Below are 111,962 nucleotides of genomic sequence, written 5' to 3'. Positions count from 1 at the left end.
CCGACCGGCGAGCCGGTGCGGCTGTTGACGGTCACCGACGTCTCGCGGCACCATCGGGTGGAAGCCGTCCTGCGCGACCAGCTCCTGATGAAGGAGGTGCTGTTCGAGACGCTGCCTGTGCCGGTTTTCCTCAAGGACGCCGAGGGGCGCTACGTCGATTGCAACGACGCGTTCGAACGCTTCACCGGCCTGCCCCGCCAGCGGCTGATCGAGCGCACGGCCTTCGCGGTGATGGATCGGCGGGTCGCCAGCGCGCACGCCGCCATGGACCAGGATCTGGTGGTGAACTGGGGCCAGCGCACCTACGAGGAATCGGTGCCCGTCTCCGACGGCACACTGAAGCCGGCGCGCATCTCCAAGGCCGCCTTTTGCAACAGCGAGGGGCAGCTCGGCGGCATCGTCGGCGTCATCCATGACCTGTCCAAGGGCATGCCGGACGAGGCGAAGCTGCAGACGATCCTGGAGCAGAGCCCGATCGGCGTCTCCGTCTCCCGCCGCAGCGACGGCATCATCATCTTCGCCAACACCCGCTTCGCCGAGCTGATCGCCATGCCGCGCGACCGCGTCATCGGCTCCCACGCGCGGGACTACTACGTGGACGAGCAGCAGCGGTCACGGGTGCTTGAGCGTCTGCGGACCTCCGGTTCCGTCGTCAACATGGAGGTGCAGTTCAAGCGGGCCGACGGCTGTCCCTTCTGGACGCTGTTCACGGTGAACCAGGCAGTGATCCAGGGAGTGCAGGTCAACCTCGCCTGGATCTACGACTACACCGAGCGGCGCAATATGGAGGAGGCCCTGCGCGAGATGGCCTCCAAGGACCCGCTGACCGGCATCTACAACCGCCGTTCCTTCATGGAGATGGCCCGCCAACAGCTCGCCCGCGCCAACCGCTTCCAGGAACCGATGTCGGTGATGGTCCTCGACGTCGACCATTTCAAGCATGTCAACGACAGCTACGGCCACGCCACCGGCGACGACGCGTTGCGGCTGGTGGCGGGCGCCTGCACGTCGGTGCTGCGGGAGTACGACCTGCTCGGCCGCCTTGGCGGGGAGGAGTTCGTGATCGCCCTTCCCGGCACCACGCCCGACGAAGGGGTCGTGGTGGCGGAGCGGGTCCGCCGGCACCTGTCGCGCATGCCGATCCCCGGCCCGGCGGTGCGCTTCCACCTGACGGCCAGCATCGGCATCGCCTGCATCGACTCGGCGATGGACACGTTGGAGAAAGCCATCCACCGGGCCGATCTCGCCCTCTACCGGGCCAAGCGGGAAGGGCGGAACCGCGTCTGCGTGTACCAGCCGGGATTGTGAGCGGAGGCCGCCGGGGTGATCGATACCTTCGAAACCGAACGGCTGACCGCCCGTCCTGTCCGTGCGGACGACGCCGTCGACATGCACCGGCTCCATACCGACCACCGTGTGATGGGCCCGATCGGCGGGGCCATCGCGAGTTGGGACGAGGCGGAGGCATTGACCCGCCGGATGATCGATCATTGGGGCCGGCACGGCTACGGCGTCTGGGTGCTGCGGTTGCGTGACAGCGGCGGCTTCGTCGGTCGGGTCGGGTTGCGCCGCCGCGACATCGACGGCGTGGAGGAGACGGAGCTGATGTGCGCCCTGGCTCCCGACCATTGGGGCCAGGGCTACGCGACGGAGGCCGCGCGGGCGGTCATCGGCATCGCCGTCGATCACCTGCGGATGCCCAGCCTCGTGGCCGGAGTGGCACCGGCCGATGCGGCGTCGCGACGGCTGGTGGAAAAGCTGGGCTTCGTGTTCGAACGCGACATGATCAACGCCGGCCGCCCGCAGGCGCTGCACCGCCTGCGGGCGGTGGTGTAAGCCTCACCCCCCCGACACCGCCAGCACCGCCATGCCGCGCACCTCGGCCACATAACCTTCCAACTCGGCGGCGCGGCGCCAGCCGGTGTGGGAGGCCATGACCCGCTTGCGCGCGGCGCGGCCGATGGCGCGGGCGTGGCCGGCGGTGGTGTCGCGCAGCCAGCGCTGCACCGTCTCCGGATCACTGGTGATGAGGATCTCGCGCTCCGGCTCGAACACGGTGCCGAGACCGTCCCAGGGGTCGCTGATGATCGGCACGCCGCAGGCGGCCGCTTCGAACAGCCGGACGCTGGGCGACCAGCCGGCGGCGATCATGTCGGTGCGGGTGACGTTCAGGGTGAAGCGCTGGGCGTTGTAGAAGCGCCGGTGCTCGGCCGGCGGCAGATGCTCCACCCGCTCCACGTTGGCGGGCCAGTCGATGTCGGCCGGGTATTGCGGGCCGGCGACGATGAAGCCGCCGCGTTCCCACGCGCGGGCGGGCTGGATCAGCAGCCGGTCGAGCGTTGGCTGGCGGTCCGGGCTGTAGGTGCCGAGATAGCCGAGGTCCCAGCGCACCGGCCCGAGTTCCGGGTAATAGCCTTCCGGATCGACCGAGCAGTAGAGCACCCGGGCGCGCCGGGCGCCATAGGCCCGCTCCAGCCGCTCCAGCGTCGGGCCGCCGGTGAAGGAGAGATAGAGGTCGAAGCCGGGGATCACCTCCGGCGACACATACTCGTGCTCGCCGCGCTCCAGCTTCGCCAGCGTCACCGGCGTGTCGATGTCGTAGAAGGCGGTCACCCCCTCCGCCGTCGCCTGCACCCAGCGGGCGACCTCCACCCCGTCCGGCACGTAGGAGCCGACGATCACGAGATCGGCGTCGCGCACCAGGGCGGCGTGCCGTTCCGCCAGCTCGTCCAGGCCGTCGTAGAGGGTGACGTCGCAATAGTCGGGCCGCGGCAGGTCACGGTGCGCGGCGTACCAGGGCTTGTCGTGCTCCAGGAACCGGATGCGGTGGCCGCGCGCGGCCATGCCCTTCAGCAGGGCGCGGTAGGTGGTGGCGTGCCCGTTCCCCCAGGAGGAGGTGACGGTCAGGCCGAGGACGACGACGGTCATGGGACGCAGCATCACGCACTCTCCTTCAGGAGGAATCGGTCGGCATCGGCGCCGGTCAGCAGGGCTTCCACCGCGTCCGCCCGGCTGTCGTAGGTGTGGTGTGCCAGCACACGGGCGAGTGCCGCCCGGCCGATGGCCTGCGCCCGTTCGGGCGTCAGCGCGGCCACATGCTCCGCCACCTCCGCCCCGTCACGGGCGACCAGAACCTCGCGGCCCGGCTCCAGGAACAGCCCGATGCCGGTCCAGGCGTCGGTGATCAGGCAGGCGCCGGCTCCGGCCGCCTCGAACACGCGGGTGGCCGGCGACCAGCCCGTCTCCGCCATGCTCTGGCGGCTGATGTTGAGGACCGCGGTCGCCGAGCAATTCAGGCTGTTGTGGTCGGCGGTGTAGACGTGGCCGATGGCGCGCACATTGGCGGGCAGCGGCTTGTCGTGCCAGCCGTTGCCGCCCAGCAGGAAGCGGTGGCCGGGAAGCCGGCTTGCGGCGTCGAGGAAGAAGGCCTCCACCCGCGCCTCCCGATCCGGCAGGCGGTTGCCGAGGAAGCTGAGATCGGCGGCGAAGCGGTCCTGCTTCGGCGCCGGGTGGTGAGTCTCCGGGTCGAGCGCGTTGTAGATCGGGACGCAGAGCCTGGCGCCGCGCTGCGTGAAGGCGCGCACCACTGGCGGTCCGCCGCCGTAGGTCAGCACCATGTCGAAGCCGGGGATCTGCGCGTTCAGCGGCTCGGCCGGGTTGGCGGCGAGCTGGGCCAGGGTGGCCGGCGCGTCGACGTCCCAATAGACGGCGAGGCCATCCGGCCGGCGGATCGACAGCACTCCGGCGGCGATGTCGTCGTCCATCACGCCGACGCCGCTGGTCTTGACCACAACGTCGGCGCCGCGCGCGTCGTCCAGGGCGCGCGCCAGCCCGTCGGTCGTCGGCTCGTAGACGACGACGCGGCACCAGGGCGGGTCGGCGATGTCGCGGTGCTTCTGCCGATCCCAGGCGTCGGGCTCGTAGAAGGTGACGCGGTGGCCGCGGGCGGCCAGGGCGCGGATGATGCCGCGGTAGTAGGTGGCCGCCCCGTTCCAGTAGGCGGACACCAGGCTCGATCCGAAGAAGGCGATGGTCTGGGCGGTCAACGGGCGGTCTCCCCGGTGGCGAAGGCGTCGGCGGTCCCGGTGGCGCCGAGTTCCGCCAGGATGCTCAGCAGTTCCTCCGCGCGGTGGGCGCAGGTGTGGCGGGCCAGCACCGTCTCCCGCCCATAGCGGGCGAGGTCCGCGGCCAGGGCGCGATCGTTCAGCACATCGCGCAGGTGGCGCTCCATGGCCGCGCCGTCGTCGGCGATCAGGAAGTCGGTGCCGGGGCGGAACAGCCCCTCCGCATCCTCCCACGGCGCCGACACCAGCGGGACGCCGCAGGCCAGCGCCTCGAACACGCGGATGGTCGGGATGCCGGGCAGCGCCTCCACATAGGGGCGGCGCGGCACATGGACGGTCACGCGGTGGCGGGCGAAGACCTCGGGCGCCTTGTGGTTGGGCAACCAGCCGCCATAGCGGATGCCGGCCTCCGCCAGCGCGCGCAACGCGTGGTTCGGGTAGCGCACGCCGTGGATCAACGCCTTGAGGCGCAGGCGGCGCACAGGCTCCAGCAGGAACTCGTGCAGTTCGGCGGTGCGTTCGTCGTCGCCCCAATTGCCGATCCACACGAGCTCGCCGCCGGGATCGATGCCTGGAAGCGGGTGGAACAAGGCGGTATCGGCGGCCTCGTGCCACGTCCAGGCGCGCCTGCCCCAGCCGGCTGCGGCGTAGCGGTCCCGCAGCACCGCGCCGAAGGCCAGAACCCCGTCGTAGGCGGACAGGTCCAGCCCCGCCATCTCCTCCGGCTTCGACACCATGCGGTGGTGCGTGTCGTGGAAGAGCAGGGCGAATCGCCCGCCACCCGCGCGCACCCTGCCGATGCCGGCGACGAGGGCCGGGTCGGTCCACTCGTGCACGATTACCGCGTCCACACCGTCGAGCGTGCGGTCCAGGTCGAGGGCGGCGGGGTCGTAGGCGTGCGAGGTCAGGCTGGGAAAAGCGTCGTGGAAGGCCGCCTCGGCCGCCTCGCCACCGTCGGCGCGCAGATTTTGGCGACTCCAGCCGTCCCGCGGCTCCAGCACGCGGACATCATGGCCGCGGGTCCGCAGGTCGCGCACCACGCCGCGCAGGAAATGCGCGTTGCCGTGGTTCCAGCAGGACACCAGCGAATGGGTGAACAGGACGATGCGCATCAAGTCCTTCGTCGATCGTCGGGGCGGGAAAGGAAGGGGGCGCTCTGCCACTGTCGTTGGTGGCGGTGCGCTTGCGAAGCGGCGGAGACGCGGTAATCCGGTGCACTTAGACCGGGGGGAGATTGGGAGGGGGGCCGGGGCGATCACGTCCCCAGCCCGGCCATGTCGGCGTACAGGTCGAGATACGCCCGCACCATCCGGCCTGCGGAATAGCGACCCGCGCGCTCACGCGCAGCGGCTCCCAGGTGGCTGCACCGGTCGCTGTCCGCGGCCAGCCGTCGCAGCGCATCACCGAGGGCGGTGGTGTCCCCCGGCGGCACGAAGTCGGCGGCTCCGTCCCACAGCTCGCGCAGGCTGGGGATGTCGCCGAGCACCAGAGCGCAGCCGGCCAGAGCCGCCTCCAACGGGGCAAGGCCAAAGGGCTCGTAGCGGGCGGGGTGGACGAAGACGGCGGCCTGCCCGTACCAATCCCGCATCTCATCGGTCGCCAGCCGTCCGAGCGGGCAGGCGTGGGCCAGTGGGGTGTGGTTGCCGTCCGGGCCGCCGGTGTCGCCGGCCACGAAGACCGGCCAGGGAACACGGGCCGCTATGGCATCGACGGCGGCGATGTTCTTCGCCTCGTCCCACAGCCGGCCGGCCGCCAGGAACAGGTGCCGTTTGTCCGCGTCGGCACGTCCGGCGGGGTCGCGGCCATTGTGGATGACGGTGCCGCGGGGGATGGGTCCGTAGTGCGTCTCCAGCGCGTCCAGCATGGCGCGCGTCGGCGCCACCACCCGATCAGCCAGCCGCAGCCCGTCCGCGACGCGCTCCGCGTAGCGCCTCCAGGCGGGCGGGGGGTCTGTGCCGTGCACCGCGCGCCACCAGGACAGCACGCAGCTGTGCGCGACACACAGCACCGGCGCCCGGAAGGGCAGGGCCGCGTGGGCGTAGCCGTTCACATGGATCAAGGCCGGACGCAGACGGCGCTCCAGCTCCAGCAGCCAGTCGCCGGTCCGGCGAAGGTCGTCGTCCGGATCGGCCATCCATTCCAGCTTGAACGGGGCCGCATCCAGTATGAGGCCGGGAATCGACATGGCGGCGGCCCGCTTCGTCGTGTCCGGCGGGTCGCCGGTGACCGCCATAGCCGTGGACACGCCCGCCGCCGCCAGCCCGCGCGCCAGTTCCAGCGCGTAATCCCACACCCCGCCGACCGCGTCGGCCGTCATCAGGATGCGCGGCGGTGCAGGCGGTCCCATGACCTCACTCCGCCGCGCGGAGCGGGGTGCGGGCTTCGAGTTCCTGGAGCCGCCGGGGCCGCTGGTCCTGGATGTCGCAGAAATGGTCGAAACGGACGAGATAGTCGTCCACCGCCCGCTCCCACGCATCGTCGTCGGGCAGGCCCCAGCGCCGGCGGTAGTCGGGGGAGCCGGGGTAGGGGAAGAGCGGCACCGGGTCGTTGGACCACACCCCATGCTCCGCCATCAGCGCGCGCCAGCGCGCCACCTCGTCCGGGTCGTCGTCGCTGGTCAGGATCAGGTTGGCCTGGACGAAGGGCACCACCCGCTTGGCGAGGATCAGCCGCTCGCTCAGCTCGTCGGTGCCGAGCCGGCATTTCTTGTCGAGCGCCGCGCGCCCGGCAACGGTCAGGCTTTCGACGCCGGCCTCGATCGACACGCAGCCGGCGCGACCCAGCAGATCGATCTGTGCGGGCTTCCACAAATCCAGCCGCGTCTGCACGCCGAACTTCACCGGCCGCTCGGCGAGCGCGATCAGCAGCGGCTCGTTGGGCAGGAAGATCTCGTCGATGAAGTAGACATACTCGACCCCTTGCGCGATCAGCCCGTCCAGTTCCCTGATCAGGACCGGCACCGGCCGCTTGCGGTACGCGTCGCGGAAATTCTCCTTGGCGCAGAATGTGCAGGTGAAGGGGCAGCCGCGCGACGCCTCCATCTCCGCGCCGGGTCCGGTGGCCGGGGCGTCGAAGCGGTGGTGCTGGTGGCGGTGGCGGGCCACCCAATCCGTGGGCCAACGCAGCGCCGGAAGGTCGGTGAAGGCCGCGGCCGCGGGACCGCCGTTGACGCGGATGCCGCCCTCGCCGTGCGGGTCCCAGGTGCAGACATGCGGCAGCGCCGACCAGTCCTCCTCCCCGGCCAGCCGGACGATCACCTCCTCGCACTCGCCCATCACCACGGCGTCGACGCCGAGCTTGCGGAGCGCGGTGCGCGGGGTGGTGGAGCCGTGCGGACCGACGCCGACCATCAGGCCGCCGGCTCCGCGCAACGCCTCGACGGTGGCCATGGGGACCCGCAGTTCCGGCGGGGCGCAGCGCCAGAACAGGTAGCTGGGGGCTGTGGTGACCACCGTCATGTCGGGAGCGAAGGCGGCCACGCGGGCGGTCAGCTCCGCCATGGACCAGCCCAGGAGCTGGGCGTCGAGGATCGCGGCCTCATGCCCGGCCAGCTCCAGCAGCGCCTTGGCGTATCCGAACTCCAGTGGCAGATGCGGGTCACGGCAGCCGAAATAGATGCTGCCGTCGAAGCTCCAAGGCGGGTTGACGAGGGCTACGCGCATGATCGGCCTTCTCTCCCCGGATCGTCAGGACGCGACGCGCAGCCGTTCGGCTGTCGGACGCGCGTCGGTCAGCCAGCGCGACAGGCGCGTCAGCCCCTCCTCGATGCCCACCCGCGGGCGCCAGCCGGTCCGGGCGAAGAAGCGCCGGGTGTCGGACACGTACCAGGGCTGGTCGCCGGTGCGCCATTCGTCGAAAGCGATGTCGGCCTTGCGGCCGATCAGCCGCGGCATGCGGTCGAGCAGTTGCAGGAGGCTGGTTGCGTTGGCCGGGCCGCCGCCGATGTTGAACGCCTCCCCGGTCAGCGAGGCGATCCGTTCCTCGGCGAGGCGGAAGGCATCGACCAGATCGTCCACGAACAACACATCCCTCACCTGTTTGCCGTCGCCGTACAGCGTGATGCGGCCCCCGGACAGGACGCGCTTGATGAAATGTGCCACCCAGCCCTGATCCTCCGTCCCGAACTGGTGGGGGCCGTAGATGCAGCTCATCCGGAACACAGCGGCCGGAATGCCATAGGTGCGGGCGTAATCCAGCACATACTGATCGGCCGCGCCCTTGGAGCAGCCATAGGGACTGGCGAAGTCCAGCGGCTGCGCCTCCGCCAGCCCGCAGGCCGCCAGCCTCGCGTCGCGCGGGGCGTAGCCGTCGGGTGTGGCCTGGAAGCTGATGCCGGGCAGGGTGCCGTAAACCTTGTTGGTCGAGGTGAAGACCACGGTCGGCGGGCGCTTCTGGCTGCGCACCGCCTCCAGCACGTTCAGCGTGCCCGCGGCGTTGACGGTGAAATCGTGCCGCGGATCGGTGACGCTGGACGTCACCGCCACCTGGGCGGCGAGATGGAACACCGTTCCAGCTCGCGACACCGCGGCTTCCACGGCGACCGGATCGCGGATGTCCGCGATCAGGCTTTCCACCTGATCGCCGTGCGTCGCCTCCAGCCAAGCCAGATTCTGCTCGACACCCGCGCGCGACAGGTTGTCGAGGATGATGACCCGCCGCCCCTCCGACAGCAGGCTGTGGGCGAGGTTGCAGCCGATGAAGCCGGCCCCGCCCGTTATCAGGACCCGCGTGGCTCTGGAGCCCTCGGTGCGCCCGCTCATACCGACAGCCCCCGGCCGGTGAGTTCCTTGCGCATCTCCTCGATGCGGTCGACGGCGATCTGCCGGCTCAGCCACTCGGCCAGCTCGGCCAGCCCGTCCTCCAGCGTCACGCGCGGCTCGTAGCCCAGCAGCTCGCGGGCGAGGGTGATGTCGGCGAAGCAGTGGCGGATGTCGCCGACGCGGCAGCGGCCGGTCACCTCCGGCTCGATGTCCGGACGGCCCACGGCCACGGCCAGCGCCGCCGCCGCCTCTCGCACCGTGCGGCTGACGCCGCTCGCCACGTTGATGACACGACCGGTGGCGGGCTCGGCGGTCAGCGACAGGCGGATGGCCTGCACGACGTCGTCCACATGCACGAAGTCGCGGCGCTGCTCGCCGTCCTCGAAGATCAGGGGCGCACGGCCGTTCAGCAGGCGGGTGGCGAAATTGGCGAGCACGCCGGTGTAGGGGTTCGACAGGGCCTGACGCGTGCCGTAGCTGTTGAAGAAGCGCAACGCCACCGTGCCGATGCCGTAGGTCTCGCCGATCAGCAGGCACAGCCGCTCCTGCACGTATTTCGACAGGGCGTAGACGCTGGCCAGCGTCGGGTGCACGCCCTCGTGGGTCGGGGCTGGGCGGACGTCGTCGCGGCCGACGAATTCGTGCTCCCAGCGGCCGGCGCGCATCTGTTCGACGCTGCGGCTGGCCACCTCCACCGTGTTGCCCCTGGAGTCGAGGTACAGCCCCTCGCCGTACACGCTCATGCTCGACGCCACGATCAGGCGCCGCACCGGCCGCTCGATCAGCGCCTGGAGCAGAACCGCGGTGCCGTGGTCGTTGACACCGACATAGTCGCCGACCTGATACATGCTCTGTCCGACACCGACCCGCGCGGCGAGGTGGACGACGGCGTCCATGCCGCTGAGAGCGCGGGCGACGGCGTCGGGGTCGCGCACGTCGCCGTGGATCAGCTCGACCTCGGGGGCGAGATAGTCGGGACGGCGGCCCGCCTCGCCATGCACCTGCTCGTCGAGCGAGTCCAGAACACGCACCCGGCACCCTTGTGACAGCAGCTCATCAGCGAGATGCGAGCCGATGAACCCGGCGCCGCCGGTGATCAGGACCCTTTCCGTCATGATGTTCCCCCGCGAATTTCGTTCTGCGGCACAACGGTGTTGTGGAAGGGTATGTTCCCGGGGAAATCCGCGGATCGCGATCCGTCCGGCGGCCCATCCGGCGTACGTCGGGCGACGCATGGCGGCTGTCCGTGCGCCTTCGCTGCGTGAACGCTTGACCGGGCGGGGCAAGCGTGGTCACGGCGATGGAGGGCAGCCGAGGTTCGTGACGACACGGTGCGGATTGCATACACTGTGCGGACACGATCCCCGGGGGAGGGGGAAATGCTTCCATCATGGGCGGTCGCCGGAGCCTTGCTGCTGTGCATGACAGCCGGCACGGCGCGGGCGCAGGTGACGCTGACCGTCACCTGCTTCGCCGGTGCCGGATTCGCCGAGGCCTGCCGCACCGCGACGGACGAATGGTCGCGGCGCACCGGCAACGCCGTGCGGCTGCTCTACCAGCCGGAAGACACCACGCTGGTCTATGAATCCGCCCGCTCCACGCTGGAGAGCGGGTCGGACGCGGTGGACGTGTTCCAGGTGGATGTGATCTGGCCGGGCGCTCTCGCCCCCCGGCTGGTGGATTTGCGCCCGCTGGTGCCGGCGGCGGAGGTGGAGGCGCATTTCCCGCAGATCGTCGCCAACAACACCGTGCAGGGGCGGCTGGTGGCGATGCCCTGGTACACGGACGCCGGTCTGCTCTACTACCGCAAGGATCTGCTGGCGAAGCACGGGTTCGCGCCGCCGCGGACCTGGGCGGAACTGGAGGCGGCGGCAAAGGCCGTGCTGGCGGCGGAGCACCGTGCCGGCAACCGCGAGCTCCAGGGCTTCCTGTGGCAGGGCCGGGCCTATGAGGGGCTGACCTGCAACGCTCTGGAATGGATCGACAGCTTCGGCGGCGGCGGCATCGTGGAACCGGACGGCCGCGTCTCCATCAACAATCCGCGCGCGGTGCGGGCGCTGGACCGGGCCGCCTCGTGGCTCGGCAGCATCACGCCCTGGGCCGTGCTCTTCTACGCGGAGGCCGAGACGCGCGATCTGTTCCGATCCGGCAACGCCGTCTTCATGCGCAACTGGCCCTTCGCCTGGCACGAGCTGAACCGGCCGGACAGTCCGGTCGCGGGCAAGGTGGGCGTCATCGCCCTGCCGATGGGGGAGCCGGACGGCAAGCATTCCGGCACACTGGGCGGCTGGAACCTTGCCGTGTCCAGCCATTCCCGGCATGTCGCCGAGGCGGTCGACCTCGTCCGCTTCATGACCGGGCGGGAGGAGCAGAAGCGGCGCGCCATCCGCTGGTCCTACAGCCCGACCATCCCCGCCCTCTACGAGGATCCGGAGGTGCTGAGCGCCACCCCCTTTTTGCGTGACCAGCTCGGCACGCTGCTCGCCGCGGTGGCACGGCCGGCGCAACGCACGGGCCGCCAGTACACGGCGGTGTCCGCCGCCTTCTGGAGCGCTGTCCACGCCACGCTGTCGGGGCAGGGCGACGCGGGCCGCAACCTCGGTGAGGTCGAACGGACGCTGGAGCGCCTCTCGAACGGCGGGAAATGGTAACCTTTGGACGCGTTGTGGTTGACGACGTGCAACAGATTGTCGCACCGGTATTCGTCTCAAATTGACGAGGATCAACGCTCCGGCCGCATGCGCATGAAACCGTCCACCCCCTCGAAGCGGGTGTCGGGCGGGGGCAACATGGGTCGGTCAGCCGCGAACGTGGACGGGCGCGAGCGCAGTTTCCAGGAGGACGAGATCATCGTCTCCAAGACGGATCTGAAAGGCATCATCACCTACGCCAACGACGTGTTCATCCGCGTCAGCGGCTTCAGCGAGGAAGAACTGCTTGGCCGTCCGCACAACATCGTGCGCCACGACGCCATGCCGCGCTGTGTCTACAAGCTGCTGTGGAGCCGCATACAGTCGGGCCGCGAGATCTTCGCCTATGTGGTGAACCGCGCGAAGAACGGCGACTTCTACTGGGTGTTCGCCCATGTCACGCCGGTCTATGGCGGCGGCACCGCGATCACCGGTTACCATTCCAGTCGCCGGTTGCCGCAGCGCGCCGCGGTGGACAAGGTCGCGGCCCTCTACGCGGCATTGCGCGAGGAGGAGACACGCCACACCAGCCCGGCCGCCGGCACCCAGGCGGCGGCCGACCGGCTCGACGCGATCCTGCGGGAGAAGGGATGCTCCTATGACGAGTTCGTCTTCTCTCTCTAAGGCGCTTGCCGCCCTGGCCGTGGCCGCCGCCTGCATGGTGGTGTCGGCCGCGCACGGTGGTGCGGCGGGTGCCGGGGCCGGGGTGGCGGGACTGGTCGCCATCGGCGCCACGGTGCGCTGGGTCCGCATGACCCAGGGTTCGCTGCGCCGGACCCACACGGTCCTGACCGCGGCGGCCCGTGGGGACCTGTCGCAGCGGGTGCTCCACATCCGCGGCACCAGCGAGATCGCGGAGACCATGCGCGACGTCAACCGGCTGCTCGACCGCATGGAGTCCTTCGGGAAGGAGTCGCACGCGGCCATGCAGTTCGCGGCGAGCGGCCAGTACTACCGGCGCATCGTCACCACCGGCATGGTCGGCGACTTCGCCGCCTTCAGCCACACCATCAACACCGGGCTGGAAGCGATGGACCGCAAGAGCCGCGACTTCGTGTCCGGAGCCATGCAGATCGGCGCCAGCATCCGCGAGGTGGCGTCGAGCCTGTCGGCCAGCGCCTGCCAGCTCGAGGCCGCGTCGCGCTCCATGACCCATGTGGCGAGCACCACCAACGAGCAGTCCGGATCCGCGGCCGACGCCGCGCAGCAGGTGTCGGCCAACGTCAACGGTGTGGCGTCCGCCACCTCCCAGGTGTCGGGTGCCATCGGCGAGGTGGCGCGCGGCGTGTCGCGCACCGCCGACCTCGCCAAGGATTCCGTCGGCCGGGTGGGGGAGGCGGACGCGACCATCCTGTCGCTGCTGCGCGCCAGCGAGCAGATCGGCACCGTGGTGCAGCTCATCAGTTCCATCGCCCAGCGCACCAACCTGCTGGCGCTCAACGCGACCATCGAGGCGGCGCGGGCGGGGGAGGCGGGCAAGGGCTTCGCCGTCGTCGCCACCGAGGTCAAGAACCTCGCCAACCAGACGGCGACCGCGACGGAGGAGATCACCCAGCAGATCGGCACTGTCCAGGCCGTGACCCGCAGCACGGCGGAAGCGATCCAGCTCGTCGGCCGGATGATCCGCGAAATCGACCAGACCGCCGTCGGCATCGCCGGTGCCGCCGAGCAGCAGAGTGCCGCCATCGGCGAGATCAGCCGCTCCATCCAGGAGGCGTCGAACGGCGTGCGTACGGTGGCCGACGCGGTCGGCACCGTGGTGCTCGGCACGCAGGAGGCGAGTGCGGCCGCCGGTCAGGTTCTGGCGTCCGCCGGCGAGCTGGCCCACCGCGCGTCCGACCTGAACCGCGACATCGACAGCTTCGTCACCCGCGTGTGCAGCGGGCGATAAGCTGCCGTGGACGGTGACCTCCGGCGGACACCGTCGCCATGATCTGGAATCCGCCGCCCGGTTGAGGTAAACCGGACGGGTTCGGTCATGTCGGCCGGAGGGAGGATCGGGCATGGCCGGGGCAGCACCGCGTTTCAGACCGTCGGACCTGTTCATCCGCTTCTTCTTCCTCTTCACCCTGACGCTCGCCAGCTACAACCCGACCGGCTATTCCTACGTGCATTGGGCGCTCGACCCGTCCTTCGAGTATGTGTCGGTCAAGCTGGTGATCGGCATGGCGCTGTTCCTGGCACACGCCTACTTCATCCGCATCACCCACCGCGCGCTCCAGTACCGGGGCGAGCGGCTGGCCGTGCTGTTCTTCGTATCGGCCGCCTGGGCGCTGTGGAGCCAGGATCTGTTTCCGTCGACCTGGAGCTGGCTGGTGCTGGCGGTGGAGGCGGCCTACGCGCTCTATCTCGCCGCCGGCATGTCCTTCGTTCTGCTGTGGCAGCATGTCTCAGGTCAGGTCACGGCCATCCCAGAGGTACACTGACTTTGTGCTAGGATCATCACCAAGGACCGGCATTGGCCGTGTCAGGAGGGGCTTGCCGTGACATTCACCATTCATGACGAGGCGGGCGCTCGCGTGGTGACGCTGGCGGGCCAGTTCACCTTCGACGCCACCGACGATTTCCGCGCCGTGATCGAGGAGCTGGAGGGCGGGCGTGTCTCGCGCTGCGTGCTGGAGATGTCGGGGCTGGAGTTCATCGATTCCGCCGGGCTCGGGCTTCTCGTGCTGGCGAACGCCGCCGCTGGCCGCAAGGGGATCGCGCTGAGCATGCGCCACCCCCGCGGGCAGGTGCGGGAGATGATCGAGATCGCCGAGTTCCAGACCATCATCCCCTGCGAGTTCGAGGCGGCGTAGGACTCTTGCAAAGTCCCATTGATCGGGGCCGATCAATGGGCCCTCAAACGGCGGACGCGGCCATCCGGCCGCTTGCCTTCGCGGGCATTGGCTTAGCAGGGGCCTCAACGGCCCAGCCAAGTCCCGACGAGTTGCACTCGTCGGAACTTGGTATCACCCGCCGCTGGGCAGCAGCTCCGCCGCGAAGTCCAGGAACCGCCCCCCGGTGACCAGCGCCTTGGCGGCGGCGATGTCGGGCGCCATGGCGCGGTCGTCCACCCACGCGGCGGCGACACCGCGGAGCAGGGCGTGGGCACGCCCCAGCTCCGGTGCCGTGACCAGCGGTGCGCGCAGGTCGATGCCCTGCGCCGCGGCCAGCAGCTCCACCGCCAGGATGCCGGCGAGGTTGTCGGCCATCTCGCCGAGCCGTCGGGCGGCGTGGGTCGCCATGCTGACATGGTCCTCCTGGTTCGCCGAGGTGGGCAGGCTGTCCACCGAGGCGGGGTGGGCCATCTGCTTGTTCTCGGCGGTCAGGGCGGCGGCGGTGACCTGGGCGATCATGAAGCCGCTGTTCAAACCCCCGTCGCGCACAAGGAAGGGCGGCAGGCCGGACAGGTTGGTGTCCATCAGCAGGGCCGTGCGCCGCTCCGACAGGGAGCCGGTCTCGGCCAGCGCGATGGCGATCACGTCGGCCGCCATGGCCACCGGCTCGGCGTGGAAGTTGCCGCCGGACAGGATGGCGCCGTCGTCGGCGAAGACCAGCGGGTTGTCGGAGATGGCGTTCGCCTCCCGCTCCAGCACGCCGGCGGCGAATCGCAGATGGTCGAGCACGGCGCCCATCACCTGCGGCTGGCAGCGCAGGCTGTAGGGGTCCTGCACCGTGCCGTGGTCGCCGCGGTGCGAATCGCGGATGCCGCTGCCGGCCAGCAGCCGGCGGTAGACGGCGGCGACGTCGCGCTGCCCCGGCTGGCCGCGCGCCGCGTGGATGCGGTCGTCGAACGGGCCGTCGCTGCCCATGGCGGCGTCCACGCTCATCGCACCGGCGACCAGGGCGGCGGCCACCGTCTCCTCCGCCGCGAACAGGCCGATCAGGGCCAGAGCCGTGGACACCTGGGTGCCGTTCAGGAGCGCCAGCCCCTCCTTCGCCTCCAACTCGACCGGGGCGAGACCGGCGCGGGCCAGTGCGGCGGCACCGGGCATCCGCTCGCCCTCGACCATCGCCTCGCCCTCGCCGATCAGCACCGCGGTCAGATGCGCCAGGGGGGCGAGGTCGCCGGACGCGCCGACGGAGCCCTTGGCGGGGATCACCGGCAGCACGCCGCGGTCGTGCAGGGCCAGCAGCGCCTCGATCACCACGGGCCGCACGCCCGAATAGCCGCGCGCCAGGGCCGCCGCCTTCAGCGCCAGGATCAGCCGCACGGCCGCGGCATCAAGCGCCGGTCCGGTGCCGGCGCAGTGCGACAGCACCAGCCGCCGCTGCAACTCGCGCACACGGTCGGGGGGGATGCGCTTGCGGGCCAGCAGGCCGAAACCGGTGTTGACGCCATAGACGGCGGCGTCACCCGCAGCGGCCCGCGCCACCGTCCGCGCCGACGCCTCGACCGGCCCGCGCCACCCGTCGGCCAGCGTCACGGGCGCGCCGCCGCGTGCGATCCGTCGCAGTTTCGCCAGCGTCAGCGATCCCGGAATCATCACCAGCGGCCCGCTCATCCGTCCCTCCGTTCTCTTGCTCGCCCCAAGATGACAGGTTCCGCGCGAAGGGGAAGGCCCGAGCGACAATTGGCGTCCCACAGTATTCGCTCCCCCCGTTCCCCGTGCCGGACACCGCCTGCAGCGGGACCGGACAAACAACCGGGATCCGGCGGATCCCGCCCTTGGTCCAAACGGCGGATGGGGCAAGTACTCGCGGGTCCAATAGGGGCGAACCCTCGACGATCTTTCGTTGCAGGGTCGGCTATGTTGCGGCGCAAAGGGGGCAGATCCGGTGGCATTCCTGTGACGTCGATAATGTTTAACATACCGTTTACCATTTCAGCCGTCCCATCACCCTCGCCCGCTTGCCGCGGGCATTTTGCGAGAATTGCCGGCACCAGGAGGGCCGATCCATGCCACCCACTTCAACGGCGACGTCGGGGATCATCGGGAACCGGGACGCGTTCGGCGGGCGCTATTTCGTCCGCGTGCTGATGGGCGCCTTCCTGTTCAGCGCCGCCGTGAACGCGCTGATGCTGAGTGTTCCGCTCTATTCGCTGCAGGTGTTCAGCCGCGCCATCCCGTCCGGCAACATCGACACGCTGGTGATGCTGACGGTGATCGTGGTCATCGCGCTGTCGATGATCGCGCTGCTGGAGACGGTGCGCTCGCGCATGCTGAACCGCGCGGCCAACGCGCTGGAAGTGGCGTGGCGACGCCGCCTGACCGGCGAGATGCTGGACCAGGCCGCGCGCGGCCGGCCGGACGCCACGCCCATCCTCGACCTCATGGAGGTCAAGGGGGCGATGACGCGGCCGACGCTGACCGCGCTGATGGACCTGCCCTGGACGCCGATCTACGTGCTGGGCATCTACCTGATCCACCCCGTGCTGGCCGGGCTGATGCTGGCCGCCATGGTGATCCTGACGGTGCTGGGCTACGCCGGTCACGCGCTGCTCAAGGGCTTTTCCGAGGACCAGCGCCTGCCGTCCGGCCGCGCCCAGCGGCTGTTCGAGGCGGTGCAGGCCAAGGCCGACACCGTGCGCGGCCTGCGCATGGGGCCGGCGGCGCTGGAGGCGGTGACCCGCGACAGCATGACCGGCGCGGCGCTGAACGGCTACGCCGCCGAGAGGGGTGCCGTGATCGCGTCCTTCACCAAGTGGGTGCGCTACCTGCTGCAGATCGGCGTGACGGCGGTCGGCGGCTGGCTGGTGATCGAGAACCACCTGTCCTTCGGCGGCATGATCGCCACATCCATGCTGGTCGGCCGCGGCATGGCGGCGCTGGAGCAGACCGTCGGCTCCTGGGGCGGGCTGCAGAAGTCCTGGCAGAGCTGGGGCCGCCTGTCGGCCCAGATCAAGCGGCTGTCGCGCGAGCCGGAGCGGCCCGGCGTGCCGGTGGAGCCGGAGCGGCTGACGCTGGAAAACGTGCTCTACGTCAACCCCCGCGACCAGAAGCCGGTGCTGCGCGCCGTCAGCTTCCAGGTCGAGGCCGGCGAGACGGTGTGCGTGCTGGGCGCCAACCGGTCGGGCAAGACGGTGCTGGCGCGGCTGTTGGCCGGCGTTCAGGCGCCGTCGGCCGGCACGGTGCGGCTGGGTGGGCTGGCGCTCGCCATGCTGACGCCAAAGGACCCGCTGACCGGCATCGGCTATCTGCCGCAGGGTGCGGACCTGCTGCCGGGCAGCATCGCCGAGAACATCGCCCGCTTCCTGCCGGCCAGCGACGAGGCGGTGATCGCCGCCGCCAAGATCGCCGGCGTGCACACGCTGATCGAGACGCTGCCGCAAGGCTATGAGACCGAGGTGATGGACCCCGCCTCGCCGATCACCGGCGCCTTCGCCCGGCTGATCGCTCTGGCCCGCGCCGGTTTCGGCAGCCCCTCTCTGGTGGTGCTGGACGAGCCGGCGCTGGGGCTGGACGACACCGGCATCGCCGCGGTGCGCGGCTTCGTGTCGGCGCTGAAGGAGCGGGGGGCCACCGTGGTCCTGCTCAGCCACACCGCGCAGTTCGTGGACATGGCCGACAAGACCTTCGTGCTCCAGAACGGCATGGCCGTCGCCGCCACCCCGCGCAAGGAGGCTGCCCCGCCGCAGATCGCGGGCGCCAGCTTCGCCCGCATGCGCAGCGTGACCGCCACCCCGACCGCCCTGTCCGCGGGCTGACGGCAGCCTGCAAGGAAACCCGATCGATGACCACGACCACCCTTCCGGCGCTCGCCACCGGTACGATGACCACCGCCCGCAACCACCGCGCGGCCAGCCCCAACACCTCCGTGCGCGGCCTGCTGATGGGCGGCTGCATGGTGATCGCGTTGGGCATGGGGGGTATGAGCGCCTGGGCGGCGCTGGCGCCGCTGCACAGCGCCGTCGTTGCCGCCGGCGCGCTCGCCCCCGAGACCGGCCGCAAGGTCGTCCGCCATCAGGAGGGCGGGCCGATCGCCGAGGTGCTGGTGAACGGCGGCGATCAGGTGAAGGCCGGGCAGGTGCTGATCCGCCTTGACCGCACCGAGGCGCAGACCCGGCTCGACGTGCTGACGGCCCAGTGGCTGGACGCCCTGGCGCTGGAAGCGCGGCTGTCGGCCGAGCTGCTCGACAAGCCGGAGATCGCCTGGCCCGCCGACCTGCTGAGCCGCCGCTATTCCAATCTGGGCGTCACCAAGATGATGGCGAACCAGCAGACCCTGTTCGACGTGCGCAAGGCGCAGCTCACCGCCGAGGACGAGCTGGTCGCCGAACGCATCGAAACGCTGGGCCAGGAGGCGAAGAGCCTGGTCGAGCAGCAGCGTTTCACCCAGCGCGAGATCACCCTGATCCAGGAGGAGCTGCGCATCACCGAGGGACTGCTCGCCCGCGGCAACGCCACCCGGCCGAAGCTGGTCGAGCAGCAGCGCGAGGAAGCCCGGCTGCGCGGCCGCGACCGCGAGCTGGAGGCGGAGATCGCCAAGTCCCGCCATCAGGCGGCCGAGGCCAAAGGCGACCAGATCCGCCGCCGCAGCGACTTCCGCGAAAAAGTGCTGGTGGATCTGGAGAAGTCCCGCGGCGAGGTCGCCCGCTTGAGCGAGCAGATCCTGGACGCCGCGAACCGGCTGGCCACGCGCGACATCAAGGCGCCCGACGCCGGCACCGTGGTCATGCACGGCCACCACACCGCCGGCGGCACCATCGCGCCGAACGAGCCGGTGCTGGACATCGTGCCGGAGGAGCGCGAGCTGCTGGCCGAGGTGAAGATCCAGCCGAAGGACATCAAGTCCGTCTCCATCGGCCTGCCGGTCAAGGTGCAGCTCACCGCCTACGACTCGCGCGTCGTCGGCTCGCTGGAAGGTGAGGTGAAGTATGTGTCGGCCGACCGGCTGACCGATCAGGCGACCCGGCAGGAGTATTATCTGGCGCGCGTGCGTCTGGTCGATTCCGACCCGCATCAGGTGCACAACCTGAAGATCCGCACCGGCATGCCGGTGGAGGCGCGCATCCTGATGTCCGCCCGCACGCCGCTCGACTATCTGCTGACGCCGCTGTCGCACAGCTACCTGAAGGCGTTCATCCAGGAGTAAGGGCCAGGAATGAGGCACGCACCGCCGGGTGTCAGGCGCCCGGCGCGGCCTTCTGCGTCAGGACCAGCAGCAGTTTTTCCTCAAGCTGGTCCGGCGTGAAGGGCTTGGCGATGTAGGCGGTGACGTGGAGGGCGGCGGCGCGCTCGACCGCCTTTTGGGTGGCGAGCGCCGTCACCATCAGGAAGGGCAGGTCGAGCCGCTTCTCCCGCACCTGCCGCAGCACATCCAGGCCGCTGACCCGCGGCATCATCCAGTCGCAGACGATCACCTGGAAGGCATCCTCCCGCCCGTCCAACCGGTCGAGCGCGTCGCGGCCGTCGACCGCCGTCTCCACCGCGCCAAGGCCGAGGTCGGACAGCACCGATCCGACGAAACGCCGCGGCCCCTCCTCGTCGTCCACCACCAGCGCGCGCACGGCGGCAAGGTCGATGAAGGGCGCACCGACGCCGGCCAGCGCCCCCTTCATCCAGGCCGCCCGCAGCGCGCGTTCACGCGCCCCTTGGGCCGACAGCAGGAAGCCGCGCACGAAGCGCGGACGGTGCACCTGACGGTGCAGGGCGGCGGCAGCGGCGGTGCCGCTGCGCCCTTTGCAGAAGGCGCGGTCGGCGGCCAGCTTCGCCACGTCGATGACGGCGTCCATCGACGGGTCCAGCCGACCGGTCAGCGGGTTGAGGATGCGCTGGGTGCGGATGAAGGCGCTCTGGATGTCATCGACCTGCCGCGCCCGGTACTCCCGCTCCTCCGCGTCCAGCGCGCTGTCGAGGACGAGCCGCTGCACCTCGGCCAGCCCCTTCAGCTTCTCGGTCCGCTCCTTCCAGCAGTCGAGCAGGCGCCCGGCGAACTCCCGGCTCTCGAAGAATTGCAGGATGCAGGCGACCACCGCCCGTTCCGCCGTGGCCGGCAGCGGCATCTTCTGGAGCAGGAACAGGGTGCGCAGCTTCTGGATGAAGCTGCGGCCTTTGATGATTTCATGAAGCGTATCCTCGTTCACCAGGAGCGCGCCGCGGCGCAGCAGCGCCGCCTCGGTCTTCTCGCCGCCGCAGAACCCGTCGCCGACGCGCAGGCGCGCAGCCAGGGTCGCCAGCGCCATCACCTCGCGCTGGACCGCTTCGACCCCCGCCAGATCGCCGACGCTGGCGATGGTGAAATGGTCGGGCTTCGCCAGCTCCCGCCGCAGGGCCACCATCAACCCGTCCTGGAGCACCGGCATGGGCGCGCGGCGCAACAGGGTCTGCATCCTCCGCAGGATGGCCGGTGCCTCCTCGTCCAATGCCTTGTCGGCGGCGGCCAGCGACGTCAGCAGATCGACCAGTACGGCGAAGGGCGCATCGCCGGACAGGGATGCCGCCGCGCTGTCGCTGCGCATCGTCTCGCCGAGGAACCGGTCGATGAAGGCCAGCGCGTCCGGCTCGTCCGTCGCCTCCGCCAGATCCAGGAGCAGCCGAACCTTCTCGGCGAAGCTGCGGCCGGCCTGGATGTGCTGGGTCAGCGCCGCCTCGACATGGAAGCGGCCGGCATCGCCGCGCGTCTGCAGAAGGCGCCGGATCTCCAGCGCGACATTCTGCGGCCGCAGATCGGCCGGAGCGTCCGCCTTCAGCCGCTCGCGCGTCAGCCGCGCCACCTCGTTCACCAGCCCGGTCAGCGCGCCCTTACGCCCCATGGCGCGGTCGGCCTGCTGGAGGATCGACACGAAGGTCGGCAGGTTGGACAGGCTCTGCTGGTGACGGGGCGAGTGCAGGAGCTCGCTGGGGGTGAGCGCGTTCTCGTCCAGGAAGCGATGGCAGAAGCGGCCGATGTGGTCACGCGCCGGGAAGCCGTAGAAGTCCTCTGCCGATTGGCAGTCGGGCAAGCCGGACGGCGCCTCTTCCACCGGTTCGGCGAGCGCGGCGGCACCCGCCACCAGTCTGTCCATGGTCATGCCGTCCTCATTCCGCCATCACCTCGCGCAGGCCCTGGATCAGGTCCTCCGGGCTGATCGGCTTCATCAGCAGCTTGCGACCGGCGACGGCCAGCAATGCCGCCGCCTTCTCGTGGGAGGCGTAGCCGCTGAGGAAGAGGACGGGCAGGTTCGGGTTCCGCCGCGCCAACTCCGCCACCAGTTCCGGACCGCCCATGTGCGGCATGGCAAGGTCGGTGACGAGGCAGTCGAACAGGCCGCCGTGGGCGTCGTACTTCTCCAGCGCATCGACGCCGTCCTCCGCCTGCACCACCCGGCAGCCGGCCTCGGTCAGAACCAGCGTCAGGTAGGCCCGGACGGCGGGCTCGTCATCGACCAGCAGGATGGAGGCCGCTTCGCCCTCCGGCAGCAGGGGAAGGGGCGCCGGCGCCGGCCGGCCGACCGGGGCCTGGACCCGGGGAAGGTAGATGGAGAAGACGCTGCCACCGCCGGGGCTGGACGTCATCTCGACCGCCCCCCCTGCCTGCCGCGCCGTGCCGTAGACCATCCACAGCCCGAGCCCGGTGCCCTTTCCAGGCTCCTTGGTGGTGAAGAAGGGTTCCCAGATGCGGTCGCGGATCTCCTCGGCGATGCCGGATCCGGTGTCGGTCACCCGGATCACCGCGTAGCGGCCGGCTTCCAGCCCGTCATGCTGCCGACGGAAGGCGGCGTCCGGCTCGATGGCTTCCAGGGTCACCGTCAGCCGCCCGCCATCCGGCATGGCGTCCCGCGCGTTGATGGCGAGGTTCAGGATCGCCTGGGTCAGGGTGACGGGGTTGGCGATCGCGTGCAGGCCGGGGTCGCGCACATCCACGGAAAGGTCGATGCCGTCGTTGAGCAGCGGTTTCAGGAAGACCCGCAGGTCGCGCACCACGTCCGTCAGAGCCACCGTTTCCAGCTCGTCCGACACCCGGCGGCGGGAGAAGTCGAGGAGCTGGGCGGTCAGCGCCGCGGCGCGGTCGGATGCCTTGGCGATTTCCGTCACGCAGGTGCGGACCCGCTCCACGTCGCCGGGGGTCCGCTCGGCCAAGCGGGCGAAGCCGCCGATGGCGGTCAGCATGTTGTTGAACTCGTGCGCCACGCCGCCGGCCATGCGGCCGACCGCCTCCATCTTCTGGGCGCGGCGCAGCTCGGTTTCCGCGCGGCGGCGCTCGGTCACGTCGTTGATGACGAGAAGGACCGCGTCGTTGCGGTCGTAGGCGGCGGGGTAGGCGGCGATCTCCACCTGCCGGCGCTCGCCGTCGGCATGGACCGCCTCCGCCTCCAGCCGCTGGCCGCCGGGACCGGAGAAGCCGGCGAGCTGCGCCGCCAGCCGTTCGCCGTCGGCGAAGCAGGGGGCGAGCGGGGCACCGTCGAGCTCCAGCGGGTGCGGCGCGCCGAGGATCGCCGCGGCGGCGGGGTTGGCGAAGCGGATGGCGGCGCGGTCCCACAGCACAACCCCGAAAGGGGCGAGATCCACGAGCTGGCGGTAGCGCGCCTCGCTCTCGCGCAGCCGCTCGGTGCGGCCGGCCAGCTCCTGCTCGCGTTCCTTCAGCTCGGTGATGTCCATCAGCAGCTTGACGATGCCGCCTGAGCGCGTGGCGTGCTCGCTGATGCGGTACCAGTGGCCGTCGGACAGGCGCCGGTCCACCGGGACCGTGGTTTCCAGATGGCGGGCCAGCCGCTCGCGGATCCAGGACCCGAGATCGCCGTGATCCTGCCCGAAGCCGCCGCGTTCCGCCGCCGCCCGCAGCACCTCCTCGAAGCTGACGCCGGGCACCAGCCGGTCGGCGAGGTTGGGGTAGGCGCTGCGGTAGCGGTCGTTGCAGAAGAGCAGGCGCCCCTCCGGGTTGAACAGCACGAAGCCTTCGGAAATGCTCTCCAGAGCGTCGTGGACGAGGATCTGGGTGGTGCGGGCGTCGCGCAGCGCCAGCACCTCCAGCGTCGCATCGACGCCCGACCCGCGGTAGCCAAGGAAGGCGCCGTCGTCGCCGTACACGGGCTGCGCGCTCACCCGGAAGACGAAGGCCTTGCCGGTCTCGTCGGTCCAGCCGAGTTCCAGGTCGCGGAAGCCACGCCCGGCGCCGATGTCGCGCTGCGCGTCGGTCCAGGCCATCGGATCGGTCGCCAGCCGGCCGAGATCGGCCAGCCCATCGCCGAACACATCCCGCGGCTCGCCGCCGATCAGGATCGCCACCCGCTCCGACAGAAGCGTGTAGCGGTGGTCCGGCCCGGTTTCCCAGAACCAGTCGGAGGCAGCCTCCGCGAAATCGCGGAACCGCTGCCGGCTTACCGCCAGCTCACGGTTGGCGGCGCCGAGCAGCCGGGCGTTGCGCCGCATCGCCGCGGCCGTCGCCAGCGCGCGACGCAGGGCGAGCAGGGCCAGCGTCCCGACAAAGGCGGCTGCGATGGCCCCACCCATGGCCGGCGCACCGGCCGGCAGCATCGCGAAGGTCAGGACCACCGCCACCGCGGCCAACGCGGCCAGGGCTGCAAGCTCCGGCACGATGCTCCACCAGACGACATCGCCCGGACCCGCGTCGGCGTCAGCCGGAGATGTGCCGTCCGGCACCGCCCCGGTCCGCTGCTCAGCAATGGTTGTATCCACGGCCCTCGTCCGCTACGGACCGTCGCGATCCGCACCAAGTTCTGGCTAGCGGTGATAGGCGTTGAGCCGTTAACAACCCGTTGCCGGTGGCCAGGCCTGCGTCAGGCGCGCTTGGGAAAGTGATGGTGCCCGTGATCGCAGACGCCGCGCGCGTGCTTGTCGTCGCAGGCCTCGCCGCTGGGCGCCAGACCGATCCAGGCGTGCAGGATGTTGGGATCGAAGCCGGCTTCCCGCCGGTCGCCGGCCTGGATCAGCGGCCGGCGGATCAGCTCACGATCGGCCAGCATGGCGTCGAGCGCCGCGTCGGCCCCGATGGTCGCCGGGTCGATCGAGCCCTGTTTCACCGCGGCGGCGCGCCGGTTGAACCATTCATCGACCGGCCGGTCGCCGAAGAAGGCGCGCAGCGTGTCGCGTGTCAGCAGCTCCTGAGACAGGTCGCGCTCGGAGACCGCGTGTCCGGCGGCCTTGAGCTGCTGTTTCTGCTTGGCGTTGGCCGGGCAGGTGGGCATTCCAAAAAAGATGACGTCCGCCATGGTCCGCTCCTCAGATGATCGCATCTCCCCTTGTCCGCCATGGTAGCGCCAAGCGTGCTGCACCGCCACAATCAACCTTAGTTTATTTATGGCTTTATGGGAGCGCCGCGGTGGAGTGGTCATCCAGCGTGCCGAAGAAGGCCATCATCGCGGCACCCGTGCCCTCCGGCCACTGGTGCGGGTAGAAGCGTCCGCGCGCGGTGACGTCCGCGGCGTGCGGGCACCAGATCACCGGATTCTCTGCCTCCTCAGTGCCATAGCGGCGACAGTTGAACGGATCCTTGAGGAGTGGAACGCTGCCGGGCGAAAGACCGTTCTGCGCGAGACGGGCGTTGCGCACCCGCAGGGCCTCGCGCATCGGCACCAGACGGTCGCGCGGGTTGTGCAGGATCAGGGCGGCCACCGGGCCGCTGCAATCCCTGGAGGGGCCGATGCCGCCGCCCACCGTGGCAACCCCGCGGATCGCCGCCCCACGCGCGCAGGCGAGCGTGTTTGCGAAGGACGCACCGAGGGAATGGCCGGCGACGAAAACCCGCTCCCCATCCACACAATAGAGCTCGGACATCACCTCAACAATTTCGTCAAAGAGATTGAAATCTGTCGGTATGTTCCAGACATAACGGCCGCTGCGGTCGGTTTTGCCGGCAGGGTAGACGACGATGGTCGGTTCGCGCGCGTCCCCCTCAAGCCCGTAATAGCGCCGCACCTCGGCGTTGCTGTTGGTCCGTCCGTGAAAGGCGACGACCAGCGCGTGCGGGCGAGTGGGCTCGTAATCCGGTGGGACCGCCACGATCACGCCGCGCGCCGCGCCATCCACCTCCACCAGATCGGGCGGCTTGTCCGGTGCGGGTGTGCCGCAACGGGCGAAGGCCAGTGGCGCCGCAAACAGGAACAATGTCAGCAACGCTGACGTGATCCGAACATTCATGATTCATCAACACGCGCCGATCCCCGTCGTTACTACGAATGCCGTCAGCGCGTGTTAACCAACATGCAACATATTCCCCCTCACGCTGCTCCCGTGAAAGGGAGTTGCGTATGTATCGCACGTTCGCACTGGTTTTGACCCTGATGACCGCCACCTTCGGCATATTCGTTGCCGAGGCCGCCGAACCGGTGTCGATCGCCCGCGCCCCGGCGCCCGGCCCGGTCGTCTTGCCGGACGCCCTGATGCAGCGCAGTGTGCAGGACGGCGCCACGGTTCTGCGCATCGACGGGATCATCACCGCGACGCTCGAACACCGGTTGGCCGAGGCACTCGCCTCCACCCCGTCCGCCTCGCCGGTGGTGGTCGAGTTGTCGAGCCCTGGCGGGCTGACGGCGGCCGGCTACCGCATCATCGACCGCATCCTCGCCGAACGCCGCGCCGGCCGCTCCATCGCCACCCGCGTGCGGGCGGGCGAGGCGTGCGAGAGCATGTGCGTGGGCGTCTATCTCGCAGGCTACCCGCGCTACGCGGCACCCAACGCGGTGTTCATGGTGCACGCGCCGCGCATGGCGGAGAACGGGCACATGACCGTGCGCAGCACCCAGGCGATGGTGGAGCGGCTGGTCAGCCTCGGCGCCTCCACCCGCTGGATCGAGCGGGTGCGCGGGGCGGGCGGCTTCTCCGGCGCCCGTGACTACCGCGAGACCGCCTCCGACCTGTCGGCCGAAGGCTCGGGCATCGTCACGCACCTTCTGCGATGACGGAGAGGCGCCGCGCGATCTCGGGCATCACGACGGCGTCCACATTGGCGAAGGCGAAGCGCAGATAATCGTCCTGGCCGGGGCCGAACATGGGGCCGGGCAGGCACAGGATGTTCTGCTCGTCGGCCAGACGCTTCGCCACCACCCGCGCCGGCATACCCGCGAAGGGATGGCGCATGTAGGCGAAATAGGCGCCGATGCTGGCGATGGTCCAGCGGTTGCCGTGCTCGGCCATGCAGCGCCGGAAGCTGTCCACCCGCCCCGCGATGTCCGCCTTGCGCTCCGTCACCCAGCCGTCGAGGTGGCGCAGACCGTAGAGCGCCGCCTTCTGGCCGACATGCGGCGCGCAGATGGCGAGGCAATCCAGGATCTTGCCGGCCTGGACCAGCAGCGCGGGATCGGCGATCACCGCTCCCACGCGGTAGCCGGCGAGGCTGTAGACCTTTGAGAAGCTGTAAAGATGCACCAGCGTCTGCCGCCAGTCCGGGCGCCGGAACAGCGTGTGCGGTGCCGCGTCGCCCCAGTCTGGGAAATCCCTGTAGGTCTCGTCCAGCAGGAAGCGGATGCCGTTGCGCTCGCAGACCTCGTAGAGCGCGGCGATGGCCTCGGGGCCGGCGATGGCGCCGGTGGGGTTGTTGGGGGTGACCAGCACGATGGCGCGGGTGTTCGCGTCGATCAGCCGCTCCGCCTCCGCGGCGTCCGGCACCAGCCCGTTCTCCTCCCGGCAGGGCAGCGGGCGCGCCTCGACGCCCAGCATGTCGAGCGTCATCTTGTGGTTGAAGTACCAGGGGGCAGGCAGGATCACGTTGTCGCCGGCCCGCGCCAGCGCCATCACCGCCACCACGAAGGCCTGGTTGCAGCCCGAGGTGACGAGCACCTCGCGGTCGGACAGGTCGGCGCCGTAGAGCGCCGAGGTCTTGGCCGCCAGCGCCGCGCGCAGCGGCGGGATGCCGTCGATCCCGGTATAGCGCGCCGTGTCGTAGGCCATCACCTGCTCGGCCAGATGGGCCTGGAGCTCGGCCGCGGGCGGGTAGCCGGGGACCGCCTGGCACAGGTCGATCAGCGGCTTGTCGGCCGGGAAGCTGCGCCCGGCCACCCAGCTCCACGCCTCGGCGATGGGCGGGGCCTCGACGGCTGAGACGAACGGGTTGATGGGCATGGTCATGGCGCGGGCCCGGCTGTCACACGATCAGCCTTGCATACAGATTCGGGCGGCGGTCCGCCAGATAGTCGAAACGCAGGCGTGCCGTGCGGACCGCCGCCGGGTCGAGGTCGGCAACCAGCAACGCCTCCTCCGCCCCGGCCGCCGCCAGTACCACCCCGTCGGGTCCGACGATGCAGCTCCGTCCCTCGTAGGCAAGGCCGTCCTCCTCCCCGCAGCGGTCGGCGTAGGCGACGAAGATCTGGTTCTCATAGGCGCGGGCGCGCACCAGCAGTCCGGGGATCTCCGGCATGCCGGCCGGCAGAGCGGTCGGCACCAGCACTGCTTGACAGCCGCGCAACGCCAGATCGCGCACCGCCTCTGGGAACTCCACGTCGTAGCAGATCAGCACGCCGCAGCGCAGGCCGCCGATGTGGGCCGTCAAGGGCATGCCGGCTCCCGGTGAAAACCGTTGTTTTTCGTCGCCATAGAGGTGGGCCTTGCGATAGCACCCGAGGACAGTACCGGCGGCGTCGATGAGGATCGCAGCGTTGTAGACGGCGTTCCCGGCCCGCTCGGCGAAGCCGAACAGCAGCGCCGTTCCGGTGGCCCGCGCGATGTCCGCCGCCCGTGCCAAAGATGGGCCGTCGACTGGCTCGGCCAGCGCGGCGGTGGTGGGACCGGTGTTGTAGCCGGTCAGGAACAGCTCGGGCAGCACCAACAGCCCGGCCTCCGCGTCGCGGGCCGCGTGCGCACGGTCCTCCAGCAGGGCCAGATTGGCGTCGATGCGTCCGGATTCGCCCCGCGTCTGGGCGACGGCGATGCGCATGGTGTCCTCCCTGGGCTGGTTCAGTCCTTAGGCGCCCAGGCGCCCAGCAGGCGCGGCAGGTCGCCGAAGCGGCCCACCAGCCCGAAGGCGACCAGCGCCACCAGGATGAACACCACGGACACCGCCGCCATCACCGGCGTGTAGCCGTAGCGGATGGAGTTGAACACCTTGATCGGCAGCGTCTCCACCGTGAAGCCGGCGACCATGTAGCTGATGATGTACTCGTTCAGCGAGATCACGAAGGCGAAGACGAAGCCCGACACCACGTAGGGCAGCACCATCGGCAGCACCACCGTGCGGAAGACCGTGCGGTCGTCCGCCCCCAGCGTCGCCGCGGCCTCCGTGTAGGCCGGGTCGATGCCGGCGAAGCCCAGCGACACGGTGATCAGCGGCAGCGTGACCAGGAAGATGCCGTGGCTGATCACCACGGCCCCGAAGGAGCCGTAGAAGCCGCTCATCGTCCAGAAGACGAGGAAGCCCAGCGCCGTGATCACCGGCGGCAGGATGAAGGGGGTGGATCCCATGGCGTGCAGCGCGCGGGCGAAGCGGCTGTTCCAACGCCACACGGCGTAGGCGATGGGCAGGGCGATGGAGGTCGCGAACAGCGCCGCGCACAGCGCCAGCGACAGGCTGTTCAGCATGGCGTTGCGCCAGCCCTCGTCGCGGAACAGCTCGCCGTACCATTGGAACGACAGGCCCTGCGGTGGGAACAACATCATCTTGCGCTGGTTCAGCGAGATGCCGGCAACCACCGCCAGCGGTGCGGCCAGCACCAGCCCGATCAGCCCCATGAAAATCCCGGCCAGCGCCCTCATGGCTGTTCCTTCCGGCGGTTGCCGAGGGCCGCGGTGACCAGGACGAGGGCGAGGCTTGCCAGCAGCAGCGTGATCGACATGGCCGCCGCCGCGGGCACGTTGGAGCGCGACAGCGCCTGGTCGGTGATGTGCACCGCCAGCGTCCAATGTTGTGGCCGTCCAAGCAGTTGCGGCAATACGTACGCACCGAGCGCGAAGACGAAGACCATCACCAGCGTCGCCAGGATCGCCGGCCGCGACACCGGCACGATCACCCCGAAGAAGCCGCGCAGCGGCGAGGCCCCCAGCGTCCGCGCCGCCTCCAGATAGGAGGGATCGAGCCTGGACAGCGACGGGTAGAGCACCAGCACCGTGTAGGGGAAGGCGAGGTAGCAGAGACCCAGCATCATCGCGGTCAGGCCCGGTGCCCAGCTTTCCGGCTGCGACAGCAGCCCCAGCCAGACCAGCAGGTTGGAAAGCCCGGCCGTGCGCGACAGCAGCACCGACCACGCGAAGCCGACGATCACCTCCGACAGGGCCAGCACCGCCAGCAGAAAGACCAGCCACGGCACCTGCCGGCGCCGCGGCAGCCGGGTCAGCAGATAGGTGAAGGGAAAGCCCAGCGCCACGCAGACCACAGCCACCGCCGCCGACAGCCCGAGCGTGAAGCCGATGCGGTCGAGGAAGAAGGGGGTCAGCAAATTCAGGTAATTGTCCGGCACCATCGCCGGCTCGAAGGTGCCGGCCGGCACCCGGCGGAAGACGCTGAGCGCCGCCATGATCCCGAAGGGCACCAGCAGGAACATCCCCAACACCAGCGCCGGGTAGGCGAGGACCAGGGTGGAGCGCCCGTACGCCCTCATTGCGCGAGCACCACGCAGGCCTCGGCCGGGAAGGCGACACGGACCGCGTCCCCCGCCTTCACCGGCGGCACCTCCTTGGGCGAGCCGACCACGGTGACGGACCGGCCGCCGCACTCCACGAACACTTCCACCGACTGCCCGACGTCGCGGACGAAGGAGACGGTGCCGGTCAGGACGGCCTCGCCGCGCTGGTCCATGTCGCCGGTCAGCAGGTGCAGCTCCTCCGGCCGGACGGACAGGGTGACCTCGCGGCCAGGTGCCACGCCGGCCGGCAGCTTGGCCACCGGGAAGACCACTCCGTCCACCCACACCGCCCCCGGCCGCTCGGCGATGGAGGCCGGCAGCATGTTGGTGGAGCCGATGAAGTCGGCGACGAAGGTGTTGGCGGGGTTGCGGTAGATCTCCAGCGGGCTGCCGATCTGCTGCACCCGGCCGTGCGCCATCACCGCGATCAGGTCGGCGGTGGTCATCGCCTCCCGCTGGTCGTGGGTGACCAGGATGGTGGTGACGCCCAGCCGGCGCTGGAGCAGCCGCAGTTCCACCTGCATCGCTTCCCGCAGCTTGGCGTCGAGCGCCGACAGCGGCTCGTCCAGCAGGAACAGCGCGGGGTCGAGCGCCAGCGCCCGGGCGATGGCGACGCGCTGGCGCTGCCCGCCGGAAAGCTGCGACACGTTGCGGCTTCCCAGCCCCGGCAGATGCACGAGCTGCAGCAGCTCCTCCACCCGCCGCTCCGTGTCGGCCTTGGGGGCGTTGCGGATGCGCATGCCGTAGGCGATGTTCTCGCCCACCGTCAGATGCGGAAACAGGGCCAGCGACTGGAACACCATGCCGACGCCGCGCCTGTGGGTCGGGCGGTCGGTGATGTCCTCCTCGCCCAGCTTGATGCGGCCCTTGGTCGGCGCCTCCAGCCCGGCGATCATGCGCAGCAGAGTCGTCTTCCCGCAGCCGGACGGCCCCAGGAAGCAGACGAACTTGCCCGCCGGCAGATGCAGGTCGACATGATCGACCGCCACCACCGATCCGTAATGCTTGACGATGCCGGTCAGGTGCAGATCGGGCATATGACCATGGGGTGTGTGGGGAGAACTGCGGGTTGCGCAACGTCGAATCCGCACGGTACGGATCCGACGTCATGCATCGGCCTCACGCCGTGATCATCTCCGTCCACTTCTGGGCCAGCCAGTCGCCGCGTTCCAGATACATCCCGTATTTCGGGACGATCGGCGCGGTCTCGCTGGACACGGCGGCAAACTCGGCGTCGGACAGGCCGGTCAGTGCCTTCGGGATGACGGGGGCGGTGCCGACCTCGCGCGATAGCGTCGCCTGCACCGCGGGCTGGCACATGTAATCGATGAAGATCTGCGCCTCCTCCATCTTCTTGGAGGCCTTGGACACGCACCAGGAGCCGCTGTCCACCACCCCGCCTTCCTTGGGGAAGGTGGAGCGGACGGGGTGTCCGTCCTTCGCCGCCAGCCCGGCCACATCGTGGTAGTACTGGCCCATCGGGATCTCGCCGGACTGGAGCTGCGCCTGGAACTGGCCCTCGTCGCGGTACCAGAGCTTCACGTTGGGCTTCAGCTCCGCCAGCTTGCCGAGCACCTTCATGATGCCCGCCTCGCTGTCGAGCACGGTCGGCTGGTCGGCGAAATGGGTCTTGGCCGTGATCTCGACGAGGAAGGAGTTGGAGGCGAGCGCCAGCAGCCCGACGCGGTCGCGGTTCGCCGGATCCCACAGGGCCGCCCAGGATCCGGGCGCCTCCTTGAACACGTTGGTGTTGGTCACCAATGTGATGAACCAGGACACGGCACCCACGCCGTACAGCTTCTCGCCGTCGTAGCGGGCGAGGAAGGTGGGGATGACGTTCTTGGCGTTGGGCACCTTCGCCTCGTCCAACGGTGCCCAGAGCTGCGCGGTGGCGCCTCGGATGCGCGGCACGTTCGCCATCATCGACACGTCGGCCGGTGCCTGCCCGGCCATCGCGGCCTGCTGGAGCTGGAGCAGCCACTGCTCGCCCGTCGGCTCGGCGACGCTGTCGACCTTGATGCCCGTCGCCTTGGTGAAGGCCGGGTAGATGTGCTTCTTGAAGCTGTCCTCGAAATAGCCGCCGTAGGTGCCGACCTTCAGCGACCGCTCCTGCGCGCGGATCGCCGGCGCGCCCAGCGTGATCACGGCACCCGCCGCCGCGGCACCCGCCAGTACGGAGCGCCGGCCGATCCCCACCGTCCCATTGGTCATCGTGGTCCACCCTGTCGTTCGTTTTTCATGGGCCGGAGGGCCCGAACCGGCGGGTATGGTGGACCGGAATCGCGGCGCTGCGCAAGACGTCGGCAGCGGCCGCGCGCTTGCTCAGAGGGCAAGCACCTGCTCGGCCGTCCTGCCCACGATGTGGGCATAGATGTCAGGGTCGGTGGCCCCCTCCGTACCGAAGACCAGCACCCGGGCGTCCGGCATCAGCCCGAGGGCCGTCCGCGCCTCGGGATCGGCGGCAACGGCCAGCACGGCGGCGAGACCGGCCACCCCCGATTCGCCGGCCACGATCGGGCGCCCGCCATGCCGGCCCTGCGCCAGCAGGCGCATGGTGTCCAGCGCCGCGCTGTCGGAGATGGTGACCACGGCGTCCATGCCGCGCTCCAGCAGCGCCCAGGCGAGCAGCGACACCTCCCCGCAGGCGAGGCCGACCATCACCGTGTCCAGCGCCCCTTCCGCCGCCACCGGCCGCCCGGCCAGGGCGCTGCGGTAGATGGCGTCCGCGGCCTGCGACTGCACGACCACGAAGGTCGGGCGCTGGCGGCCCCAGCTTTCCCACAGATGGCCGCAGACCGCGGCGGGCAGGGCGCCGACGCCGCCCTGGACGAACACATGCGTCGGCCGTTCGCTGGCGGGAAGCTGCTGGACCGCCTCCTCCACCATCACGGTGTAGCCCTGCATCACATCGCGCGGCACATCCATGTAACCGCTGTAGGAGGTGTCGGAGACGACGAACCAGCCGTTGGCCCGCGCGTCGGCCGCGGCGCGGCGGACCGCCTCGTCATAGACGCCGTCCACCACCACGACCCTGGCGCCGTAGGCCTCGATGGCCTTTCGACGCCCGTCGCTGCAGGCCGCGGGCACATAGATCACGGCGTTGCAGCCGAACACCTGCGCGCCCCAGGCGACGGAGCGGCCGTGGTTGCCGTCGGTGGCGGTGGTGACGGTCAGCGCCCGCGTGATCTTCCCGTATTTGCCGACCACAAGGTCGAGTGCGGTTACCGGCACCCCCGGTGCGCGCGCCGACACCTCGCGCGCCAGCAGCCGCAGCACCGCGTAGGCACCACCCAGCGCCTTGAAGCTGCCGAGCCCGAAACGCTGGCTCTCGTCCTTGTACCAAAGCCGGTCGATGCCGATGGACGATGCGAGTTCCTTCAGCGAGCGCAACGGTGTGGGGGCATAGCCGGGCCAGGACCCGATCTCCGCCATCGCGTCGCCGAAGGCGGCGCGGCTGATGATGGCGCGTTCGGACGGGCCGTACGCACGGCTCCCGTCGGCCATCGCGTTGTGGGCGATTCGCAGGGGGGCGGCGGGCGGTTGATCGGTCATCATCGGGGCATCTCGGCTTGTTCCTGCACGAAAACAGAGCAGTGCCGCCCCCGTCAAGCCGCCAGCACGCCGCTGTTCCGCATGTTTCCGGACAGCCGGCCGTCTCCCGTGCTACCACCCCCGCCCGCGCCGCCGGCCCACGGCGGCGCCCGAACCAGGGAGACACCCGCGTGACCAACGTCGTGAACAGCTCCGCCGCCGACCAGCTCCGCCAGTACGCCGAGCGGATGGAGCGCCTTCTGGATGAGATCGATGGCCTGAAGGATGACCTCAAGGACTTGAAGAACGAGGCAAAAAGCGCCGGCTTCAACATCAAGGCCCTGGACCGTCTGGTCGCCATCCGCCGAAAGGACGGGGCCGACAAGGAGACCGAGTTCCTCAATGACCTGATGCTCTACGCGCACGCCACCGGGACCCGCCTCGACCTCGCCTTCCCCGAGAGCGAGCCGGAGCGCGAGCAGGCTGCGGCGGAATGAAGCAGGGCCGGAGCCGTCCCGTCACTCGATGATCGGCCCTATTCAATGATCGGGATGTGCGGTCCCGCGGTGCGCGGCAGCGGCCCCTTGACGCGCGGGTCATCGATCTCGCGCACCACGCTGCGGATGGGGGTGAAGCCGAGGCTCTGGTAGAGGGGCAGGGCGCGCGGGTGGTCGAAGGTGCAGGTGTTCACCGTCAGCCGCCGCGTGCCGCCGGTCCACGCCATGCGGATGGACTGGTCCAGCAGCCAGGGCCCGAGCTTCTGGCCGATGAAGTCAGGGATCAGGCCGAAATAGGCCAGATCCACCGAATCGCGCTTGCGCCGGTCGATCTCCGCATATCCGGCCGGGGTACCGTGGGCATACAGCACATGCACCTCCACCCGGTGGTCGCCGACGATGGCGGCGAGCTGCTGGTCGCTCATCCGCCGCCGCTCGTGCCACAGCCACGGCTCGCCCACCGTGCTGTAGAGATAGCGGTAGAAGGAGGCCGTGGGGTCGAGGGCACGCATCAGCAGCAGGTCGCCGGGCGGGCGCGGCACCGGGTCGTCCTGCGGCGGTGCCGTCATCTCCAGATAGGTGACGATCACGGACAACCGGCCCGGCCCCACCGCGACGGGAAGGGCTGATGGCGTCAGGCTGAAGGGTCGCGAAGCCATTTCTGCATCACCGTCACGGGGGAGGGCGCGTAGCCCAGCGTCTCGTAGAAGGCCAGCACCATCGTGTTGGTGGCGCGCACCATGAGCTGCACCTTGGGCGGCCCGGCTTCGGCCAGCCACGCCTCGGCGGCCGAAACCATGGCACGGCCCAGCCCACGCCGCTGCCGCATCGGCGCGACGGCAAGGTAATAGAGCCAGCCGCGGTGCCCGTCATGGCCGACCATGACGGAGGCGGCGATGCCGCCCTCCTCCTCCGCCACCAGCACGGTCGAACAAGGCTTGGACAGGGCGAGCGCGATGTCGGCGGCGGGGTCGTTCCAGGGAACCACCAGCCCGCAGGCGTGCCACAGCGCGATCACGGCATCGCATTCCGCCGCCCGCATCGGGCGGATGGCGGGCGCGGTGCCGATCCCGGTCATTCGGCCGGGCCGGTGGCAACGGGCAGGTCGGGGCGCAGTCCCCACTCCGACCAGGAGCCGTCATAGATCGGCACGTCCCACTTGCCGGCGATGGCGAAGCCCAGCGCCAGCACGCCGGCGGTCACGCCGCTGCCGCAGGAGGCCACCACCGGCTTCGACAGGTCGAGCCCGGCGGCCTTGGCCCTGGCGGCGATGGCGTCCGGCGGCAACAGCGTCTTGGTGGTCGGGTCCAGCAGGTCGGTGAAGGGCAGGTTGCGGCTGCCGGGGATGTGGCCGGCGGGGCGGCCCGGCCAGGACTCGGCGACCGTGCCCTCGAAACGGGCGGCGGCGCGGGCGTCCACCACCTGCTCGGCGCGGCTGTCCAGATTGGCGCGGATGTCGTCGATGCGGCGCAGCAGTTCCGGCCGGAAGGCGGCGCTGAAGCTCTGCGGCGTCACCGCAGGCGTGCCCGACTCGACGGGGCGGTTCTCGGCCAGCCACTTGGGCAGCCCGCCGTCCAGCACCGCCACCTTGTCGTGACCGTACAGGCGGAACAGGTACCAGATGCGCGCCGCGGTCTGCAGGCCGTAGCCGTCATAGACGACGATCTGCGTGTCGTTGCCGATGCCGTGCGCGCCGGCGATGGCGGCGAAGCGGTCGGGAGTGGGGACCACGTGGGGGATCGGGTGGGTGTCCGGCTCGGCCACCTCGTCGATGTCCATGAAGACGGCGCCGGGGATGTGGCGCTGCGCGAACTCGGCGCGCGGATCCTTGCCGCTGCCCGGCATGTACCAGGTGGCGTCCACCACGCGGACGGAGGGGTCGCCCAGGCGGCCGGCCAGCCAGTCGGTGGAGACGATCGTGGTCGGGTTCTCGGCGGTCATGGTGCTTCCTCTCCTCACGCATCGACCAGCGCGATGACGACGCGCCGGTTCTGTTTGCCTTTGTTCTCGATCTTCACCACCTCGACCGCCCCGATCTCGCCGGTGCGCGCCACGTGGGTGCCGCCGCAGGGTTGCAGATCCACCCCCTCGATGTCGAGCAGGCGGACGGTGCCGCTGCCCGTGGGCGGCTTCACCGACATGGTGCGCACCAGCTCCGGCCGCGCCTCCATCTCGGCGTCGGTGATCCAACGCTGGCTGACCGGCCGGTCCTCGGCGATGCGCTCGTTGATGGCCGCGGTGATGGCGTCCTTGTCCAGGCTGCCGGTCGGCACGTTGAAGTCGAGCCGGCTCTTGTCCGCCCCGACCTGCCCGCCGGTGACGGAGCCGGGAACCACGGCGCAGAGCAGGTGCATGGCCGTGTGCATGCGCATGTGCCGGTGGCGCCGGTTCCAGTCGATCTCCGCCTCCACCGCGGTGCCGGGGGCGGGCAGGGCGGTGCCCGGTTCCGGCACATGGATGATCTCGTCCGCTCCGTCGCCCTTCACCGTATCCACGATGCGGATGACGGAGCCGCCCGCCGTCAGCGTGCCGGTGTCGCCGGGCTGGCCGCCGCCGGTGGGGTAGAAGACGGTGCGGTCCAGCCGGATGCCGCGGTCGTCGGCGGCCGTCACGGTGGCGGTGCAGCGCTGGGCGTAGGCGTCGGCGCGGAAGATCAGCTCCATGGTCCCTGCTTCTTGCTTGGTCAGTTGTCCAGCCAGGACGGCACGGGCAAATTCTTCTCACGAAGGAAGGCGGGGTTGAAGAGCTTCGATTGGTAGCGCTGCCCGCCGTCGCACAGGATGGTCGCGATGGTGTGGCCGGGGCCGAGCTTGCGCGCCACCCGCACGGCCGCCGCCACGTTGATGCCGCTGGACCCGCCGAGCACCAGCCCCTGCGTCTTCAGCAGGTCGAAGATGAGCTCCAGCGCCTCGTCGTCGGGGATCTGCTCCCAGTCGTCCACGGGTGCGCCATCGAGGTTGGCGGTGATCCGACCCTGGCCGATGCCCTCGGTGATGGAGGAGCCCTCGGCCTTCAGCTCGCCGATGGCGTAGTGGTTGTAGATGGCGGAGCCGAAGGGATCGGCCAGCACGATCCTCACCTTGGGGTTCCTCTCCTTCAGCGCCATGCCGACGCCGGCCAGCGTGCCGCCGGTGCCCACGGCGCAGGTGAAGGCGTCCACCGTGCCGTCGGTCTGCTCCCAGATCTCGCGGCCGGTGGTCTGGCGGTGGCCCTCGCGGTTGGCGGTGTTGTCGAACTGGTTGGCCCAGACGGCGCCGTTCGGCTCGCTCTCCGCCAATTCGGCCGCCAGCCGCTCGGAATAGCGGACGTAGTTGCCGGGATCCTTGTAGGGCAGGGCCGGCACCAGGCGCAGGTCGGCGCCCACCAGCCGCAGCATGTCCTTCTTCTCCTGGCTCTGCGTCTCCGGCATGACGATGACGGTGCGGTAGCCGAGCGCGTTGCCCACCAACGCCAGCCCGATGCCGGTGTTGCCGGCGGTGCCTTCCACGATGGTGCCGCCGGGCTTCAGCACGCCGCGGCGCTCGGCGTCGCGCACGATGGCGATGGCCGCGCGGTCCTTCACCGACCCGCCGGGGTTCAGGAATTCCGCCTTGCCCAGGATGTTGCAGCCCGTGGCCTTCGACGGCCCTTCCAGCCGGATCAGTGGGGTGTTGCCGATGGTGCCGATGAAGCCGTCGCGAATGTCCACGACCCGTCCCTCTCTCTTATGTCCTGCCCTCAAACTATCGGAAGGCCGGGATCCTGTTCAAGGCGCGCCTGTGGAATGGCGGGGTTTCGCGAAGTCTGCGTGTGAAATTCGCAGGATCATGCCCAGCGCGCTTGCAACGCGTCCTTGTGGCGGGCGAGCCAGGCCAGGGCGATGATGGTGACGGAGTTGTTCAGGCGGTTCTCGTCCATCAGGCGGATCGCCGCGTCATAGGGCATGACGGTGATGCGGATGTCCTCATGCTCGTCGGGGCAGCCGCCTGTGGTTCCGACGGCGGCGCTGTCCACCCGCCCGCAGAACAGCGTGACCTTCTCGCTGAAGGCGCCGGGGCTGGGGAAATAGTCGCAGATGGTCTCCAGCGCCGTCACCTCGCAGCCGGCCTCCTCCCGAACCTCGCGGCGGGCGACCTCATCGGGTGCCTCGCCCTCCTCGATGATGCCGGCGACGATCTCGGTCAGCCAGGCGGGCCCGCCGCCGGCCGCGGCCCCGACCCGGAACTGCTCGATCATGACGAGGCTGTCGCGGCCCGGGTCGTAGAGCAGGACCGCGACGGCGTGGCCGCGCTCGCACACCTCGCGCACCACCACGTCGCTCCAGCTCCCGTCGAACTTGCGGTGGCGCAGGCGGTAGCGGTCGATCTGGAGGAAGCCTTTGCAGACCGTCTGCTTCTCGATGACCTCGATGTCGGGGTGGTCCATGCGCAGTGCTCCTTGGTCCGCCATTGCCAGGGCGGCAGCCTACGCCGGCCGGCGGGGCGGGGCCAAGCGGTGCGGATGGTGCGGGGGCGCCGTAGCCGTCAGGCCGGGGCGGAGGCCGCGGCCCGAGGCAGCTTGGCACCCTGGGTGTCGCTGCCGCGCAGCAGCGCCATGTTGACCCGCGCGCCGGTCAGGTCGGCGTGGCGCAGCATGGCGCCGCGGGCGCTGCGGCAGCGCAGGTCGGCGTCCACCAGCCGGGCACCCTGCAGGTTGGTGGGCCAGGGGCGGGAGAGATCGCCGCCGATGGCGATGTCGTCGAGCGCCGCCCCCTCCAGATTGGCCCCGGTCAGGTCGGCCCGGCGCAGCCCGCAGCCGGACAGGTCGGCGTCGCGCAGATCGGCCCCGGCCAGCCGGCTGTAGGCGAGGTCGGCCATGGTCAGGGTGGCGCCGGACAGGTCGGCACCGCTGAGGTCGCAGCGCTGGAGCCGGGCGGCCGACAGGTCCACCCCCGACAGTCGCGCACCGGCGAGGTCGGCCTGATCCAACTCCAGCCGCGCGCCCTGGGCGCCGCCGCTGTCCAGCCACGCGCGATGGCGGGCCACGAGCTCGGGCAGGCGGTCGATCACCGGGGTCAGGCTGGCGCGCGGGTCGATGCCCTGGTCGGCCAACAGGGCGGCCACCTGCTCGTCCAGATGCGCGCCCGACAGGATGGCGCCGGACAGCTTGGCGTTCTTCAGCGCCACACCGCTGAGATCGGTGGCGATCAGGATGGCGCCGCTGAGATCGGCGCCGCTGAGGTCGGCGTCCGCCAGCTCCGCCCCCGTCAGGTCGCAGTTCTCCAACCGCGAGCCGACGAGCAGGGCGCGGCCCAGCTTGGCGTCGATCATCTGGGTGTTGCGGCTCCAGGCCGGGTCGCGGGCACCGCGGTCGTTGCCGGTGCTGACCGCGCCCAGCACGCCGGTGCGCAGGTCCGCTCCCGACAGGTTCGCCTCCGCCAGGCTGGCGCCGTTGAAGTTGGCACCCCGCAGGTCGGCGCCCAGCAGGTTGGCGCCATCGAGGACGGCACCCTCCATCTCCGCCATCAGCAGGATGGACGCCTGGAGATCGGCGAGCGCCAGGTTGCTGCCGGACAGCGACGCGCCGACCAGCTTCGCGTTGCGCAGCACGCTGCGCGCCAGCGGCAGGCCGGAAAGATCGTAGAAGCTGAGGTCCGCCTGCCGCCCGCCCCTTCCGTTCACCCACTTGTGGTGGAACAGCAGGTGTTTGCGCACTTCCTCGATGTAGCCACGGCTGTGCTGGGTCGTCTGTGTCATCGGTCGGTGCGGCCTTCGGGGCGGGTCGGGACCCGCGGCGGGGCCAGTCTGCCACAATGGTGGGTCGCCGTCGCGCGAAAGGATGGGTGCAACGGCGCGACCGCTCAGAAGGTCGGGTTGAGCTTCAGGTGCTTGGTGCGGTCGCCGGAGGTGATGGTGACCGACTCCAGCGCCGGACCACGGATCACCTGGAGCGGCACCGCCACCCCGGCGTCCCCCATGCCCCACATGCGACGGTAGAACTCGGAAAGCGTGCCCACCCGCTGGCCGGACAGGCCCATGATCTGGTCGCCGGGGCGCAGGCCGGCCGCCTCGGCCGGGCTGTTGCGGGTCACACGTTGGATCAGCAGCCGGCCATTGTGCTCACGCAGGGTCAGGCCCAGCCACGGACGCGGCGGGTCCTGGCGGCGGCCATAGGCCAACAGGTCGCCCAGGATCGGCTGGAGCACGTCCACGGGCACGAACATGTTGCCGGGCATGGCGTGGTTGGGCACCGCCTCGCCCACGATCAGCGAGCCGATGCCGACCAGCCGGCCCTTCCCGTCGATCAGCGCCGCGCCGTTGAAGGCGGGGTGGGGCGGGGAGGTGAAGATGGCGCGGTCCAGCATGTACTCCCAATAGCCGGCGAACTCACGCCGGCTGACCACTCGCGTCGGCAGCGCCGGCGAGCCGCCGCCGCGGCTGAGCACGACGGCGGTGTCGCCCTCCTTCAAGGCGCCCGAGTCGCCAAGCCGAACCGGCGGCGCGTCGAAGCCGTAGCCGGCGCGCAGCAGGCCGAAGCCGCTGACATGGTCGTACGCCACGATGTCGGCGGGGTAGGCGCGGCCGTCGCCGGTGGTCACCTGCACCGAGGACGCTTCCATGATCGTGTAGCCGATGGTGACGATCAGCCCGTCACCGCCGATCACCACCCCCGTCCCCTCGCGTTCCGAGCCCAGCGTGCTGGACGACTGCGAATCCGGCGGCACCGTGGCGGTGACACGGACAACCGCCTTCAGCAGGGTCTCGGGATCGGGCACCTGGGCCCACACGGCGGTGGCCTGGAGCAGAAGAAACGCCAAAGCCCACGGGGCCGACCATTGGAGGAAACGCCGGGTGCGCGCCATCGCTCGAACCTCCGCCGCGGTTGTTCCATGAACATGACACCGCTAGGCACGCGATCAAGGGTTCGGACGGCGGAAAGGAAACATACGCTCGCCGCCGGACGTTGATGCGGGGACCGCAATGGAAGGACCGAACCCATGACCATCGACACTCTGGCGGACCTGGAGCGCGCCGTCGCCGAGTTCCAGAGGCTTCAGAACGCGCCGCACGGTTCGGCCGACGAGCGGCGCCGCCGTGAGCTGGACGCGCAGATCAAGGCCTTCGCCGTCCAGCACCCCGGCGACATGAGCCCCGGCAAGCCGGACGGATCGATCGCCTGACCGGCACCGGCCGGGCGCAAACAACCGGTCGACGGCGCGCGCCGTCCCGTTCGATAGTGGGCGGCATACGCCATCGGACAGGGGGGACGTCCGCACCATGAAACGCACCGACACCTGCTACACCTGCCGGTTCTGGGAAGGGCTGGGCATGCGCGGGCGGGGACCGAAAGGCGTGTGCCGCCGATTCCCGCCCGTGGTCACGCCCCGCAACCCGGACGGCCGGTTCCCGCTGACGCTGACCACCGACTGGTGCGGCGAATGGCGTCGCGAGACCGGGCAGGCGGGCGCCGAGACCGACACGCGGGACCGCACCATCTACGACGATCTCACCGGGTGAGGTGACGGTCCGGAAAAAAGAAAGGCCGGGAACCCGTTGCTGGATTCCCGGCCTTCTTCCTAATTGGCTCCGGCGGTTGGATTCGAACCAACGACCAACGGATTAACAGTCCGCTGCGCTACCGCTGCGCCACGCCGGATCAGAGGTGACGGCGTTTCTACTGATCCCGATCCCCCTCGTCAACCCGGAAATTTCGCTGTCCGCAAAAGACCGGAACCGGGAGGGGATGGAGGCACGGGCGGGAATCGAACCCACGTACACGGATTTGCAGTCCGCTGCATGACCACTCTGCCACCGCGCCACCGGGGAGCGCAGGTATAAGCGCGCTCCGCCCCGTTGGTCAAGCGGCGGTTCGTAGCAGGGCGCGGCGTTGTCTTCGCGGGCATTTGCCGATATATAGCCCGTGGCAGCACAGCCGCTCCGCCCGGCTGGGGGCCGCCCATGACGCAACAAGACGAACAAGCGACCGCCATGCCCGATTACGCCGCCGCCCGATTTCATATGGTCGAGTGTCAGGTCCGCCCCAACAAGGTGACCGACCAGCGTCTCGTAGACTCCATGATGGAAGTCCCGCGAGAGCTGTTCGTGCCCAAGGCCGCGCGCGGCATCGCCTATGTCGATGACGAGATCGCGATCGGTCCGGGGCGCTTCCTGCTGGAGCCGATGGTCTTCGCCCGCATGCTTCAGGCGGCGGAGCTGAAATCGACCGACGTGGTGCTCGACATCGGCTGCGGCACCGGCTACTCGACCGCGGTCATCGCGCGCATCGCCGCGACCGTGGTCGGCATCGAATCGGATGCGGCCCTGGCGCAGCAGGCGACCTCCGCGCTGGGCGAGGTGGGTGCGGACAACGCCATCGTCATCAACGCACCGACCACCGCCGGCTACCCGGCGCAGGCCCCCTACGACGTGATCGTCTTCAACGGCACGGTGGCGGAGGTGCCGGCCGGCATCGCCGACCAGCTCGCCGAGGGCGGGCGGATGGTCGCCGCCGTCCTGGGAACCCGCGGCGTGGGGGAGGTCAAGCTGTTCCGGCGCGAGGGCGGCGTGCTGTCGTCGCGGGTGCTGTTCGAAGCCAAGCCGCCGCTGCTGCCGGGCTTCGAGCCGAAACCGGTGTTCGAATTCTGAGATCACGTCCGCCGGAGGGGCGGCGGACGGTGGCGTCGGCGGGGAACCGGCCTCATACTCGTCGCGGCGAGCGTGCCAACCATAAATAGGGGAAGGCGGGGGACCATGTCCGTGCCGATGGAGATCGAGGTCGAACGGCTGGACGCTATGCGGCGGGCCGGTGAGGACCACGTGCTTCTGGATGTCCGCGAACCGTGGGAGACGGATCTGGTGTCCGTCGAGGGGAGCTTGCCGATTCCCATGCGCATGCTTCCCGGCCACGTCGCGGAACTTCCCAGGGACAAGCCCGTGGTGGTGATGTGTCATCATGGGGGGCGTAGCGCGCAGGTCATGATGTGGCTGCGCGAACAGGGCTTCGACCAGGCAACCAATCTGAGCGGGGGTATCGATGCCTGGGCGCGGCGGATCGATCCGGACATGAGGACCTATTGAGATGAGTCGAATGAGCCCCTTCGCGCGCCGGCTTCTGGCGACCGCGCTGGTCCTGGGTGCCGCTGCCCTGGTGCCGGTGGGCGGCGCCTCGGCGCAGACGCTGGAACAGGCGCTGGCCCAGGCCTACCAGACCAACCCCAGCTTGGCCGCCCAGCGTGCCCGGCTGCGGGCCGTGGACGAATCCGTGCCGCAGGCGCTGGCCGGTTACCGGCCGACGGCGCGCGTGACCGCGGGTGTCACGCGCTCGGCCGGCAACAGCACGGCGCCTGGTATCGAATCCGGGTCGCAGAACAACGCCAAGGCCGTCTCCGGCTCGCTCTCGCAGCCGCTCTACGACGCCACCGTCACCCCGGCGGTCAGGCGGGCGGAAAGTCTGGTGCAGGCGCAACGGGCGACCCTGCTGGCGTCGGAGCAGCAGGTGCTGCTGAACGCCGCCACCGCCTATCTGGACGTGGTGCAGAACCAGGCGGTGCTGGCGCTGTCGGTCAACAACGAGCAGGTGCTGCGGCGCCAGCTCGATGCGTCGCGCGACCGCTTCCGCGTCGGTGAATACACCCGCACCGACGTCGCCCAGTCCGAGTCACGCTTGGCCGGCGCCGTCGCGTCACGCATCCAGGCGGACGGCACGCTCCAGGCGTCGCGCGCCACCTACGAGCGCGTGGTCGGTGCCCGTCCGGGCGAGCTGAAGGCGCCGCGGCCGAAGTTCCGGCTGCCGTCCAACCTCGACGATCTGGTCGAGCTGGCGCGCGCCAACAACCCGAACGTGCTCTCCGCCAGCTTCAACGAGGCGGCGCAGCGCCACACCATCGACCAGCAGTACGGCCGGCTGCTGCCGTCCGCCAGTCTGGGTCTCAGCGCGTCGCGCACCTACGATCCGGGCCGCAGCAGCGGCATCGATCTGGACCGCACCGACAGCCTGCAGATCACCGCCCAGGTGGTGATTCCGCTCTACCAGGCGGGCCTGCCGGAGTCGTTGACCCGTGAGGCCAAACAGACGGCGAACCAGTACCGCATCCAGATCGACGACACCCGCCAGCAGGTGACCGAGTCGGCGGTCAGCGCTTGGCAGTCCCTGCAGACCGCGCGCGCCAACGTCGAATCGTTCCAGTCGCAGATCAACGCCTCCCGCATCGCGCTGGAAGGCGTCCGACAGGAGGCGCAGGTGGGATCCCGCACGGTTCTCGACGTGCTTGACCAGGAGCAGGAGCTGCTGAACGCCCGCGTCAATCTCGTCCGCGCGCAGCGCAACGAGCAGGTGGCGGCCTTCACCATCCTGTCCGCCATCGGCCAGCTCACCGCGCGGCAGCTCGGGCTGTCGGTCGAGTATTACGACGCCAGCGCCAATTACGACCAGGTGCGCGACAAGTGGATCGGCACGGGAATCCCGAAGTGAGCCGATGGGCAGGTACCGGCGCGGCTCCGCCGGGTGGCTTTTCCGGCACGCCTGCCCTAGTGTCGGCCTGCGGGTCAGTGTTCCGGGTTTGCCACGATGAGTGACAAAGGTCAGCAAGAGCCGTCGATGGAGGAGATTCTCGCCTCCATCCGGCGAATCATTTCGGAGGATGGTGACGCGGGCGGCAAGCCGGAAGCCGCCGCGGCGCCACCGCCTCCGCCACCACCCCCGCCGCCGATGGCGGCTCCTCCGCCTCCGCCGCCGCCTCCCCCGATGATGATGCGGGACGAGGAGGAGGACGATGATGTCCTGGAACTGACCCAGATGGTCCAGGACGACGGGTCCGTGGTGGATGTCGATGACGGGAACGACGACGACTTCGACCCGTGGCGGGCGGCGCAGCAACCGGCCTTTCCCGAGCCGCTTGCCGAGCCGGAGCCGGACCCGTTCATGCCGCCTCCTCCGCCACCTCCGCCGCCGCCGCGACGGAGCATGCCCTCCTTCGAGGATCTGGAGGACGACGATCCGCCGCCGCGGCCCCGCCAGCGGGCGCGCGGTTTCGACGACGGCCTGATCTCCCGCCACACCGCAGACGTGGCGTCGCAGCACTTCACGCATCTGGCGCGCCAGTTGGGCGACGACCTGTCGATCGGCCCGATGCCGATCGGCATCCGCACGGTCGAGGATGTGGTGCGCGAGTTGCTGCGTCCGCTCCTGAAGGAGTGGCTGGACGAGAACCTTCCCACCGTTGTGGAGCGGCTGGTCCAGCAGGAGATCGATCGCATGATGCGCCAGAACCGGAAATTTTAACACTAGCAAGCGCTTGCTGAGTTGAACGAAAGCCCGATGTGATGTTGGAAAAGACGTACCGGCCGGCCGAGGTCGAGGAGAAGCATTACCGTCTGTGGGAAGAGGCCGGCGCCTTCACGGCCGACGTACGGTCGAACGCGGTTCCCTACACCATCATGATGCCGCCGCCGAACGTCACCGGCAGCCTGCACATGGGCCATGCCCTGACCTTCACGCTGCAGGATGTGCTGGTCCGCTACAACCGCATGCGCGGCCGCGACGCGCTGTGGCAGCCGGGCACCGACCACGCCGGCATCGCCACCCAGATGGTGGTGGAGCGCAATCTGGCGAAGGAGGGCGTCGCCCGCCACGATCTCGGCCGCGACCGCTTCATCGACAAGGTGTGGGAGTGGAAGGCCGAATCGGGCGGCACCATCACCCGCCAGCTCCGCCGGCTCGGCGCCTCGCCCGACTGGGCGCGCGAGCGCTTCACCATGGACGAGGGTCTCAACCGCGCCGTCCGCAAGGTGTTCGTGGACCTGCACCGGCAGGGGCTGATCTACCGCGACAAGCGGCTGGTCAACTGGGACCCCAAGATGCACACCGCGATCTCCGACCTGGAGGTCGAGCAGCGGGAGATCAAGGGCAACCTCTGGCACTTCCGCTACCCGCTGGAGGGCGAGCCCGACCGCTTCATCGTCGTGGCGACCACCCGGCCGGAGACGATGCTGGGCGACACCGCCGTCGCCGTGCATCCGGAGGATGAGCGGTACAAGGACCTGATCGGCCGCAACGTGGTGCTGCCGCTGGTCGGCCGCCTGATACCCATCGTCGGCGACGAGTATGCCGATCCGGAGACCGGATCGGGTGCCGTGAAGATCACCCCCGCCCACGACTTCAACGACTTCGAGGTCGGCAAGCGGGCAGGGGTTGCGGCCATCAACATCATGGACCGCGACGCCCGGCTGAACGAGAACGTGCCGGAGCCCTACCGCGGCCTCGACCGCTACGAAGCGCGCAAGCGTGTGGTGGCGGACCTGGAAGCGCTTGAGCTCGTGGAGAAGATCGAGCCGCACACCCACATGGTGCCGCACGGCGACCGTTCCGGCGTGGCGATCGAGCCCTGGCTGACCGACCAGTGGTATGTGGACGCCGCCACCCTCGCCAAGCCCGCCATCGAGGCGGTGGAGACCGGGCGCACGGTGTTCGTGCCCAGGAGCTGGGAGAACACCTATTTCGAGTGGATGCGCAACATCCAGCCCTGGTGCATCAGCCGCCAGATCTGGTGGGGCCATCAGATCCCCGCCTGGTACGCGCCAGACGGCAGCGTCTTCGTCGAGGAGACGGAGGAGGCTGCGCACGCCGCCGCCCGCGCCAGGTTCGGCGAGGATGTGGCGCTGACCCGCGACGCCGACGTGCTGGACACCTGGTTCTCGTCGGCCCTCTGGCCCTTCTCGACGTTGGGCTGGCCGGAGGAGACGCCGGAGCTGGCGCGCTACTACCCGTCCGACGTGCTGGTCACCGGATTCGACATCATCTTCTTCTGGGTCGCCCGGATGATGATGATGGGTCTGCACTTCATGGGTGACGTGCCGTTCCGCACCGTCTACATCCACGCCCTGGTGCGCGACGAGCGCGGGCAGAAGATGTCGAAGTCGAAGGGCAACATCATCGACCCGCTGGACCTGATCAACGAGTACGGCACCGACGCGCTGCGCTTCACGCTCGCGGCCATGGCGGCGCAGGGGCGCGACATCAAGCTGGCGGTGAACCGGGTCGAAGGCTACCGCAACTTCGCGACGAAGCTGTGGAACGCCGCCCGTTACTGCCAGATGAACGGCTGCGTTCCGGTGGCGGGATTCGCCCCCACCGGCCTGACCCAGACCGTCAACCGCTGGATCGTCGGCGAGCTGGCGGAGACCGCCGGCAAGGTGGCCGAGGCCATCGACGCCTACAAGTTCAACGAGGCGGCGGGGGCGCTCTACCAGTTCACCTGGGGCACCTTCTGCGACTGGTACCTGGAGTTCACCAAGCCCATCCTGAACGGCACCGACGAGGCCGCGCAGGCGGAGACGCGGGCCACCACGGCCTGGGTCCTGGACGAGATCCTGCACCTGCTGCACCCGCTGATGCCCTTCATCACCGAGGAGCTGTGGGAGCAGCTGTCCGCCGAGCGCACGGGCAAGCTGATCTCCGCCGACTGGCCGGAGCATGGCGCCGCCCTTCAGGACCCGGCGGCGCGCGACGAGATGAACTGGGTGGTGCGGCTGATCTCGTCGGTCCGCTCCATGCGTTCGGAGATGAACGTGCCGCCGTCGGCCCAGATCGCGCTGCTGCTGAAGGACGCGGGGCCGGAGACGCTGCGCCGTCTCGACACCCATCGCGACCTGATCCTGCGCATGGCCCGGCTCGAGTCCGTCGCGCCGCTGGAGGGAGCCGTGCCCAAGAGCGCGGTGCAGGCGGTGCTGGGCGAGACGACGCTGATCCTGCCGCTTGAGGGGATCGTCGATCTGGCGAAGGAACGCGCCCGCCTGACCAAGGAAATCCAGAAGCTCGACGGCGAGATCACTAAGACCGAGGCCAAGCTGGGCAACGAACAGTTCGTCGCCAAGGCCCCGGAGGAGGTCATCGAGGAGCAGCGGGAGCGGCTGGACGCGGCCAAACAGGCCCGCGACAAGCTGCGTGCCGCGCTGGCGATGCTGGGGGCGTGAGCCCCCGGCGCGTCGGCCGGCTGCTCACACGCTGATCGACTGAACGAAGCGATCGGCGTCCGCCTCAAGCTGCTTGAACTCCTCGGAGAGCTGGGCGGCGGAGTAGATCATTTCCAGGGCGGCCTTGCCGGTCTCGGCCGAGGTGATCGCCATCGTGCTGACGCTGTCGGACACCTCCTGCGAGTTGTCCGACGCGCGTCCGACTGCGTTGACGATCTCGCGCGTCTGTTCGAGCTGCCGGCCGACGGCGGTGGAGACCTCGCGCGACAGGCCGTCCACCTCCTCGATGGTGGAGCGGATGGAGCGGATGGCGTCCACCACGTCGCCGGTGGCGGTCTGGATGGCGACCACCTGGCCGGAAATCTCGTGCGTCGCCGCCGCCGTCTGGTTGGCCAGCGTCTTCACCTCCGACGCCACGACGGCGAAGCCCTTGCCCGCGTTGCCGGCGCGGGCCGCCTCGATGGTCGCGTTCAGGGCCAGCAGGTTGGTCTGTGCGGCGATGCGGTTGATCAGGTCCACGATCTCGCCGATGCGCTGGGAGCTTTCGGTCAGGGCCTGCACGGCGACGTCGCTGCCGCGGGCGTGGGCCACGGCGCGTTGCACGGCGGTGCCGGCGTCGTTCACGCGTTCGCCGATGTCGCCGATGGAGCCGGTCAGCGTCTGCGACACGGTGTTCACGATGCCCACCACCTCCGCCGTCTGCTCGGCCTTGTGGGCGGTGTCCATGGCCTGCTCGCGGATCTTGTCGGCGGTGTCGCGCAGGATGTAGGCGCCGGCGCGGATCTGCTCGGCGGCGCTGCCGACGGTGTTCAGCACGCGGCCGAAGGCATGGTCGAAGTCCTGGGCGACCGCGCGCAGGGCGGTCTTGCGCTCCTCCTCGGCACGGCGCTCGGCCTCGCGCGCCTCGACTTCCAGCTCGTGCGTCTTCTGAAGATTGTCCTTGAACACCTGGACGGCGCGGGCCATCGCGCCGATCTCGTCCCGCCGGTCGGTGCCGGGGACCACCGCCGCCCGGTCGCCGGAGGCGAGCCGTTCCATCACCCCCTCGATCCGCCGCAGCGGCCCGGTGATGCTGCGCGCCACGAACAGGCTGATCGTCAGGAACAGCGGCAGCAGCACCGCACCGGCCACGAGAATGCTGTGGACCACCTCGTCGCGCACGCTGTTCTGGGTCTCCACTGCGGTGACCATGCCCGCGGTGCCTTGTTCCAGAAGCGCCTCGAACCGGGGCCCGAGCGCCTGGAATTCCTCGGTAAAGGATTGAACATCGGCCCGGAAGGCCTTGGTGGCCTCCACGAATTTCCCGAGCTCCGAGCGGTAGCCGCGGGCCATCTTCTCCAGCTTCGTCTGGGTCGCCATGTCCAGACCGGAGTCGGACAGGAAGAAGGAGAACTCGTTGAACGCCTTGCGGTGCCCGGACAGGAGGGACTCGTCGTTGTAGATGATGAAGTCCTTCTCCATCTTCCGCATGGATTCCATGCGGCTGATCAGCTTGTCGGCGTTGGGCCACTGCTTCAGCTCGTCCTCGATGGCGCGTGCCGATCCGCGCAGCGCGCCGCGCAGACCATCATCGTCGGTCAGGCCGAGGACCGTCGCCCCCTTGACCACGGCATCGAACCGCTCCTTCAGCGACGCGAGGCCGGCGGTCACCGCCTCCAGATCGGAGCTTTGCACCAGCGCACCGGCGGTGTCGGCGATCTCCGTCAGCAGGCCGGCGATTTCGGCGCGGTTGCGGTCGAACTGCCCGGCGGCCCCGGTGTCGCGCTCGCTCACGAAGCGCAGTGCCTGGAAGCGCAGGCGGCTGGCACGGCGCTCGACACCCGCGGTGCGCTCGTAGAGCTGGCGGTACTGCTCCAGCGCCGCGGTCGCCGTGAAGACGCGTTGGGCGCCCGTCACCACCACGCCGCCCAGCAAGCCAATGGTCAGCAGTGCGGCGACGACCAGCGCGCCGATGCGCGTTCCGATGTTAAGGTTCGACACCATGGATCGTTCACCGTTCGCCAGGACAGTCCGAGACCGCGCGTTCCGGCGACGCCGGCCGGAGCGTTACCGGCGCAGCAAATACTAACTTGACGTCCGTTCCATTTCGGATTTGTGACGGCATTGTTGCAGCCAACGCACCGAGGGAAAGCGCCTTGTCCTTTGCCTTGTCGAAGATACTCTGGTCGCTGGTGATGCCGGGTAACCTGCTGGCGCTTCTGCTGGCCGTGGGCGCCGTGCTGCTCTTCGCCGGCAACCGGCTCCGGCGGCTGGGGCGGTGGCTGGTCGCCGCCGCGGCGGTCGCCTTCGCGATGCTTCTCGTCACCCCCGTGGGGGACTGGGCGGCCCGCCCGCTGGAGGAACGGTTCGCCCGCCCGGCGCTGCCGGATCGGGTGGACGGCATCATCATGCTCGGTGGGGCGGTGGACCCGATGATGGCCGCCAGCAGGGGCGAGCCGTCGGTGAACCAATCGACCGAGCGAATCCTGGCCTTCGTTGAACTGGCGCGGCGCTATCCGGACGCCCGGCTGGTGTCCTCCGGCGGATCGGGCCTGCTGCGGCATCCCGACGCCAAGGAGGACGCGGTGGTGCGGGCGGTGTTCGGGCAGATCGGCTTCGATACGGGCCGCGTGCTGTTCGAGACCGAGTCGCGCAACACCTGGGAGAACGCGCTGTTCAGCCGCGATCTGGTGAAGCCGGAGCCGGGGGAGGTGTGGCTCCTCGTCACTTCGGCCCTGCACATGCCGCGCTCGGTCGGCATCTTCCGCCGGATCGGCTGGCCGGTGATCCCGTACCCCGTCGATTACCGGAGCTTCGACGCCGCCGCCCCCTACGCGGGATTCGAGGTGGAGCGGACGCTGGTGCTGGTCACCGCGGCTGTCCGGGAGTGGATCGGGCTGGCCGCCTACCGGCTGATGGACCGCACCCCAGGCCTGTTTCCGGGCGCGGAGTAACCTTTTTCCGACCGCCGCCGCGGGGGCTGCCTGCGGCATTGGCGGTTCGTTCGTGTCTTTAGTAGAGTGCCGCCACCACATCTTGAGAGGTACGTGCATGCGGTGCGGGCAGGGAATGCGGGCGGCCATCGTTCTGGCGGGTGCGCTGTCGCTGCTGGCCTGCGCGCAGCAGCCACCATCCGGGGACGGCGGGTTGCCGCGCAGCGGCATCTACAAAGTCGGCAAGCCCTATCAGGTGAACGGCGTCTGGTACTACCCGGCGGAGGATTACGCCTACGACGAGACGGGCATCGCGTCCTGGTACGGGCCGGGCTTCCACACCAAGGCCACGGCCAACGGTGAGCCCTACGACGAGAACGAGATGACCGCCGCCCACAAGACGCTGCCCATGCCCAGCATGGTGCGGGTCACCAACCTGGACAACGGCCGCTCCGTCGTGGTGCGCATCAACGACCGTGGCCCCTTCAAGCCCGGCCGCGTCATCGACCTGTCGCGGCGCGGCGCGCAGCTGCTGAGTTTCGAGGGGACGGGAACGGCCAAGGTGCGGGTGCAGATCATGGCGGAGGAGAGCCGCCAGCTCGCCGCCGCCGCCCGTCGCAACACCCCCGCGACCATCCTGGCCGAAACCGAGGGGCCGGCCCCTCGGCCGGCACCGCGTGCCCGTGTCGAGGTCGCGACCGCCACCGCCGCACCGCCGCCCGCCGTCTCCGCCGTCAACGCGCCAGTTCCGCCGCCGACCACGGTCGCCGGGGCGGAGGTGGGGGGCCGCTTCCTGCCGTCGCCGGTGGTGGTCGATACGCCCGTGCGCCGCAGGGGCAACATCTATGTCCAGGCCGGTGCCTTCACGGTTCAGGAGAACGCCAACAAGGTGCGCGGCCGCGTGTCACCCTTCGGCAGCGCGCAAGTGGCGCCGGCGGTGGTCAACGGGCAGCGCTTCTACCGCGTGCGCGTCGGCCCGCTGGCCGATGTGGAGCGCGCCGACGGCGTGCTGACCCAGATTCTCCAATCCGGCCTCACGGAAGCCAAAATCGTTGTGGACTGAACGGGGTGAAGGTCCGATTCCTGTATCACCCCCTCGGGAGCCCCCGTCGTTGCTGAGCATCACGAAGGACACCACCATGCCCGCTGCCCGGAACCGCCTTGCCGTCGTGCTGGTGGCCGCACTGGCCGCGACCAGCGTCACCGCGCGCGCGTCGGCCGCCTCGCTCGACACCATCGCCCGCCAGGCGATCCTGATCGACCAGACGACCCACACCGTGCTGTTCGAGAAGAACGCCGACCAGCGCATGCCGCCGTCCTCGATGAGCAAGATCATGACCATGTACATGGTCTTCGAGGCTCTGAAGGAGGGGCGCCTGTCGCTCGACCACACGCTTCCGGTCAGCGAGCGGGCGTGGCGCATGCAGGGCTCGAAGATGTTTGTGGAGCTGAACAACGTCATCAAGGTCGATGATCTGATCAAGGGCGTGATCATCCAGTCCGGCAACGATGCCTGCATCGTGCTGGCCGAAGGATTGGCCGGGTCCGAGCCCGCCTTCGCCGAGCGGATGAACCAGCGCGCCAAGGAACTCGGGCTGACCGGCACCAATCTCGTCAACTCCACCGGCTGGCCCGACCCTAACCATTACATGACCGCCCGCGATCTCTCGATCCTGGCGGAGCACCTGATCGAGGATTACCCGCAATACTACCACTACTATTCGATGCGGGAGTTCACCTACCACGGCATCAAGCAGGGCAACCGCAACCCGCTGCTCTACCGCAACATCGGCGTCGACGGCATGAAGACCGGACACACCGACGCCGCCGGCTACGGGCTGACCGCGTCGGCCGAGCGTGACGGGCGGCGGCTGATCCTGGTGGTCAACGGGCTGCCCAGCATGCAGGCCCGCGCCGACGAGTCGGCGCGCCTCATCGAGTGGGGTTTCCGCGAATTCGACACCTACGCGCTGTTCAAGGCCGGCGATACCATCGAGCAGGTGGACACGTGGCTCGGTGCTTCGGACAAGGTGCCGGTCACTGTCGCCAGTGATCTGAAGGTCACGCTGGCGCGGGCCGACCGGCCGAACATGAAGGTGTCGCTGGTCACCGAGTCGCCGGTGCCGGCGCCCATCAGGAAGGGCGACCGCGTGGGCAAGCTGGTCATCAGCGGACCTGGCTTTCCCACCAAGGAGGTCCCGGTGGTTGCCGCCACCGACGTGGAGAAGCTCGGCGTCTTCGGGCGCATCTTCGCGGCGGCCAAGTATCTCGTGCTCGGAACCGGATCGTGACGCGCGGGCGCTTCGTCACGCTGGAGGGCGGGGAAGGGGCCGGGAAGAGCACCCAGCTCCGCCGTCTTGCCGAAACGCTGGAGGCCCGCGGCATCGATCCGGTGACCACGCGGGAACCCGGCGGCTCGCCGGGGGCGGAGGAGATCCGCCGCCTGCTGGTGGATGGCGAGCCCGGCCGCTGGGGGGCGATGACCGAAGCGCTGTTGCACACCGCCGCCCGCCGCGACCATCTGGAGCGCACGGTGTGGCCGGCGCTCGACGCCGGCCAATGGGTGCTGTGCGACCGCTTCTACGACAGCACCATGGCCTATCAGGGCTATGGGCTGGGGCTCGGGCGCGAGACGATCGGGTCGCTGCAGCGTCTGGCGCTCGGCGACTTCGCCCCGGACCTGACGGTCATCCTTGATCTTCCGGTGGAGGAAGGACTGGCCCGCGCCGCGTCACGGCCGGGAGCCGAGGACCGGTACGAGCGGATGGACCGGGCCTTCCACGAGCGGCTGCGCGCCGGTTTCCTCGACATCGCCGCGCGGGAGCCGGGGCGCTGCGTGGTGGTCGACGCGCGAGGGACGGAGGATGCGGTGCAGGCTGCCGTTGTCTCGGTGGTCGAACGCCTCCTACCACCCCGCTAGGGGATGTGTTGGACAAGCCGCCGCTCAGGGGTGTCGTCCAGTTGCACAAGGGTTGTCTCTGCACGTATTCTACAAACACAGATGAACTGCGACTGAGGCACGATTGTGCTGCTTGCTTCCTTGACCCGCAATGACCTTCTCACGATGCTCCCACCCGGCGGAGAAGTGGCTGAAATCGGTGTGGCGAAGGGCGAATTTTCGCGGCTCATTCTGGATGTCGTCAATCCTCACAAGCTTCATCTGATCGATCCTTGGGAGCATCAAAATCGCGACGACTACCTGGACGACCCAAACAATGTCAGCGAGACCGGTCACACCCAGCGTTACAACAAAATTCTTCTGAACTTCTCGGCCGAAATCGCCGCAGGAAAAATCTGTGTTCACCGAGCTTATTCCAGCGACGCCGTTGGGCGCTTCAGCGACAAGCAACTTGACTGGGTTTATATCGACGGCATTCACACTTATGAAGGAGCCTACCGGGACCTCTGCGACTACTCACCGAAGATAAAAGAAAATGGCTTCATAATCGGACATGATTATACCAACAACATGACAGCCACGCATTGGGGCTTCGGAGTTGTGGAAGCGGTCAATCGCTTCGTGGTGGAGCACAATTGGACATTCCTGCTGCTGACATGGGAAAACTACCCCACTTACGTCCTGACACGCGACCCAGGCTGCTACGAGGCAAGGTTGCTTCTGACGAAACTTTTCAAGATTGCGCCATACATCGTCGATCTCAAAGATTTTCCAGGCGGATGCACATTCACTCATCCGGCCTACAGGATTGATGATCAGTACTATGTCATACCGACGTTCAGTCGAGATTGACCAACCTTCCGCCGGATTAGGATACAGTCAAAGCCGAATTAATCGACGCGGCCGACTTGGGCGATCTCGCCGGCGCGCAGCTTCTCCATGAGGCGCTGTTCGAATCCGGGCTCGCGGCCGATGTTCACGCCGAGGTCCCGCAGCTTCTGGTTCTCGATCATGTCGGAGCCGGTGGCCACCTGGACGCCGGGATGGCCGAGCGGCATCGGAAGGCCGCCGGTTGCCTTCACCGCGTCCGGTACCTTGATGTTCAGCTGGATTTCCCGCTCGCGGACCATGTCGGCGTAGGTCTCCTCCCAGGTGCGCAGGCGCGGCTCGTTCCGCCGCTTGTCGATGGCGACGAGCTCCGCCTTCTCGTCGTCGGTCAGCGTCGCCTGGCGGTCCTCGGTGTAGCGTCGCTGCCGCACGTCGGTGAGCGCCAGATCGAGCGCGCTTTCCACGGTGTGGGTGGTGATCGTCCCCTCATTGTGCAGCTCGATCAGGCGGTTGCGCGTCTTTTCTCCAAGCGCGCTGAAAGCCGCCAGATGGTCCCGGTCCATGTCCAGAAGGAGCGGGGTCACGGATACGGTGTCGGTGGCGCGCCGCGGTGCACCCGCGTCCGGTGCGGTGGCGGTCTGCCGGTATGCCGAAGATGCGGCGGCCGGACGGTTCACCTCCGCCATCGATGCGACCCGCTGGATCGACTGCATCTGCTCCGGCGACAGTCTGGCGACCGTGACGTTGGCGAAGTGCAGCATGATCGTCCCCCAATCGCTTGATTGTGCGGCCAACTGCAATCCGTGGACCAGTGACGGAGGCCTTGCCGTGCAAGCCATCTGCCGCGGCGGCGCAACCGAATCGACCCCTGGATCGGGAAGCATCGTTCCAGTACCCGGTCATTTCTGCCGCCCCCGGTGCCGTTTGACCCCTGGCGGACGATGGGCCAAAGTGCCGTGATGAACGACACGCCACGACCGCCATGCCCCCGGTAGGCAGGCAACCCCGCCAGCCCGAGCCTTCTGCGCCCGAAGACCCCGCCGCCCCGCGTCGCAACCCCGACCTCGTCGGACACGGCGAGGCGGAGCGGACGCTGTTGGACGCCTGGAACTCCGGCCGGCTGCCGCACGCTTGGCTGATCGGCGGGCCGCCCGGCATCGGCAAGGCGACGCTGGCCTTCCGTTTCGCCCGCTTCGTGCTGACGCAGGGGGCCGCCGATGCGCGGGACGCCGGGTTGTTCGGCGCGGCCGCGCCGCCGACGAGTCTGCGCACCGACCCCGCCGCCCCGGTTTTCCGTCGCGTCTCCTCCGCGGGGCACGCGGATCTGCTGACGGTGGAACGCCAGAGGGACGAGAAGCGCGACCGGTTGAAGCGCGACATCGCCGTGGACGATGTGCGGAAGATCGCCCCCTTCCTGCATCGCACGGCCGCGGAGGGTGGCTGGAGGGTGGCGGTGATCGACGGCGCCGACCGCATGAACGCCAGTGGCTTGAACGCCGTTTTGAAGATTCTGGAGGAGCCGCCGCCTGGGGCCCTGCTGCTGCTGGTCAGTGACAACCCGGGCGGCATGCTGCCCACCATCCGCTCCCGCTGCCGCAAGCTGACCCTGGCGCCGCTGTCGGAGGAGACGGTGGTGGATCTGCTCGGCCGCTACCGCCCCGAGTTGCCGGAGGACGCGCGCCCGGCGCTGGCGCGGCTGGCGGAGGGCAGCGTCGGCCGGGCGATGGCGCTGGCCGACGCCGGCGGGCTCGACCTCTACCGGCAGATGGTCGGGCTGCTGTCCGGCCTGCCGCGGCTCGACATACCCGCCGCCCACGCCTTCGCCGACGGGCTGACGCGCAAGCAGGACGACGGGCTGTTCGAGACGGCGACGGAACTGCTGGTCTGGTGGCTCGCCCGCTTCGCCCGCGCGCTGGCCCGCGGCGTGTGGCCGGCGGAGGTGGTACCGGGGGAGGTGGCGCTGATGGCACGGCTGGCCGGGGCGCGCGGCCTTGATCGCTGGGTTGAGGTGTGGGAAAAGGTCCAGCGCCTGTTCGCGCGCGCGGAATCGGCCAATCTCGACCGGAAGCAGGTGGTGCTGAACGCCTTGCTGACGCTGGAGGCCGCGGCCACTTGATCATTGAGGGGAGCGGCGTCGCGCCGCCCGTCGCAGTCCGGGGAGAGCACCCATTATGGCCGGGTCGAAGACCTACTACCTGACCACGCCCATCTATTACGTGAACGACGTGCCGCACATCGGCCACGCCTACACGACGCTCGCCTGCGACGTGCTCGCCCGCTTCATGCGTCTGGACGGTTACGACGTCAAGTTCCTCACCGGCACCGACGAGCATGGGCAGAAGGTGGAGAAGTCGGCGCAGGCCGCCGGTGTCGATCCGCAGGCCTTCACCGACCGGGTGTCGCAGAATTTCCGCGACCTTGTCGGGGTGATGGACTACTCCAACGACGATTTCATCCGCACGACCGAGCCGCGCCATGTGGCCTCCGTGCAGGCGCTGTGGACGCGGCTGGTGGAGGCGGGTGACATCTATCTCGGGTCCTACGCCGGCTGGTATTCCGTGCGCGACGAGGCCTTCTACGGGACGGACGAGCTGCGCGACGGCCCGAACGGGAAGAAGATCGCCCCCACCGGGGCCGAGTGCGAGTGGGTGGAGGAGCCGTCCTACTTCTTCCGCCTGTCGGCCTGGCAGGACCGGCTGCTCGCCTTCTACGACGCCAACCCCGACTTCATCCTGCCGCCCGGCAAGCGCAACGAGGTGGTCGCCTTCGTGAAGGGCGGGCTGCAGGACCTGTCGGTCAGCCGCACCACCTTCAAATGGGGCATCCCGGTTCCCGGCGACGACGCCCACATCATGTATGTGTGGCTGGACGCGCTGACCAACTACATCACCGCCGTCGGCTACCCGCAGACGGAGGGCGGCGAGTTCGCCAAATACTGGCCGGCCGACCTGCACATGGTGGGCAAGGACATCCTGCGCTTCCACGCCGTCTACTGGCCGGCTTTTCTGATGGCCGCCGGGCTCCAGCCGCCCAAGCGCGTGTTCGCGCACGGCTGGTGGACGATCGAAGGCCAGAAGATGTCCAAGTCCCTGGGCAACGTCATCGCCCCGGAGACGCTGGTGAAGACCTACGGGCTCGACCAGACCCGCTATTTCCTGCTGCGCGAGGTGCCCTTCGGCAACGACGGCGACTTCTCGCACGCCGCCATGGTGCGGCGGATCAATTCGGAGCTGGCGAACGACTACGGCAACCTCGTGCAGCGGGTGCTGTCGATGATCGGCAAGAATTGCGGCGCCCAGGTGCCGCAGCCCGGTCCCTTCACCGAGGCCGACGAGGCGCTGCTGGGCCGCGCCCGCGCTCTGCTGGGCACGCTGCGGGCGGAGATCGGGGTGCAGGCCTTCCACAAGGCGCTGGACGCGGTGTGGGCCGTGGTCGGCGACGCCAACCGCTATGTGGACGAACAGGCCCCCTGGGCGCTCAAGAAGACCGATCCCGCGCGCATGGCGACCGTGCTGTACGTGCTGGCCGAGACCATCCGCCACCTCGCCATCCTGACCCAGCCGGTGATGCCGGCCGCGTCGTCCCGCATCCTCGACCAGTTGGCGCTGGGGCCGGACGCCCGCGGCTTCGACCGGCTGGGGCAGGGTGGGGCGCTGGTCCCCGGCACGGCCCTGCCGGCCCCGCAGGGCGTGTTCCCGCGCTACGTCGAAGAACCGAAGACCTGATCCATGCTCGTTGACAGCCACTGCCACCTCGATTTCCCCGACTACGCCGAGGATCTGGACGCCACGGTGGAGCGCGCCCGCGCCGCGGGCGTGGTGCGGATGGTCACCATCTGCACCCACCTCTCGCGGTTCGACCAGGTCCGCCGGATCGCCGAGCGCTACGACGACGTGCTGTGCACGCTGGGCGTCCACCCGCACAACGCCGGCGAGGAGCTGGCCGAGGCGACGGAGGAGCGGCTGGTCGCCCTGTCCCGCCACCCCAAGGTGATCGGGCTGGGCGAGACCGGGCTCGATTACTTCTACGACCGCAGCCCGCGCGAGGCGCAGCAGGAGAGCTTCCGCCGGCACATCCGTGCCTGCCTGGAAACCGGCCTGCCGCTGATCGTCCACACCCGCGACGCCGACGAGGACACCATGCGGATCATCCGCGAGGAAGCCTCCGGCAGCGCGCTGAAGGGGTTGCTGCACTGCTTCAGCTCCGGGCGGCAACTGGCTGAACAGGCGGTGGAATTCGGCCTGTACCTGTCGCTGTCGGGGATCGTGACCTTCAAGAAGTCGGAGGACCTGAGGGGCATCGTCGCCGACGTGCCGCTCGACCGCATCCTGGTGGAGACGGACGCGCCGTTCCTGGCGCCGCTGCCGTTCCGCGGCAAGCGCAACGAGCCGTCCTACGTCGCCCACACCGCGGCCGTCGTCGCCGCGGTCAAGGGGGTGGACGCGGGCGAACTGGCGCGGCGGACGACCGACAATTTCTTCCGGCTGTTCGACCGCGCGGTTCCGCCGCCGGCTTTGGCGGCCTGACCGGCGATGCGCGTCACGGTCCTGGGCTGCGGCGGGTCGGCTGGCGTTCCGGTGGTTGGCAACAACTGGGGCGACTGCGACCCGGCCGAGCCCAGGAACCGCCGGCTGCGGCCGTCGGTGCTGGTGGAGCAGGGCAGGGCCGCCGTGCTGGTCGACACCACGCCGGACCTACGCGAACAGCTTCTGACCGCGGACGTGCGTCGGCTCGACGCGGTGCTGTGGACGCACCAGCACGCCGACCATTCGCACGGCATCGACGAGCTGCGCGAGATCTGCCGGATGATGGGCCATGGGCTGGACGCGTACGGCTTGCCCGAGCATCTGGAGGAGCTGAACCGCCGCTTCGGCTATTGCTTCGAGCCGCTGCCACAGGGTGCGCCGGTCTACCGGCCGGTGCTGATCCCGCACAGGGTGGACGGGCCGTTCGAGGTGGCCGGCCTGCCCGTGCGGCCGTTCCTTCAGGACCACGGCTATTCCCGGACGCTGGGCTACCGGTTCGGGAGCTTCGCCTATTCGACCGACGTCGTGCGGCTGGACGAGGACGCGTTCGAAGCGCTCGCCGGTGTTGATGTCTGGGTCGTGGACTGCGTCCGCGAGGCGCCGGAGCATTCCGTGCACGCGCACTTGCCGCTGACGCTGTCCTGGATCGACCGGGTGCGTCCGAAGCGAGCGTACCTCACGCACATGAACCACACCATGGATTACGCCTCGCTGCGCCGGAAGCTGCCGGCGGGCGTCGAGCCGGCCTATGACGGGCTGGTCATCGAGCTGCCGGACGCCTGAGCACGGGCGCCCTGCTCCGCCGGTGGCTTTATTTTCCATAATCTTGCTTATATGACTCTTGGCGCGTTGTAGCTGGCGTATGGCGAGCGTCATTCCGATAGTGTCACGGGCCTGCGGCACGCTGCGGGTTGTAAAATGACCCGCCTTGGCTGATGATCGTTCCGCTCCAGTCACCGGATCGCCTGCCCGTCCATGCTCCGCCGCCGCGCACTCGCCCTCCTTGCGGCCGGTCTCTCCGGCGGTGCAGCCGTTTGGGCGGCACTCGGCGGCACCAGTGAACGTGCGCCGATCCGCGTCGGTGTGCTCCATTCGCTGACCGGCACCATGGCGATCAGCGAGCGCGCGGTGGCGGACGCGACCCTGCTCGGTGTGGACGCGATCAACGCCGCCGGCGGCCTTCTGGGCGGCCGGACGATCGTACCGGTCGTCGCCGACGGCGCATCCGTTCCCGACATCTTCGCCCGGGAGGCCGAGCGGCTGATCCTGCGCGACAAGGTGTCGGTCATCTTCGGCTGCTGGACATCCGCCAGCCGCCGCACCACGCTGCCGGTCCTGGAGCAGCAGAACCACCTGCTCTTCTACCCCGTCGGTTACGAGGGGCTGGAGATGTCGCCGGCCGTGATCCACACGGGCGCCGCGCCGAACCAGCAGATCCTGCCGGCGGTCAAATGGGCGATGGACCATCTGGGGACCAGCTTCTTCCTGGTCGGGTCGGACGAGGTGTACGCTCGCACGGCCGCCGCCATCATCATGGACCAGGTCGCGGCTCTCGGCGGCGTGGTGGTCGGCGAGGAGTACGCGCCGCTGGGCGACACGGACTTCCGCACCATCGTCCGCCGCGTCGTCGGCACTCAGCCGGCGGTCATCCTGAACATGGTGGAGGGTGACAGCAACATCGCCTTCTTCAGCGCGCTGCGCGCCGCCGGCGTCGGCGCGGCGACCATGCCGACGCTGTCCTTCGCGCTGACGGAAAACGAGATCCAGGCGATGGACCGGTCCCTCGTGGCTGGCGACTACATCGCGCTCAACTATTTCCAGAGCATCGACAATCCGGAGAACCGCCGCTTCGTCCAGCAGTTCCAGGCGCGCTTCGGGGCCAACCGCGCGGTCGGCGACCCGATGCAAGCGGCCTTCTCCGGGGTGCATCTGTGGGCCCAGGCGGTGGAGCAGGCGGGGACCGAGGCCGTCCGTGCCGTCCGCGACACGGTGAAGAATCAGAGTTACGCCGCTCCCGGCGGCGTCATCTACGTCGATCCGGAAACCCAGCATTGCTGGAAGGCGGTGCGCATCGGGCGCATCCGGCCGAACGGCCAGGTCGACGTCATGTGGAACTCCGACAAGCCGGTCCGCCCGGTGCCCTACCCCACCCACCGCACCAGGGACGATTGGGACCAACTCATCGCGCGCATGCAGTCGGGATGGGGCGGCCGTTGGAGCGCCCCCGACCCCATCCGGCGGTCGTGACCATGACCCCGCTTTCCCACCGGCCTGCCCTGACGCGCTTCGCGCCGACCGTCGCCGGTCGGCTGCTGGCCGCCTTCCTCCTGATCGGGCTGCTGCCGGTGGCCACCTTGCTGGCCGTCAGCTACTCCATCACCGAGGACGCCATGACCCGCGCGGTCGAGGCCAACCTCGTGGCGTTGGGCGACGCGCGCGCCAGCCAGATCGAGACGTATGTGGTCGAACGCCAGCGCGCCGTCACCGTGCTGGCGCGCCAACCCGAGATCGTGCGCGCCCTGACCGACATGCGCTACGCCGCGGAGACCAATGGCATCGACACCCCGCCCTATCGCGACATCGAACGCCGTCACCGCCCCACCCTCGCCCGCTTCATCGACGTGGCGGCCTTCACGGACCTGTTCCTGATCACCGACTCCGGCGACGTGGTGTTCTCGGTCCGGCATGGGCCGGACCTGGGAACCAACTACTACACCGGCCCCTACGCCGGCACCGAACTGGCCAAGGTGTTCGACCGCGCGAAGACGTTGATGGGCACCGAGATGTCGGAGTTCGCCCAGCACCCCACGACACAGGAGGCGGCGGCCTTCCTGGCATCCCCCGTCCTGTACAACGGGATCGTGATCGGCGTGGTGGCGGTGCAGATGAGCAACGTCGACTTCTACAATCTCGTCGCCGACTACACCGGGCTCGGCCACACCGGGGAAACGGTGGTGGGGACGGCGACACCGGGAGGAGTCACCATCGTGGCACCGCTGCGCAACGACCCGGACGCGCCGTTCCGCCGCATCGTCCCGCGCGGCAGCGAGCGTGGAAGCGCTCTGGTCGAAGCAGCGCACGGCCGGCGCGGCTACGGCATCGTCCAGGATTACCGCGGGCGCCGGGTGGTGGCGGCCTGGCGCTACCTGCCGTCCTTCAGCGGCGGCATGGTGGTGAAGATCGACGCCGCCGAGGCGCTGGCCCCGGTGCGGCGGCAGCTCGACGTGCTCCTCCTCATCACCGGCGCGATCCTCGGCGTGGCGGTCGTCACCGCGATCGTCATGGCGCGCACCATCGCCACGCCGCTGCGCCGGCTGACCGCCGCGGCCCGCGCGGTGGCCGCGGGCGACCTCGACCAGACGGTGCCGGTGACCCGGCACGACGAGATCGGCATCTTCACCAGCACCTTCAACCAGATGATGACTGACCTGCGCCGCATGTACGAGACGATCGAGGACACGGTCGTCGAGCGGACCGAGCAGCTGCGTCAGGAGACGGAGACGGTCCGGCAGCTGAACCGTCAGATCATGGAGAGCATCGCCTACGCCGCCCGCATCCAGCGCTCGCTGCTGCCGCAGTTCGACACGCTGGCACGCCATGTGGAAGGGCTGTCGGTGCGGTGGGAGCCGCGCGACGTGGTCGGTGGCGACTTCTACTGGTGGCACGAGACGCCGGACGGCTACACGCTGGTGCTGGCGGACTGCACCGGCCATGGCGTTCCGGGCGCTTTCATGACGATCATCGTGGCGGGCGCGCTGGACCGGCTGCGCCAGGAGAACCGCCTGAAGGACCCCGCGTCGGCGCTGGCCGACCTGCACCGGCTGGTCAAACGCGCGCTGCATCAGGCCGGCGGCAACCCGCTGTCGGAGGACGGGCTGGATGCCGCTGTATGCCACGTCTCGACCATCGACGGGACGTTGACCTTCGCGGGGGCGCGGCTGTCGATCGTGGTCAGCGAATGGGGCACCTGGCACGAGATCCGTGGCGACCGCAAGAGCATCGGCTACCGCAGCGTCGATATCGGGGCGGGCTTCACCAACCATTCCCTGCCGCTCACGCCCGGGATGGAGGTCTGGCTGTACACCGACGGACTGACGGACCAGTTGGGCGCGGCGCGCGGCATCGCCTTCGGCCGGCGCCGCCTGCGCAACGTTCTGGCTTCGGCCCCGGGCGACGTCACCGAACGGTCCGCGGCGGTGCTCGGGGCCCTTGCCGATTACCAGGGAGCGATGCCCCGTCTCGACGACATAACGCTGATCGGTTTCCGTCCCCGTCCATCCAACAAGTGGAAGGAGCCGACGCTTCCAGCTGGAAATGCGGTGAAAGCACCTCTGGAATCGTGTTAAGGTTGATTGTTGCGCGCAATTCGCAATATTTAGCACCCAGATCGTTTGGTCGTTAAGCAATTCGGAGTTGCTGATGATGGCTGACACGTATCACGCGTTCAGAAACATGCTCGACGAGCAGGGCATCATCTTCTCCTACTGCGGCTACATGTCCGAAAAGCTGGTGGTCGGGCTGGGCGAGGCGATCAAACAGAAGATGGAACTCGATGCCGCCGACACCAACACGACCAAGCGCGTGTTCTCGATCTTCATCGAGCAGGTCCAGAACATCATCCGCTATTCGGCCGACCGCGCGACGGGCGCCGAGGAGAACCGCGGCCAGCTTTCGAACGGTGTGATCACCATCGGGCGCGACCAGCAGGGCCGCTTCTTCGTCGCCGGTGCCAACATGGTACAGGCGACCGAGGTGCCGAAGCTCCGGCAGCGGCTCGACCACATCAACAGCCTCGATCACGACTCCCTGAAGGCTTACTACAAGGAAAGGCTCAGAAATGCTCCGGACGCCGACAGCAAGGGCGCCAGCATCGGGTTGATCGAGATCGCCCGCAGGGCCGCCGGCCCGATCCAGTACGACGTCAAGCCGGTCAGCAACGACATGGCATTCTTCTGCCTCAAGGCCTTCGTGTGAAGGACGCGACCACCATGAACATCCACGACATCAGCCGCGCGCCGACCGACCGCTCGCCGGAGATCCAGTTCGACCCGGACGCCTGCTCGCTGAGCATCAGCGGCGCGTCCTTTCCGGAGGACGGGGCGGCCTTCTACGGCCCGGTGCTGTCGACACTCGACGAGATTCTGAAGGCGCTGGACCAGCGCTGCGTCACCGTGCGCATCGCCCTCAACTACTTCAACAGCTCGTCGGCCAAGGCCCTGATGAACCTGTTCCTGATGCTCGACGACGCGGCACAGGCCGGCAATCAGGTCATCGTCAACTGGTTCCACGCCGCCGACGACGACACCATGAAGGAGTTCGGGGAGGAGTTCGCCGAGGATGTGCGGTTCGTGCGCTTCAACGTGATCCCGACCGCCGTCACGTCATGACCTTCACGCTGTTCGACAACGAGGAGCGTATGGCGGGGCGGGCCGAGGCCGCGCTCCGCGATCTGGATTTCGGCTCGGACGAGGCGCGCGCCGCCTATTCCGAGCTTCTCGACGCCTACCGCAAGAGCCTGCGCGAGCAGCGCCGGATGATGCGGCTGGGCGACCGGCTCCAGGAGCAGCTCAGCACCGTCAACCAGGAGCTGGTCCGCCGCCGCGCCGAGGCGGAGCGCGCGCTGCAGCAGCTCCGCGACGCGCAGGACAGCCTGATCCAGGCGGAGAAGCTGGCGTCGCTGGGCGGCCTTGTGGCCGGCATCGCGCACGAGATCAACACCCCCATCGGCATCACGGTCACCGCCGCCTCCATCCTGGCCGACCAGGTCGCCGGCCTCCGCCGCCAGTTCCAGGCGGGCACGCTGGCGCGCAGCGACTTCGAGGAGTTCATGACCACGGCCGACGAGGCCAGCCGGCTGGTGTTGTCCAACGCCAACCGCGCGGTCATGCTGATCCAGAGCTTCAAGCAGGTGGCGGTGGACCAGACCACCGCCGACCGCCGCGTCTTCGAGCTCAAACCCTACCTGTCCGAGGTGCTGACCAGCCTGAGCCCGCGGCTGCGCCGCGCCGGGCACAGGGTCGTCGTGGAGTGCGACGAGGGGCTGGAAGTCGACGGCTATCCGGGGGCGCTGTTCCAGGTCCTGACCAACCTCGTCATGAACGCCCTGCAACACGCCTTCGAGGCCGGGAAGACGGGGACGATCCGGATCAGGGCGCGCCTGTTCGATGCCGATACGGTCGAATTGCGATTCACCGACGACGGCAACGGCATCGCCGCCGCCGACCAGGGACGGATCTTCGATCCGTTCTTCACGACCAAGCGCGGTGCCGGTGGCAGCGGGCTCGGCCTGCACATCGTGTTCAACCTGATCGTCGGCACACTGAACGGCAGCATCGCCGTGCAGAGCCAGCCGGGCGAGGGCACCACCTTCATCATCGGCTTTCCCCGTGTGGCGCCCGCCCGCCCGGTCGCGGTCTGAATCGGCAGGCCCGCCCGCCTTCCACCCTGCCTTCCCCTGCCCCGCCCGCTCGGCTATGGTCGCGGGTCCCGACACCCGAGGACCGGCCGGAGCGTCATGACCCGCAACATCGACCGCCTGCTCGACATCATGGCCCGCCTGCGCGATCCGGACGGCGGCTGCCCCTGGGACCTCGAGCAGACCTACCGCACCATCGCCCCCCACACCATCGAGGAGGCGTACGAGGTCGCCGACGCCATCGAGAAGGGCGACATGGACTCGCTGCGCGAGGAGCTGGGCGACCTGCTGTTCCAGGTCGTCTACTACGCCCAGTTCGCCCGCGAGGAGGGTCGCTTCGATTTCGAGGAGGTGGCCGGCGTCATCGCCGACAAGATGATCCGCCGCCACCCGCACGTGTTCGGCGACGACGAGGTGAAGACCGCCGGCCAGCAGACCTCCCGCTGGGAGGAGCACAAGGCCGCGGAGCGCGCCGCCAAGGCGGCCGAGGAGCAGCGCGTGCCCTCCGCGCTCGACGGCGTCATCGCCGGCCTGCCTGCCCTCACCCGCGCGCTCAAGCTCCAGAACCGCGCGGCGCGCGTCGGCTTCGACTGGACCGACGCGCGCGACATCCTCGACAAGATCGAGGAGGAGGTGGGCGAGCTGCGCGCGGAGATGGACGCGGGCTCCGGCCAGGATCGCATCGCCGACGAGCTGGGCGACCTCCTCTTCGCGCTGGTCAACCTCGCCCGCCGCCTCCAGGTCGATCCGGAGGGGGCGCTGCGCGGCACCAACGCCAAGTTCGAACGGCGTTTCCACCGCATCGAGGCGCTGCTCGCCGCCCAGGGGCGCAAACCCGAAGGGGCCACGCTGGACGAGATGGAAGCGCTCTGGCAGCAGGCCAAGCGGGAGGAGTAGGCGCGGCATCGCCCGCCACCATCCGGACGCTTGCCGGATGGTCGCCGAACTGTCATACCATCGTCTCGATCACTGGGGGGAGCCGATGTCCGGCTGAGAGGTCCTGTCGTACGGGACGACCCCTGGAACCTGATCCGGGTCGTACCGGCGTAGGGATCAGTGACCCATGCACGATGTCGTACCGGCGGCCCCCGCCCCGGCCCCTATTTCCGTATCGGTCACATCCGCCCGCCTCGGTCACGGCGGGATGCCGCTGTTCGAGAACCTGTCGCTCGAACTGCCGGCCGGCACCGTCACCGCCCTGCTCGGCCCCAGCGGTGTTGGCAAGACCACGCTGCTGCGCATGCTGGCCGGGCTCGCCGTTCCCGAACCGCCGACGCGCCTGACCGCCCATGATGGCCGGCCGCTTGCCGGCCGTGTCGCCTACATGGCGCAGCAGGACCTGCTGCTTCCCTGGCTCACCGCCCTGGACAACGTGACGCTCGGCGCCCGGTTGCGTGGCGAGCCGCGCAACGGCGCCGTGGTGGGGCGCGCGGCCGAGCTGCTGCGCCGCGTCGGGCTGGGCGACCGTGCCGGCGCCCGCCCGGCGGCCCTGTCCGGCGGGGAACGGCAGCGGGTGGCGCTGGCCCGCACCCTGATGGAGGACCGGCCGCTGGTGCTGATGGACGAGCCCTTCTCGGCGCTCGACGCCATCACGCGGTTGCGACTCCAGGATCTGGCGGCCGGGCTGCTCGCCGGGCGTACCGTGTTGCTGGTGACGCATGATCCGCTCGAGGCGCTGCGCATCGCCGACCGGGTGCTGGTCATGACCGGCCGCCCCGCCACCATCGGCGCTCCCTTGGCCCTGTCCGGCGACACCCCGCGGGCGCCCGACGATCCCGCCGTGCTGGCGCTCCAGGGCGAGCTGCTGCGGAGGCTTGCGGCATGAGGTGGCTGCGCCCCCTGGTCACGCTGGCCGTGCTGCTCGCCGTGTGGCAGGCCGTGGTGCGGCTGACCGGCGTGCCGCGTTTCATCCTGCCCGGCCCGGCGGCGGTGGCGGAGGCGATGCAGCGTCATGCCGCACTGCTGCTCCAGCACGGCGCCACCACGGCGGCGGAGATCCTGATGGGGCTGGCGCTCGGTGTGCTGCTGGGCGGCGCCTCGGCGGTGACGCTGGCCGGAGTGCCGGCGGCGCGGCGCTGGCTGCTGCCGGTGCTGGTGGTGAGCCAGGCGATCCCGGTCTTCGCGCTCGCCCCGCTGCTGGTGTTGTGGTTCGGCTACGGCATGGCGTCCAAGGTCGCCATGGCGACGCTGATCATCTATTTCCCGGTCACCGCGTCGCTGTTCGACGGGCTGCGGCGGACGGAGCCCGGCTGGATCGACCTCGCCCGCACCATGGGCGCCTCGCCCGCCGCCACGCTGTTCCGCATCCGCCTGCCGGCCGCCCTGCCCGCCTTCGCGTCCGGGGTGCGGGTGGCGACGGCGGTGGCGCCGATCGGCGCCGTCGTCGGCGAATGGGTCGGGTCCTCCGCCGGGCTCGGCTACCTGATGCTGCACGCCAACGCCCGCATGCAGACCGACCTGATGTTCGCCGCGCTGGCGCTGCTGGCCGGCTTCGCTGTGGCGCTCTACGCCGCCGTCGATGCGCTTCTCCGCCGGCTGCTGCCCTGGCAGCCGGACACCCAACCCACCGACCCGAGAGAGTGAAGACCATGAAGCCGTTCGCCCCGGCCGCCGTCCTGAAGGGCACCCTGCTGGCCGCCTGCCTGCTCACCGCCACGCCGGCGATGGCGCAGCAGAAGCTGACCGTGCTGCTGGACTGGTTCGTCAACCCCGACCACGCGCCACTGCTGGTCGCGCAGGAGCGCGGCGACTTCAAGGCCGCCGGACTGGATGTCGAGCTGATCGCGCCCGCCGACCCCAACGACCCGCCGAAGCTGGTGGCCGCCGGCCGGGCCGACCTTGCCGTCTCCTACCAGCCGCAGCTCCAGATCCAGGTGGCGGAAGGGCTGCCGCTGGTGCGCGTGGGCACGCTGGTGTCAACCCCGCTCAACTCCGTCGTCGTGCTCGCCGACGGGCCGGTGAAGAGCCTGAAGGATCTGAAAGGCCGCAAGGTCGGCTTCTCGGTCGGCGGGTTCGAGGACGCGCTGCTCGGCGCCATGCTGGAGAACGCCGGGCTGTCGCTGAAGGACGTGACGCTGGTGAACGTCAACTTCTCCCTGTCACCGGCCCTGCTGGCCGGCCAGGTCGACGCGGTCGTCGGCGCCTTCCGGAACTTCGAGCTGAACCAGATGGATTTGGAGAAGCGCCCCGGCCGCGCCTTTTTCCCGGAGGAGGAGGGGGTACCGCCCTATGACGAGCTGATCCTGGTCGCGCATCAGGACAAGACCGGTGATGCCCGCATCAAGCCGTTCCTGGAGGCGGTGGAGAAGGCCACCCTCTTCCTTCTCAACCACCCGGAGGAGGCGCGCCAGCTCTTCATCAAGGGCCGGCCGGAGCTGGACGACGAGCTGAACCGCCGCGCCTGGCGCGACACGCTGCCGCGCTTCAGCCACAGCCCGGCGGCGCTCGACCCCGCCCGCTACGCCCGCTTTGCCGAATTCCTGAAGGCGCGCGGCATGATCCCCAAGGTCGAGCCGGTCGAGCGCTACGCCGTGACGATCCGTTGAACCGACGGTCGTTGCCATTCGGCTCCGGCGGGCGTTACCTTCACCGGTGACATGCCCGCCGGGCGGGTTCAGGGACGAACGCGACCATGCCAATCAAGACCATCCTGCTCCACATGGCCAACGACGAGCGCCACGGCGCCCGCATCGAGACGGCGGTGGCCCTCGCCAAGCGCTTCGATGCCTTCGTGGAGGTGCTGTACATCGCCTCGCCGGTGACGATGCCCGCGGCGGTCACCGGCCGCGGCGCCTCCTACGCCTTTCTGGCCGAGGCGACCGCCATCGCCCACGAGAAGGCGGAGGAGGTCGAGCGCGAGGTCCGCGCCGCGCTGAAGGATTGCTCCTATTCCTGGACGGTGGAGGAGGGCGACCATGTCGAGCAGCTCGCCGCCCGCGCCGTCTATGCCGACCTCGCGATCGTCACCCAGTCGCATCCGGCCCATCTGGAGGACCGTGTGCTGTTGCAGGTGCCCGACCGCCTGCCGCTGGAGGTGCCCTGCCCCACGCTGGTCCTGCCCTACGACCAGCCGGCGACCGCGGGATTCGGCAAGCACATCGTGGTGGCGTGGAAGAATGTGCGGGAGGCGTCGCTGGCCGTGCGCAACGCCATGACCTTCCTGACCGCCGCCGACCGGGTGACGGTGCTGACCCTGGAGCCGCCGGGAGGCCGGGGCGAGGACCAGGCGCGCGACATCATGGTGTTCCTGGAACGGCACGGCGTGCGCACGCACCATCAGGCCCAGCTGCACCGCGACGGCGATGTCGGCGAGGCGATCCTCGACGGCGCGCGTCAGGTGGGGGCGGACATGCTGGTGATGGGCTGCTACGGCCATTCCCGCCTGCGCGAGATGGTGCTGGGTGGCGCCACCCGCACGATCCTGCGCACCATGCACATCCCGGCGCTGATGTCGCATTGAGCCGCGGCGGTCCGGCGCCGGGCCGTACCCGGCGCCGGTGCTTGCGTACGAAGCAGGTCAGCCCAGCAGATACTCCTTCAGCAGCGTCCAGCTTTCGCGATCGCGGGCGTTGATCAAGGTGCCGGACATCACCGTGGGGGAATAGGGAACGCCGTTGTCGGTGGCCGACCAGCCGCCGGCTTCCGCCAGGAGCAGCACGCCGGCGGCGTGGTCCCACGGCATCAGCCGGTGGTACAGCGAGAAGTGGCTGCTTCCCTCCAGCATGCGCAGATACTCCTGCGCCGCGCTGGACAGGTAGGCGATGCCGCCGAGACCCGGCGCCCGGTCTTCGAGCCGGTCCCTGCGTTCATCCGAGCAGAACCGCGTGGACAGCGCGCCCACCATCCGCGGCAGCGGAACAGGTTCGTCGAAATGGATCCGCCGGCCATCCAGCCAAGCCCCCTGCCCGACCGCGCCCTGCGCCGTCCGCCCGGTCACGGGATCGTGGATCCAGCCAGCCAGCGTGCGTCCGCCGGCGACGTAGGCGACGATCACGGCGAAGGCCGGCTTGCCCGCGGCGAAGTTGATGGTGCCGTCCACCGGATCGATGATCCAGACCGGCTCCTCGCCGTGGATGCGGTCGAGCACCCGCAGGTCGGCCGAGACCGCCTCCTCCCCCACCACCACGCTGCCGGGCACCAGGGCGGCCAGGAGCGGCGTCAGCATCCGCTCCGCCTCCTCGTCGGCGGCGGTGACGAGGTCGGTGGGGCCGGTCTTCTCGCGGATGTCCTGGGCGCGCAGCCTCTGGAAGTACGGCATGATCGCGGCCTGCGCCACCTCGGCGATGATGGCGGACACGCGGTCGAGATCGGGGATGGGGGGGCTGGTCACGGTCACTTCGGCGCCTTCTGCGGTGGCGGGGCAGCGGAGGGGGCGGCACCGCCCAGGGGCGGCGGCGGCAGCAGGATCTTGCCGTCCAGGCCGGATTCCTTCATGGCGCGGACCAGCGCGTCGTAGGTGGCCTGGTCCTCGGCGGTGGCGGCCGGGGGCGGCGGGCCGGGCGTCGAGGCGAGCCCGCCCGCCGCCGGCTCCCGCGGCGCGCCCGGCGGAATGCCCGCGGTGGAGGCGGCGGACGGCGGTGGCTCCGGCACCGGTGGGGGCGGTGGCGGGGGGCGCCACAGGCGGAAACAGTCGGTGAAGGCCGCCTCCCCGCACTCCCTCAACAGATCGCGCGCGTCCGGCGCGGTGGCGATCGGCCCGGCCGGGGCCACCGGCAGTTCCGGTGGCGGCGGCGGCAGCGGATCCTCCGGTGCCACCTCCGGGTCCTGAGCGCGCGCTGTCGTCGCGGCGCACAACGCCACGGCCAGAGCGATGGCGCATCGGAAGGAGGCGGCCGGCACCAAAGGATGTCCCCATACGGAAAGTCGGCCAAGACTATGACAGACGAACGCGCCGCGCCATGCTCTTTGCCGAAGGTTGCACGGTTGTCGCGGATCGTAATGGAACCGCGGCCCGCGATGCGCATTGGAAGGGACAACTCCTCCGGAAGGCCATCACATGCCCGTCGAATCCTTTCCCTTCGTGCCCTATTGCGGCAGCCCCCCCGTTCCGGGGCAACTGGCGGCGGCGTGGAACCTCGACCCGCCGCTGCTGGCCGCCTTCGCGCTGGCGGCTGTCGGTCTTGCCTGGGTGTCGCGGCGGTCGACGGAGCCTCCGGCGTCCTGGAGAGTGCTCGGATTCGCAGCCGCCTGGCTGGTGCTGCTGGTCGCCTTCGTGTCACCGCTCTGCAACCTGACCTCCGCCCTCTTCGCGGCGCGGGTGGTGCAGCATCTGCTGACCATCCAGATCGCCGCGCCGCTGCTGGTGCTGGCGTGGCCGGCGGGAGCCGTGCGTTGGCCGGGATGGTTGCGGTCGCTGGCCCGGCCCTTCGCAGTGCCGGAGCTGGCCTGGGGCCTGTTCGGGGTGACGCTGTGGGTGTGGCATCTGCCGGGGCCCTATATGGCCGCCCTGCGATCCGATGCGGTGCTGTGGCTGATGCACGCGACGCTGTTCGTCGGCGCGCTGGCGGCGTGGCGGTCGGTGCTGGTGGGCGGCGATTCGGGAACGCGCGCGCGCGGACTGCTGTCCGCGCTCGGCACATCGGTGCATCTGGCGATGCTGGCGGCGCTGCTGATCTTCGCGCCCGAGCCGCTGTTCGGCTACCACACCACCACCACCCTGGCCTGGGGCCTCTCGCCGCTTGCCGACCAGCAGCTTGGTGGGCTGGTCATGGGGGTGGTGGGGTCGCTGGCCTATGTGGCGCTCAACCTCTACGCCGCCGGACGCTGGATGGCGGGCATGCGACGCAGCGCCGGCTGACCGCCGCCGCTCACGGCGGCGGTGCAGAACCGGAAACCGCCGCCGCTCAAGGCGACGGCGGGGGTCCGAAGCGCTTTTCGAAGCGGGCGAGGTCGGCCGGGTCGAGCGAGACGTGCAGATGCGCGTGGTCCTCGTCGTCGTGCCGCTCCAGCACCTCACCCTTGTCGTACAGCCAGGCGAGTGCCGCCCCGTCGGCCAGCCCGACGGAGAGGTCCACGACCTGCCGGTTGACGTTCATGCGGCGGTCGAGCAGGACGTCGAGCGCGTCGATCCCCTCCCCGGTCAGCGCCGACACCGCGACCTTGCGGTCGTCGCGGCGGCACTGCGCCAGCACCACGGCCCGCTCCTCCCCGTCGAGCTGGTCGACCTTGTTCAGCACCTCCACCACACGGTCGTCGCTGTCCGGGTCGATGTCCATCTCGCGCAGCACCGTCTCGACGTCGACGCGTTGGGCGTCGCTGTCGGGATGGGCGATGTCGCGGACATGCAGGATGATGTCGGCCGAATCGACCTCCTCCAGCGTCGCCCGGAAGGCGGCGACCAGCCCGTGCGGCAGGTCGGAGATGAATCCCACCGTGTCGGACAGGATCACCTTTCGCCCCGACGGCAGCGTCACCTGCCGCATGGTCGGGTCCAGCGTGGCGAACAGCAGATCCTTGGCGAACACGTCGGCGTTGGCCAGCCGGTTGAACAGGGTGGACTTGCCGGCGTTGGTGTAGCCGACCAGCGCCACCACCGGGTACGGCACCTTCGCCCGCGCCTTGCGGTGCAGGCCGCGGGTGCGCCGCACCTCCTCCAACTCCTTCTTGATGCGCACGATGCGGTCGCCGATCAGGCGGCGGTCCATTTCGAGCTGGGATTCACCGGGGCCGCCCAGGAAGCCGAAGCCGCCGCGCTGCCGTTCCAGGTGGGTCCAGGAACGGACGAGGCGCGAGCGCTGGTAGGTGAGCGACGCCAGCTCGACCTGGAGCTGGCCTTCCCGCGTGCGGGCGCGGGCGCCGAAGATCTCCAGGATCAGGCCGGTGCGGTCGATCACCTTGGCCTTCAGGGCCTTTTCGAGGTTGCGCTGCTGCACGGGCGACAGCGCGTGGTCGACGACCACCAGCCCCGCCTCATGCTCCTCGACGGTCGCGCGCAGGCTGTCGACCGCGCCCGAGCCGAACAGGCTGGACGGTTGCGGACGCGTCACCCGCACGCATTCGGCGTGGACGATGTCGAGTTCGATGGCGCGCGCGAGCCCGACCGCCTCGTCAAGACGGGCGGCGGGCGAACGCAGATCCCCGTCCGCGTCGGTGCGGAGAACGGGGTGGACCACCACGGCGCGGCCGGAGCCATCACGCTCGGCCGGATTGCCGTTGGCCATAGTATCAGTCGCTTTCACCTTCCTTGGGGGGCTCGAACAGTTGAATGGGATGGGCGGGCATGACGGTGGAGATCGCATGCTTGTACACGAGCTGCGAATGCGCATCTCGTCGGAGCAGCACCGAGAAATTGTCAAACCAAGTGATGATCCCCTGCAGCTTGACGCCGTTCACCAGGAAGACGGTCACGGGAGTCTTGTTCTTGCGGACGTGATTGAGGAAAACGTCCTGTACATTCTGACTCTTTTCGGACATTGGCTGCCCCCTTCTTGCATGTTCTTGGGGTCCCATCACAAGGACCCGCCCCCCGACCGGTCGGATCGGGGAGACCGTTGCACCGCCTCGGCAATCGCCGGAACGGATATGGTGTCGCCACCCCCGCACACCAAGGCACGGAGTGCGTCGCAGGTGGCAAATCGATGGGTGGGGGGAAAAGTCATGAAACCCTCCCCGTCCGCCTCACCAACGAGCACGGGGAGGAGACCTGCCCCATGCGCGCATTCCATGTCGATGTCGGCGTCGCCGACGAACCACACGTCCGGACCGGCCGGGATGCCCGCCGGCTCCAGCGCCATCAGAACGGGGGCGCCGTGTGGCTTGTCGAACGCCGCGTCCTGGGCGCCGACGAGCCGGCCGAAATAGCGGCTCCAGCCCAGAGCGTCGGCCTCGGCCCGCAGGTAGCGGCCGTTCTTGTTGGACACCACCGCCTGATAGACCCCCTTGTCGTGCAGAGCGGCCAGCAGCTCGGCGGCCCCCGGCAGGGGGTTCAGGTGCTCCAGATGGTGCTGTTCAAAGTAGCGGTAGAAGGCATCGCGCGCGTCGGTCCAGCGGTCGCCGAAGATGCGCGGGAAGCTGTCGCGCAGCGACTGCTTCACCCGCAGCCGCGACTCCGCGACCGTCCACGGCTCCCTTCCAAAGGCGACCAGCGTGTGGTTGATGGCGGCGAGGATGGTGCCCCAGTTATCGACCAGCGTGTTGTCCCAGTCGTAGAGAACCGCCCGCGGCACCGCGACGGCCGCGGTCATGCCGATTCCACCGGATGGGTTCCGGCCTCTCGTGGGCCTAGAGGGTCATGGCCGCCACGTGGATGCCCGAAACGGCATACCGACGCCCGTGGCCAGGATGAATTCCGGAGCATTCGCTGATCGTTCCATTCGCAGGCTGACATGTTACCCGCGAGTATCAGAAGAATTCAAGCCGCACGGCGAACATCTTCTCCACTTTCTTCACCTGCCCCACCGCCGCCAGGATGATCACCCGGTCCTTCGGCCGGATGATGGTGGAGGGACGGGGGATGATCACCTCGTCCCCCCGGACGATGGCGCCGACGATGACGCCCGACGGAAGCTTCACGTCCTTGAGCGGCGTGTTCACCACCGTGGAGGTTTCCAGCGCCTCCGCCTCGATGATCTCGGCGAATCCCTCACGCAGGCTGTGCACCGACCGGATCCGCCCGCGCCGCACATGCTGTAGGATGGTCGACACGGTGATCGCCCGCGGGCTGACGATGGCGTCGATGCCCAGCGGCGTCACCAGAGCCGAATAGGTGGTCTTGTTGATCAACGTGATGGCGCGCTGGCAGCCGTAGCGTTTGGCGAGCAGGGAGGCGAGAATGTTGCCCTCGTCGTCGTTGGTCACGGCGACCACCGTCTCGGTGGAGCGGACGTTCGCCTCCTCCAGGATTTCCGGATCGAGGCCATCGCCGTGCAGCACCATGGTGCGCGACAGGCGCTGCGCCACATACTGGGCGCGCGTGCGGTTCACCTCGATGACGCGGGCGGAGACCTGGCCCTGCTTGGCCTCCAGCTCCTCCGCCAGACACAGGCCGATGTTGCCGCCGCCCAGGATGATGATGCGCCGCGCCTCCCCCTCCTCATGGCCGAAGGCCGCCATGGCGCGGGTCAGGTGCTTGGCGTCGCAGACGAAATACACCTCGTCCCCGACCAGCATCTGGTCGTTGCCGCCGGGGATGATCGGCTTGTCGTTGCGGATGATGGCGACGACCTCGATGTTGAGGTCGGGGAACAGGCCGGTGAGCTGGCGCAGCGGCGTGTTCAGGATCGGGCAGGCGTCGGTGCACAGCACGCCGATGACGCGAACCTTGCCGTCCGCCAGCGGGATCATGTCGAAGGCGCCCGGCACCTGGAGCCGGCGCGACACCGCCCGCGCCACCTCGATCTCCGGCGAGATGATGACGTCGATCGGCAGATGGTCGCGGTTGAACAGGTCGGCCCAGATCGGCTTCAGGTAGGACTGGTTGCGCACCCGCGCGATCTTGGTCGGCACGTTGAACAGCGAATGGGCGACCTGACAGGCGACCATGTTGACCTCGTCGGTCTGGGTGACCGCGATGATCATGTCGGACTCGGTCGCCCCGGCAGCCTCCAGCACATCGGGATGCGAGGCGTAGCCGACCATGGCCTGCACGTCGAGAGTGTCGTGGATGCGCTGGATCAGCTCCGGCGCCTGATCGATCACCGTGACGTGGTTGCCCTCCGACGCGAGGTACTTCGCGATGTTCGAGCCGACCTGACCGGCGCCGCAGATGATGACCTTCATGCCACTCCGCCCCTGATGCTGGGCTTCTGGTTACAGCGCGGGAACGGTAGCACCGGCCGGCGGCGGCGGGAAGCGGCTGAGATGACATGCCGCCGGTGGTCGATGGTGGCCATCACTGGCCCGTGCCGCCCGGCGCCCCTTTCTTCTTGACCGACATGGCGACGATGACGTCGGCCGACGGTTTGCCTTTACCGCCGGACAGGCTCTCGGTCTTCTTCGCGACGAAGATCTTCTTGCGGTCATCGGGTCCGGGTGGCTTCCTGGTGTGCGATGTCATCATCGACGATTGTTCCGCATCACTGTCCGTGTCGCTGCGGAGCTCATCTTCGTCGATGTCGTGGCCTTTGCGCTTCGTCAGCGGATTGATGTCGTCGCCCAATCGGAAGAACGCGGAAACATTGCTCGCGGCCCGCGTTATGTAGCCGATGACCAGCCCGTGATCGCTGAGTTCCTTGATCGTGTCCTTTTCCTTGCCCTTGCCAAAGCCGGGAAGAAGTGGGTCGGCGGTGAGACAGGTGAGGCCCGATTGGGTACGCAGGAGAATCCGGTCCCATTTCGACTCGCCGAACGCCATGATGGACTTGGAAATCGTCGTTCCCGTATTCCACGATTTTGCACAGTCCACGAAGTCGGCGTCGCCAAGAGCCGAGCGAACATTGAAGTCACCGATGAGAATATCAATGTTCTTACCGGCTGCTGCTTCCTTGATCGATCGTGGCACCTCGGGAACATTCGAGAATTTCGGGCCGGGGGCATGGATCGCAGCGATCCGGATATCGGCTCCGCCGATCAGGGCGCTGCATCGACAGATCACACCGTTGCGATACCAGCTCGGATCCCGACAAAACTTCATCGCGTCCTGGATTTTGGGCGACGAATAATAAGCGTTCGTGCCATCGCCCAAATTCTTGACAACCAGCTCGATCACTGCGTCTGCACTGAGAGATGAGCCTTCTCTCGTCGCAGCTGCCGCTATTATTTCTTTGCGCCGATCACTGTATTTGGCATTTATGAACATATTCTTTATGAGACCCAAATGGTCCTTCGTCGTGTTCGTCATTGACGACAATGTGAAATCAAATTCACTTTCCTTTGTCAAAGTATCAAATGTCGATGGCGTTCCACTTGGAGGTCCGAACAGCCAAGGGTTCGGCTTGCTGGTGCGGCTGGATCGGACAACGTTCGCGACCTGCCCGTCTTGTGTCTTGATCGATATGGGGATGAGGGAACCCATGCTCGGGCTCTTGCTGTTCTTCTTCGCTTCGTTGATAAGCTCCAGGTTCAGACATGCCTTGACAACATCCTCGATCACATACTTGTCGATAACACTGCGCACGTCGAGGGTCGAAAATTCCACGGTCATGCGGTGGCTTATGACGATGATATGCTCCTCCTTGTTGTCCGATGCATCGCAACCGACGACCTTTCCTATCAGCTTCCCGTTGACCGCCAACGTATCTTCGATCGATTTCATCAGAAGCTCCAAGGTTTTCTTGGCGCTTGACTTTGCCCCCATGACCTCCAGGAAAAAGCCGATGAACGGCTTCGTCTTCCATCCGTCGATCAATTTAATCGCTTCCGCGACCTTTTCGGCAACGTACATATGATTGTTTTGAGCTCTCTCGGCCCCGAAGACTTGGAGGTTCCAGGAGAACACGATGAAATCTCTCATGACTGCCTGCTTCATTCGTCGCATGGACGTACCGAGCCGAGTACCGTCAGGACACGACCGCGTCCACGATTGCCAGTGCCGCCTTCGCCGACTCCTCTGTCAACCCCAGCGCCCGGATCCGCCCGGCGATCAGCGCCGCCTTGGCCTTGGCGTCCGGGAAGTCCTGGTCGGTCCAGAAGCGCTTGGCCTTGTCCCAGTATCCGCAGATGTCCAGGAACACCACGCCGTAATAGAAGGCGTCGGCGACGCTGCTGTAAGCATCCGGATCGATGGCGAAGCTCCCATCGGGTTGCAGGGAGCTGGTCAGGCACCAGTCGAGCAGTTCGCCGATAGCCGCGGACGCCGCCGTGCGCTGCGCGTCCGTCGCCTCCGCCCAGCCGTAGCCGAGGATCTTCACCACGTCGTAGTTGTTGTGGTTCAGGTAACGCCCGTTCGACTTCCAGCCATAGGGATAGCCGCAGTCCTTCATGCCCAGCAGCGTGTCGATGATGCGCGGCCACAGCTCGACCTTGCCTCGGCGATAGGACACGGTGTGGAAGGTGAAGCTGAGGTCCGGGGCCTTCACCGTGCGGTGCCCGTCCCGGTACCAGGCGCCCCAGAATCCCGTCTCCGGATCCTGCCAGCCGTCCTGCCAGGCGCGGTAGGAGTCCACCATGGCGTCGGTGATGGTGAAGCCGGTGGTGTGCTGCTCGATGCAAGCGCGCAGACCCTTCTTGAACAGCACCTCCGACAGGAAGGTGGTGAGCGAACCGAAGGCGTCGCGGTTGTCCAGGCCGGTGACGACGATGTCGGAGCAGCGCAGCGCGCCGAGCGTCGCCTGCATCCCGTCCATCGTGGAAACCGGGGCAAGGAAGGCCAGCGGATAGGCGGCGTCGGCCCCGGCGTCGGCCAGCTCGTTCAGCCCGTCGATGCTGGCGTCGAGCTTCAGGAACCACTCGGCGTAGGCCTGACCCCACGCTCCGTCGATGGGCGACTGTTGCACCGCGACCGCCTGGTCCGGCCGCTCGAAGCTCTGGGACAGGCGGCCCAGTTCACGGTCGAGCCGGCCCCAGTCGGTGGTGTAATGCAGCAGCCACTTGGCCTCGATGAAAACCTGATCGGTCCACTGCATCGGGTTGCCGGCGGTCTGCAGCGCCATCAGCCGGTCTTCCGACGGCTTCAAGGCGGCGGTGAACGCCGCCACCTGCGCCGGCCGCGCGTGGTCGTGGCGGTCGAACTGCCGGTCGACCAGCGCCGCGACGTCGGACCGCCGGTCGATCCGCAAGCCGCGCCGACGCGACACCAAACCCCCGGCTCCCGCCGGATCGTGACCATGAACCCGCCGCAGCCGCACCGCCGCCCCCTACCCTCAACGTTGGGGTACGATGCTACACCTTTCGGATGATCCCGCACAGCGGGCAGGCCGTGACGAAATGTGTCAGTCCACGAAAGCTTTGCCCTTGTCGTTCCCGTGCACGCCCAGCGATTTCAGCTTGCGATGCAAGGCGGAGCGCTCCATACCCACGAAGGCCGCCGTGCGGGAGATGTTGCCGCCGAACCGCGTGACCTGCGCCAGCAGATACTCCCGCTCGAACACCTCGCGCGCCTCGCGCAGCGGCAGCCCCATGATCTCGCCGCCCTTGTCCCACTTCAGCACGGTGGGGGTGATGGCGCCGATCTCCGGTGGCAGCATGTCGGCGCGGATGGGCTCCTTCGGATCGCCCTGCGCCATGATCAGCAGCCAGTCGACGACGTTGCGGAGCTGGCGGACGTTGCCGGGCCAATCATAGGCCTGAAGCGCCGCCATCGAATCCTCGCCGAACTCGCGGGACGGCAGGCCGGCGGCGTCGGCTGACCGCTGCATGAAGTGGCGGGCCAGCAGCGGGATGTCCTCCCGTCGCTCGCCCAGCGACGGCACGCGGATCGGCACCACGGCAAGGCGGTAGTAGAGATCCTGGCGGAAGCGCCCGGCCTCGATCTCCGCCTGGAGGTCGCGGTTGGAGGTGGCGAGCACCCGCACGTCCACCTCGACCCGGTGGCCGCCGCCGACCCGCTCGAACACCTGCTCCTGCAGGGCACGGACGATCTTGCCCTGGGTTTCCAGCGGCATGTCGGCCACCTCGTCCAGCAGCAGCGTTCCGCCGTGCGCCTGCTCGAAGGTGCCGATCTTGCGGCCCTGCCCGTCCACCCCGGCCTCGGTGCCGAACAGCTCCATCTCCAGCCGGTCGGGCCGCATGGTGGCGCAGTTCAGCCCGACGAAGGGGCCGGTGGCGCGGCGCGAGCGCTGGTGGATCAGGCGTGCCACCACCTCCTTGCCGGAGCCGGCGGGGCCGGTGATCAGAACGCGGCTGCCGGTGGGCGCCACCCGTTCGATCGCTTGGCGGACCTGGTTGACGGTGGCGGAGCGACCGACCAGTTCCACATCGCCGCCGGCCCGCAGCTTCAGCTCCTCGTTCTCACGCCGCAGCCGCGCCGCCTCGATGGCGCGCTCGACCATCAGGATCAGCCGGTCGGTCTTGAACGGCTTCTCGATGAAGTCGTAGGCGCCCTGCTTGATCGCCGACACCGCCGTTTCGATGGTGCCGTGACCGGAGATCATGATGACCGGAAGGTTGGGGTGGTCGCGCTTCAGCCCTTCCAGGATCTGCAAGCCGTCGAGCTTCGAGCCCTGGAGCCATATGTCGAGGATGACGAGGCTGGGCCGCCGCGCCCCCACCTGGGCAAAGGCCTGGGTGCTGTCCGCCGCCTCCCGGGTCTTCATGCCTTCGTCGTTCAGGATGCCCGCGATGAGCATCCGGATGTCCGCCTCGTCATCGACGATCAGAATGTCATGCGCCATGCGCCACGTGCCTCTGAGAAGCGCCGGCCTCCGCCGGCCTGTCGTCGGGGGCGGCGTCCGCTTCGCCGCCCGCCGACCGGGTTTGCGGAATCACCAGTCCGACGCGCGCCCCGCCGCCTTCGCGGTCCTCCAGGGTCAGCTCGCCGCCATGGTCCTCCATGATCTTCTTGACGATGGCGAGGCCCAGCCCGGTGCCCTTCGCCCGCGTCGTCACATAGGGCTCGGTGAGCCGGTGCCGCTCGTCGGACGGCAGGCCCTTGCCGTTGTCCTCCACCACCAACGCCACCGTGTCGGCGCCGAGATCGACATGCACGGACACGTGTCCCGGCGGAAGCTCACCGCCCCCCTCCTCCGGCGGCGTGCGCCCTTCGATGGCATCGACCGCGTTCTGCAGCAGGTTGGTCAGCGCCTGGGAGATCTGGCGGCTGTCGCAGGGCACGGTCAGCGGGCCGGACGGCAGCGCCATCTCGAACTTGACCTTGCCGGCGTGCGCGCTCGACTGCAGGAACACCGCCTGCCGGACGAGGTCGTTGATGTTGACCGGCTTCATCACCGGCTGCGGCATACGGGCGAAGGCCGAGAACTCGTCCACCATGCGCCGGATGTCGTCCACCTGACGGACGATGGTGTCCGTGCACATGGTGAAGACCTCGGTGTCGCCGGTGATCTCCTTCAGGTACTTGCGGCGCAGCCGCTCGGCGGAGAGCTGGATGGGGGTCAGCGGGTTCTTGATCTCGTGCGCGATGCGGCGGGCGACGTCGGCCCACGCCGCCTTGCGCTGGGCGGAGACCAGCTCGGTGATGTCGTCGAAGGTGACGACATGGCCGCGCACCTCCTTCCCCGCCCCTTCCGCGGCGATCCGGACCAGCAGCGTCAGCGGCGCGCGGCCGGTGCGGCGGATCTGGATCTGGTCCTGCACGATCCGGCCGGGGCGTTTCGGCCCGTTCTCCAGCAGCTCCGCCATCTCCGGCGACAGCTCGGCCAGCTTGTGGCCGATCATCTGCTCCGGATCGTCGATGCCGAGGAGCCGGGCGGCCGACAGGTTGGGCAGGTTGACCACCCCGTCCATGTCCAGCCCGATCACGCCCGCCGACACCCCGAACAGCACCGTCTCGGTGAAGCGGCGGCGCTCGTCGAGCTGCTGGTTGGCCTGGAGCAGCTCGCGCCGCTGGGTCTCGATCTCGGTGGTCATGCGGTTGAAGGCGCGCGACAGCAGGCCGAGCTCGTCCTCGCCCGGCGGCTCGTTCACCCGCACGGTCAGGTCGCCGGCGCGCACCCGCTCGGCGGCTCCGATCAGCGCGCTGATGGGCCGCGCGAGCTGGGTGGCGAAATTCAGCCCCGCCCACACCGCGGCCAGCAGCAGCAGCAGCGCCACCACGACGAAGACCAGGGTGAAGGTGATCTGCAGGCTGCCGCGCTCGCCCTCCATCTCGGCGTATTCGCGCACGGCGCCCTGGGCCGACTGCATGTGGTTGAGCACCCGCGGCTCCACCAGCCGGCCGACATAGAGATAGGTGTCCACGAAGCGGTCGAGCCGGACCAGCGCCCGGACCCGGTCGTCGTTCTCCGCCAGGATCATCGCCACGTCGCCGCGGCGGGCCTGCTCGATCGACTCCTCCGGGATGGGGTCGAACTCCAGCGCGAAGGAGAATCCGGAGCGGGCCAGGATTCGGCCGGTGGTGCCGTTGAAGACGATCGCCTCCGACAGCGCGCGCAGCAGGGCCTGGGTGTTGACGATCTGCTCGAAACGGCCGGGATCGCCCGACGCCCGCACCGCCTCCTGGTTCAGGTCGTTCGCCATCGCCAGCGCATCGGCGCGGATGTTCTGCTGGTGCTCGTGCAGGTAGGCGGTGGCGACGGCCAGCGATTCGTTGACCGCCGTGCGCACCCGGTCGCTGAACCAGGACTGCACGCCCACATAGAAGAAGATCGCCGAGAAGACGGCCATGATGATGGCCGGGGCCACCGCCAGCACGCTGAAGACCAGCACCAGCCGGACATGCAGCCGCGACCCCGCGGCCCCGCGCCGCCGTCCCATCCAGATCTTGACGATCCGCCGCAGGATCAGCACCGCCAGCACCGACAGCAGCGCCAGATCCAGGGTGAGCAGCAGCGTGATCGTCGCCGGGTCTGCCTGCCCGAAGGGCGGGCTTTCGGTCAGCGCCGCGTAGGTGGCGAGACCGGCGACGATCGCGGCAAGGCTCGCCGCCACCGCCAGCCGCTTGGCCAGCCCGACGCGCGCCGCCCATTGCAGCACTTGCCGCCACCGCGATGAGGCTGTGTCGTTGGACGGGATCGACATGGGCTCCGGCCACGTTGGATGTTGCCGGAAAGATACACCGCTGTTGCCCTGTCGCCAAGCCTCATCCGCGGACCATCACGGAATTGAGCGTTGGCCCAATTCCCGCCCCAATTTGGCTTCCATGAATATGCGGCAATTATACCACGAACGTGTTGGTGTTCACTTCAGCCCGCGCACCACCTGGATGTCCAGCTCGCGGATTTTCTTGCGGAGCGTGTTGCGGTTGAGGCCGAGAAGCTGCGCGGCCTTGATCTGGTTGCCGCGCGTCGCGGAAAGGCTGAGCGTGATCAACGGTCGCTCAACCTCGCGCAGGATGCGGTCGTACAGGCCATTGGACGGCATGCCGTCCTTGTGGGCGGCGAAGTAATCCTTCAGGTGCCGCTCGACCGCCGAGCCCAGCCCCTCGCTGTGCACCTCCTCGACCTGCGGGGAGCTGGGAGCGGCGTCGGCCAGCTCCACCTCGATGACGTCGAGGCCGATCACCTCCTGCGCGTAGAGGGCGGCGAGGCGGCGGACGAGGTTCTCCAGCTCGCGCACGTTGCCGGGCCAGCGGTAGCGCTTCAGCCGCTCCATCGCCGGCTGGTCGATGCTCTTGATCGGCAGCCCCTGCGACGCCGCCTGGTTGAGGAAGTGGCGCACCAGCAGCGCCACATCCTCCGTACGCTCGCGCAGCGGCGGCAGGCGGATGGGAACGACGTTGAGGCGGTAGAACAGATCCTCGCGGAACAGGCCCTGGCGGATCAGGGTGCGCAGGTCACGGTGCGTGGCCGCGACGATCCGTACGTCCGTCTTGATGGGCGTACGTCCACCGACCGTCGTGTACTCGCCCTCCTGGAGCACGCGCAGCAGGCGGGTCTGGGCTTCCAGCGGCATGTCGCCGATCTCGTCCAGGAACAGGGTGCCGCCCTGAGCCTGCTCGAAGCGGCCGGTGGAGCGGTTGGTGGCGCCGGTGAAGGCCCCCTTCTCGTGGCCGAACAGCTCCGACTCGATCAGCTCGCGCGGGATCGCCGCCATGTTGATGGCGACGAAGGGGCCATTGCGGCGCTTTCCGTAATCGTGGAGCGCGCGGGCCACCAGCTCCTTGCCGGTGCCCGACTCGCCGGTGATCATCACCGTCAGGTCGGTGCCCATAAGGCGGGCGAGGACGCGGTAGATCTCCTGCATCGCCGGCGAGCGGCCGATCAGGGGCAGCTGCTCGTCGCCCGCATCACCGTCCGCCGGATGATGGACCGGCGGCTGATTGGCGTTCAGCGCCCGCTCCACCACCGACACCAGCTCCTTCAGGTCGAAGGGCTTGGGCAGATACTCGAAGGCGCCCCGCTCGGCCGCCTTCACCGCGGTGATCAGCGTGTTCTGCGCGCTCATCACCACGATGCGCAGATCGGGGCGGATCTTCTTGATGCGGGGGATGAGGTCGAGCCCGTTCTCGTCCGGCATCACCACGTCGGTGATGACCAGATCCCCCTGCCCGTCCGACACCCAGCGCCACAGGGTGGCGGCGTTGCCGGTCGTGCGCACTTCGTGACCAAGCCGGGCCAGCGCCTGCGTAAGAACTGTGCGAATGGCGCGATCGTCATCAGCGACCAGGATGGTGGCGGCCGACATCAGCGTTTGCCCCTCGGCATGGCGACGGGGGCCTGATCCATGGAAACCTGAGCTTCGTCGTACATGGGCAGCGACACCTTGAACACTGTCCGGCGTGGCTGCGTGTCGAATTCGATGACACCGCCATGATCGCCGATGAGCTTCGCCACCAATGCAAGACCAAGGCCAGTTCCGTTCACCTTGGTGGTGATGAACGGATCGAAGAGGTTGGAGCGCAGATCCTCCGGTATGCCCTCCCCGTTGTCCTGCACGGACACCAGCAGCGGCAGGTGCAGCCGGGTGTCGCCGCCGGGCACCGCCATGCGCACCCCGTGCTGGTAGGCGGTGGACAGCACGATCTCGCCGCCCTGCTCGGCAACCGCCTCCGACGCGTTCTTGACGAGATTCAGGAAGACCTGGATGAGCTGGTCGCGGTTGCCGTAGACCGGCGGCAGCGACGGGTCGTAGCGCTCGACGAAGCGGATGTTCCGGGCGAAGCCGGATTGCGCCACCTTGCGCACATGCTCCAGCACCGTGTGGATGTTGACCGCACTCCGCTCCAGCGGCCGCTTGTCGGAGAACACCTCCATGCGGTTGACCAGAGCCACGATGCGGTCGGCCTCGTCGCAGATCAGGCGGGTCAGCACCCGGTCCTGCTCGCTGACGTTCTCCTCCAGCAGCTGGGCCGCGCCGCGGATGCCCGACAGCGGGTTCTTCACCTCGTGCGCCAGCATCGCCGCCATGGCGGTCACCGAGCGGGCGGCGTGCCGATGCGTCAGGGAGTTGTCGATCTTGCGGGCGATGGAGCGCTCGTGGATGCTGATCACCACCCGGTCCGCCGGCACGCCCATGCTGGCGACCCGCACCGACACGTGGTGCGGGCCGATGCGCGGCGTGTCGATCACCACCCCGTCCTGCGACACGCTGCGGCGGTGGCGCTGCACCTGATCGATCAGCCCCATGACCGGGCTGTCCGGTGGCAGAAGGTCGGCCATCGGCGTGCCCTCCAGCGCGCTGGACGACATGTCGAAGAACTCCTGCGCCTCGTTGTTCACGAAGCAGATGTCGCCCTGGGCATCGACCACGATGACCGGGTCGGTCAGGGCGTTGAGCACCGCGGACGGATCGATCCCGTTGGACCGGCCTGCGCTGCGCGACGGGCGTCTCGGCATGTGAGCGGCAGCGGAGGTTCGGGCCATCAGGCAGCCATCCTTTCGATCGCCGGAGCGTAGAAGTCACGGATGCGGGCGCGCACGGCCTCGGGATCGGCCATGGTGTTGACGTCCTGCCGGAATTCGGCGGAGTCGCTCAGCCCTTTGGAGTACCACGAAATGTGCTTACGGGCGACGCGCAAACCCGGCTCGCGCCCGTAATGCAGCAGCATCGCCTCGTAATGGTCGAGCAGGATGCGGAGCTGCTCGTCGAGCGGCGGGTCCGGCAGACGCTCGCCGGTCGCCAGATAATGGCCGACCTGGGCCAGGAACCAGGGCCGGCCGCAGGCGCCGCGACCGATCATGACGCCGTCGGCACCGGACTCCTCCAGCGCACGATCAACGTCGTCGAAGCCTTCGATGTCGCCGTTCACGATCACCGGGATCGCCACGGCCTCCTTCACCCGGCGGACGAAGGACCAGTCGGCCCGGCCCCCATAGAAATCCATGCGGGTGCGCCCGTGCACCGTGACCATGCGGATGCCGCATTCTTCGGCAATCCGCGCCAGCCGCGGCGCGTTGCGGCTGGTGGCGTCCCAGCCCGTGCGCATCTTCAGCGTGACCGGGATGGACACGGCCTTGACCGTCGCCTCCAGGATTCGGGCGGCGTGCGCCTCGTCGCGCATCAGGGCGGAGCCGGCGTGGCCGTTCACCACCTTCTTGACCGGGCAGCCGAAGTTGATGTCGATCAGGGCGGCCCCGCGCGCCTCGTTGATGCGGGCCGCCTCGGCCATCACGGCCGGCTCGCAGCCGGCGAGCTGGACGGCCATCGGGAACTCCTCCGGCACCGTCTCGACCATGCGCAGGGTGGCGCGGTTCTCGCGCACCATGGCGTTGCTGGCCACCATTTCCGACACCACCAGCCCGGCGCCGGACGCCTTCACCAGCCGCCGGAACGGCAGGTCGGTCACCCCCGACATCGGCGCCAGGATCACCGGTGCGGTCAGCGCGATTTCACCGATCCGAATGGCCATGAGTCTCCAAACCTGCCCACCAGTTAGGCACACTCTCTTTATGCCACGATTTTGGGCAGGTTAGCACGCCAAATCGGCATGCTGCAAGTGCGAACGAATGCTTTCCTATGGTTGCAAAACCCTGTCTGCTCAAGAACTCAGCAACACGTCGCTGACGAACTTGACTCCCGGGTACGCCAGGGTGAGCAAAAGATAGGCAATCAGCACCACGCGCGCCGCCGCCCGCCCGCGGATACCGGTGCGGGCGTGTGCCAGCAGCAGCCCGCCGATGACCAGGAAGGTGGCGATGGAGAACAGCGTCTTGTGGTCGAAGCGGATCAGCACATCATACTCGTAATGCAGCACCGCCATGCCGGTGACGAGGCCGAGCCCCAGCACCGTCTCCGACGCCGCCAGAAGCCCGACCTGGAGCTGGTCGCTTTCCGACACCGAGGGCAGGAAGCGGGTCAGCGGCGTCGGCCGCTTGGCCTTCAGCGCGCGTTCCTGCAGGAAAGCGGCGAGCGACGCCACGGCCGCCAGGGTGAGCAGGGCGTAAGTCACCACCGACACCGCGATGTGCACGGTGATCCACACGCCGGGCCCGCCACGCAGCAGCGGCTCCGGCGCGCCCTGCACCAGCGTGGCGAAGGCGCCGACCAGCAACAGGTAGGGCAGCAGGAGCGGCGCCAGCCTCCAGGCCGGCCGCACAAAGACGCAGAGCACGGTGAACAGCACCATGCTGGCCGCGATGGTCACCCACAGCGTGGTGGACAGCCCGGTGTGCCAGGCGCCGCCGATCTGCACGAACGACCACGCCAGCGGCCCGGTCACCCCCAGCGCCATGGCACCCCAGAAGGCGGCCGACCGCCCCTGCGGCCCAAGTCCGCCGAGGCGGCGGTAGGGGAACAGCGAACCGGGAACCAGCGCCAGGAGTGCGGTCAGGCTGAAAACGAGATTGTACGACATCGACGGCGCCCCGATCGCCCTTCCCTTCCAATCCTGCGGCCCGTGCTGCGGCCTTGGCGGGAACCGTCGGACAGGCTAGGCTCCGGGCCGATTCCGTCAAGCCTGCAATTGATCCCGGACCACCGAACATGCAGTCCTGCGTCGCGCTGATCGTCGCGGCCGGCACCGGCCAGCGCTTCGGCGCCGAACGTCCCAAGCAGTACCTCCCGCTCGCCGGCCGCCCGGTGCTGCGCCGCACGGTCGAGGCCTTCCTCACCCACCCGCGCATCGATGCGGTGCAGGTGGTGATCGGGCCGGGATTCCGCGACCTCTATGACGAGGCGGTGGCCGGGCTCGGTTTGCCAGGGCCGGTGATGGGCGGCGCCACCCGGCAGGACTCGGTGCGCAACGGGCTGGAGGCGCTGGCCGCGGCCGGTGCACCGGGTTTGGTTCTGATCCACGACGCCGCCCGCCCGCTGGTGGACGCGGAAACCATCAGCGCCGTGATCGATGCGCTGGCGACGCACGAGGGCGCGCTGGCCGCGGTGCCGGTGGCCGACACGCTGAAGCGGGCGGACGGGGCCGTCGTCGGCGACACGGTGGACCGCACCGGCCTGTGGCGGGCCCTGACCCCGCAGGGCTTCCGCTTTCCCGCGATCCTGGCGGCCCACCGCGCGGCAGCCGGGCTTGCGCTGACCGACGACGCGGCGGTGGCGGAGCGCGCCGGCATGGGCGTGGCGCTCGTCCGTTCCAAGGAGGAGAATTTCAAGGTGACCACCCCCGACGATCTCGAACGGGCCGAACGGCTGCTCGCCGCCCGCCGCTTCGCCGGACTGGACGACGTGCGCACCGGCACCGGCTTCGACGTCCATCGCTTCGCAGAGGGCGACCATGTCTGGCTGTGCGGTGTGGCCGTGCCCCACACGCAGCGGCTGGACGGCCATTCCGACGCCGACGTGGCGCTGCACGCGCTCACCGACGCCATCCTCGGCGCTTTGGCGGACGGCGACATCGGCAGCCACTTCCCCCCCTCAGACCCGCAATGGAAAGGTGCGGACAGCGCGCTGTTCCTGCGCCACGCCGTCGAACTGGTGGGCCAGCGCGGCGGGCGCATCGCGCACGTTGACGTCACCGTCATCTGCGAGCGCCCGAAGGTCGGGCCGCACCGGCCGGCCATGGTGGCGCGGCTGGCGGAACTGCTGGGGATCGAGCCGGATCGTGTGAGCGTGAAGGCGACGACGACCGAGCGGCTGGGCTTCACCGGCCGCGGCGAGGGCATCGCCGCACAGGCGGTGGCAACCGTCCGCCTACCCGGCTAGACTGTCCCGGCCACGGTGCGAGGAATCCGCCATGTTCTCCGATGACCTGCGCCAGACCGCCGCCGCCCTGCTGGCGGAGTACGAGTTCGCCGGTTACACGATCGCCACCGCGGAATCCTGCACGGGCGGGCTGATCGCGGCGCTGCTGACGGACATTCCCGGTTCCTCGAAGGTGGTGGACCGCGGCTTCGTCACCTACTCCAACGCCGCCAAGTCGGACATGCTGGGCATCCCGCCGAGCCTGATCCACACCCACGGCGCGGTGAGCCCGGAGGTGGCGGCGGCGATGGCCGTGGGGGCACTGTCGAAATCCCGCGCCGACGTGACGGTGGCCGTCACCGGCATCGCCGGCCCCGGCGGTGCGACGGAGACGAAGCCCGTGGGGCGCGTCTATATCGCCACCGCCGTGCGGCGGGGGCTGGTGAAGCACAAGGAATACACCTTCCAGGGCGACCGCACCGCGGTTCGCCTCGCCACGCTGGTGGAGGCCCTGGCCCGCCTCAAATCGGCAAGGCCCCAGGCGAACCTGCGCTGACCGTCAGGCGGGTCGCGCCGCGCTGGCGCCCGCGGGCGGGCCGTAGAGCTGGTGGGCGCGCGTCTCGAAAGCCTGCACCATTCGGCGCACCGCTTCGTTGAACAGCAGGCCCATGATCTTCTGCAGCATCTTCGACCGGAATTCGAAATCGACATAGAAATCGATCAGACAGCCCCCCGGCTGGCGCTCGAAGATCCAGTGGTTGTTCAGGTACTGGAACGGCCCGTCCGTGTACTGCACGTCGATCCGGCACTTGGACTCGTCCAGCTCCACGCGCGATGTGAAGCGTTCGCGGACCATCTTGAAGCCGATCACCAAATCGGCCCACATCACGTTTCCTTCACGGCGGCGGATGCGGGCAGCGAGGCACCAGGGCAGGAATTCCGGGTAACGCTCGACGTCGGCGACCAGCGCGTACATCTGCTCCGGCGTGTAAGGCAGGACCTTGCGTTCCGCATGCGTGGGCATTCCCCGTCTCTCCCCGCCCCGTTCAGGCGACCGCCGCGGCGGCCAGCTTCGCTTCCCGCGCCTCGCGCAGGCGCGCGAAGTCGGACCCGGCGTGGTAGGAGGAACGCGTGAGCGGCGACGCCGACACCATCAGGAACCCTTTGGCCCGAGCCAGCCGCGCGTAGCCCTCGAACTCCTCCGGCGTCACGAAGCGGTCGACGGCCACATGCTTGGGCGTCGGCTGGAGATACTGGCCGATGGTCAGGAAATCCACGTCGGCCGCCCGAAGGTCGTCCATCACCTGCGCCACCTCCTCCTTCGTCTCGCCGAGACCGACCATGATCCCCGATTTGGTGAACAGGGACGGGTCGATCTCCTTCACCGTCGCCAACAGGTGAAGCGACGTGAAGTAACGGGCGCCGGGGCGGATCGTCGGGTAAAGCCGCGGCACGGTTTCCAGATTGTGGTTGAACACGTCGGGCCGCGCCTTCGCCACCGTCTCGATGGCGCCCGGCTTGCGCATGAAGTCCGGCGTCAGGATTTCGATGGTGGTACCGGGCGCCGACGAGCGGATGGCGCCGATGGTGCGGGCGAAATGCTCCGCACCGCCGTCGTCGAGGTCGTCGCGGTCGACGGAGGTGATGACGACGTGGGTAAGTTTCAGTTGCCCCACGGCCTCCGCCACCTTCTCCGGCTCGTGCGGGTCCAGCAGGTCGGGCCGCCCGGTGCCGACGTTGCAGAAGGCGCAGCCGCGGGTGCAGACCGACCCCAGGATCATGAAGGTGGCGTGGCGGTGCTTCCAGCACTCCCCGATGTTGGGGCAGGCCGCCTCTTCGCACACGGTGTTCAGCTTCAACCCGCGCATCAGTTCGCGGGTCTCGTGATACTCCTGGCTCACCGGCGCCTTGACCCTGATCCAGGCCGGTTTGCGCTGCACCGGGTTGTCGGGGCGGTGCGCCTTTTCCGGGTGGCGGAGCTTCTCGGTCGGGGGGGCGGCGGTCATGGCGTGATGCTCTCCAGTGGGCCCCGCGCGGACGCGGAACCGGTGCAAGGCCGGCGCGGGGTCATCCCCGAAGCTCCGGCGGAAACAGATCGGGCGGGAAGGCGGGATCGAGCGCGTCGTCCAACGTGAAGGTGGGGTCGGACGGGAAGTGCGCAATGGCAACGTCGGCCTCGTCGGCGGCATACTCGCGGGCGTCGGCGTAAGCGATGACGAACAGGTCCCCGAGCTGCCGGCGCAGGCTCGGGCTGTCATCGAATTCACACGCAACCTGCTTCCACTGCTCCCGAACCGTGCGCCGCCAGCCGTTGGCGCAGCGTTCCCGCAGCTCGGGACAATGCTGCCACTTCAGGAGATGGGTGAGCAGGACGCACAGCCGATTGCGAACGTCCGACCGTTGCCCCCGCCCCATGCTCTCGATCTCCTCCGCGACATTCTCCCAGTCGATGGGCGCGTTGTCGCGTTCGGCGCCGGCACGACGGAACTCCTGCGCCTGGGTTTGGGTCCAGGCGTAGAAGTCCTCGTCGTAGGCGGCACTCGTTCGGTCCATCGACCCGAAACCGGAAAACGTCGCGCGGAGCGGCACTCTAGCTAGAAGTGGATCGCCCGGCCATAGGCATCAAGAACGGACTCGTGCATCATCTCCGACAGGGTGGGATGCGGGAAGACCGTGTGCATAAGGTCGGCCTCCGTGGTCTCGAGCGTCTTGCCGATGGTGTAGCCCTGGATCAGCTCGGTCACCTCGGCCCCCACCATGTGGGCGCCCAGCAACTCGCCGGTCTTGGCGTCGAACACCGTCTTCACCATGCCATCCGGCTCGCCCAGCGCGATGGCCTTGCCGTTGCCGATGAAGGGGAAGCGCCCGACCTTCACCGTGTAGCCGGCGGCCTTGGCCTTCGCCTCGGTGAGGCCGACCGACGCGACCTGCGGGTGCGAGTAGGTGCAGCCGGGGATGTTGCGGACGTCCAGCGGGTGCGGGTGCTGGCCGGCGATGTGCTCGACGCAGATGACGCCCTCGTGGGACGCCTTGTGCGCCAGCCACGGCGCGCCGGTCACGTCGCCGATGGCGTAGACGCCGGGCTCGTCGGTCTCGCACCACTGGTTGGTCACGATGTGGCCGCGGTCGAGCTTCACCTTGGTGTTTTCCAGGCCAAGGTTCTCGGTGTTGGGGCTGATGCCGACCGCCAGGATCACCCGGTCGACCGTGATGTCCTCGGTCTTGCCGCCCGCGTCGATGGCGACGGTCACGTTGTCCGCACCCTTGCGCAGGTTGCCGGCCTTCGCACCGGTGATGACGCGCATCCCCTGCTTCTCGAACTGCTTGCGGGCGAAGGCGCTGATCTCCTCGTCCTCGGCGGGCAGGATGCGGTCGATCACCTCCACCACCGTCACCTTGCTGCCCAGCTCGTTGTAGAAGCTGGCGAACTCGATGCCGATGGCGCCCGAGCCGATGACCAGCAGCGACTTCGGCAGGGTGTTGGGGGTCATCGCCTTGCGGTAGGTCCAGACGAGCTTGCCGTCGTCCTCAAGCCCCGGCAGGTTGCGGGCGCGGGCACCGGTGGCGATGATGATGTTCTTGGCACCGAAGGTGCCGACGGGGGCCCCGCCCTTGCTGACGGCCACCTGGCCCTTGCCGGCCAGCTTCGCCTCGCCGTCGATCACGGTGACCTTGTTCTTTTTCAGGAGGTGCTTGACGCCGCCGTTGAGCTGCCCGGCCACCTTGCGCGAGCGCTGCACGATCTTGTCGAGATCGACGGAGATGCCCTGCGCCGCCAGCCCGAAATCGGCCGCGTGCTTCATGGTCCGCAGCGCCTCGGCCGAGCGCAGCAGCGCCTTGGTCGGGATGCAGCCCCAGTTCAGGCAGATGCCGCCGAGGTTTTCCCGCTCGACCACCGCCGTGCGCAGACCGAGCTGCGCCGCCCGGATCGCCGCCACATAGCCGCCCGGGCCGCTGCCGATGACGATCAGGTCGAAATTCATGTCGGCCAAGGTGTTCCTCCTGATTTTTAAACCGATTATGCAGGGTCTTGGGAACGCCGGCATTCCCCGTCCCCCGGGGAATGCCGGCGGCCGACACTCAGAGCAGCATGCTCAGCGGATCCTCGACCAGCGCCTTGAAGGCGGCCAGGAACTCGGCACCGACGGCGCCGTCCACCACGCGGTGGTCGACCGACAGGGTGCAGCTCATGACCGTGGCGATGGAGAGCGCGCCGTCCTTCACCACCGGGCGCTGCTCGCCGGCACCGACGGCCAGGATGCAGCCCTGCGGCGGGTTGATGATGGCGGCGAACTCGCGGATGCCGAACATGCCGAGGTTGGAGACGGAGAAGGTGCCGCCCTGGAACTCCTCGGGCTTCAGCTTGCCGTCCCGCGCCCGCTTGGCGAGGTCCTTCATCTCGCTGGAGATCTGGGCGAGGCCCTTGGTCTCCGCGGCCTTGATGATCGGGGTGATCAGGCCGTTGGGCGTCGCCACCGCCACCGACACATCGGCGTGGTGGTATTGCAGGATCGCCTCGTCGGTGTAGGCGGCGTTGGCCGCCGGCACCTTCTTCAGCGCCAGCGCCACCGCGCGGATCACGAAGTCGTTCACCGACAGCTTGTAACTGTCGGAACGGCCGTTGAGATCGGCCCGGATCTTGAGAAGCTGGTCGAGTTGGCAGTCCACCGTCAGGTAGAAGTGCGGGACGGTCTGCTTGGCCTCCGACAGGCGGCGCGCGATGGTCTTGCGCATGCCGCTGTTGGGGATCGCGGTGTAGGCCATGCCCAGCTTGTCGGAGAAGTCCTTGGCGTCCACGCCGGCCGGCTTCGCCGCGGCCGGTGCGGGGGTCGCCGCCGCGGGAGCGGCCGCGGGCTTGGCCGGCGCGTCCGCCTTGGCAGGTGCAGCCGCTGCGGGAGCGGCGGAACGCGGGGCTGCCTTCGCCGCCTCCACGTCGGCCTTGACGATGCGGCCTTGCGGGCCCGAACCCTTGATGCCGCGCAGGTCCAGACCCGCCTGTTCGGCGATGCGCTTTGCCAGCGGGCTGGCGAAGACGCGGCCGTCGGCGTTGCCGCCGCCGTTCATCGCAGGAGCGGGCGCCGGAGCAGACGCGGCGGCCGGGGCCGGCGCGGGTTCGGGTTCGGCCGCCTTCGGCGCCGACGCGGCTGCGGGCGCGGCCGGGGCCGCGTTCAGCGCGCTTTCGTCCTCGCCTTCCTCCAGCAGGATGGCGATGGGCGTGTTCACCGCCACGCCCTGGGCGCCGCTCTCCACCAGGATCTTGCCGATGCGGCCTTCATCGACCGCCTCGACCTCCATGGTGGCCTTGTCCGTCTCGATCTCGGCCAGCACGTCGCCGGCCTTGACGGTGTCGCCCTCCTTCTTCAACCAGCGAGCGAGGTTGCCCTCGGTCATGGTCGGCGACAGGGCGGGCATCAGAATCGGAATGGTCACGGCTTCGATCCTCCCTTACGACCGGTACAGGGCCTTCTTCGCCGCGGCCACGATGTCGTCGGGCTGCGGGAGGGCCAGCTTCTCCAGGTTGGCGGCGTAGGGCAGCGGCACATCGGCGCCGTGCACCCGGATCACCGGCGCGTCCAGCCAATCGAAGGCGTGCTCCATCATCTGGGCGGCGAGCTCGGAGCCGACGCCGCACACCGGCCAGCTCTCCTCCACCGTGACCAGGCGGTTGGTCTTCTTCACGCTCTCGACGACGGTGTGGACGTCGAGCGGGCGGATGGTGCGCAGGTCGATGACCTCCGCCTCGATCCCCTCCTCCGCCAGCCGCGCGGCGGCGGCCATGGCCTGGCCGACCATCAGCGAGTAGGCGGTGATGGTCACGTCCTTGCCCTGGCGCAGGATCTTGGCGCGGCCGATGGGAACGATGAAGTCCTCATCCTCCGGCACGTCGAAGCTGTGGCCGTAGAGGATCTCGTTCTCCAGGAAGATGACCGGGTTCGGATCGCGGATCGCGGCCTTCAGCAGGCCCTTGGCATCGGCCGCCGAATAGGGGGCGACCACCTTCATGCCCGGGCAATGCGCGTACCACGACGCGTAGTCCTGGGAGTGCTGGGCGCCGACGCGGGCCGCAGCGCCGTTCGGTCCACGGAACACGATGGGGCAGCCCATCTGACCGCCGGACATGTAGAGCGTCTTGGCGGCGGAGTTGATGATGTGGTCGATCGCCTGCATGGCGAAGTTGAAGGTCATGAACTCGACGATCGGCCGCAGACCCTGGAAGGCCGCACCGACGCCAAGGCCGGCGAAGCCGTGCTCGGTGATCGGCGTGTCGATCACCCGCTCCGGCCCGAATTCCTGCAGCAGGTTCTGCGAGACCTTGTAGGCGCCCTGGTACTGCGCGACCTCCTCGCCCATCAGGAAGACGGTCGGGTCGCGGCGCATCTCCTCCGCCATGGCGTCGCGCAACGCCTCGCGCACCGTCTTCTTCACGGTCTTGGCGAAGTACTTGTCCTCGTCGGACGGCGGCGGGGCGGCGGGACCCTTGGCGTCCTGGGTGGTGGGCAGGGTCGGCTTGGTCTCCTCCTCGCCCTTCACGGACGGGGCGGCCACCTGCTTGGGCGTGCTCTCCTCCACCGTGGGAGCGGCCTCGACCGAGGTCTCGCCCTCCTCCAGCAGGATGGCGATGGGGGTGTTCACCGCGACGCCGTCGGTGCCCTCGGCCACCAGCAGCTTGCCGATGCGGCCCTCATCGACCGCCTCGACCTCCATGGTCGCCTTGTCGGTCTCGATCTCGGCCAGCACGTCGCCGGACTTGACCGCGTCCCCTTCCTTCTTGACCCACTTCGCCAGCTTGCCCTCGGTCATGGTGGGCGACAGCGCCGGCATCAGCACTTCGATCGGCATGTGATTCCTCCGGACGGCGCGCGGGTCGGAGCGTTGATCCGCCGCGCAAGGCCGTACCCCTTCTTGGCGTTGTCGTCAGGCCTCGACCAGGACGTCGGTCCACAGCTCGGACGGATCCGGCTCCGGGCTCTGCTGGGCGAACTCGGCCGCCTCGGTGACGATCGCCTTCACCTCGCGATCGATCTCCTTCAGCTTGTCCTCGTCCACGATGCCGGCGTCGAGCAGGTGCTTCTTCATCTGGTCGATGGGGTCGGACTCCGTCCGCATCTTCTCGACCTCCTCCTTGGTCCGGTACTTGGCCGGATCGGACATGGAGTGGCCGCGGTAGCGGTAGGTCTTCAGCTCCATGATGACGGGGCCGTTGCCGGAGCGGACGTAATCCACCCACTGGTCGGATGCCGCCTTCACGTCCAGCACGTTCATGCCGTTGACCTGCACGCCGGGGATGCCGTAGGCGGCGCCGCGCTGGTGGAGCTCGCCGGCGGACGCCCGCTCCTGCGAGGTCCCCATGGCGTACTTGTTGTTCTCGATGACGTAGATGACCGGCAGCTTCCACAGCGCCGCCATGTTGAAGCTCTCGTACACCTGGCCCTGGTTCACCGCGCCGTCGCCGAGATAGACGGTGCAGACGCCGCCGTCCTTCTTGTACTTGTGCGCGAAGGCGAGACCGGTCCCGAGCGGCACCTGGGCCCCGACGATGCCATGGCCGCCGTAGAAGTTCTTCTCGCGGCTGAACATGTGCATCGAGCCGCCCTTGCCCTTGGAATAGCCGCCGCGCCGGCCGGTCAGCTCCGCCATCACCCCCTTGGGGTCCATGTTGCAGGCGAGCATGTGGCCGTGGTCACGGTAGCTGGTGATGACGCTGTCGCCCTCCTTCAGCGCCGCCTGGATGCCGACCACCACGGCCTCCTGGCCGATGTAGAGGTGGCAGAAGCCGCCAATCAGGCCCATGCCGTAGAGCTGCCCCGCCTTCTCCTCGAAGCGGCGGATCAGCAGCATCTCGCGGTAGTAGCGGATCATCTCGTCCGGCGATGCCGCCGGGGTGTTCTGCGGTTGCGCGGAATCGGGGGTCGCCTTCGTTCGGCGTCGGGACGCGGCCATAATTCCTCCCAGGGCTCGACGGCGCTCGGGCACCGTGATCGTTACGAGAGTCCAGCTCGTGGGAAGTGTTCTAGCGCCGCCAACCGCCCGTGACAAGCGGTAGCTTCACAACGCTCTGTTTTCTCTAGCGGAATCGCTGTTAACCGAATTCCGGTTAATCGCATGATATTCAGCGGTTCTCCGAAGCGGACCCCGGAGTTCCGGCCGACGGGAGCTTTATAATGACGTCCCGCGGATTGTTGAGATTCAACATCATTCTGGCGCGTTCGTCCAGCACGTCGAGATCCAGATGGTCGCTGCGCAGCAACAGGGCCCGGCGCTCCATCCGCTCCCGCTCCGCCGTGACCTGGGCCAGGATGCCTTCCGCCTCCGCGATCTCGGTCTGCAGGTGTTTCATCGCCATCAGGCCGCGGTCGCCCTGGACGGCGTAATAGGCGAAATAGCCCACGACGCAGGCCCCGATGGCGGGGCCGATCGTCTGCCGGAGCGCACGCATGGCGGCACGCCCAAGGGCGTCGGTGATGGTCGTCACGATGGTCATGGGCGGATGGAATCACACCGGTTTGGGCCGGTCAAACGAAAAGAAAAGCATTCGTCAAGAATTCACGGGTGCGGTTTCTTGCGGCAACAGGTTGCCGGAAGGTTCTCGCACCGGCATACGAACGGATAGGGGCCTATGACGCCACCTGTCCATAATTGCAGGCGACACGTCGGAATGATATTCGCGCCATCCGCGTTCTTACGGGTGCCGATACTGGCATCGGACCACAACATCTTGAGGAGATCACTTCGATGCGCAGCAAGCTATGGTTCCTGGCGGTGCCGGTCCTGTTGTTCGGCCTGGCCGCCTGCGACGACCAGACGGCGTCCAACAACGAAAGCGCCACACCACCGACCGCGGGAACCAGCGCCCCGCCGTCCGCCGCTCCCCCGACCGCGAGCGGCAACACAGGGACGACGACGCCTGCCCCGTCCGGCACCGCACAGTGACCCCGGCGGGGAGGGCGCGACGCGCCCTCCCCCTTCGGGCTTGGGTCAAACGATCACCGTGTCGGGCGGTACCTCGCGCGGCTTGCGGTCGGTGCCGATCGCCACATAGGTGAAGACGCCCTCGGTCACCTTCACCGTCTCGTCATCCGGGCGGCGCACCCAGGCCTCGATGCGCACGCGCAGCGAGGTGCGGCCGACCTTCTCGACGCAGGCGAAGCAGCTCACTTCGTCCCCCACCATCACCGGCTTGTGGAAGGTCATCGCCTCGACACCCACCGTGGCAACCCGGCCGCGTGCGCGGCGGATCGCCACGATGCCGCCGGCCAGATCCATCTGCGACAGCAGCCAGCCGCCGAAGATGTCGCCGTTCGGATTGGCGTCGGCCGGCATGGCGATGGCGCGCAGCGCCGGTCCCCGGTTGATGTCATGCGGCGTGTTGTCGCTCATCGGCCCTCCTCACGGAAAAAAGGCGTTTCACCAAAATCTGGTGTCCGTGGGATATATACGGTGCAAGGGATGGGCTTGCGCAGCCCTGACGAAATTCCTATAGTGCCGGTCATGAGCGATCTTTTCGAGAACACGGCCCGCAAGGCCGACAGCTATTCCGCCCAGGACATCGAGGTTCTGGAGGGGCTGGAGCCGGTGCGCCGGCGGCCCGGCATGTACATCGGCGGCACCGACGACCGCGCGCTCCACCATCTCGTGGCCGAGGTGCTGGACAACGCGATGGACGAGGCGGTGGCCGGGCATGCCACTCGCATCGACCTGGAGCTGGGCGTCGACGGCACCATCATGGTGCGCGACAACGGGCGCGGCATCCCCATCGACGACCATCCGAAATACCCCGGCAAGTCGGCGCTGGAGGTGATCCTCACCACGCTGCATTCCGGCGGCAAGTTCTCCAACAAGGTCTACGAGACCTCGGGCGGCCTGCACGGCGTCGGGCTGTCGGTGGTCAACGCGCTGTCCGACCGGCTGACGGTGGAGGTGGCGCGCGAGCGGCAGCTCTATGTGCAGCATTACAGCCGCGGTACGCCGCAGGGGCCGCTGGCGAAGCAGGGCGGCACCGTCAACCGCCGGGGCACCACCGTCCGCTTCCATCCCGACGCGGAGATTTTCGGGGAAGCGGCGCGGTTCGAGCCGCACCGCCTCTACCGCATGGCGCGGTCGAAGGCCTATCTCTACCGCGGCGTGGAGATCCGGTGGAGTTGCGATCCCTCGCTGCTGCCGGAGGATTCGGCGACGCCGGCGCAGGAGACCCTGCATTTCCCCGGCGGGCTGCTCGATTATCTGAACAACGCGCTGCGCGACCGCAAGAGCCTGACCCGTACACCCTTCGCCGGCCAGATGGAGTTTCCGGGTGGGCAGGGCCGGGCGGAATGGGCGGTGGCCTGGCCGGACGACGACGAGGGTTTCTCGCACACCTACTGCAACACGGTGCCGACCCCGCAGGGAGGCACCCACGAGGCGGGACTTCGCGCCGCGCTGATGCGCGGCATCAAGGGCTACGCCGAGCTGACCAACAACAAGCGCGCGGGCCAGATCACCCACGACGATGTGACGGGCGACGCCTGCATCCTGCTGTCCGTCTTCATCCGCGAGCCGCAGTTCCAGGGCCAGACCAAGGACAAGCTGGCGACGCCGGAGGCGCAGCGGCTGGTCGAGGCGGCCGTGAAGGACCATTTCGACCACTGGCTTTCCGGCGACCTTTCGTCGGCCAACGCGCTGATGGAGCGGCTGGTCGAGAAGGCGGAGGAGCGGGCGCGGCGCAAGCAGAGCAAGGAGATGGCGCGCAAGAGCGCCACCCGCCGGCTGCGGCTGCCGGGCAAGCTTGCCGACTGTTCCCGCAACGCGCCGGAGGGCACGGAGATCTTCCTGGTCGAGGGCGACTCGGCCGGTGGCTCCGCCAAGCAGGCCCGCAACCGCGAGACCCAGGCCATCCTGCCCCTGCGCGGCAAGATCCTGAACGTCGCCAGCGCGTCGGTCGATAAGATGAAGGCGAACCAGGAGCTGAACGATCTGGTGCTGGCGCTCGGCTGCGGCGTCGGGAAGGACTTCTCCACCGACAAGCTGCGCTACGAGCGCGTCATCATCATGACCGATGCGGACGTGGACGGCGCGCACATCGCCTCGCTGCTGATGACCTTCTTCTATCGGGAGATGCCGGGGCTGATCCAGCAGGGCCACCTCTACCTCGCCCTGCCCCCGCTTTACCGGATCAGCGCCGGGGCCAAGTCGGTCTATGCCCGCGACGACGCCCACCGCGAGGAGCTGATGGCCAAGACCTTCAAGAACCGCAAGGTCGAGATCAGCCGCTTCAAGGGCCTGGGCGAGATGATGCCGGCGCAGCTCCGCGAGACCACCATGGACCCGTCGCGGCGCACGCTGCTGCGGGTCGTGGTGCCCAACGTCGCCGATCCCGAGGAGCGGGCGGAGAGCGAGCGGACCCGGTCGCTGGTGGAAAGCCTGATGGGGCGCAAGCCCGAACTGCGCTTCCGCTTCATCCAGGACAACGCCAAGTTCGTGCGGGCCGACGACATCGACGTGTGAGGAACCCGCATGCGGCGCCTTTCTGCCGTTCTGGCCCTGGCGATCTTCCTGCCCGCAGCCGCCGATGCCCGGCCACGGACGGTCACCGCCTTCACCGCCGGTTCCATCGATGACTCGGAGACGACAGGGGCCGCGGAACCACGGGCCACCGGCCCCGACCGGCCCCTGCGCCCGATGACCGAGAACGAGAAGCAGGGTGCCGGCTGTCTCGTCTCGTCGCTGGTGTCCACCGGCATCACCTATTCCGTGGGGGCTGTCGAGCTGGCGCAGGTGATCGCCGGCGGCACGCTGGCGCCCAGCTCCCCCGCCATCCTGTTTCTGGCGGTGACCGGCACCATCACTCTGGCCGCCTGCGGCATGGGCGCCATCCTGGCCCCGACGGTGGTCTGGGCCTATGAGGAATCCGACGTCCTCGCCCGCATCGCGCGCGAGACGCTGGATGGTTGGATGGGCGGTGGGCCGCCGCAGGCACTCGTGGACAATTGATCGCCGGTCGGGTCAGGCCGGCTCCAGACGCCGCGCCGGCCGCACCACGCGGCATCGGTCTTTCCGGTCTTGCGGCGCGAGCACCAGTCGGTGAGAGCCATGCCCGCAAGTCCCCGGCGTCAAGCACAGACTTGACAACACGGCTTCCATATACACCCGGTTGCGGTGCGCACGCACGCGGCGATTAGGAACATTAGCCGATCTTCGAGTCGACGCCGCTTGCCGGTCCCGGCGCTTGCGGGCGGAACCCTGTGCCACCCGTTGGCGTTCTTTGCCGCCGACGTCGGCAGAATGCCTTGGCTTCGCCGCTTGTCGGACATGCGTTGGAAAGACGTTGGATTTATTCGGACGACTTTGCCGCTTGTCCGTACAACCAGAGGCGCGGCGTAGTGGGGTGGCCGAATGGGGATGCTTGATGCCCCCGATGCCGGGCACCATGTCAGCCGTTCACGCGGCGTTGGGCGCGGGTCGGACGGGGAGCGACGCATGGTCATGACGGGATCGTGGCTACGGAGCGGGACGGTGCGCCGGGTCTCCCCCGGCGTGCTGCTTCTGCTGCTTGCGGCGTGCGACAGCCGGGTGGTGCCGAGCGAGGTGATGCCGGCCTATTCGCAGGCGGAAGCGTCCTATGGTCTCGGCAACCGGGACGCGCGGGTGGTGATCCACGGCGACCCGTTCGGCGTGCCGAATCCGGTGCTGGGCAAGGCGGTGACCGACGCGATGCAGAACCGGGTGATGGGGGTGGTGACCAACTTCACCACCACGCCCAACGACACCGCGCACCCGGATTACCGCGTGACCTTCGTGTTCAACCCGGTGCGCGCGCTGCTGAGTTCCAGCGTCTGCAGCGGCGGGCCGTTCGAGACCAAGCCGCCGCAGCCGGACATCGAGGTGCTGGGCGCCTTCTGCCGCGGCGGCGGGGCGCTGACCTCGGCCACCGGGTGGCTCGACAACGGCAAGGGACCGGGCGACCGCAGCTTCCGCACCCTGATGGGCGACATGACCAGCGCGCTGTTCCCGACCACCGTGTCGGACAGCCGTGACAGCTGCAGCGGGGCGGACTGCTGACCCGCCACCTTCAGCCGTAGAGCACCCAGTCCCGCAGCAGAGCCGTGGCGGCCTGCGGCCGTTCCATGGTCGCCAGATGGCCGCACTCCTCGATCACGGCGAGGCGGGCTCCGGGAATGGCGTCGGCCATTTCGGCGTGCGCCTCCACCGGCCAGATCGCATCCTCGCGCCCGCACAGCACCAGCGTCGGGCAGTGGATCGCCGGCAGGCCGGGGCGGCTGTCGGGGCGGGCGATGATGGCCGCCTGCTGGCGGGCGAAGGCGTCCACCCCCACCCGCTCGGCCTGCGCCTGGATGGAGCCGACCAGCGCCCGGTCGCACAGCCGGTCGGGATGGATCAGGCGCGGCAGCATGCCCGCCATCACCGCCCCCATCCGCCCCTGGCGGGCGAGGTCGACCGCCTTGCGGCGGTTGGCGGTCTGCTCCGGCGTGTCGGGCCGGGCCGACGTGTTGAGGAGCGCCAGCTTCACCACCCGCTCCGGCGCCTGCCGCAGGATCTCCAGCGCCACGTAGCCGCCCAGCGACAGGCCGGCGAGAAGGAAGCGGCGCGGTGCTGTGTCCAGCACCGCGCGGGCCAGCGCCTCCATGCGGTCTTGGCCGGTGACATCACCGACCACGGTCTCCGCAACCTCGGCCAGATGCTCGGTCTGGTGTTCCCACAGGGCGGCGTCCAGCGGCATGCCGGGCAGCAGAATCAGCGGCGGCCTCGTCATCGGATCAGCTCCAGCAGGGTGCGGAAGGCCGGAGTGTTGCCGTGGTGCAGCCACTCGAACACCACCATCTCCGTGGAGACCACCCCCACCCCGCCGGCGCGCAGCCGCACCGCCGCCAGCTCGGCGTTGACCGGGTCGCGCGACGCCGCGGCGTCCGCCACGAAGAAGGCGGAACGCCCGGAGCGCCCATGCAGGCTCAGCGCGGTCTGCATCACGCAGACATGAGCCTCCATCCCGGCGATCACGATCTGGTCGCGGCCCAGCGCGTCGAGCCGCTCGACGAATCCCGATTCCTCGCCCGCGGCGAAGGCGATCTTCTCGACCACGCAACCGGCGGGCAGAAGCTCCGCCACCTCCGGTACGGTGTGGCCGATCCCCTTCGGGTAATGTTCCGTGGCAAGCACCGGAACCCCCAACTCGACAGCCGCCCGCAGCAGCGTGCGGGTGTTGCGGACCACGCGGTCACGCGCGGGAATCGCGGGCGCCAGCCGCTCCTGGATGTCCACCACGAGCAGCGCGGAGCGGTCGGCAGACAGCAGCATGGCGCGTGTTCTCCTCCCAAAATGCCCCTCAGCCTAGCCGATGCACCCCGTCCCCGCCAGATCCGCCACCTTTGCGACACTTAAAAGCCGATTCGGCATCACACGCTTGTTGACTTGTCGCTTCGACTTCCTATGCTCCAAACCTATCTGCGGAGCGGGGGCGCGTCCCCGCTAATTCGACCTCCAACAAGAAACCAATTGGATGATCTTTTCGGAGCTTGGGCTCGGCCCTGAAGTCCTGCGGGCGATCGAGGAAAAGGGCTACACGCAACCCACGCCCATCCAGGAGCAGGCGATCCCCTGGGTGTTGCAGGGGCGCGACGTGCTCGGCTGTGCGCAGACGGGCACGGGCAAGACGGCTGGCTTCACGCTGCCGATGATCGACATCCTGGCATCCGGCCGTGCGCGGGCCCGCATGCCGCGCTCGCTGATCCTGGAGCCGACGCGCGAACTGGCCGCCCAGGTGGCGGAGAGCTTCGAGACCTACGGCAAGCACCACAAGCTGAACATGGCGCTGCTCATCGGCGGCGAGACCTTCACCGAGCAGGTGAAGAAACTCGACCGTGGCGTCGATGTGCTGATCGCCACCCCCGGCCGCCTGATCGACCTGTTCGAGCGCGGCAACATGATGCTGAACGACATCAAGGTCCTCGTCATCGACGAGGCGGACCGGATGCTCGACATGGGGTTCATCCCCGACATCGAACGCATCGTGTCGCTGCTGCCGAAGAACCGCCAGACGCTGTTCTTCTCCGCCACCATGCCGCCGGAGATCCGGCGCCTGGCCGACGCCTTCCTGCAGAACCCGCGTGAAGTGACCGTCGCCCCGCCGGCTTCCCCGTCGGAGACGGTCACCCAGGCCATGGTGCTGGTGCAGGAGCAGGACAAGCGCAAGGCGCTGCGCCATCTGCTGCGGACGGAGGACGTGAAGAACGCCTTCATCTTCTGCAACCGCAAGCGCGACGTGGCTGTGGTTCAGAAGTCGCTGGAGGGGCACGGCTTCAACGCGGGTGCGCTGCACGGCGACATGCCGCAGCACAAGCGCACCGAGACGCTGGAGCTGTTCAAGCGCGGCGACATCACGCTGCTGGTCTGCTCCGATGTCGCCGCCCGCGGGCTTGACGTGCAGGGCCTCAGCCACGTTTTCAACTTCGACGTCCCGCTGCATGCGGAGGATTACGTCCACCGCATCGGCCGCACCGGGCGCGCCGGCCGCATGGGCCGCGCCTTCACCATCGCGGGTCCGGAGGATGGCAAGCTGGTGGCGGCCATCGCCCGCCTGATCAAGCGCGACATCCCGATGATCGCCATCGACGGGCTGGAGTCGGCCACCTTCGAGGAGGGCGAGGGCCGTCGTGGCCGGTTCGGTCGCGGCCGGCCGCCGCGCGGTGGCGACGAGCGGCGTGGCGCGGAGGACCGGCCGCGCCGCGATGAACGTCCGCGCCGCGAAGAGCGGGCCGAACGCGCCGAGCGGGATGACCGCCCGCCACGTCGCGAGGAGCGGGAGGAGCGTCCCGAGCGCCCCACAGAGCGGGAGCGCGATCGCGCGGCGCTGTCCGAAGCCCGGCGCGAGCCGCCGCGGCGTGACCGCGACCGCCGCCGGCGCCGCGACGAGGATGACGACGACGAGCCCGTGGTGGGCTTCGGCGATCACGTCCCGGCCTTCCTGCTGCGGGCCGCCCGGCCGCGGCCCGAGCCGAGCGGCGGGGACACCAGCCAGGAGGGCTGAGCGCGCATGCAGACCATCTTCGTCATGGTGAAGTGCGACCTCGGCAAGGCGTACGAGGTCGCCGATCAGGCGGTGCAGCAGGTCGAACAGGTGTCGGAGGTCCACTCGACCTCCGGCCAGTACGACCTGCTGATGAAATGCTATCTGGACCAGGATACCGACATCGGCCGCTTCGTCACGGAGCGCGTGCAGACGTTGGACGGTGTCCGCGACACCTTCACGCTGATCGCCTTCAAGGCCTTCGTCTGAGCCGGACCGCCCTTCCCGGATCACCGGGAAGGGGCGCGCGGGAACCGGGTTACCGGTGGTCCCCTTCGTCCGGGATGATCGGCTTCACACCCCAGATTTCGTCGGCATATTCCCCGACCGTACGGTCGGAGGAGAACCAGCCCATGCTCGTGGTGTTGAGGATGGCCTTGCGGGTCCATTCCTCGGTGTCGCGGTAGAGGGCGACCGCGTCGTCGTGGGCGGTGCAATAGTCCTCGAAATCCGCGGTGACGAGGAAATGGTCGCCGCCATCGATCAGCGACTGCAGGATCGGGTGGTAACGGCTGGGATCATCGGGCGAGAAGACACCGGTGGAGATCATGTCCAGCGCGCGCTTCAGCGCCGGGTTGGCGCCGATCACGTCGCGCGGGTTGTAGGCGCCGCCCTGCCGCAGGGAATTCGCCTCCTCCGCCGTCAGCCCGAAGATGAAGATGTTGTCGTCGCCGACCGCGTCCTTGATCTCCACGTTGGCGCCGTCCAGCGTGCCGATGGTCAGCGCGCCGTTCAGCGCCAGCTTCATGTTGCCGGTGCCCGACGCTTCCATGCCGGCCGTGGAGATCTGCTCCGACAGGTCGGCGGCGGGCATGATGATCTCGGCCGCCGTGACGTTGTAGTTGGGCAGGAACACGACCTTCAGGTTGTCATGCACCGACGGGTCGTGGTTGACCACCTTGCCCACGTCGTTGATCAGCTTGATGATCAGCTTGGCCATGTGATAGGCGGGCGCCGCCTTGCCCGCAAAGATCTTGGTGACCGGCGTCCAGGTGACCGTCGGACTGTCGCGCATGTCGTTGTACAGCGCGATGGTCTGCAGGATGTTCATGAGCTGGCGCTTGTATTCGTGAATGCGCTTGACCTGCACGTCGAACAGGCTGTCGACGTTGATCTCCACCCCCGTCTGGCGGGCGAGATAGGCGGCCAGCCGCTTCTTGTTCTTGCGCTTGGCGCGCCGGAACTCCTCGCGGAAGACCACGTCGTCGGCCTTGGGCTTGAGGGCGTCCAACGCCGACAGATCATGGATCCAGCCCTCGCCGATTCGGCTGGTGATCAGATCGGACAGCGGGCGGTTGGCCTGGTGCAGCCAGCGGCGCGGCGTGATGCCGTTGGTCTTGTTGACGATGCGGTCCGGGAACTCGGCGTGGAAATCGGCGAAGACCGTCTGCTTCATCAGCTCGGTGTGCAGCGCCGACACGCCATTGACCTTGTGCGAACCGATGAAGGCGAGGTTGCCCATACGCACGCGCCGGTCACCCCGCTCGTCGATCAGCGACAGGTGCGACAGGCGCGCGTTGTCGTGCGCCGCCCGCGCGCTGGAGCGGTTCAGGAACTTGGCGTTGATCTCGTAGATGATCTGCATGTGACGCGGCAGCACCCGCTCCAGCAGTCGAACCGGCCACGCCTCCAGCGCCTCCGGCAGCAGCGTGTGGTTGGTGTAGGAGAAGCAGCCCTGGGTGATCTCCCACGCCTTGTCCCACTTCACGGCGTGCTGGTCCACCAGCAGCCGCATCATCTCGGCGATACCGATGGCCGGGTGGGTGTCGTTGAGCTGGATCGCCGCCTTGTTGGGAAGCTGGTCGAAATCGGAATGATGCTGCAGGTAACGGCGCAGGATGTCCTGCAGCGAGGCGGAGGTGAAGAAATATTCCTGCTTGAAGCGCAGCTCCTTGCCGGTCTCGGTCGCGTCGTTGGGGTAGAGGACGCGGCTGAGATTCTCCGACAGGATCTTCTGCTCGACCGCCTTCATGTAGGCGCCTTCGTTGAAGTGCCCGAAGTTGAAGTCGCGGGTCGCACGCGCCGCCCAGAGGCGCAGCGTGTTGATGGTCTTGCCGCCGAAGCCGACCACCGGGGTGTCGTAGGCCATCGCCAGCACGCGCTCTGAATCGACCCAGCGGTAGGCGCGCTCGCCCACGCTGTCGCGGAATTCCTCGACCCGGCCGTAGAACTGCACGGGATAGAGCACCTCCGGCCGGGCGAACTCCCACGGGTTGCCGAACTGCAGCCACTGCTCGGGATACTCGACCTGCCAGCCATGCTCGAAGCGCTGCTCGAACAGGCCGAATTCGTAGCGGATGCCGTAGCCGTAGCCGGGCAGGTTGCGCGAGGCCATGCTGTCGAGGAAGCAGGCGGCCAGACGGCCGAGACCGCCGTTGCCCAAAGCCGCGTCCGGCTCGGCGTCCACCACCTCGTCCAGCGACAGGCCGATGCGGTCCAGCGCCTGCCGGCATTCGTCGATGATGCCCAGGTTCGCCAAGCTGTTGGTCAGCAGCCGGCCGATCAGGAACTCCAGCGACAGGTAATAGACCCGCTTGACGTCGTGGGTGTAGTAGGTGCGCGTGGTGTCCATCCAGCGGTCGACCACCCGGTCGCGCACGGCGAGCGCCACGGTGTGGAACCAATCACGCCGGGTCGCGGCGCGCGCGTCCTTGCCGACGGAATAGACCAGCCATTCCAGAAACGAGCGCTTGAGCGCGTCCACATCCAGGCTGCGTCGTTCGATGTCGCGGGTCCTGTACCGAGCGTCCATGTCGCTGACTTTCTCCTGCCGATGGCTGTGCGGACGAATGGAATAGGCAGCCTGTCCGGCCATTCCGGTTGCGGATCTTCCTCAAGTTTGGTTAAGCATGCTTTAAGCCTATGACTACCACTGCGGGTGCCGGACAACACGATGCCCGGACGCGCCGGGAAGAGTAGTATGCCGGTCCGGCACCCAGAGGATCGCCATCGCATGCTCCAGCCTTCCACCACCTTCGCCGCAGCGCAAGAGGCGGTTGGGCCGATCGCGCTGCGCACCGCCGTGGCGGCCGATATTCCGGCCTTGCTGACGATCGAGCAACGCTCCTTCGTCACCGACCGGCTGACCCGTCGCAGCTTCCACTACCTGCTGACCAGGGCCAACGCCACGGGGCTGGTGGAGACGCACGGCGGCAGGGTGGCTGGCTACGCCCTCGTCCTCTTCCATGCAGGAACGTCGCTGGCGCGCCTCTATTCCTTCGCCGTCGATCCCGACCACCGCGGCCAGGGCGTCGGCCGCCGCCTGCTGGAGGCCGCCGAGCAGGCGGCCCGCGCGCGCGACTGCCTGTATCTGCGGCTGGAGGTGAGGCGCGACAACGTCCCTGCCATCGCGCTCTACAAAGCCCACGGATATCGCGAGTTCGGTGTTTACACCGACTATTACGAAGACCACATGGAGGCGCTGAGGCTGGAGAAGCGCCTGGGTGCCACCGGACCCAGCGCACCGGTCGGCGGGCGGCTAGTGCCCTATTACCAGCAGACGTTGGACTTCACCTGCGGACCCTCGGCGCTGATGATGGCGATGAAGGCGATCAGACCCGACGCGATCGAGCTGAGCCGGCGGCTCGAGCTGCGGCTGTGGCGGGAGTCCACCACCGTCTTCATGACCTCCGGCCATGGCGGCTGCGGTCCCGTCGGGATGGCGCTCGCCGCGTGGCGGCGCGGCCTGCGGGTCGAGCTGTTCATCAAGGACGACACCACGCCCTTCCTGGACAGCGTGCGCAGCGACGACAAGAAGGAGGTCATGCGCATCGTGCACGACGACTTCCTGGAGGAGATGGCGGGCACCGACATCGCCGTCCACAACCGCACCCTGACGGCCGACGACATGGCGGACGCCGTGCGCGCCGGGTCCATCCCCGTGGTGCTGATCAGCAGCTACCGGATCTACCGCGAAAAATTCCCGCACTGGGTGGTCGTGGCCGGGGCCGACGACCGCTTCCTCTACGTTCACGATCCGCTCGTCCACGACCACCACCACGCGGACATCGACCGCATGAACATGCCGATCCCCAAGAGCGATTTCGAACGCATGGCGCGCTACGGCAAGGCCCAGCTCCGGGCCACGCTGCTGCTCAGCGAACGCGCGGAGTCCTGATGCCCTCCCATGTCGTCGTCGTGGACCGCCGGTCCGACTTCCCCTGGGCCAAGGCCAACCTCCAGGTCGCCACCGCGCGCGACTACATCCTGAAGCCGGAGCAGAAGCCGAAGAACACCCGCGTCATCAATCTCAGTCGCGGCTACGATTATCTCGGCACCGGCTATTACGTGTCGCTGCTGGCCGAGGCGCGGGGCGAGCGGGTGATCCCCTCGGTCAAGACCATCCTCGACCTCAGCCAGAAGACGCTCTACCGCCCGGCCCTGCCCGAGGTGGAGGAGACGCTGCGCCGCAAGATCAAGCGGCTGGCGCAGCCGCCGGAGACCTCCTTCAACCTCTATGTCTTCTTCGGCCACGCCGACGACCGCCGCTTCCAGGAGATCGCCCGGCGCGTCTTCGATCTGTTCCGCTGCCCCCTGTTGAAGGTGCAGGTGCGCCTGAAGCAGGACTGGACCATCCACGCGGTGGAGCCGCTGGGGCTCGACGACCTGACGCCCGAGCAGGCGGCCCAGGTGGAAACGGCGCTCGACCAATACACCCACGCGTCGTGGCGGGAGCCGGCGGTGCGCAGCGCGGCGCGCTTCACCCTGGCGATCCTGCAGAACCCCAAGGAGGAGCTGCCGCCCTCCAGCCCGCGCGCCTTGCAGAAGTTCGTCAAGGCCGGCGAAAGCCTGGGCATCGAGGTCGACCTGATCGAGAAGGGCGACTATCTGCGGCTGGCCGAGTACGACGCGCTGTTCATCCGCGAGACGACGAACCTCGATCACCACACCTACCGCTTCGCCAAGAAGGCGGAGAAGGAGGGCATGCCGGTGATCGACGACCCCGACTCGATCCTGAAATGCACCAACAAGGTCTATTTGGCCGAGCTGCTGAAGGCGCACCGCGTGCCCACACCGCGCACGGTGATCCTGGACAAGCGCGGGCTGCCGGGTCTGGACCAGGAGATCCCCTACCCCATCGTGCTGAAGATCCCCGACGGCTCCTTCTCCCGCGGCGTGTTCAAGGCGCAGAACCGCAGCGAGCTGGAGGCCACCGCCGAAAGCCTGTTCGAGGAATCGGCGATCATCCTGGCTCAGGAGTTCATGTTCACCGAGTTCGACTGGCGCGTCGGGGTGCTGAACCGCCAGCCGATTTTCGTGTGCCAGTATCTGATGGCCAAGAAGCACTGGCAGATCGTCAAGCACGCCGGCAACGGCCGCGCCGAACAGGGCTCCGCCCGCACGCTGTTGGTGGAGGAAGCGCCCCGCGAGGTGGTGGAGACCGCCGTGCGCGCGGCTGGTCTGATCGGCAACGGCCTCTACGGTGTCGATCTCAAGCAGAACGACCGCGGCATCCACGTCATCGAAATCAACGACAATCCCAACCTCGACCTCGGAGTCGAGGATGCCAAGCTGAAGGACGAGCTCTACCGCACCGTCATGCGGGAGTTCCTGCGGCGACTGGAACAGTCCGGCGGAAACCTCAGGCAGCCCTGACACGCGCTCGTCACAATTTTCAGCGGTGGCGATTCTCCAGCCGCCGCTGAATTGATTTTATTCGAAAAATCGGAACGAAGCACCGCCGATCATAGCCGATCGGAAGTGTAGGCTCTCGACCTGTGAGCAATAAATCTAAATTCATCGAGCTTCAGCGTCGTCATAGTTCATCATTATACGGCACTGCACCATGGTGAACGGGAGCCTGACCTGAGCCGTAGACATATTCCCTTATCGCATTACACATCGAACGCATCGCCGATCGGTTCGCTGGTGGAACAACCGGCCGAACGTCGCGTTATGAGCACGACGTAACGACGAACGGGGGATGACGCGGATAGGCCTTGCCCTCCGCGCTCTCTCCCCGGACGGTACCGGGAGACCGATATGACGACGGCCCAGTCAAGACGCGTCGCATTTCCACGACTCGGGGCACTCTGAGCGCGCCCGGCGCGCCGCCTGCCCCACGCCGAACACCACGAGAACCGTACCCCCGACCGGCCGCACGCGACGCGCCGGACAGTCTTTGTCGTCACTTTGCGGAAGGCGCCCCAACGTTCGGTCGCCTTCCTTGGAACGAACCTCGGAGGAAGAGACAGTCATGGCGTATTCGTTCGAAGCCGAGCTGATCCGCTGCATGCCGAACCTGCAGCGCTACGCCTGCAAGCTGACCAGGGACTCCGCCGCTGCTGAAGATCTGACCCAGGACTGCCTTGCCCGTGCCTTGTCGCGCTCGCACCGGTTCGAACCGGGTACCAACATGCAGGCGTGGCTGACCACCATGCTGAAGAACCTGCACTTCAACAATCTCCAGCGTGACAAGCATGTGACCAAGGTCGAGCTGTGGGACGGCGCCATGTCGGTCGAGGCCTCGCAGCTCTCGCGCCTCGTGTTCCGCGACGTCGACCGCGCCTTCTCCGCCCTCACCCCTAGCCAGCGCAAGGTCGTGAAGCTGGTCGCCATCGAAGGCCGCCCCTACCAGGAGGCGGCGGAAAAGCTGAACGTCTCCATCGGCACCATCCGCTCCCGCCTCTGCCGCGCCCGCGAACGGCTGAACAACCTCATGGCGGCGTGAGGGCGGCTCCTCCGATCGCGCCCGATGCCCTGCCGGTGTAGGGCATCGGGCGCGATCGGGGTGTGGAATCGCTTGGCCGGCAAGGATGCCGGTGCCCCGTCTTCTAACCGTTCACCACAGTCCCGCCGTTGGGGTGGAGCACCTGCCCCGTCATGTAGCTGCTGTCGCCGGAGGCCAGGAAGACGAAGCAGGTCGCCACTTCCTCCGGTTGGCCGGGGCGGCCCATGGGCACGTCAGTGCCGAATTCGGCCACCTTGTCCGCCGGGAAGGT

Annotated in this window: 105 protein-coding genes, 2 tRNA genes and 1 riboswitch (2 of these 108 running past the window's edge); of the genes, 49 read left to right on the top strand and 58 right to left on the bottom strand. The window is 68.7% G+C overall.

Going from position 1 to position 111,962, the window contains the following annotated elements:
• Together HL658_RS06125 and HL658_RS06120 are read left to right on the top strand one after the other, a co-directional pair.
• Positions 1–1,308 carry the 3' portion of a sensor domain-containing diguanylate cyclase gene (locus tag HL658_RS06125; protein WP_246337343.1) on the top strand. It extends 258 nt beyond the left edge of the window, so the window shows 1,308 of its 1,566 coding nt (coding positions 259–1,566); its start codon lies beyond the left edge, outside the window; its stop codon occupies positions 1,306–1,308.
• A 15-nt stretch (positions 1,309–1,323) separates the two neighbouring features.
• Entirely contained in the window at positions 1,324–1,836 is a 513-nt protein-coding gene (locus tag HL658_RS06120) for a GNAT family N-acetyltransferase (protein WP_180281039.1), read from the top strand.
• 3 nt (positions 1,837–1,839) lie between these two features.
• On the opposite strand, the gene HL658_RS06115 is transcribed toward HL658_RS06120, so the two are convergent.
• From HL658_RS06115 to HL658_RS06085, 7 genes are all read right to left on the bottom strand, one after another.
• Positions 1,840–2,940 (bottom strand): CgeB family protein, encoded by a 1,101-nt coding sequence (locus HL658_RS06115; RefSeq protein ID WP_246337342.1) that lies wholly within the window; start codon positions 2,938–2,940, stop codon positions 1,840–1,842.
• Entirely contained in the window at positions 2,940–4,046 is a 1,107-nt protein-coding gene (locus HL658_RS06110) for a CgeB family protein (protein WP_180281038.1), read from the bottom strand. The genes HL658_RS06115 and HL658_RS06110 overlap by 1 nt, the downstream gene beginning before the upstream one ends.
• Positions 4,043–5,176: a CgeB family protein gene (locus HL658_RS06105; RefSeq protein ID WP_180281037.1), complete on the bottom strand. Its 1,134-nt coding sequence runs from the start codon at positions 5,174–5,176 to the stop codon at positions 4,043–4,045. Before HL658_RS06105 ends, HL658_RS06110 begins: the two co-directional genes overlap by 4 nt.
• 143 nt (positions 5,177–5,319) lie before the next feature.
• Positions 5,320–6,411, bottom strand: coding sequence for a glycosyltransferase family 4 protein (locus HL658_RS06100; protein ID WP_211109664.1), 1,092 nt, complete (start codon positions 6,409–6,411; stop codon positions 5,320–5,322).
• A gap of 4 nt (positions 6,412–6,415) precedes the next feature.
• Complete coding sequence (locus HL658_RS06095) at positions 6,416–7,726, bottom strand: TIGR04295 family B12-binding domain-containing radical SAM protein (protein WP_180281036.1); 1,311 nt, start codon at positions 7,724–7,726, stop codon at positions 6,416–6,418.
• 24 nt (positions 7,727–7,750) lie between these two features.
• Positions 7,751–8,824, bottom strand: coding sequence for an SDR family NAD(P)-dependent oxidoreductase (locus HL658_RS06090; protein ID WP_180281035.1), 1,074 nt, complete (start codon positions 8,822–8,824; stop codon positions 7,751–7,753).
• Positions 8,821–9,939 (bottom strand): SDR family NAD(P)-dependent oxidoreductase, encoded by a 1,119-nt coding sequence (locus tag HL658_RS06085; protein ID WP_180281034.1) that lies wholly within the window; start codon positions 9,937–9,939, stop codon positions 8,821–8,823. Before HL658_RS06085 ends, HL658_RS06090 begins: the two co-directional genes overlap by 4 nt.
• Before the next feature lie 264 nt (positions 9,940–10,203).
• Between HL658_RS06085 and HL658_RS06080 the strand changes: the two genes are divergently transcribed.
• From HL658_RS06080 to HL658_RS06060, 5 genes are all read left to right on the top strand, one after another.
• Positions 10,204–11,475 (top strand): ABC transporter substrate-binding protein, encoded by a 1,272-nt coding sequence (locus tag HL658_RS06080; RefSeq protein ID WP_211109663.1) that lies wholly within the window; start codon positions 10,204–10,206, stop codon positions 11,473–11,475.
• A 138-nt stretch (positions 11,476–11,613) separates the two neighbouring features.
• Positions 11,614–12,138, top strand: a complete 525-nt coding sequence (locus HL658_RS06075; protein WP_180281288.1) for a PAS domain-containing protein — start codon at positions 11,614–11,616, stop codon at positions 12,136–12,138.
• Positions 12,113–13,405, top strand: a complete 1,293-nt coding sequence (locus tag HL658_RS06070; RefSeq protein ID WP_180281033.1) for a methyl-accepting chemotaxis protein — start codon at positions 12,113–12,115, stop codon at positions 13,403–13,405. Before HL658_RS06075 ends, HL658_RS06070 begins: the two co-directional genes overlap by 26 nt.
• Positions 13,406–13,517: 112 nt before the next feature.
• The gene (locus tag HL658_RS06065) at positions 13,518–13,940 is read left to right on the top strand and encodes a DUF6524 family protein (protein ID WP_180281032.1); all 423 of its coding nucleotides are present in this window, start codon (positions 13,518–13,520) and stop codon (positions 13,938–13,940) included.
• 57 nt (positions 13,941–13,997) lie between these two features.
• Positions 13,998–14,312, top strand: a complete 315-nt coding sequence (locus HL658_RS06060; RefSeq protein WP_180281031.1) for an STAS domain-containing protein — start codon at positions 13,998–14,000, stop codon at positions 14,310–14,312.
• A gap of 153 nt (positions 14,313–14,465) precedes the next feature.
• Here HL658_RS06060 and hutH read toward each other — a convergent pair whose 3' ends face one another.
• Entirely contained in the window at positions 14,466–16,001 is a 1,536-nt protein-coding gene (gene hutH, locus HL658_RS06055; protein WP_180281030.1) for a histidine ammonia-lyase, read from the bottom strand.
• Positions 16,002–16,396: 395 nt separating this feature from the next.
• On the opposite strand from hutH, the gene HL658_RS06050 reads away from it, so the two are divergent.
• Both HL658_RS06050 and HL658_RS06045 read left to right on the top strand, forming a co-directional pair.
• On the top strand, positions 16,397–18,145 hold the full coding sequence (locus tag HL658_RS06050) for a type I secretion system permease/ATPase (protein ID WP_180281029.1): 1,749 nt from the start codon (positions 16,397–16,399) through the stop codon (positions 18,143–18,145).
• A gap of 26 nt (positions 18,146–18,171) precedes the next feature.
• Positions 18,172–19,533 (top strand): HlyD family type I secretion periplasmic adaptor subunit, encoded by a 1,362-nt coding sequence (locus tag HL658_RS06045; RefSeq protein ID WP_180281028.1) that lies wholly within the window; start codon positions 18,172–18,174, stop codon positions 19,531–19,533.
• A gap of 31 nt (positions 19,534–19,564) precedes the next feature.
• Here HL658_RS06045 and HL658_RS06040 read toward each other — a convergent pair whose 3' ends face one another.
• The 4 genes from HL658_RS06040 to HL658_RS06025 form a co-directional block, all read right to left on the bottom strand.
• Complete coding sequence (locus HL658_RS06040) at positions 19,565–21,451, bottom strand: response regulator (protein WP_180281027.1); 1,887 nt, start codon at positions 21,449–21,451, stop codon at positions 19,565–19,567.
• A 7-nt stretch (positions 21,452–21,458) separates the two neighbouring features.
• Entirely contained in the window at positions 21,459–24,056 is a 2,598-nt protein-coding gene (locus HL658_RS06035) for a hybrid sensor histidine kinase/response regulator (protein ID WP_343055021.1), read from the bottom strand.
• Positions 24,057–24,157: 101 nt separating this feature from the next.
• Positions 24,158–24,589, bottom strand: coding sequence for an ArsC/Spx/MgsR family protein (locus HL658_RS06030; RefSeq protein ID WP_180281026.1), 432 nt, complete (start codon positions 24,587–24,589; stop codon positions 24,158–24,160).
• A 94-nt stretch (positions 24,590–24,683) separates the two neighbouring features.
• The gene (locus HL658_RS06025) at positions 24,684–25,517 is read right to left on the bottom strand and encodes a CE1 family esterase (protein ID WP_180281025.1); all 834 of its coding nucleotides are present in this window, start codon (positions 25,515–25,517) and stop codon (positions 24,684–24,686) included.
• Positions 25,518–25,660: 143 nt separating this feature from the next.
• Here HL658_RS06025 and HL658_RS06020 point away from each other — a divergent pair, with 143 nt between their 5' ends.
• Positions 25,661–26,278 carry an ATP-dependent Clp protease proteolytic subunit gene (locus tag HL658_RS06020; RefSeq protein WP_246337341.1) on the top strand — a complete coding sequence of 206 codons (618 nt, stop codon included), beginning with the start codon at positions 25,661–25,663 and terminating at the stop codon, positions 26,276–26,278.
• Here HL658_RS06020 and HL658_RS06015 read toward each other — a convergent pair.
• From HL658_RS06015 to HL658_RS05985, 7 genes are all read right to left on the bottom strand, one after another.
• Positions 26,259–27,443 (bottom strand): aminotransferase, encoded by a 1,185-nt coding sequence (locus HL658_RS06015; protein WP_180281023.1) that lies wholly within the window; start codon positions 27,441–27,443, stop codon positions 26,259–26,261. The genes HL658_RS06020 and HL658_RS06015 overlap by 20 nt on opposite strands.
• A 16-nt stretch (positions 27,444–27,459) precedes the next feature.
• The gene (locus HL658_RS06010; RefSeq protein ID WP_180281022.1) at positions 27,460–28,248 is read right to left on the bottom strand and encodes a carbon-nitrogen hydrolase family protein; all 789 of its coding nucleotides are present in this window, start codon (positions 28,246–28,248) and stop codon (positions 27,460–27,462) included.
• A 20-nt stretch (positions 28,249–28,268) separates the two neighbouring features.
• Complete coding sequence (locus HL658_RS06005; protein ID WP_180281021.1) at positions 28,269–29,063, bottom strand: ABC transporter permease; 795 nt, start codon at positions 29,061–29,063, stop codon at positions 28,269–28,271.
• Entirely contained in the window at positions 29,060–29,905 is an 846-nt protein-coding gene (locus tag HL658_RS06000) for an ABC transporter permease (protein ID WP_180281020.1), read from the bottom strand. The genes HL658_RS06005 and HL658_RS06000 overlap by 4 nt, the downstream gene beginning before the upstream one ends.
• Positions 29,902–30,966 carry an ABC transporter ATP-binding protein gene (locus HL658_RS05995; protein ID WP_180281019.1) on the bottom strand — a complete coding sequence of 355 codons (1,065 nt, stop codon included), beginning with the start codon at positions 30,964–30,966 and terminating at the stop codon, positions 29,902–29,904. The genes HL658_RS06000 and HL658_RS05995 overlap by 4 nt, the downstream gene beginning before the upstream one ends.
• An 82-nt stretch (positions 30,967–31,048) precedes the next feature.
• On the bottom strand, positions 31,049–32,140 hold the full coding sequence (locus HL658_RS05990) for an ABC transporter substrate-binding protein (RefSeq protein WP_180281018.1): 1,092 nt from the start codon (positions 32,138–32,140) through the stop codon (positions 31,049–31,051).
• Positions 32,141–32,251: 111 nt separating this feature from the next.
• Complete coding sequence (locus tag HL658_RS05985) at positions 32,252–33,484, bottom strand: diaminopropionate ammonia-lyase (protein WP_246337340.1); 1,233 nt, start codon at positions 33,482–33,484, stop codon at positions 32,252–32,254.
• A 167-nt stretch (positions 33,485–33,651) separates the two neighbouring features.
• Here HL658_RS05985 and HL658_RS37635 point away from each other — a divergent pair, with 167 nt between their 5' ends.
• Positions 33,652–33,957: a DUF2312 domain-containing protein gene (locus HL658_RS37635; protein ID WP_343055020.1), complete on the top strand. Its 306-nt coding sequence runs from the start codon at positions 33,652–33,654 to the stop codon at positions 33,955–33,957.
• A gap of 38 nt (positions 33,958–33,995) precedes the next feature.
• Here the strand turns inward: HL658_RS37635 and HL658_RS05975 are convergent, their stop codons facing one another.
• From HL658_RS05975 to HL658_RS05940, 8 genes are all read right to left on the bottom strand, one after another.
• A complete protein-coding gene (locus HL658_RS05975; protein ID WP_180281017.1) occupies positions 33,996–34,616 on the bottom strand; it encodes a GNAT family N-acetyltransferase in 621 nt (206 codons plus the stop codon).
• The gene (locus HL658_RS05970; protein WP_180281016.1) at positions 34,592–35,035 is read right to left on the bottom strand and encodes a GNAT family acetyltransferase; all 444 of its coding nucleotides are present in this window, start codon (positions 35,033–35,035) and stop codon (positions 34,592–34,594) included. Before HL658_RS05970 ends, HL658_RS05975 begins: the two co-directional genes overlap by 25 nt.
• Positions 35,032–35,898, bottom strand: coding sequence for a sulfurtransferase (locus tag HL658_RS05965; protein ID WP_180281015.1), 867 nt, complete (start codon positions 35,896–35,898; stop codon positions 35,032–35,034). The genes HL658_RS05970 and HL658_RS05965 overlap by 4 nt, the downstream gene beginning before the upstream one ends.
• Positions 35,899–35,912: 14 nt before the next feature.
• Positions 35,913–36,620: an alanyl-tRNA editing protein gene (locus HL658_RS05960; RefSeq protein ID WP_180281014.1), complete on the bottom strand. Its 708-nt coding sequence runs from the start codon at positions 36,618–36,620 to the stop codon at positions 35,913–35,915.
• A 20-nt stretch (positions 36,621–36,640) separates the two neighbouring features.
• The gene (locus tag HL658_RS05955) at positions 36,641–37,645 is read right to left on the bottom strand and encodes a cysteine synthase A (RefSeq protein WP_180281013.1); all 1,005 of its coding nucleotides are present in this window, start codon (positions 37,643–37,645) and stop codon (positions 36,641–36,643) included.
• Positions 37,646–37,761: 116 nt separating this feature from the next.
• Positions 37,762–38,361 (bottom strand): NUDIX domain-containing protein, encoded by a 600-nt coding sequence (locus HL658_RS05950; RefSeq protein WP_180281012.1) that lies wholly within the window; start codon positions 38,359–38,361, stop codon positions 37,762–37,764.
• A gap of 98 nt (positions 38,362–38,459) precedes the next feature.
• Entirely contained in the window at positions 38,460–39,671 is a 1,212-nt protein-coding gene (locus HL658_RS05945; RefSeq protein WP_180281011.1) for a pentapeptide repeat-containing protein, read from the bottom strand.
• Positions 39,672–39,775: 104 nt separating this feature from the next.
• Positions 39,776–40,777 (bottom strand): S1C family serine protease, encoded by a 1,002-nt coding sequence (locus HL658_RS05940; protein ID WP_180281010.1) that lies wholly within the window; start codon positions 40,775–40,777, stop codon positions 39,776–39,778.
• A 135-nt stretch (positions 40,778–40,912) separates the two neighbouring features.
• On the opposite strand from HL658_RS05940, the gene HL658_RS05935 reads away from it, so the two are divergent.
• Together HL658_RS05935 and HL658_RS05930 are read left to right on the top strand one after the other, a co-directional pair.
• The gene (locus tag HL658_RS05935; protein WP_180281009.1) at positions 40,913–41,095 is read left to right on the top strand and encodes a hypothetical protein; all 183 of its coding nucleotides are present in this window, start codon (positions 40,913–40,915) and stop codon (positions 41,093–41,095) included.
• 97 nt (positions 41,096–41,192) lie between these two features.
• Positions 41,193–41,432, top strand: a complete 240-nt coding sequence (locus HL658_RS05930; RefSeq protein ID WP_180281008.1) for a hypothetical protein — start codon at positions 41,193–41,195, stop codon at positions 41,430–41,432.
• A gap of 64 nt (positions 41,433–41,496) precedes the next feature.
• Here the strand turns inward: HL658_RS05930 and HL658_RS05925 are convergent.
• Positions 41,497–41,571, bottom strand: a tRNA-Asn gene (locus tag HL658_RS05925).
• A gap of 88 nt (positions 41,572–41,659) precedes the next feature.
• Positions 41,660–41,733 (bottom strand) — tRNA-Cys (locus HL658_RS05920).
• Positions 41,734–41,873: 140 nt separating this feature from the next.
• Between HL658_RS05920 and HL658_RS05915 the strand changes: the two genes are divergently transcribed.
• The 5 genes from HL658_RS05915 to HL658_RS05895 all read left to right on the top strand — a co-directional run bounded on the left by HL658_RS05915 (position 41,874) and on the right by HL658_RS05895 (position 47,885).
• The gene (locus tag HL658_RS05915; protein ID WP_246337339.1) at positions 41,874–42,560 is read left to right on the top strand and encodes a protein-L-isoaspartate O-methyltransferase family protein; all 687 of its coding nucleotides are present in this window, start codon (positions 41,874–41,876) and stop codon (positions 42,558–42,560) included.
• Positions 42,561–42,665: 105 nt separating this feature from the next.
• Positions 42,666–42,992, top strand: a complete 327-nt coding sequence (locus HL658_RS05910; RefSeq protein WP_180281007.1) for a rhodanese-like domain-containing protein — start codon at positions 42,666–42,668, stop codon at positions 42,990–42,992.
• 10 nt (positions 42,993–43,002) lie between these two features.
• On the top strand, positions 43,003–44,385 hold the full coding sequence (locus tag HL658_RS05905; protein WP_246337338.1) for a TolC family outer membrane protein: 1,383 nt from the start codon (positions 43,003–43,005) through the stop codon (positions 44,383–44,385).
• A gap of 96 nt (positions 44,386–44,481) precedes the next feature.
• Positions 44,482–45,195: a DUF2497 domain-containing protein gene (locus HL658_RS05900; RefSeq protein ID WP_180281005.1), complete on the top strand. Its 714-nt coding sequence runs from the start codon at positions 44,482–44,484 to the stop codon at positions 45,193–45,195.
• 41 nt (positions 45,196–45,236) lie between these two features.
• The gene (locus HL658_RS05895; protein ID WP_180281004.1) at positions 45,237–47,885 is read left to right on the top strand and encodes a valine--tRNA ligase; all 2,649 of its coding nucleotides are present in this window, start codon (positions 45,237–45,239) and stop codon (positions 47,883–47,885) included.
• Between the two features lie 24 nt (positions 47,886–47,909).
• On the opposite strand, the gene HL658_RS05890 is transcribed toward HL658_RS05895, so the two are convergent.
• A complete protein-coding gene (locus tag HL658_RS05890) occupies positions 47,910–49,868 on the bottom strand; it encodes a methyl-accepting chemotaxis protein (protein ID WP_180281003.1) in 1,959 nt (652 codons plus the stop codon).
• Positions 49,869–50,020: 152 nt separating this feature from the next.
• Here HL658_RS05890 and HL658_RS05885 point away from each other — a divergent pair, with 152 nt between their 5' ends.
• From HL658_RS05885 to HL658_RS05865, 5 genes are all read left to right on the top strand, one after another.
• Positions 50,021–50,818, top strand: coding sequence for a YdcF family protein (locus tag HL658_RS05885; RefSeq protein WP_246337337.1), 798 nt, complete (start codon positions 50,021–50,023; stop codon positions 50,816–50,818).
• Positions 50,819–50,933: 115 nt separating this feature from the next.
• The gene (locus HL658_RS05880; protein ID WP_180281002.1) at positions 50,934–51,860 is read left to right on the top strand and encodes a septal ring lytic transglycosylase RlpA family protein; all 927 of its coding nucleotides are present in this window, start codon (positions 50,934–50,936) and stop codon (positions 51,858–51,860) included.
• Between the two features lie 76 nt (positions 51,861–51,936).
• Complete coding sequence (locus HL658_RS05875; RefSeq protein ID WP_180281282.1) at positions 51,937–53,088, top strand: D-alanyl-D-alanine carboxypeptidase family protein; 1,152 nt, start codon at positions 51,937–51,939, stop codon at positions 53,086–53,088.
• The gene (tmk, locus tag HL658_RS05870) at positions 53,085–53,717 is read left to right on the top strand and encodes a dTMP kinase (RefSeq protein ID WP_180281001.1); all 633 of its coding nucleotides are present in this window, start codon (positions 53,085–53,087) and stop codon (positions 53,715–53,717) included. Before HL658_RS05875 ends, tmk begins: the two co-directional genes overlap by 4 nt.
• A 105-nt stretch (positions 53,718–53,822) precedes the next feature.
• Positions 53,823–54,548: a class I SAM-dependent methyltransferase gene (locus HL658_RS05865; protein WP_180281000.1), complete on the top strand. Its 726-nt coding sequence runs from the start codon at positions 53,823–53,825 to the stop codon at positions 54,546–54,548.
• A gap of 38 nt (positions 54,549–54,586) precedes the next feature.
• Here the strand turns inward: HL658_RS05865 and HL658_RS05860 are convergent, their stop codons facing one another.
• A complete protein-coding gene (locus HL658_RS05860; protein WP_180280999.1) occupies positions 54,587–55,285 on the bottom strand; it encodes a type 1 glutamine amidotransferase family protein in 699 nt (232 codons plus the stop codon).
• Between the two features lie 221 nt (positions 55,286–55,506).
• On the opposite strand from HL658_RS05860, the gene HL658_RS05855 reads away from it, so the two are divergent.
• The 14 genes from HL658_RS05855 (at position 55,507) to HL658_RS05790 (ending at position 69,924) form a co-directional block, all read left to right on the top strand.
• The gene (locus tag HL658_RS05855; protein WP_180280998.1) at positions 55,507–56,640 is read left to right on the top strand and encodes a DNA polymerase III subunit delta'; all 1,134 of its coding nucleotides are present in this window, start codon (positions 55,507–55,509) and stop codon (positions 56,638–56,640) included.
• A gap of 55 nt (positions 56,641–56,695) precedes the next feature.
• Positions 56,696–58,249 (top strand): methionine--tRNA ligase, encoded by a 1,554-nt coding sequence (gene metG / locus HL658_RS05850; protein ID WP_180280997.1) that lies wholly within the window; start codon positions 56,696–56,698, stop codon positions 58,247–58,249.
• A 3-nt stretch (positions 58,250–58,252) separates the two neighbouring features.
• Positions 58,253–59,050 (top strand): TatD family hydrolase, encoded by a 798-nt coding sequence (locus HL658_RS05845; RefSeq protein WP_180280996.1) that lies wholly within the window; start codon positions 58,253–58,255, stop codon positions 59,048–59,050.
• A 6-nt stretch (positions 59,051–59,056) separates the two neighbouring features.
• Positions 59,057–59,833, top strand: a complete 777-nt coding sequence (locus HL658_RS05840) for an MBL fold metallo-hydrolase (RefSeq protein WP_180280995.1) — start codon at positions 59,057–59,059, stop codon at positions 59,831–59,833.
• 192 nt (positions 59,834–60,025) lie between these two features.
• Positions 60,026–61,297, top strand: coding sequence for an urea ABC transporter substrate-binding protein (locus HL658_RS05835; RefSeq protein ID WP_180280994.1), 1,272 nt, complete (start codon positions 60,026–60,028; stop codon positions 61,295–61,297).
• 2 nt (positions 61,298–61,299) lie between these two features.
• A complete protein-coding gene (locus HL658_RS05830; protein WP_180280993.1) occupies positions 61,300–63,396 on the top strand; it encodes a SpoIIE family protein phosphatase in 2,097 nt (698 codons plus the stop codon).
• Between the two features lie 73 nt (positions 63,397–63,469).
• Positions 63,470–64,024, top strand: coding sequence for a SiaB family protein kinase (locus tag HL658_RS05825; protein ID WP_180280992.1), 555 nt, complete (start codon positions 63,470–63,472; stop codon positions 64,022–64,024).
• Positions 64,025–64,038: 14 nt separating this feature from the next.
• The gene (locus HL658_RS05820; protein WP_180280991.1) at positions 64,039–64,437 is read left to right on the top strand and encodes a DUF1987 domain-containing protein; all 399 of its coding nucleotides are present in this window, start codon (positions 64,039–64,041) and stop codon (positions 64,435–64,437) included.
• Entirely contained in the window at positions 64,434–65,468 is a 1,035-nt protein-coding gene (locus HL658_RS05815) for a sensor histidine kinase (protein ID WP_180280990.1), read from the top strand. Before HL658_RS05820 ends, HL658_RS05815 begins: the two co-directional genes overlap by 4 nt.
• A gap of 96 nt (positions 65,469–65,564) precedes the next feature.
• On the top strand, positions 65,565–66,362 hold the full coding sequence (gene mazG / locus HL658_RS05810; protein ID WP_180280989.1) for a nucleoside triphosphate pyrophosphohydrolase: 798 nt from the start codon (positions 65,565–65,567) through the stop codon (positions 66,360–66,362).
• 65 nt (positions 66,363–66,427) lie between these two features.
• Positions 66,428–66,536: riboswitch (TPP riboswitch) on the top strand.
• Between the two features lie 73 nt (positions 66,537–66,609).
• Positions 66,610–67,290, top strand: coding sequence for an ABC transporter ATP-binding protein (locus HL658_RS05805; protein WP_246337335.1), 681 nt, complete (start codon positions 66,610–66,612; stop codon positions 67,288–67,290).
• Entirely contained in the window at positions 67,287–68,048 is a 762-nt protein-coding gene (locus tag HL658_RS05800) for an ABC transporter permease (RefSeq protein ID WP_180280987.1), read from the top strand. The genes HL658_RS05805 and HL658_RS05800 overlap by 4 nt, the downstream gene beginning before the upstream one ends.
• Before the next feature lie 5 nt (positions 68,049–68,053).
• Positions 68,054–69,010, top strand: coding sequence for an ABC transporter substrate-binding protein (locus HL658_RS05795; RefSeq protein WP_180280986.1), 957 nt, complete (start codon positions 68,054–68,056; stop codon positions 69,008–69,010).
• An 86-nt stretch (positions 69,011–69,096) separates the two neighbouring features.
• Positions 69,097–69,924 (top strand): universal stress protein, encoded by an 828-nt coding sequence (locus HL658_RS05790; RefSeq protein WP_180280985.1) that lies wholly within the window; start codon positions 69,097–69,099, stop codon positions 69,922–69,924.
• A gap of 57 nt (positions 69,925–69,981) precedes the next feature.
• Here the strand turns inward: HL658_RS05790 and HL658_RS05785 are convergent, their stop codons facing one another.
• Both HL658_RS05785 and HL658_RS05780 read right to left on the bottom strand, forming a co-directional pair.
• Positions 69,982–70,794 carry an inositol monophosphatase gene (locus tag HL658_RS05785; protein ID WP_180281281.1) on the bottom strand — a complete coding sequence of 271 codons (813 nt, stop codon included), beginning with the start codon at positions 70,792–70,794 and terminating at the stop codon, positions 69,982–69,984.
• A 2-nt stretch (positions 70,795–70,796) separates the two neighbouring features.
• Positions 70,797–71,303, bottom strand: coding sequence for a hypothetical protein (locus tag HL658_RS05780; protein ID WP_343055019.1), 507 nt, complete (start codon positions 71,301–71,303; stop codon positions 70,797–70,799).
• A gap of 157 nt (positions 71,304–71,460) precedes the next feature.
• Between HL658_RS05780 and HL658_RS05775 the strand changes: the two genes are divergently transcribed.
• Positions 71,461–72,261: a cytochrome c oxidase assembly protein gene (locus HL658_RS05775; RefSeq protein WP_180280983.1), complete on the top strand. Its 801-nt coding sequence runs from the start codon at positions 71,461–71,463 to the stop codon at positions 72,259–72,261.
• A gap of 46 nt (positions 72,262–72,307) precedes the next feature.
• Here the strand turns inward: HL658_RS05775 and hflX are convergent, their stop codons facing one another.
• From hflX to HL658_RS05715, 12 genes are all read right to left on the bottom strand, one after another.
• On the bottom strand, positions 72,308–73,624 hold the full coding sequence (hflX, locus tag HL658_RS05770) for a GTPase HflX (protein WP_180280982.1): 1,317 nt from the start codon (positions 73,622–73,624) through the stop codon (positions 72,308–72,310).
• Between the two features lie 4 nt (positions 73,625–73,628).
• Positions 73,629–73,877: an RNA chaperone Hfq gene (gene hfq / locus HL658_RS05765; RefSeq protein WP_029007945.1), complete on the bottom strand. Its 249-nt coding sequence runs from the start codon at positions 73,875–73,877 to the stop codon at positions 73,629–73,631.
• Between the two features lie 35 nt (positions 73,878–73,912).
• Positions 73,913–74,647, bottom strand: a complete 735-nt coding sequence (locus HL658_RS05760; protein WP_180280981.1) for an HAD family hydrolase — start codon at positions 74,645–74,647, stop codon at positions 73,913–73,915.
• 157 nt (positions 74,648–74,804) lie between these two features.
• The gene (gene trkA / locus HL658_RS05755; protein WP_180280980.1) at positions 74,805–76,181 is read right to left on the bottom strand and encodes a Trk system potassium transporter TrkA; all 1,377 of its coding nucleotides are present in this window, start codon (positions 76,179–76,181) and stop codon (positions 74,805–74,807) included.
• Positions 76,182–76,293: 112 nt separating this feature from the next.
• Positions 76,294–77,853, bottom strand: coding sequence for a hypothetical protein (locus HL658_RS05750; protein WP_180280979.1), 1,560 nt, complete (start codon positions 77,851–77,853; stop codon positions 76,294–76,296).
• A gap of 46 nt (positions 77,854–77,899) precedes the next feature.
• Entirely contained in the window at positions 77,900–79,135 is a 1,236-nt protein-coding gene (locus tag HL658_RS05745; RefSeq protein ID WP_180280978.1) for a hypothetical protein, read from the bottom strand.
• Between the two features lie 135 nt (positions 79,136–79,270).
• Complete coding sequence (ntrX, locus tag HL658_RS05740; protein WP_180280977.1) at positions 79,271–80,671, bottom strand: nitrogen assimilation response regulator NtrX; 1,401 nt, start codon at positions 80,669–80,671, stop codon at positions 79,271–79,273.
• Positions 80,661–82,973 (bottom strand): sensor histidine kinase NtrY-like, encoded by a 2,313-nt coding sequence (locus HL658_RS05735; RefSeq protein WP_180280976.1) that lies wholly within the window; start codon positions 82,971–82,973, stop codon positions 80,661–80,663. The genes ntrX and HL658_RS05735 overlap by 11 nt, the downstream gene beginning before the upstream one ends.
• 159 nt (positions 82,974–83,132) lie before the next feature.
• Positions 83,133–84,578: a nitrogen regulation protein NR(I) gene (gene ntrC / locus HL658_RS05730; RefSeq protein ID WP_180280975.1), complete on the bottom strand. Its 1,446-nt coding sequence runs from the start codon at positions 84,576–84,578 to the stop codon at positions 83,133–83,135.
• Entirely contained in the window at positions 84,578–85,756 is a 1,179-nt protein-coding gene (locus HL658_RS05725) for a two-component system sensor histidine kinase NtrB (protein ID WP_180280974.1), read from the bottom strand. Before HL658_RS05725 ends, ntrC begins: the two co-directional genes overlap by 1 nt.
• Complete coding sequence (dusB, locus tag HL658_RS05720) at positions 85,756–86,742, bottom strand: tRNA dihydrouridine synthase DusB (protein WP_180280973.1); 987 nt, start codon at positions 86,740–86,742, stop codon at positions 85,756–85,758. The genes HL658_RS05725 and dusB overlap by 1 nt, the downstream gene beginning before the upstream one ends.
• Before the next feature lie 129 nt (positions 86,743–86,871).
• The gene (locus HL658_RS05715) at positions 86,872–87,687 is read right to left on the bottom strand and encodes a cytochrome C assembly family protein (RefSeq protein ID WP_180280972.1); all 816 of its coding nucleotides are present in this window, start codon (positions 87,685–87,687) and stop codon (positions 86,872–86,874) included.
• Positions 87,688–87,815: 128 nt separating this feature from the next.
• Between HL658_RS05715 and HL658_RS05710 the strand changes: the two genes are divergently transcribed.
• Positions 87,816–88,985, top strand: a complete 1,170-nt coding sequence (locus HL658_RS05710; protein ID WP_180280971.1) for a bifunctional 2-C-methyl-D-erythritol 4-phosphate cytidylyltransferase/2-C-methyl-D-erythritol 2,4-cyclodiphosphate synthase — start codon at positions 87,816–87,818, stop codon at positions 88,983–88,985.
• Positions 88,986–89,016: 31 nt separating this feature from the next.
• Positions 89,017–89,520 (top strand): CinA family protein, encoded by a 504-nt coding sequence (locus HL658_RS05705; protein ID WP_180280970.1) that lies wholly within the window; start codon positions 89,017–89,019, stop codon positions 89,518–89,520.
• Positions 89,521–89,523: 3 nt separating this feature from the next.
• On the opposite strand, the gene HL658_RS05700 is transcribed toward HL658_RS05705, so the two are convergent.
• The 8 genes from HL658_RS05700 to HL658_RS05665 all read right to left on the bottom strand — a co-directional run bounded on the left by HL658_RS05700 (position 89,524) and on the right by HL658_RS05665 (position 97,446).
• Positions 89,524–89,988, bottom strand: coding sequence for a type II toxin-antitoxin system RatA family toxin (locus tag HL658_RS05700; protein WP_180280969.1), 465 nt, complete (start codon positions 89,986–89,988; stop codon positions 89,524–89,526).
• Between the two features lie 22 nt (positions 89,989–90,010).
• Positions 90,011–90,970: a lipoyl synthase gene (gene lipA / locus HL658_RS05695; protein WP_180280968.1), complete on the bottom strand. Its 960-nt coding sequence runs from the start codon at positions 90,968–90,970 to the stop codon at positions 90,011–90,013.
• Between the two features lie 61 nt (positions 90,971–91,031).
• Positions 91,032–91,517, bottom strand: a complete 486-nt coding sequence (locus tag HL658_RS05690) for a DUF29 domain-containing protein (protein ID WP_180280967.1) — start codon at positions 91,515–91,517, stop codon at positions 91,032–91,034.
• Between the two features lie 41 nt (positions 91,518–91,558).
• The gene (gene lpdA, locus HL658_RS05685) at positions 91,559–92,956 is read right to left on the bottom strand and encodes a dihydrolipoyl dehydrogenase (protein WP_180280966.1); all 1,398 of its coding nucleotides are present in this window, start codon (positions 92,954–92,956) and stop codon (positions 91,559–91,561) included.
• A gap of 88 nt (positions 92,957–93,044) precedes the next feature.
• Complete coding sequence (locus tag HL658_RS05680; RefSeq protein ID WP_180280965.1) at positions 93,045–94,394, bottom strand: pyruvate dehydrogenase complex dihydrolipoamide acetyltransferase; 1,350 nt, start codon at positions 94,392–94,394, stop codon at positions 93,045–93,047.
• A 15-nt stretch (positions 94,395–94,409) separates the two neighbouring features.
• Entirely contained in the window at positions 94,410–95,804 is a 1,395-nt protein-coding gene (locus tag HL658_RS05675) for a pyruvate dehydrogenase complex E1 component subunit beta (RefSeq protein ID WP_180280964.1), read from the bottom strand.
• 75 nt (positions 95,805–95,879) lie between these two features.
• Entirely contained in the window at positions 95,880–96,905 is a 1,026-nt protein-coding gene (gene pdhA, locus HL658_RS05670; protein WP_180280963.1) for a pyruvate dehydrogenase (acetyl-transferring) E1 component subunit alpha, read from the bottom strand.
• Between the two features lie 169 nt (positions 96,906–97,074).
• On the bottom strand, positions 97,075–97,446 hold the full coding sequence (locus HL658_RS05665; RefSeq protein WP_180280962.1) for an FtsB family cell division protein: 372 nt from the start codon (positions 97,444–97,446) through the stop codon (positions 97,075–97,077).
• Between the two features lie 251 nt (positions 97,447–97,697).
• Here HL658_RS05665 and HL658_RS05660 point away from each other — a divergent pair, with 251 nt between their 5' ends.
• Entirely contained in the window at positions 97,698–97,895 is a 198-nt protein-coding gene (locus tag HL658_RS05660; RefSeq protein WP_180280961.1) for a hypothetical protein, read from the top strand.
• 45 nt (positions 97,896–97,940) lie between these two features.
• Here the strand turns inward: HL658_RS05660 and HL658_RS05655 are convergent, their stop codons facing one another.
• Positions 97,941–98,342, bottom strand: a complete 402-nt coding sequence (locus HL658_RS05655) for an acyl-CoA thioesterase (protein ID WP_180280960.1) — start codon at positions 98,340–98,342, stop codon at positions 97,941–97,943.
• A gap of 111 nt (positions 98,343–98,453) precedes the next feature.
• Between HL658_RS05655 and parE the strand changes: the two genes are divergently transcribed.
• The 3 genes from parE (at position 98,454) to HL658_RS05640 (ending at position 101,999) form a co-directional block, all read left to right on the top strand.
• Positions 98,454–100,445, top strand: coding sequence for a DNA topoisomerase IV subunit B (gene parE, locus HL658_RS05650; protein WP_180280959.1), 1,992 nt, complete (start codon positions 98,454–98,456; stop codon positions 100,443–100,445).
• Positions 100,446–100,454: 9 nt separating this feature from the next.
• Positions 100,455–100,931, top strand: a complete 477-nt coding sequence (locus HL658_RS05645; protein ID WP_180280958.1) for a hypothetical protein — start codon at positions 100,455–100,457, stop codon at positions 100,929–100,931.
• 486 nt (positions 100,932–101,417) lie between these two features.
• Entirely contained in the window at positions 101,418–101,999 is a 582-nt protein-coding gene (locus HL658_RS05640; protein WP_246337334.1) for a hypothetical protein, read from the top strand.
• 10 nt (positions 102,000–102,009) lie between these two features.
• On the opposite strand, the gene HL658_RS05635 is transcribed toward HL658_RS05640, so the two are convergent.
• Both HL658_RS05635 and HL658_RS05630 read right to left on the bottom strand, forming a co-directional pair.
• On the bottom strand, positions 102,010–102,711 hold the full coding sequence (locus tag HL658_RS05635; RefSeq protein ID WP_180280957.1) for an alpha/beta fold hydrolase: 702 nt from the start codon (positions 102,709–102,711) through the stop codon (positions 102,010–102,012).
• Positions 102,708–103,253, bottom strand: coding sequence for an isochorismatase family protein (locus HL658_RS05630; RefSeq protein ID WP_180280956.1), 546 nt, complete (start codon positions 103,251–103,253; stop codon positions 102,708–102,710). Before HL658_RS05630 ends, HL658_RS05635 begins: the two co-directional genes overlap by 4 nt.
• A 202-nt stretch (positions 103,254–103,455) precedes the next feature.
• Between HL658_RS05630 and HL658_RS05625 the strand changes: the two genes are divergently transcribed.
• Together HL658_RS05625 and HL658_RS05620 are read left to right on the top strand one after the other, a co-directional pair.
• Positions 103,456–104,982: a DEAD/DEAH box helicase gene (locus HL658_RS05625; RefSeq protein ID WP_180280955.1), complete on the top strand. Its 1,527-nt coding sequence runs from the start codon at positions 103,456–103,458 to the stop codon at positions 104,980–104,982.
• 6 nt (positions 104,983–104,988) lie between these two features.
• Positions 104,989–105,231 carry an Lrp/AsnC ligand binding domain-containing protein gene (locus HL658_RS05620; protein ID WP_180280954.1) on the top strand — a complete coding sequence of 81 codons (243 nt, stop codon included), beginning with the start codon at positions 104,989–104,991 and terminating at the stop codon, positions 105,229–105,231.
• A 49-nt stretch (positions 105,232–105,280) separates the two neighbouring features.
• On the opposite strand, the gene HL658_RS05615 is transcribed toward HL658_RS05620, so the two are convergent.
• Positions 105,281–107,773, bottom strand: a complete 2,493-nt coding sequence (locus tag HL658_RS05615) for a glycogen/starch/alpha-glucan phosphorylase (RefSeq protein ID WP_180280953.1) — start codon at positions 107,771–107,773, stop codon at positions 105,281–105,283.
• Between the two features lie 201 nt (positions 107,774–107,974).
• Here HL658_RS05615 and rimI point away from each other — a divergent pair, with 201 nt between their 5' ends.
• The 3 genes from rimI to HL658_RS05600 all read left to right on the top strand — a co-directional run bounded on the left by rimI (position 107,975) and on the right by HL658_RS05600 (position 111,691).
• A complete protein-coding gene (gene rimI, locus HL658_RS05610) occupies positions 107,975–109,138 on the top strand; it encodes a ribosomal protein S18-alanine N-acetyltransferase (RefSeq protein WP_180280952.1) in 1,164 nt (387 codons plus the stop codon).
• A complete protein-coding gene (locus HL658_RS05605; protein WP_180280951.1) occupies positions 109,138–110,616 on the top strand; it encodes a RimK family protein in 1,479 nt (492 codons plus the stop codon). The genes rimI and HL658_RS05605 overlap by 1 nt, the downstream gene beginning before the upstream one ends.
• Positions 110,617–111,217: 601 nt before the next feature.
• Positions 111,218–111,691, top strand: coding sequence for a sigma-70 family RNA polymerase sigma factor (locus tag HL658_RS05600; RefSeq protein ID WP_180280950.1), 474 nt, complete (start codon positions 111,218–111,220; stop codon positions 111,689–111,691).
• Positions 111,692–111,794: 103 nt separating this feature from the next.
• Here the strand turns inward: HL658_RS05600 and HL658_RS05595 are convergent, their stop codons facing one another.
• A protein-coding gene (locus HL658_RS05595; RefSeq protein WP_180280949.1) for an SDR family oxidoreductase crosses the window boundary here: on the bottom strand, positions 111,795–111,962 show its 3' end. The gene runs 693 nt beyond the window's last position; only the last 168 of its 861 coding nucleotides appear in the window; the start codon falls outside the window, past its right edge; its stop codon occupies positions 111,795–111,797.

It is taken from the genome of Azospirillum oleiclasticum, assembly GCF_013423485.1.
GTDB lineage: Bacteria > Pseudomonadota > Alphaproteobacteria > Azospirillales > Azospirillaceae > Azospirillum > Azospirillum oleiclasticum.
This window is presented reverse-complemented; position numbering and strand designations above follow the sequence as displayed.

What these genes read in the sequence shown, in the direction of transcription:
- HL658_RS06115 (WP_246337342.1), bottom strand. Translation starts at nt 2,940, where the DNA reads ATGCTGCGTCCCATGACCGTCGTCGTCCTCGGCCTGACCGTCACCTCC.
- HL658_RS06105 (WP_180281037.1), bottom strand. Translation starts at nt 5,176, where the DNA reads ATGCGCATCGTCCTGTTCACCCATTCGCTGGTGTCCTGCTGGAACCAC.
- HL658_RS06100 (WP_211109664.1), bottom strand. Translation starts at nt 6,411, where the DNA reads ATGGGACCGCCTGCACCGCCGCGCATCCTGATGACGGCCGACGCGGTC.
- HL658_RS06095 (WP_180281036.1), bottom strand. Translation starts at nt 7,726, where the DNA reads ATGCGCGTAGCCCTCGTCAACCCGCCTTGGAGCTTCGACGGCAGCATC.
- HL658_RS06090 (WP_180281035.1), bottom strand. Translation starts at nt 8,824, where the DNA reads ATGAGCGGGCGCACCGAGGGCTCCAGAGCCACGCGGGTCCTGATAACG.
- HL658_RS06085 (WP_180281034.1), bottom strand. Translation starts at nt 9,939, where the DNA reads ATGACGGAAAGGGTCCTGATCACCGGCGGCGCCGGGTTCATCGGCTCG.
- HL658_RS06080 (WP_211109663.1), top strand. Translation starts at nt 10,204, where the DNA reads ATGCTTCCATCATGGGCGGTCGCCGGAGCCTTGCTGCTGTGCATGACA.
- HL658_RS06075 (WP_180281288.1), top strand. Translation starts at nt 11,614, where the DNA reads ATGGGTCGGTCAGCCGCGAACGTGGACGGGCGCGAGCGCAGTTTCCAG.
- HL658_RS06070 (WP_180281033.1), top strand. Translation starts at nt 12,113, where the DNA reads ATGACGAGTTCGTCTTCTCTCTCTAAGGCGCTTGCCGCCCTGGCCGTG.
- HL658_RS06065 (WP_180281032.1), top strand. Translation starts at nt 13,518, where the DNA reads ATGGCCGGGGCAGCACCGCGTTTCAGACCGTCGGACCTGTTCATCCGC.
- hutH (WP_180281030.1), bottom strand. Translation starts at nt 16,001, where the DNA reads ATGAGCGGGCCGCTGGTGATGATTCCGGGATCGCTGACGCTGGCGAAA.
- HL658_RS06050 (WP_180281029.1), top strand. Translation starts at nt 16,397, where the DNA reads ATGCCACCCACTTCAACGGCGACGTCGGGGATCATCGGGAACCGGGAC.
- HL658_RS06045 (WP_180281028.1), top strand. Translation starts at nt 18,172, where the DNA reads ATGACCACGACCACCCTTCCGGCGCTCGCCACCGGTACGATGACCACC.
- HL658_RS06040 (WP_180281027.1), bottom strand. Translation starts at nt 21,451, where the DNA reads ATGACCATGGACAGACTGGTGGCGGGTGCCGCCGCGCTCGCCGAACCG.
- HL658_RS06030 (WP_180281026.1), bottom strand. Translation starts at nt 24,589, where the DNA reads ATGGCGGACGTCATCTTTTTTGGAATGCCCACCTGCCCGGCCAACGCC.
- HL658_RS06025 (WP_180281025.1), bottom strand. Translation starts at nt 25,517, where the DNA reads ATGAATGTTCGGATCACGTCAGCGTTGCTGACATTGTTCCTGTTTGCG.
- HL658_RS06020 (WP_246337341.1), top strand. Translation starts at nt 25,661, where the DNA reads ATGACCGCCACCTTCGGCATATTCGTTGCCGAGGCCGCCGAACCGGTG.
- HL658_RS06015 (WP_180281023.1), bottom strand. Translation starts at nt 27,443, where the DNA reads ATGACCATGCCCATCAACCCGTTCGTCTCAGCCGTCGAGGCCCCGCCC.
- HL658_RS06010 (WP_180281022.1), bottom strand. Translation starts at nt 28,248, where the DNA reads ATGCGCATCGCCGTCGCCCAGACGCGGGGCGAATCCGGACGCATCGAC.
- HL658_RS06005 (WP_180281021.1), bottom strand. Translation starts at nt 29,063, where the DNA reads ATGAGGGCGCTGGCCGGGATTTTCATGGGGCTGATCGGGCTGGTGCTG.
- HL658_RS06000 (WP_180281020.1), bottom strand. Translation starts at nt 29,905, where the DNA reads ATGAGGGCGTACGGGCGCTCCACCCTGGTCCTCGCCTACCCGGCGCTG.
- HL658_RS05995 (WP_180281019.1), bottom strand. Translation starts at nt 30,966, where the DNA reads ATGCCCGATCTGCACCTGACCGGCATCGTCAAGCATTACGGATCGGTG.
- HL658_RS05990 (WP_180281018.1), bottom strand. Translation starts at nt 32,140, where the DNA reads ATGACCAATGGGACGGTGGGGATCGGCCGGCGCTCCGTACTGGCGGGT.
- HL658_RS05985 (WP_246337340.1), bottom strand. Translation starts at nt 33,484, where the DNA reads ATGATGACCGATCAACCGCCCGCCGCCCCCCTGCGAATCGCCCACAAC.
- HL658_RS05975 (WP_180281017.1), bottom strand. Translation starts at nt 34,616, where the DNA reads ATGGCTTCGCGACCCTTCAGCCTGACGCCATCAGCCCTTCCCGTCGCG.
- HL658_RS05970 (WP_180281016.1), bottom strand. Translation starts at nt 35,035, where the DNA reads ATGACCGGGATCGGCACCGCGCCCGCCATCCGCCCGATGCGGGCGGCG.
- HL658_RS05965 (WP_180281015.1), bottom strand. Translation starts at nt 35,898, where the DNA reads ATGACCGCCGAGAACCCGACCACGATCGTCTCCACCGACTGGCTGGCC.
- HL658_RS05960 (WP_180281014.1), bottom strand. Translation starts at nt 36,620, where the DNA reads ATGGAGCTGATCTTCCGCGCCGACGCCTACGCCCAGCGCTGCACCGCC.
- HL658_RS05950 (WP_180281012.1), bottom strand. Translation starts at nt 38,361, where the DNA reads ATGGACCACCCCGACATCGAGGTCATCGAGAAGCAGACGGTCTGCAAA.
- HL658_RS05945 (WP_180281011.1), bottom strand. Translation starts at nt 39,671, where the DNA reads ATGACACAGACGACCCAGCACAGCCGTGGCTACATCGAGGAAGTGCGC.
- HL658_RS05940 (WP_180281010.1), bottom strand. Translation starts at nt 40,777, where the DNA reads ATGGCGCGCACCCGGCGTTTCCTCCAATGGTCGGCCCCGTGGGCTTTG.
- HL658_RS05935 (WP_180281009.1), top strand. Translation starts at nt 40,913, where the DNA reads ATGACCATCGACACTCTGGCGGACCTGGAGCGCGCCGTCGCCGAGTTC.
- HL658_RS05930 (WP_180281008.1), top strand. Translation starts at nt 41,193, where the DNA reads ATGAAACGCACCGACACCTGCTACACCTGCCGGTTCTGGGAAGGGCTG.
- HL658_RS05915 (WP_246337339.1), top strand. Translation starts at nt 41,874, where the DNA reads ATGACGCAACAAGACGAACAAGCGACCGCCATGCCCGATTACGCCGCC.
- HL658_RS05910 (WP_180281007.1), top strand. Translation starts at nt 42,666, where the DNA reads ATGTCCGTGCCGATGGAGATCGAGGTCGAACGGCTGGACGCTATGCGG.
- HL658_RS05905 (WP_246337338.1), top strand. Translation starts at nt 43,003, where the DNA reads ATGAGCCCCTTCGCGCGCCGGCTTCTGGCGACCGCGCTGGTCCTGGGT.
- HL658_RS05900 (WP_180281005.1), top strand. Translation starts at nt 44,482, where the DNA reads ATGAGTGACAAAGGTCAGCAAGAGCCGTCGATGGAGGAGATTCTCGCC.
- HL658_RS05895 (WP_180281004.1), top strand. Translation starts at nt 45,237, where the DNA reads ATGTTGGAAAAGACGTACCGGCCGGCCGAGGTCGAGGAGAAGCATTAC.
- HL658_RS05890 (WP_180281003.1), bottom strand. Translation starts at nt 49,868, where the DNA reads ATGGTGTCGAACCTTAACATCGGAACGCGCATCGGCGCGCTGGTCGTC.
- HL658_RS05880 (WP_180281002.1), top strand. Translation starts at nt 50,934, where the DNA reads ATGCGGGCGGCCATCGTTCTGGCGGGTGCGCTGTCGCTGCTGGCCTGC.
- HL658_RS05875 (WP_180281282.1), top strand. Translation starts at nt 51,937, where the DNA reads ATGCCCGCTGCCCGGAACCGCCTTGCCGTCGTGCTGGTGGCCGCACTG.
- HL658_RS05860 (WP_180280999.1), bottom strand. Translation starts at nt 55,285, where the DNA reads ATGCTGCACTTCGCCAACGTCACGGTCGCCAGACTGTCGCCGGAGCAG.
- HL658_RS05855 (WP_180280998.1), top strand. Translation starts at nt 55,507, where the DNA reads ATGCCCCCGGTAGGCAGGCAACCCCGCCAGCCCGAGCCTTCTGCGCCC.
- metG (WP_180280997.1), top strand. Translation starts at nt 56,696, where the DNA reads ATGGCCGGGTCGAAGACCTACTACCTGACCACGCCCATCTATTACGTG.
- HL658_RS05845 (WP_180280996.1), top strand. Translation starts at nt 58,253, where the DNA reads ATGCTCGTTGACAGCCACTGCCACCTCGATTTCCCCGACTACGCCGAG.
- HL658_RS05840 (WP_180280995.1), top strand. Translation starts at nt 59,057, where the DNA reads ATGCGCGTCACGGTCCTGGGCTGCGGCGGGTCGGCTGGCGTTCCGGTG.
- HL658_RS05835 (WP_180280994.1), top strand. Translation starts at nt 60,026, where the DNA reads ATGCTCCGCCGCCGCGCACTCGCCCTCCTTGCGGCCGGTCTCTCCGGC.
- HL658_RS05830 (WP_180280993.1), top strand. Translation starts at nt 61,300, where the DNA reads ATGACCCCGCTTTCCCACCGGCCTGCCCTGACGCGCTTCGCGCCGACC.
- HL658_RS05825 (WP_180280992.1), top strand. Translation starts at nt 63,470, where the DNA reads ATGATGGCTGACACGTATCACGCGTTCAGAAACATGCTCGACGAGCAG.
- HL658_RS05820 (WP_180280991.1), top strand. Translation starts at nt 64,039, where the DNA reads ATGAACATCCACGACATCAGCCGCGCGCCGACCGACCGCTCGCCGGAG.
- HL658_RS05815 (WP_180280990.1), top strand. Translation starts at nt 64,434, where the DNA reads ATGACCTTCACGCTGTTCGACAACGAGGAGCGTATGGCGGGGCGGGCC.
- mazG (WP_180280989.1), top strand. Translation starts at nt 65,565, where the DNA reads ATGACCCGCAACATCGACCGCCTGCTCGACATCATGGCCCGCCTGCGC.
- HL658_RS05805 (WP_246337335.1), top strand. Translation starts at nt 66,610, where the DNA reads ATGCCGCTGTTCGAGAACCTGTCGCTCGAACTGCCGGCCGGCACCGTC.
- HL658_RS05800 (WP_180280987.1), top strand. Translation starts at nt 67,287, where the DNA reads ATGAGGTGGCTGCGCCCCCTGGTCACGCTGGCCGTGCTGCTCGCCGTG.
- HL658_RS05795 (WP_180280986.1), top strand. Translation starts at nt 68,054, where the DNA reads ATGAAGCCGTTCGCCCCGGCCGCCGTCCTGAAGGGCACCCTGCTGGCC.
- HL658_RS05790 (WP_180280985.1), top strand. Translation starts at nt 69,097, where the DNA reads ATGCCAATCAAGACCATCCTGCTCCACATGGCCAACGACGAGCGCCAC.
- HL658_RS05775 (WP_180280983.1), top strand. Translation starts at nt 71,461, where the DNA reads ATGCCCGTCGAATCCTTTCCCTTCGTGCCCTATTGCGGCAGCCCCCCC.
- hflX (WP_180280982.1), bottom strand. Translation starts at nt 73,624, where the DNA reads ATGGCCAACGGCAATCCGGCCGAGCGTGATGGCTCCGGCCGCGCCGTG.
- hfq (WP_029007945.1), bottom strand. Translation starts at nt 73,877, where the DNA reads ATGTCCGAAAAGAGTCAGAATGTACAGGACGTTTTCCTCAATCACGTC.
- HL658_RS05760 (WP_180280981.1), bottom strand. Translation starts at nt 74,647, where the DNA reads ATGACCGCGGCCGTCGCGGTGCCGCGGGCGGTTCTCTACGACTGGGAC.
- trkA (WP_180280980.1), bottom strand. Translation starts at nt 76,181, where the DNA reads ATGAAGGTCATCATCTGCGGCGCCGGTCAGGTCGGCTCGAACATCGCG.
- HL658_RS05750 (WP_180280979.1), bottom strand. Translation starts at nt 77,853, where the DNA reads ATGAGAGATTTCATCGTGTTCTCCTGGAACCTCCAAGTCTTCGGGGCC.
- ntrX (WP_180280977.1), bottom strand. Translation starts at nt 80,671, where the DNA reads ATGGCGCATGACATTCTGATCGTCGATGACGAGGCGGACATCCGGATG.
- HL658_RS05735 (WP_180280976.1), bottom strand. Translation starts at nt 82,973, where the DNA reads ATGTCGATCCCGTCCAACGACACAGCCTCATCGCGGTGGCGGCAAGTG.
- ntrC (WP_180280975.1), bottom strand. Translation starts at nt 84,578, where the DNA reads ATGTCGGCCGCCACCATCCTGGTCGCTGATGACGATCGCGCCATTCGC.
- HL658_RS05725 (WP_180280974.1), bottom strand. Translation starts at nt 85,756, where the DNA reads ATGGCCCGAACCTCCGCTGCCGCTCACATGCCGAGACGCCCGTCGCGC.
- dusB (WP_180280973.1), bottom strand. Translation starts at nt 86,742, where the DNA reads ATGGCCATTCGGATCGGTGAAATCGCGCTGACCGCACCGGTGATCCTG.
- HL658_RS05715 (WP_180280972.1), bottom strand. Translation starts at nt 87,687, where the DNA reads ATGTCGTACAATCTCGTTTTCAGCCTGACCGCACTCCTGGCGCTGGTT.
- HL658_RS05710 (WP_180280971.1), top strand. Translation starts at nt 87,816, where the DNA reads ATGCAGTCCTGCGTCGCGCTGATCGTCGCGGCCGGCACCGGCCAGCGC.
- HL658_RS05705 (WP_180280970.1), top strand. Translation starts at nt 89,017, where the DNA reads ATGTTCTCCGATGACCTGCGCCAGACCGCCGCCGCCCTGCTGGCGGAG.
- HL658_RS05700 (WP_180280969.1), bottom strand. Translation starts at nt 89,988, where the DNA reads ATGCCCACGCATGCGGAACGCAAGGTCCTGCCTTACACGCCGGAGCAG.
- lipA (WP_180280968.1), bottom strand. Translation starts at nt 90,970, where the DNA reads ATGACCGCCGCCCCCCCGACCGAGAAGCTCCGCCACCCGGAAAAGGCG.
- HL658_RS05690 (WP_180280967.1), bottom strand. Translation starts at nt 91,517, where the DNA reads ATGGACCGAACGAGTGCCGCCTACGACGAGGACTTCTACGCCTGGACC.
- HL658_RS05675 (WP_180280964.1), bottom strand. Translation starts at nt 95,804, where the DNA reads ATGCCGATCGAAGTGCTGATGCCGGCGCTGTCGCCCACCATGACCGAG.
- pdhA (WP_180280963.1), bottom strand. Translation starts at nt 96,905, where the DNA reads ATGGCCGCGTCCCGACGCCGAACGAAGGCGACCCCCGATTCCGCGCAA.
- HL658_RS05665 (WP_180280962.1), bottom strand. Translation starts at nt 97,446, where the DNA reads ATGACCATCGTGACGACCATCACCGACGCCCTTGGGCGTGCCGCCATG.
- HL658_RS05660 (WP_180280961.1), top strand. Translation starts at nt 97,698, where the DNA reads ATGCGCAGCAAGCTATGGTTCCTGGCGGTGCCGGTCCTGTTGTTCGGC.
- HL658_RS05655 (WP_180280960.1), bottom strand. Translation starts at nt 98,342, where the DNA reads ATGAGCGACAACACGCCGCATGACATCAACCGGGGACCGGCGCTGCGC.
- parE (WP_180280959.1), top strand. Translation starts at nt 98,454, where the DNA reads ATGAGCGATCTTTTCGAGAACACGGCCCGCAAGGCCGACAGCTATTCC.
- HL658_RS05645 (WP_180280958.1), top strand. Translation starts at nt 100,455, where the DNA reads ATGCGGCGCCTTTCTGCCGTTCTGGCCCTGGCGATCTTCCTGCCCGCA.
- HL658_RS05640 (WP_246337334.1), top strand. Translation starts at nt 101,418, where the DNA reads ATGGTCATGACGGGATCGTGGCTACGGAGCGGGACGGTGCGCCGGGTC.
- HL658_RS05635 (WP_180280957.1), bottom strand. Translation starts at nt 102,711, where the DNA reads ATGACGAGGCCGCCGCTGATTCTGCTGCCCGGCATGCCGCTGGACGCC.
- HL658_RS05630 (WP_180280956.1), bottom strand. Translation starts at nt 103,253, where the DNA reads ATGCTGCTGTCTGCCGACCGCTCCGCGCTGCTCGTGGTGGACATCCAG.
- HL658_RS05625 (WP_180280955.1), top strand. Translation starts at nt 103,456, where the DNA reads ATGATCTTTTCGGAGCTTGGGCTCGGCCCTGAAGTCCTGCGGGCGATC.
- HL658_RS05620 (WP_180280954.1), top strand. Translation starts at nt 104,989, where the DNA reads ATGCAGACCATCTTCGTCATGGTGAAGTGCGACCTCGGCAAGGCGTAC.
- HL658_RS05615 (WP_180280953.1), bottom strand. Translation starts at nt 107,773, where the DNA reads ATGGACGCTCGGTACAGGACCCGCGACATCGAACGACGCAGCCTGGAT.
- rimI (WP_180280952.1), top strand. Translation starts at nt 107,975, where the DNA reads ATGCTCCAGCCTTCCACCACCTTCGCCGCAGCGCAAGAGGCGGTTGGG.
- HL658_RS05605 (WP_180280951.1), top strand. Translation starts at nt 109,138, where the DNA reads ATGCCCTCCCATGTCGTCGTCGTGGACCGCCGGTCCGACTTCCCCTGG.
- HL658_RS05600 (WP_180280950.1), top strand. Translation starts at nt 111,218, where the DNA reads ATGGCGTATTCGTTCGAAGCCGAGCTGATCCGCTGCATGCCGAACCTG.